Genomic DNA, 115,343 nt, shown 5'->3' on the forward strand with positions numbered 1-115,343 from the left:
ACATCAGGCTCAAATAGCCTGAAATATCACTCGTCGATATGAAAAATTACTTAATTTGGAAATGACATAAATCTGTCGCCAGGCAGTGACCTGCAAAACTCAATTCGTCGGACAGACTCCTAGCGCCCGGTGGCGGCGGATCTGACGACCTTGCGCACAATTTTTGTGCGCTAGCGTCCGGTGGCGACCGATCTGACGACCTTGCGCACAATTTTTGTGCGCTAGCGTCCGGTCGCGACGAATCTGACGACCTTGCGCACAATTTTTGGGCGCTAGCGTCCGGTGGCGGCAGGGAGTATCCTCATGCTCTACCTCGAAACTTATACTTTCTATTATGTTGAAAAAGGGTAGTACCGAGAGTCATGATAATCATGTCTCTAGGTACTACCCCTTTTTCATTTACTCTATAAGCAGGCGGAAATTGTTATCACCGATCATGATAGATTCCATATTTTCTTCTTTCGCAAATCGTACACTGGAAAGAAGTACGTTCTCTTGGAGAACATAATCAAAACGCTCCAGCGCTTCCCTCAGCGTTGAATTAACATCGAGAACAAGGTCGACTCGTTTATCAATAGGCAGCTCCAACTTTTTACGGTAATCTTGAATTGCACGTATGATTTCCCGCACGAGACCCTCCTGTTCCAATTCCGCAGTAATCGATGTATTTAAAGCCACCGTTATCTGGTTACTGGAAGCCGAAGCAAACCCTTCTTTGGCTTGTTTTTCCACAAGCAACTCATCAAGAGTAATATGGAATTCCTCTCCGTCGATCGTAACTTCAAGATAACCATTATCGACCGCTTGTTTGGTCTCCGAAGTAGACAATTGCTTCAAGTGGTTTTGCAGGGGCCCAACGAATTTGCCATACTTTTTCCCGGCCACCTTAAGATTCAGTTTCATGTTGAAATCAACAAAACCGCTGTCGCTTTGTTCTACGCGGATTTCTTTGATGTTTATTTCGTCTTTAATGATTTCTTCAAAACGACTTAGGTCGAAATCACTATCGAGCGAAACGATCAATTCCGAGAGAGGCTGGCGTGTCTTAATTCCTGTATCATTCCGAATATTTCGAGCCAACTCAACGATCTGCCGAGCGGTTTCCATATCACCTTCGAGCTTCGTGTCGATCGCTGAATCGATAGCTCTCGGGTAGTCCGCCAGATGGACGCTGCCTTCGCCGCCGAGGTTACCGTATATATCCTCAGCAATGAGCGGCGCATATGGCGCTATCATCCGCGAGAGCGTGAGCAGCACTTCACGCAGTGTTTGATACGCTGACACTTTATCAGTGGTCATTTCGCTGCCCCAGAAACGGTCGCGAGATCGACGGATGTACCAGTTGCTCAGCTCGTCGACAAACCTTTCGATTTGCTTCGCCGGGTTTAAGAAGTCGTTAATCTCCAAGCCCTTACTTACATTTTGCAGAGTGCTGTTCAGTCTTGATAAGATCCAGCGATCCAATTCGTTCGTGTGATCTTGAAGCGGATGATCTTCGTGCTTATAGTGGTCAATCGTTGCATATAACGCATAAAAAGCATGTGTGTTATTGATCGTATCGACCACTTTGGATTTCGCTTCGGCAACGATTTGCTTAGAGAAACGTTTGCTGTTCCAAGGTGCACTGTCTGCTAGCAGGGCCCATCGAAACGCATCCGTACCAAATTCATCAATGATTTCCCATGGATCGATGCCGTTACCTTTGCTTTTAGACATTTTTTGTCCGTTCTCATCCAATACATGTCCAGTAGAAAGAACGGCTTTGTAAGGCGATTTGCCGTTATACAACGTTGAAACCGCAAGCAGACTGAAGAACCAGCCCCTTGTTTGGTCAATCCCTTCGCAGATCATGTCTGCTGGGTACTGCTCACCAAACAACGATGTCTCGTCCTCGAATGGATGATGATACTGCGCAAAAGGCATAGAACCGCTATCGAACCAGACGTCGATCACCTCAGGAGTTCTTTCCATGATGCCGCCACATGAGCAGCGCAGTTTCACTTCATCGATGTAGGGCTTATGCAGCTCTAAGTTTTCGTCAATTGGCGTTACTGATTTTTCCCGCAAATCTCGGTGGCTTCCCGGTGCATATTCCACTCCGCAATCTCCACATAACCAAACGTTAAGCGGGGTACCCCAATAACGATTCCGGCTGATGTTCCAATCAACAAGCTCCTCAAGGAACTTGCCGAAGCGCCCTTCGCGGATGTGGGAAGGATACCAGTCGATTTTACTATTGTTTTCGATCAATTGCTCTTTAATTGCGGTCGTTTTGATAAACCAGCTATCCATCGCATAATAGAGCAGCGGGGATTTACAGCGCCAGCAGAAAGGGTAACTATGCTCATAGCGCTCTTTGGAAAATAGCAGGCTGCGTTCAGACAAGTTTTTCACGATATCAACGTCACAATCTTTGACGAAGCGTCCAGCAAAGTCCGTGATCTGATCCGTGTAACGCCCTGCCAAGTTCACTACATTCACAAAATCAAGTTCGTGTACGCGAGCTGTTCGATAATCATCTTCACCATGCGCCGGAGCAATATGGACGATACCCGTACCACTCGTATCCATGACATAGTCAGCATCTACGACGATATGTCCTTTAGTTGGGCTAATATAGCCGAAAGGAGGCTCATAGGCTGTGCCGACGAATTCCAATCCTTTATGCTCAGATAAGATTTCGTAGTCTTGTTTAAATACCTTTTCCACGAGATTTTTCGCGACGATGTAAACCTCGCCATTTTGCTTCACTTTGACATAATCCAAGTCTTTATTTACCGCCAATGCTATGTTCGCAGGTAGAGTCCATGGGGTCGTCGTCCAAGCCAGAAAGATTTCACTCGCGTTCTTACTCCTGAATTTCACAGTCGCACTTAAATCCTTCACGTCTTCATAGCCTTGCGCTACTTCGTGAGAACTGAGCGTTGTTTGGCAGTCCGGACAATAAGGGCTTACACGGTGCCCCTTGTATAATAGTCCTTTATTATGGATATTGGATAAAATATGCCAAACGCTCTCGATATAATCGTTATTGAGCGTAACATAGGGGTTATCCATATCCGTCCAGTAGGCAATGGCTTCCGTTAGTTCACGCCACTGCTTTTCATATTCAAATACGCTGCTCTTGCATTTCTCAACAAATTCGGCTATTCCGTAGTTTTCAATCTCTTGTTTCCCCGAGATACCAAGCTGCTTCTGCACCCCAAGCTCGACGGGCAAGCCATGCGTGTCCCAACCAGCTTTGCGGATGACCTGGTACCCAGACATTGTTTTATAACGGCAAATAAAATCTTTCACAACACGACCAAGCACGTGTCCGATATGGGGTGATCCGTTTGCTGTCGGCGGTCCTTCATAAAAGACGAAGTTCGCTTTGCCGTTACGGTTTTCGATCGACTTACGGAATGTACCATTCGATTTCCATTGCTCAAGAACGCGCAGTTCGCGGGTTCTCGCTTTTTCTTTCACATCAATTTTTCTCATGTGTGCTACACACTCCTTTAATAAAATGATAGAGCTAGTCGGGAAACGTCGTTATTGAAAAACAAAAAAATCCCGCCCCGTAAGGGACGAGATTACATCTCGCGATACCACCCTAGTTCCGTAACGATCATAAGAATATGATCATTATAGCTCTCGTTCTACGTACTATCATACGCGGCCCTTGTAACGGCGGGATCCCGGGTCAGCTTACTAAACTTCCTTCAGCTTTCCTTCTCGGAGGGGATTTTCAGCTAAGTCTTGAATGTTGGCTTTCAGCTCTAGGCCAACTCTCTGGAATTCAAGGAGAATAGCGTACTCGTTCTCGTCAGTGAATTTAAAGTTAATTAAAATACTCAGTTAATTTATTTTCACATCAACTTCATGGAAAGTCAAGTTTACTTTTGTTTTGTAACGAAACCATTGCCCCGCCTTCATAGTACTGATCCCTTTCTCTTCTTCATAGACAAGATTCCCCCTGCTCCAGGTAGCCCGCACTTTGCACCCCACTTCCCTCCCTACATAAGGACTATGCTTATGGCGATACAACAAGTGCTCGGTTTGCAGCACATAGGGGGTATTCAGCGAAATCACAACAAGATCTGCATCTGCGCCTAGACGAATCTCTCCTTTGTTAGGAAGAAGACCGAATCGCTCTGCTGGCGCATAAGACAGCATATGACTTAACTGGCTAAGCCCGATCCCCCGCTTCAAGTGTCCTTCATCAATCATAAGTTCTAGTGAGCTTTGCGCTCCCGATATGCCGCCCCAGGCTTCAAAGTAATTGCGGGATTCCTTCATTGAGCTTGGACATGGAGAATGATCCGATGAAATCATATCAATATAACCCAGGCGCAATGCTTCCCACAAACGCTCCTTCTCCTCTTCACTACGTAGTGGAGGCGCACACTTGGCCGTAGGCCCTATCCGTTCTAAGTCATCTTCCGTTAGGATTAAATAGTGCGGACAAGTCTCCAGCGTCACATCAATGCCGCGCCGTTTCGCTTCCATAATTCTCATTACAGCAGATTCGCTGCTGATATGAACAAAATGCAGCGGACACCCTGTCTGCTCTGCATAGAATAGCGCTCGATTCACCGCTTCGAGCTCAGCAAGAATCGGGCGTGCGGACGTATAGTCTCTCGCCGCGACCTTGCCTCCTGCTTGCTTCGCCTGCCCTAAGCGTGAAACAAGCGACTCGCTTTCTGCATGAAGCGCCAGCACTCGGTTCATTCGCGCAATGCGCTTCATTCCTTCCCACAACGTGAGGTCATCTACCTCACGAAATGCTTCCTCGCCCGGGTCACCAGGTGAAGACATGAAGGCTTTGAAGCCAATGACACCAGCTTCACTCATGGGCTCCAAATCATCCAGATGCCCCGGCACCAGTCCCCCCCATATGGCGTAATCGACCGATGATTGCTCGCGGGCCGCTTCGAGCTTCATCTCCATCGCGGAGACGGTAACGGTTGGTGGAATGCCGTTAAGCGGCATGTCGATGTACGTGGTACATCCTCCTGCGGCTAATGCGGCAGAACCCGTGGCAAATCCTTCCCAGTCGCCTAGTCCTGGTTCATTCAAGTGGACATGAACATCAATCATGCCAGCCATGATGACCATGCCAGAAGCATCAACAACTTGTTCTGCATCCAGCATTATCCGCTCATCCAATTGCGAAATCCTGCCATTCTTTATACCTATATCCAATAAACGGACTTCATCTCGCAAAACAACGGAGCCGTTTCGAATGATCACATCTAATCGTTCGCTCACCCTGTTCACCTCGGCTATACGCACATTCATAATCTTCAGGACCGAAACAAACAAGCTGTCTCGGCCCTGAACATGAACTTACTTATTTAAATTCTACTTTAACAAGTGTAGGATCTACGGCTTTCAATAAGCTCAAATCATGGTAAGTGTCTGGTTTCGGAACGGTTTTAATATTTCCTACAGCTTTTAGATATTCCCCTACTGCCGTACCGTTGCTGCCATTCACGTAAGTATCATCTACTTCCATCGAGTATACATTTCGGCTCATGATTTGCGTCAGCTCCTCAACGCTTAAGTGAAGCTCAGGAGCAAGAATCTTGATCGCTTCATCGCGGTTTTGGTTAATATAATCTGTCGCCTTTTTGAGACCAGCAAGCACGGCTTTAATCGTATTCGGATTTTTCTTAATAAAATCATCAGAAACCTGCATCGTTGTATGAACACTCATCCATTTTACATCGCCTTTTTTGTCAGGCAGCTCACTCTTCGTTCCACTGAACAAGAATTTGCCTCCACCTTGGATCGCTTTGGTAATGAACGGTTCCCAGCAAGCCAGAGCATCAATATCACCTTTTTGCAAAGCAACTACCGCATCACTCGGCGCAATATTGACGTATTTTATTTTACTTACATCTACACCAAGCTCTTTGCCCATATTATCAATTGCGATTTTTACATCTGCTCCGTTAGGGATCCCAATTGTCTTGCCTTCTAGGTCTTTGGATGTCTTCAGTTCTAATTTCTTGGAACCGACGACAGCTTGCGTACCTGCAATTTGCGCCAGGGGTGTAACAATTTTCACAGGAACATTCGATGATTTTAAAATAATATCCATAAAATTCGTTTGAATCGAGAGTGGCGCACTGCCTCCGGCAACCATCGGTCCGATATCCGGTCCGCTTTCGATCAGTTGACTGGTGACATTCAATCCTGTTTCTTTGAAATAGCCAAGCTTATCTGCAATAATTTGTTGAGAGGAAATCTGTGCATCGCGTACGCCGACTAACGTAATATCTTTCACTTCCGGAACTGCCACAGTCGTTGCCGCAGTAGCAGCTGCAGGTGTTGTTGTTGCCGCTGCTACAGCTGGTGTTGCTGCAGGAGCCGTTGTACTTGTCGCCGCTGGTTTGGAACTGCATGCTGTCACTACCATAGCTGCCATTACGAATACCAAGAAGGATTGAGCCCATATTCTTTTGTTTTTCATGTGTTTCCCTCCACTTTTCTTCTCTTTTTTTGGGTCTTCATTTGCTTCTATTTCTCAACAGCATCTCTCATGCCTCCCTTACGCCACGCCAAGACCCTCCTTTCCGCAATTTTCATTAATCCTGAAAACAAACTGTATGACAAGCCAATTAAAATAATGGCGACAAACATGTTGGAAATTTTGAAATAATTTCTGGCATCCACGATGATATAACCAAGCCCTGATTTCGCGCCCATCATTTCCGAGACAATTAAAGCCGAGAAAGACAGACCCAGACTGACCCGCGCACCTACAATAAAATTCGGAATCGCCGATGGAATCATGACCCGGGTAAAGATTTGCCGATCTGAAGCACCTAAACTAAGGGCAGATCGAATGAGCGTAGATGGTACAGACTTAAAACCGTCAACCGTATAAACAAGCACAGGAACGAATGTTGTCCAAGCGATGAGCAGTACTTTGGGGAACTCTCCGATACCGAACCAGATGATGAATAGCGGCAGCAAAGCCAAAGCTGGGATCGGGCTTACGAGATTGAGGATCGGTGACATCCATCGTTCAAACGTTCGGAATTTACTCATCAACACCCCGAACAATACTGCGAATAGGCAGCCAATGACGAATCCCAAAGCTATACGAATTGAACTGGAAACTAAACTTTCTAACACGATCCCCGTCTTCGCCAGTACTACGGCATCTGACACGATCAGGGATGGTGGAGGCAGGAATATCGGATTAAACCAAGCAAATCTCGCATTTAGTTGAGAAAATACTTCCCAGAGGACGAAGAAGGTAACGAACGGCATGATGTTCCATCTCTGCATGAAACTTTCTTTGAACTTTTTGCGCTTCTTCGGCTGCTCGACATACTTAGTCCCTGTTGGAAGCAAATCACTGTCAGCAACGACCGTTACCGATGTTTTACTCATCAGATTGCCTCCTCTGTTTCATCTTCCATCAGAATTCGCTCGATGCTGCTCATCGCTTCACTAAATCCAGGAGATTCAAACGTGCGGGGATGCTCAATTTGGATGGAAAACGTTTCTGCAATTTCGCCGTCCTTCATCACAACGACCCGATCAGCTAGATAGACCGCTTCGCTAATACTGTGCGTTACAAATAGGATCGTCGGCCTTAGCTTTGCGCATATACGCCTAAGTTCTCTACGCATCATATCTCTGGTCAAAATATCAAGAGCACCGAACGGTTCATCCATCAACAATATGTCCGGTGAGCTGGCAAGTGCTCTAGCAATTCCTACTCGCTGTTTCATACCGCCAGACAATTCGGCTGGATAATGATTCGCATAGGCCTCAAGACCAACCAGACTCAGGAATTCCTTGCCGATTTCTTTGGCTTTTGCCTTAGATGCGCCTTGTACTTCAGGTCCAAATGAAATATTTTCGAGAACATTGTACCAAGGGAACAATGCATGATCCTGAAAGACCATTCCCCTTGATTTGGATGGGCCTTTAATCATCTCACCATCGACCTTTATTTCACCTTCATCAGGGAGCAAATATCCGGCCACCATATTCAAAAGTGTTGATTTCCCGCAGCCGCTATGCCCTAATATGCAAATAAATTCATGAGAATACACCGTCAAGTCTACTTGTTTAAGCACGACGCGATCTCCAAAGCTCTTCCCCACTTGCTTCGCCGTTAATTTCATCCCCTCACCCTTCCATAGCTCTCAACTTTGTTCGAAGCTTTCACATGTTGTATGCAATTAACGGTCAACATCAGACACAAGATTGTATACAATCTACAGTAAAAAAATGGGCACAACGCATTTATCTTTTGACAGCTGCATAACTTCTGGACTTGAATATATCAGTAAGTGAATGCGGCTTCGCACCATGCTCTTCGAAATCCAAAGATGCTTCAATCTCACTCAAATGTTCAACCATCAATTGTTCAGCTATATCCGCATCTCCTTGCTTAATGGCCGCTAAAATTTGCTCATGATCAAGGCAATACCTATTTTTCTTCATCCCATAGAAGGCGATAATCACATAAGTGAGAGCAATCAACTCTTCCAAATAGTGATAGTAGTAATAATTGCTCGCTAATTCAGCAATGCGGAGATGGAAATCACCCGTAATTCGTAGAGCTCCCAGCAAATCACCCTGCTTATGCGCTTCATGCTCATCATCCAGCATGATTTGCAATTGCCCAAACTGATCATCTGTCAATGTGCCGCACACTTTGCGGATCGCCGCCGCTTCAATCACTCTGCGCATTTCGAACACTTCTTTAGCTTCATGTGTGGATGGGCAAGCGACAAAAGTTCCTTTGTAAGGAATGACGGTCACCAACTTCTCACTTGCGAGTCGGCGGAGTACATTGCGTACAGGTGTGCGGCTTACTCCAAAAGACTCTGCCAGCACTTCTTCGACTAACTGCATATTGGGACGAAGCTTTTGTTCGATAATGGCATCCTTAATCGCGGTGTACATGTCTAATTCATTGGCTTGTAGCATAAGGACCTGTTCTCCAATCCCCCTGATGAATTGTTTAATTCACCCTGATCGTAATGAAAACAAGGTTTCATGTCAATATACTTAACACCAAAAACCTTATATTTTAGAATCACAAACAATATATCCCGTAAACTTTGTTTTCAACGATAAATAATGACGGTTTCCACTCGCTTTTTTCATTCTTTTTTCATATTATGTTATGTTTATTTACATCATTTTGATTTTAATGCTAAATGAGTTAAGCTGTTGATTACGGGAGCAATTGCCACAGGAACTAAATGAAAAATCTCCAATAATGAGCTAGGTTATGATAATCTAATTACAAGCGAAGCTTTATCTGAAGCCCGAACAAGAGGAGCTGATCGAATGAGAACCAAACCGACAGTTGCAGCGATTACTGTGCCATTTGATCTTGGAGCAGGTCGACGCGGAACGAGCAAAGGACCAAAAGCCATTTTACAAGCAGGATTAATTCGAGGTCTGCAGCAAATGGATATCACCATCGATCATATTGCTGATATCCGTTTGCCGGACGATAAAGCGACTCCTTTGGCAGCTGAAGTTGATCAAACCAACCTCAAGTATTTGGCGGAGGTAGTCGAGGTAAATACACGTCTTGCTGAGCAAGTCTCTCAGGTTGTGGAGCAAGGACGCTTTCCACTCGTCATTGGCGGCGATCATAGCATAGCTATCGGGACATTAGCTGGGTTATCCAGCCATTATCAGAACTTAGGCGTCATCTGGATCGATGCTCATTCCGACTTAAATTCAGCCGATACGAGTCCGTCCGGTAATATTCATGGGATGTCGTTGGCCGTCAGTCTAGGGATGGGGCACCCCTTATTAACCAGCATTATGGGCAGTCATGACAAAGTGAAAGCAGAGAATATCGTCCTTATTGCAGCACGTTCTCTCGATGAGGGTGAGAAGAAGCTCATTCGCTCTTTGGGGATCAAATGCTATACCATGTATGATATTGATCGCAAAGGGATGGCTTCCATTATGCAAGATGCTATTGACTATATAAGCAGTAAAACTGACGGTGTACATGTTAGTTTTGACGTCGATTCTCTGGATCCGATTGAAGCACCTGGAACAGGCACGATTGTAAAAGGCGGACTTCATTACCGCGAAGCTCATCTGGCCGTAGAAATGCTGCATGAAGCAGGCATTGTAACCTCAGCCGAATTCGTTGAGGTGAATCCTCTTCTCGACGACAATAACAAAACATCCCAATTAGCCGTCGGCTTAATTAGCTCCTTGTTTGGCAAGCAGATTCTATAGGCGGATACGACGAATCAAGGATAAACGACTCCGTCGTCCTTCTGGGACGAGCGCGTTTGTCAAGGTAAATGCGAAGAAAAGTATAAAACTTATACTTTCTGCCCTGAAAATTAAAAATTTTCATTCATCAGTGGTGCCTCAACGCGGTATGGAAGTCTTATCTACAAACAAAGCCTGTTACTCTCCGCTTAGCTGCGAGGATAACGGGTTATTTGCTTGTTACAGATAGGAAATAAATGTAAGATATAGACATAATCTTGGGTGGGGCGGCATCATTCACTGCCAATTCCTCGCTTGGATTCCGTACATCCTTGCTGCAGCAGCCCAATTTATACACACTCGTAAATCTTTGTTCTTGAAAAAATCAATATTAATCGTAGTAGGATTAACTTGGTTATTATTCCTGCCTAACTCTCCGTATGTCATTACGGATCTCATTCACTTAACGATTTTGAAGGACTCCTATGTACAAAAGGGAACGCTTGCCTTTGCCTATTGGTATGATTTTTTCGTCATCTTCTTATTTGCATGGAACGGTCTATTGCTAGGATGCAGCTCCATGTATATCATTCAAAAGATATGGAAAGAGCGATTCAATCCCTTTGTTTCATGGCTGATCATCGCATTGACCGCGATACTATGCGGGTACGGCCTACTTTTGGGAAGAGAATACCGCTTAAACAGCTGGACGCTTTACTGAATAGCGGAATACTGGAAATCCTGCGAGAAACCATGCATCAAGAGGCCGTCGTTTTCTGCTTATTAGTCGGATTTGTTATCATGACGGTTTATTTAACCTTTTATGTACTCGTAAATGGCCTAAGCGGCTCAAGAAACTCCAACCTTTACACGAACGAAAAAATAAGGAGATGATTGCTATAACAACCATTAAAGGTGTCACGCCCATTTTTAGAATGTTCGACGAGAAGAAGGCAAAGGAATTCTACATCGATTACTTAGGTTTTTCGTTAGAGTGGGAGCATCGTTTTGAGAGTGATATGCCGCTTTACATGGAGGTCCGTTTAGACGATTGTAAATTGCACCTTTCTGAGCATTATGGAGATTGCAGCCCGGGTGCAGCTGTTCGAATAGAAATCGTGGACATCGTAGCATTCCATACTAATTTGAAAAATAAAAAATATACCTATTCTCGCCCCGGCATAGAAACGAGTCCATGGCATACTAGAGAAGTCTGCATCACGGATCCGTTCGGGAATAAGATAACCTTTTATGAATCTTTGAACGATAATACGGATTAAGACGTCACAGGGAGTTGCACTGGAAGATATTGTAAAAAAAGAGGATATCAATAGCAAGATTGAAATTAACCTCAGCCCAATCATGACGCCTACGACGCCCCCCGAGAATGAAAATAATGTGGAGCTAATTCAGCGCAATGGTCAACTCGGGTCATTTCCTTGCGAAAGGGAACGACGATGCCTTATTCGCTTGAAAATCGTTATAAAGTTATCGCCGCGGAACGTCAATGCCTTATTTCCACTTTGAGAGTCCAAATTTCGTCCAAAATGGCAAAATAACGAATCCATATTCCCCTTGATGCTCAAAAAGGTACATATTTTAATAAATAAGGCATCGTCGTTCCTCTTTATTCATCTTGTCCTGAAGAATTACCACGAAAAACGCCCCTAACTCATCTACCGATGGGTCGGGGGCGTTCGTTTTATGTGCAGGCTTTAGTCAACTGTCGTAGACTACAAGGCTTTCTTCACCTAGCCCTAGTCGGCAGGCTGCAGCAATCTCTCGCCAGCGATGCCCGGCGTGGTCATCTGAATGGGATTGAGGATTTCTTCAATCTCCTCAGGTGTAAGCAGCCCCCGCTCTAGGATGAGCTCTTTGAGCGTCATGCCAGTACGCACAGCTTCTTTCACTAATTGCGCGGCGACTTCGTAGCCGAGATGCGGGTTCAAGGCTGTGACGATACCGAAGCTTTGCTCGACATAAGCCGCGCAGCGCTCGCGGTCGGCTTCCAAGCCCTCAATCGCAAAGCGCTCGAATACGTCAGCCGCGTTCCGCAGTATTTTCAACGATTGAAGAAGGTTGAACGCAAGTACGGGTCCCATTACGTTAAGCTCGAATTGTCCTGCTTCGCAGGCCAGGCAGATGGTATGATCGTTGCCAATGACTTGGAACGCCACTTGATTCACAACCTCTGGCATAACAGGGTTTACTTTGCCTGGCATAATGGAAGATCCCGGTTGTCTCGGCGGTAGCTTCAGCTCCCCTAAGCCTACGCGAGGGCCTGAAGCCATTAATCGAATATCATTGCATATTTTCGAAAGGTTAACGGCGCATACTTTCAAGGAAGCAGAGAGCTCCGTGTAGGCGTCCATGTTTTGGGTGCCGTCGACCAAATGCTCGGCTAGTTCAATGGGAATTCCCACCTGCCCTTTTAGATGAAACATAACGCGTTCCACATACTCAGGTTTCGCATTAAGCCCTGTTCCTACAGCGGTAGCCCCCATATTAACGGTCAAAAGTCCCTGCGAAGCATGACGGATACGATTGATATCACGCTGGATGACACGCGCATAAGCGCCAAATTCTTGGCCCATACGAATAGGAACAGCGTCTTGGAGATGTGTACGCCCCATTTTAATAACATCATCAAATTCCGTTTCCTTACGGGCAAAAGCACTTTGGAGTGAAGTCATAGTCTCTATCAATTGCTCAGATAAACGGTACGCGGCAATTTTGATGGCGGTAGGGATAACATCGTTAGTGGATTGCGACATGTTGACATGATTGTTCGGATTACAATGGAAATAATTGCCTTTTTCCTCACCCAGCAGCTCCAACGTCCGATTAGCAAGCACTTCATTCATGTTCATATTGATGGAGGTTCCCGCTCCGCCTTGAATAGAATCAACAATAAATTCCTCAAGTAACTGACCTTGTCTCACTTCTTCGGCTGCTTTAACTAATTGTTCGCCGATTTTTTTGGGCAGCATATGTGTTTCCATATTCGCTATTGCAGCTGCTCTCTTTACTTCGGCCAAAGCTGTAATGAGCTCTGCGTGAATTTTAACTCCCGTAATTGGGAAATTCTCTAGTGCACGCATCGTTTGAATGCCGTAATAAGCTTGGGCTGGAACTTGTTTTTCACCAATAAAGTCTTTTTCAATGCGATGAGTCATCGTAGACACCATTCCTTTTTTCTACAAAGTATATTGCTCGACGTCGCGAAGTAGGTGTTCCGAAAATCCTTCTAACTCTCAGCCGTTAGACCAATTGAAGCATGCATGGCATTCATAAGCGCTCATCTGAAGAATTCGCGACCGCTTTCAAGAATCCTGCAATATCTGACACGTTCTGTAATATTTTTTTGACCATTGATCAAATTTGACCGCTTCTTATAATATTTCCTATTTTGACAATTCAAGTCTTCTTATCCTTGCAACAATTCACAAGGAATTGCACATAATGATTGAACTGGCTAACTTCGTTAAGACTTGTATCACTGTCTGAAGCTATGTATTTATATATGCTAGAAGCAGCACAAACGCAAAGGGGATTTACCCTGAGTTGACGAATACAATGGATTAAACAAGCTCGCTATGTACAGACAATTAGAAAGATACAGTGAATACCGGCGAGTTGGGCTTACATGCTGCACGTCAGGGAGGAATACTTATGGATACGACGAGTTCAATGATTATTGAAAAAACGGAAAAATACGGGGCACGCAATTATCATCCGCTGCCTATCGTAATATCGAGAGCAGAAGGCGTATGGGTCGAGGATCCGGAAGGCAACCGCTACATGGATATGCTTAGCGCTTACTCCGCCTTAAATCAAGGTCATCGTCATCCTCACATTCTGAGAGCGCTTCATGAGCAAGCCGAGAAGGTTACACTAACATCTAGAGCCTTCCATAGCGAGACATTAGGTTCGTTTTATGAAAAGCTAGCAAATTATACAGGTAAGCCGATGATTTTACCGATGAATACAGGGGCCGAAGCAGTCGAGACCGCTGTAAAGGCTGTTCGTCGTTGGGGCTACGAAGTGAAAGGAATCCCCGCCGATCAAGCGGAAATTATCGTCTGCGAAGGAAATTTCCACGGTCGGACAGTGACAATCACTTCCTTCTCATCGTCGCCGGAATATAAGCGCGGCTTCGGGCCTTTTACGCCGGGGTTTCGCATTATACCCTATGGAGATGCGGCGGCGCTGCGTGAGGCCATCGGGCCAAACACGGCGGGCTTTCTGTTCGAGCCTATTCAAGGCGAGGCTGGTATTGTGATTCCGCAGGCCGGTTACCTGCGGGAGTGTTATGAGCTATGTCAGGCGAATCATGTGTTGTTCGTCGCGGACGAAATCCAGACGGGATTCGGCCGTACGGGTCGCCGCTTTGCCTGCGACTGGGAAGGCGTAACGCCGAACCTGTACATCATGGGCAAAGCCCTAGGCGGCGGCGTATTCCCGATCTCGGCGGTCGCCGGTGATCGAGAGGCTCTTGATGTTTTCGAGCCGGGCTCCCATGGCTCAACGTTCGGGGGTAATCCGCTCGGCTGCGCCGTCGCAATCGCGGCGCTGGAGGTCATCCTGAACGAGCGGCTCGCAGAGCGCTCGGATGAGCTTGGCGCTTATTTCCTGAAGCGGCTTCAGGAAATTGAATCTCCGCAGATTACGGAGATTCGCGGCCGCGGGCTATTTATCGGCATTGACCTTAAGGTTTCAGCGCGTCCATTCTGTGAAGAGCTGAAAGCGAAGGGTCTACTATGCAAGGAGACACACGAGCATATTATTCGCTTGGCTCCGCCACTTACGATTACCAAGGAAGAGCTTGATTGGGCTTGGCAGCAAGTAAATGATGTGCTGAGTGAAGCTTAGCACTTAAGTATAATAAGAATAAGCCCTCTAGCTTTCTTTGAAGCTGGAGGGCTTTCCTTTAATTTGTTTTAGATTGTTTTTCATCGTTACGGAGCAACTTTTGCACAACGCTGCCACTTTAGCGATGAAAAACATCGTTAAAGCACCTGCTCTATCTATTCTTTCACAAAAACAAGTGTCCCAAATCGATGCGGAATATGGAAATCGACTTTGCCTGTGGGTGACCAAGCCCAATAGTGTCGATTCCCTTCTACATCATCATCAATTCGATATAAATTCCAACGCCACTCAGCGCCATGGTGGGGTGTCCAGTTTTCCCCACATTCCCGCAGCTCATGCTCATGTCCTTGCTCATGCCCTTGCTTCTCTTGCTCATACTCCTGGTCCTGCTCTCGCCCCTGCTCCTGTTCCTGCTCCTGCTTTTGTTCCTGGTCCTGGTCCTGCTCCTGCTCCCAATCCAAATCTGCAAAAGGAATCCGCAGATCATAAGTCTTCCACCCATCGGCCCCATCCGAAACTTGGGTATGAAATCCCTTCGCATCCCATGAAACATCTACCTCTTTATCCCCACCATTATAATGGATCAAAGCATCGAAAAGGACATTGCGCGGACTCACTTCGAACTCGTAATAAACCTCTCCGGTACATGTTTTATCGAGAAATACCTCAACCACATCTTCCAAATAAATAGGATCATCCCGTCGCTCCATCGTTGCTACAACGTGATCATCCTCACATTCGAATCGTATATGCAGGGCTTCCGCTGTCCAACACGCGCGAAAGCGAGTTTGGAGCCTCGGCTCCTCCCCCGTGACAACTTCCCTTAAATCATCGCCTATAATCTCTTCCCATTTCACAATTCCGTTCTCTGCATCTACATAGCGACACTCATATCTCATCCGTTCCGTCATCCCCGCTCCCTATTAACTTTTATACACAATATTAATATCATACTCATTATGTAAAAAGCTAGAAATTTGATCCCGAGATTCCGACTTTACGTCCTTTAACCAGGAGGCGTCCAACTTCTCAATGACTTCTATTCTTAAATTCTCGTATTTCGACTTCGCTTTTTCTATCCTAGTCACACGATTTCTTGTAAATAGAAACAACGAGATACATGCCAGAAGCGAACCCGATAAAAGCTTGTTAGAAATAAACAAATCGAGGATAGCTAATGCATTGCCGCCTGAAACTAATATTACCTTTCGATAGAAAGAGATTATGAAATAGAGAATCAGGCCACCTGATAGTATGGCGAATAAAGGTTGTGTATCTTTAAGCTTGTCCCATTCCTGCTTCCTATCCCGAAGTTTGTATAGTATCTTGATCGCATCGTCGCTTAGATTAAGTTCAGGCCATTGCATTAAGCACTCCCCCTCTCTACTATCGTATGCTTGGACACTACTATTCTTTCCAAAAAAAAAAGACCAAGAGCATCTCTCTTCACACTAAGCCGAAGATGCTATTAGTCTTTTGAATTTTACTAGAATCGTTTTTTCCCAACTAAAAACTTTTTGTTTCCTTTTTTAGCTGTCACAGGCACATGCTTATAGCTGCGCACCATCGGATTTTTACATAATGGACAAGTTGGTAAAGCTTCCGTAACGAATTCTTTGCGAACCCATGCTTTACAATCTGTCTCTTTACATTTCCAAATTTCAATCTGTTCGACTTCTGGCTTTTGATCCTCGGTCACGGTACTCGTTGGTGTAGACATTTCAATATGTGCTCCCTGCTTCGTAGATTAGACTACTTATTATTATACAGATCAGATCGAATATCAAGTCTTTCCCGTGTTCAAAATTATTTACCAGTGGTAGAATGGATAAGGCGGTTACAATTTAGACACAGAATACAAAGGCAGGAATCATAAATGGCAAACTTATTACGTGAATGGAAATCACAGTTTCATGGCTACAGCCGAAATATTATGCTCTTCTTTTGGTTTAATTTTGTATGGAACTTAGGTTTAGGTATGTTTGGGCTCGTTTATAACCTTTATGTCCGAAGTCTTGGCTATGACCAAACGACGGTTGGCAGCATGGTTGGCATGGCGGCACTGGCAGCGGCCATTATTCTTATCCCCGCAGGTCTAATGAATGATCGTTTGGGACCTAAGCGCGTCATTACATTTGGTCTCATTTTTACCATCGCAGCATTGACGGCTCGCTCTCTTATTGAAGTCAAAGAGGGTATGCTCATCTCATCCTTCTTGGGAGGTATGGCTCTCGCTGTTGTTTCTGCAACCATTCTACCGTTTATGGCCAACAACTCTACCCCACAGCAGCGCGTTCACCTGTTCAGCTTTAACATGGCACTTGTTATGTTAGCGAATGTAGTTGGTATTGCACTGGGTGGCTTTCTTAGTGACCTATTTCAATTCATTATCGGTTTAAACGAAATTCGCAGCTTGAGATTTACCTTATTGATTGGAGTCGGTATCGCAGCGCTTGGTTTTATACCTATCGCTTTTTTTGAGAAAAGTGAGCAAGAAATACATCCCCGTAGCGAATCACTAAAGTGGAAGCAAGTGTGGAGCGTACATAAACCATCCTTACAGGTTATTATTATTTTTTGTTTATTAGGCTTGTTGTCATCCATGGGAGGGGGCATGATTGTCCCCTATTTGAATGTGTATTTTGAAGATCGTTTTGATGCTTCGAAATCCGCAATTGGTATCGTTGTAGCTTTAGGTCAAGCCGCAACGGCGATTGCTTTTCTCATTGGACCCATGATTGTAAAGAGATTCGGAGAAGTTAAATCTGTCGTATACCTGCAGCTATGTTCAATTCCATTCCTCCTCCTAACCGCGTTTTCTGCTAACTTTTACCTATCATCGGGTGGATACTTGTTCCGGCAAGCCTTAATGAACGCCGCTAATCCTTTTTATAATTCGATCAAAATGAGTTACGTCAACCGATCGCTCCGGGGCTTAGCCTCCAGTTCAGGTGAAGCCGTTTTTCATCTCGGTTGGTTCCTTGCTTCACCAATAAGTACGGGCCTTGTTTTCCGTTATGGCTCTTACTACGGGTACGCGTATGCTTTTTGCATCACAGCTGTAGTCTACACAGTAATCTCCTATTTATTCTTCTTCTTTTTCGGCAAAAATCGGTTTAAACCCGTTGAAGAATCTGTGTAAAAAATGGTTCTTTTCTATCGTTGACTTAAACGACGGAAAGGAAATACAATAAATGAGAGCGCATTCAATACTATTTCTCAGAACCGATTATCGATTAACGATTGTGAGGGGACTGCTTCTTATGCGGAATAAAATCATCTTTAATGGACAAAGTATTGTCTTAACGTGGATGATCTCCTATATCGTCATTCTCCTTTTACCCATAGCGATTGGCCTATTATTATATGTGGAATCGAGTAGAACATTGAAGGAAGAGATTCAGCAAGCGAATGATTCCTTATTGAAGCAAGTACGCGAAGTGATGGACAACCAGTTTAAAGCTATGGAACAATTGAACTTCGAGATTACATGGAATGTGAATATGCAGGAGCTGCTTTATTCTAATAAGTATGAAGCTTTTCCCAAAGAATATCGGTACGATGTCTATCAAATCTCCCGCAGCTTAGGCCTTTATAAAACCTCTTTTCCGCTTATTGATTCATTCTATATCTATTTGAATAAAGACGAATCCGTTATTCTTCCCAATACGGTTAGACCTAGCGCTTTTGCCTACCAAACCTTGCATATGAGCGATGATTTCTCCTTCTCCACGTGGCATGCTATTGTGAGCCGAAGTAATTTCAGAGGCTTCATTCCCATGGATCGGATTGGCGATGACAACCAACTGCGGAAAACGGTAGCATATGTTAGCACATACGCCATGGAGCACAATAAACCACTCGCTACCAATGTAATTATGGTCGATCAATCGCGTATTCTCGGCGCGATTCAAAATATGGAGATTTTCAATAAAGGTCACGTACTTATCCTTAATGAAGAAAATCAAATTCTTGCTTCCAACTCGACAAATACGCTGCCTGCCGATTTTCCCTATTCTCAATTAGAAAGCTCATCTAACTTCTACTATGCCGGTTCGGACGGTGAGAAATATGAAGTCTTTAATATTCAGTCACCCCGCTCCAAATTAAAATACATTTCTATCATGCCCAGCACCATTTATTGGCAAAAAGCTGCGCACGTCCGTAATCTGACTTACATAAGCATGGGAATCAGTTTACTAGGCGGAGGTATCCTGACTTATGTGTTTTTACGCAGGAACTATAATCCCGTTCGTCGGCTAGTTCATGCATTTTCCAAAAAACAGACCTTTCATTCTCCTAAACGATATAATGAATTTCATTTCATACAAGAAGCCGTGGATAGTACATTAATCGAAATTGCCGACTTCAAAAGTAAAATGGAGCAGCAACGACACATTGTCCGCTCTCACTTTATTGAAAAACTTCTGAAAGGAAAGCTGGACAGCCAAATTCCCATCGCAGAAGCCTTAACTACTTTTGAGATGAAGCTGGATCGTCATGATTTCGCCGTCATGCTGTTCGTTGTCGATAAGAATGAAAACTTCACCGAACGTATTGCCCATATGTCCGAAGGAGACAAATGGAAGCTGCTTCAATTTATTATTATGAATGTCGTGGAGGAGCTTTTATCGAAGCGGCACCGCGGCTATGTCGCAGAAATCGATGATACTCTCGCTTGCTTAGTTAATATTACGATGGAAGATGGACATAGCTCCAAAGAAGAGTTGCTGCTCATAGCCGAGGAAGCTCAAAATTTTCTCTCGTCCACGTACGATATTCACCTTACTATTTCTATCAGTTCTATCCATGATCACATTTCAAATGTACCAAAAGCTTTCTTGGAAGCACTTGATTCTATGGCCTACAAGCTCGTTATGGGCGGAAGAGAGATTCTGGCTTATGACGATTTGCAAACAAATGTCGCTTCCGAATCGAATACTGGTTATTATTATCCCATGCAGCTCGAACAGCAGTTCATGTATGCCGTGAAGCTGGGTGAGATCGAAGAAGCGCAAAATATGCTAAACGAAATCATGAATAAAAATTTTGAATGTCGAGGTATATCTGTCTCTTTGACCAAGTGTCTCATGCTTAATCTGGTCACTACCATGATGAAAAGCGTCAGTGAAACCGGTGATATTCAGGAAAGCTTCTTCATACGCAACCCTAAACTAATCGACCGCCTGCTAGACAGTAAAACCGTTCCAGACATGCATCAACAACTGAATGATATGCTGGTTCAAGTATGTGCTTACACATCCGCCAAACGGCAGCATACGATTTCTCAAACTCGGCAAAAGGCGCTGCAGCAGTTGGTGGATGAAGTATCTGCCTACATTGAGCATAATTATACAGATGCAAATTTGAATGTTACAATGATTGGCAGTCATTTTGACCGTAAAGCTACTTATCTGTCAAAGCTATTCAAAGATTATGTGGGAGAAGGATTACTTGATCGAATTAACAAGGTCAGAATCGATAAGTCGAAGCAGCTTCTGAGGCGGCAGGAACAATCGGTCGGGGATGCCGCTTACGGAGTAGGCTTCAATGATATCAATGCTTTCATCCGGGTATTCAAAAAAGTGGAGGGTATCACACCGGGGAAATACAAAGAGCTGATAAATGATGTGATGCGATAACACACATTGGATTGGGGTAGCCGTTGGCTGCCCCAATTTTTAACATAAGGAAAGTTGTATAGCGTATTATAGCGTTTGTTCTTACTAAGCTGCATGCCTCCCGCCTCCTCACAATTGGTAAACATACGAAGCTCAAGTTGATCATTCTGCCGTGCACCAAGCGAATATTGGTTAATTTGATGAAGCAATTGGACATTTTGTAGAGTCTACGCACAGAATTCGAGAAGCAATTGGATATTTTACAGATAGTTAAATTGGAAGCGCTATCATATAGTTAGGTCAGACATACCTCTCCTCAGCTCACACAAATCCTAACAGTTTTCAAGGGAAGCGCATTAACACTTCGATTTTTTAAACTCAGTAATGCTTCCACTACCAGTTTTTTCTGGTGAAAAACTTAGCAACTCTCACACTGCCAGTTTTTCTGGCGAAAAACTCTCAGGAGGTCAACCTATGAAGAAGAACAGAAATAAAATGTTCACTGTGCTCGTCGCAACAACACTAATGGGCAGCTTAACTGTTGCATGTACGTCGAATACCCCAACTGCGGAGAATAACGCTAGTCCTAAAACAACTACTGGAGGAACGACCGCTCCAAGTACAGCAGCTGTCACGTATCCCCTCAAAACGGACAAAACGTTGTCCTACTGGGGAGAGCTCCCCGGCAACTTAACGGGCGTGAAAGCGGCCCATGCGGATGTGCCGTTCTTCCAAGATTGGCAAAAGAAAACCGGCGTTCCATTGAAATTCCAGGCTCCTCCGACGAACCAAGCTGCACAAGCCTTGAACGTTTTGCTGGCATCGGGAGATCTGCCAGATATGATTGAGTTTGATTGGCAGGGTGCATTCCCAGGCGGACCTGAAAAAGCGATCAAAGACGGATACATTCTAAAATTGAATGATACGATTGATAAATTCGCTCCGAATTTGAAGAAATATCTCAAAGAGCACCCTGATGTTGATAAACAAGTAAAAACGGATAATGGCAGCTATTATTCCTTCCCATTCATCCGCGGCGATGATTACCTGCGTGTGTTCCAGGGTCCTATCGTAAGAAAGGATTGGTTGGATGATCTAGGACTGCCAGTCCCTCAGACCATCGATGAGTGGTATGCAACGCTCAAAGCCTTCAAAGAGAAAAAAGGCGCAACAGCAGCTTTCTCTGTTGTAAGTGTTCCCAGACCTTTCCAAGAGCTTGCCAACGGGGCTTTCGCTGGAGCATTCGGCGTGACACGTGATTTCTACATCGACAATGGAACCATTAAGTTTGGTCCTGCTGAAAAGGGCTACAAAGACTTCTTGGCTACCTTCCACAAATGGTATGAAGAAGGGCTGATCGATAAAAACTTTGCAACGGCAGATGGTAAAGCCTTAGATGCCAACATAGCATCCGGCGCGACAGGTGTGACTGTAGGAAATGCTGGCGGAGGCATCGGGAAGTGGCAACCCCTAGTGACAGCCAAAGATCCGAAAGGTGTCCTCATGGGAGCTCCATATCCCGTAATCAATAAAGGCGATATCGCCATGTACGGCCAAAAAGATCCGGCGAATGCACCTGGGGGTATGGTTGCCCTCACAGCTTCTTCCAAAAATATTGAGACCGCAGCGAAGCTTCTTGACTATGGTTACTCCGAAGATGGCCATAATTTCTTCAACTTTGGAACCGAAGGCATTTCGTATAAAATGGAAAACGGATATCCGAAATATACGGACCTAGTCATGAAAAATCCGGAGAAATTGGCACCTGCACAAGCGTTGTCTCTTTATATCCGAGGTAACTACAATGGTCCTTTCGTACAGGATAAACGGTATGTTGAGCAATATCTGGCCTTGCAGTCACAACGTGATGCTGTTTCCACTTGGCAAAAAACGGATGTTGATAAACACAAATTGCCGCCAATTACGGCTACACCGGAAGAAAGCACAGAGCTTGCCAAAATTATGACGGACCTCAATACCCTAGTTGATGAAATGACGCTAAAAATCATTTTAGGAACTGAGCCAGTCGATAGCTTTGATAAATACCTAGAGAAATTCAAGTCCGTTAAGCTAAGTCGTGCTCTCGAAATTAAGAAGGCATCCTTAGATCGCTATAACAAAAGATAGATAACATGCCAGGGGGAGGGCAGCAGCTCTTCCCCCTTATTAGAATCTCACGGCGAAAGGAGAAATATCATGCGTAAAGGATCGGCAGATACCTTCCAAATACGTTTTAAGCGCGATTTTCTGCTGAATAAATATTTATACCTGATGATGGTTCCTGTTCTGGCCTACTACGCGACCTTCCATTATGCGCCAATGTATGGGGCCTTGATTGCCTTCAAAGAGTATACCCCAAATAAAGGCATTCTGGGCAGCGCGTGGGTTGGCTTCCAACACTTCAATGATTTCTTCAGCAGCTATTATTTCTGGCGAATTCTCAAGAATACCGTCATTATCTCCCTTTACTCCCTAATCTTTGAGTTTCCTGCTCCTATTATTTTGGCGATTCTAATTAATGAACTTACGAATAAAAGGTTTCAACGCTTCGTACAAACAGTCACGTACATGCCCTATTTTATTTCACTGATCGTTATTGCCGGAATGATTAAGGATTTTACGAATAATGGCGGTTTAATCAATAACTTTCTGACATACTTTGGCGCCAATGATACCGCTATGCTGCAGAAACCGGAAATGTTCCGAACGATCTACATTTTATCTGAGATTTGGCAAAAAATCGGATGGGAATCCATTATTTATCTAGCCGCACTCATGGGTATTGATCAGGAGCAGTATGAAGCGGCGAAAATAGACGGGGCCAACCGAATCAGGCAAATTTGGCATATTACGCTGCCGGGGATTCTGCCAACCATCGCGATTATGTTCATCCTGCGTATGGGGAATTTATTGAACGTTGGCTTTGAGAAAATTATTTTGCTATATAATCCCAGTACGTACGATACGGCAGATGTTATTTCCTCCTTCGTCTATCGTAAAGGACTCATTGAATTCGGTTGGAGCTACAGCTCTGCTGTTGGTTTGTTCAATTCAGTTATCAATCTAGCCTTACTCATTACAGCGAATAAAATAAGTAAAAAGATAAGTGAGAACAGCCTATGGTAAGGAAGGAGGTGCTGAAGTGAAAACTACCTATTCGGACAAAGTCTTAGTCACGGTAATCCACGTCTTATTGCTAATGCTTGTTGTCGTTACCTTGTATCCACTTCTCTATGTCGCCTTCGCTTCCATCAGCGACGCTGGCCAGTTAATCACACACAAAGGGTTTCTGTTCAAACCACTAGGCTTCAGCATTGAAGCCTACAAAAGCGTGTTTCACAATCCTGCCATTCTAAAAGGTTACCAAAATACGCTGTTCATCCTCTTTTTCGGTGTCATTACAAACCTAATCGTTACTGCTTTAGGCGCGTATGTTCTATCTCGCAAAAATGTCATGTGGAACCGTGTATTCATTTTCGTTGTCGTATTAACCATGTTTTTCCACGGTGGACTTATTCCGCTCTATCTCGTTGTAAAAGGCGTTGGTTTAATCGACTCGCTTTGGGCGACCATTTTACCTTTTACCATTAACACATTTAATCTGATTATTATGCGCACAGCCTTCATGGCGGTTCCTGAAAGCTTGGAGGAATCAGCTAAAATGGACGGGGCTAATCATTTTGTCATTCTTTTTCGTATCATTATTCCGCTCTCTATGCCCGTCATTGCCGTCATGATTTTGTACTATGCCGTCGAGAAATGGAATGGGTGGTTTTATGCGTCCATCTTCCTGAAGGATCGCGATCTCTACCCGCTGCAGCTCACCTTAAGGGAAATCTTAATTGCGAATAACACGGACTCCATGTCATCAGGCGCTAATGCGGCAGATCAATTTCAGATTGGGGAAACGATCAAATATGCAACGATCATGGTAGCTTCAGTGCCCATTCTCATTTTATATCCATTCGTGCAAAAATACTTCGTCAAAGGCGTCATGATTGGAGCGGTCAAAGGTTAAAAGAAAGCGCCGTTAGCCTCTTAAACGAGGTGACGGCGATTTGTCTTATTGCTTAGCAGTCGTTTTCGGCTCGCTCAGCTCACTTTTTCTTCCGCTTCAACTCTGAGCGGTCGATTTACGACCTCTCAGTCTTGCCGCCGACCATTCTGGGCGGCCTTCACCCGCTGAGCGGTCGTTTTCAGCTCGCTCAGCTCACTTTTTCTTCCGCTTCAACACTGAGCGGTCGATTTACGACCTCTCAGTCTTGCCGCCGACCATTCTGCGCGGCCTTCACCCGCTGAGCGGTCGTTTTCGGCTCGCTCAGCTCACTTTTTCTTCCGCTTCAACTATAAGCGGTCGATTTACGACCTCTCAGTCTAGCTGCCGACCATTCTGGGCGGCCTTCACCCGCTGAGCGGTCGTTTTCAGCTCGCTCGGCTCACTTTTTCTTCCGCTTCAACTATAAGCGGTCGATTTACGACCTCTCAGTCTAGCCGCTGGCCATTCTGGGCGGCCTCTACCCGCTGAGCAGTCGTTTTCAGCTGGCTCAGCGTGATGGAGGCCCGTCGTATCTGAGAATCCTACAACGCGCTTTAGCTTCTAGCCCTTTATTGGGAAGCCAGGAGGTCCTTGCCGATGCTTTGTTCTTTTTCTTCTTTTATACATCCATAAACCGGCAAGTGCCGTTAAGATAATGGAGATGATTCCTTCCGGACTAGGCATAGCCAAATAACTAAATTCCGCTTGAACAAGAACGAACTTTTTCAGGATCAAAGTATCAATGAAGGCATTTCCTGTAGCGTGCATGAAAACGGCTGGCCAAACGCTTCGAGTCATCAGCAGAATCTCACCATACAGAACCGCCATAACGATCACACCAAGCATCATGCGAGGGATGTAGGTGATCATGCTTTCCGTGGTATCCACGAACAGAAATAAATAAGGAAAATGCCACATACCCCAAATGAACCCCACGGCAATATGAACGATAAAACGATTATAACCAAGCGTATAAAGCTTTGGAGCCAAATAGCCTCGCCATGCAAATTCCTCAAAAATGTTTTTGATGAGGCTGGGTACAAGAGCTATGCCGACTGCCGTTAAATATTGAAAAGACAGTGGGGAAACATCCATCCACCCTAAGCTTGAACTGATTCCGACAATCACCATTGTCATGAAGGGAAACAATAACAGGCTGATTATATAGAGAAATGCATTTCCCTTAACTCGGGGTTTGATGCCGAAATCTTCCCATCCATCTCCCATCCAACTGCGCATAATGACCATCGTCAGGAGGGGAGATACAATCCAAATCAACTGTCCCAGACTGCCATTCTCATCCGTTCCGGCCTGCAAATCAACCAACCGTCCGATCCAGCCACAGCTTAACGCAACCAGCGAGAAAATAATTACATTCCTCAGCACCTTGTTATCCTTCATTTTCAAGGTCCCAACTCCTCTTTTATTTTCTATACATACTTCTCGTACTACGACTTTATTCGCTTCTGTCAACATGAATAAAACCAGCCACCATACACCATCTCGCAAGCAAACAAGGGAACCCCGAAGGATTCCCTTGTTTCTTAATCTATATAAGTCATTTATTTACGATCATTAATCGCTTTAATCACTTCAACAGGGATTTTCGGCTTTCGATCATACGTGAGTAAGCCGTTGATTTCCTGTTCAACGTCCGTTAATTGCGTGTAGCAGTAACCTTGAACTACGCCTGAGTTCAGAAGTGGACACATGACGGCCCGCAGCTTTTGCTCATAATCTTCGTCACTATTCGCCCCGGAATATCCCCATCCTTCCCACTCGCTTTTCTTGTACGCAATACCGCCAAATTCGGTAACCAGAATCGGTTGACCTTCATAAGGGAAGCCTTCTACAAATAATCGGCGATTCGCCGGCATCGCATGAACGGCTTTATCGCTAGAACTGTAGCGCTCGCTCAGCACACCTTCACGCCACTCATAGTCATGAATAGTGAACAGATCCGTTTTCACTAGCTCCCACCCATCGTTAGACACAACCGGACGCATCGGATCAAGCGATTTGGTCAAATGATACATGGTAAGCGCATGCTGCTGCTGTGATTTATCGATTTGAATATTAGGCACTCCCCAGCTCTCATTCAGGGGAACCCAAGCAATAACGGAAGGATGATTATAATCACGCTCGATAGAAGCAATCCATTCATTCGTGAATCGACTAACATACTTCTCTGTATATTCATACGCATTAGCCGCCTCACTCCAGACGACCAATCCGAGCTTATCGCACCAGTACAGAAATCTTGGATCCTCCAGCTTTTGATGTTTCCGCGCGCCATTAAAGCCCATAGCCTTCGTTAGCTCAACATCTTGCTTGATCGCTTCATCACTTGGCGGCGTCAAGTTCCCATCGGGGAAATAACCTTGATCCAGCACCATTTTCAAGAAATAAGGCCGATTATTCAAGCATAGTTTGCCATCCTCGATGGATACTTTACGCATCCCAAAATAACTCGTAACCTCATCAACAACTTGATTATCAATAAGCAGTGTGAACGTGACATCGTATAAGTTCGGATGTTCCGGCGTCCACCAGGAGCCTAGGCCATGATCGTTGAAATCCTTCAGACCGATCTTTCTCGTCCCGGAGCCACTCCGAATCCAATAGGTATCTTCCGAAACGAGTTTACCCTTAAACGAAATCTCAACCTTTAGCTGCTGCTTGCCCTGTATATCGGTACCTTGAATAAAAAATTGGAATTCTACTTGTTTGGCATCAATATCCGGTGTAATTTTCACTTTATCCAAATAAACCTCGGCAGATACCGCTTCTAGCCATACCGTTTGCCAGATCCCAGTCGTTCTTGTATAGAAAATACTGGCTGATTCCGCAAGCCAATATTGCTTACCTCTCGGAAGTGTAACATCTCTGCTATAATCAACCGCTTTAACAACCAGCTTGTTTATCCCCTCTTGAAGAGCATCCGTGATGTCTGCATGGAAAGGGGTATGCCCGCCTTCGTGCTTAGCAATCAGCACCCCATTTACCCAAACCGAGGCTTCGTAATCTACCGCTCCAAAGTGAAGCAGAATCCGCTTATTCTGGAAAGCTTCGGGTAAAGCTAGATCTCGGCGGTACCATACAACATCGTGAAACTCATTGCTCCCAATGCCGCTCAATTTACTTTGAAACGCGAATGGCACTTGAATTGTCTTAGATAGAGCCCTATTCCCCAGATGCCATTTCTCTTTACTACCTACTTGCTCATCATCATATTCAAATTCCCATTCGCCATTCAGGTTCATCCAGCTATTTCGTACAAATTGTGGCCTTGGGTACTCTGCTCGGGGTTGGTTGGTCATAGGTAATAGATGCCTCCATAATGTTAATTTAAAAGTTAACTAAATAACATGAATAACTCTTAGATTATTATCATATCAAGCTCCCATTATGTCAATATGCGTTATTTAATTAACTTTTAAGTAACACAAAAAGAACACCTCATCTCAGAGGTGTCCATTTCCTTTTTACTACATCGTTAATCGATGTATCCGGCAAATCCCTTTTTCATTAAATAGTCCATCTCAGCTTCCAAAATGGTATCTACCGCGAGTTCTGTCAATTTCACATCGGGTCTGCCCAAAATATGATCGATCAGTTCATCGCTGTCAATATCAACTTCCCCTTTGGCATTTTCTTCTGCTTTGACAATAAAATCCTTCTCATACTTCAATACCAACTGAATTTGCTTAGGATCAGCCTTCGTTTTCTCTACGATGAATTGTAAAAGCTCTTGTTCATTTAATTGTTCAGTCAAGTGATGTCATCTCCTATTGGTTGTTTATGACTATTGTAGCATAGTTGTCCATGTTTAAATTATACTCTCTTTCGAAAGACAGCTATTGTAAAAGCCCGAGTATGAATTTACTTAATGGTTGAAATACAAATGTGATGAAATCTAATGGGTTTGGTATATTCATGCGTTGACTTTGGGCAATGCTCAATATTGTACCAAGGAGTAATAAGAAACAAAAAACAACAAAATCTTTATATTTCTTTTTCTTCACAAGCGATGGAATTTCTATCGCCCCGATAGCAGCAGATGCTAAAAGTAACCCAGCAATACTCCACATTTCGTTCATTCCTTTATTTTTTGTTTGAGGGAATCATTTACTGTGCCCAAACGGCGAATCTTCACGTCTGTATTCACATGTACAGGTAAATCAAGGAATTGTTCCTTCCAGTTGTCTTTATTTTCATTCCAATATTTAGGATCAGCACGGTAAATCGCTTCACCAAAGCCGAAAATATCCGCATCAAATTTTTTTGCCTTTTGAATAGCAGATTCGATAATGCTTTTCACTTCTATTTTCGTTGCTTTCTCAAGCTCCTCTATGCTTTGAGGATCAAGAAGATCGATCTTGCATTGGACTTCACTCACATTCTGCTCAAGAAAGACATCAATATCGATTTGCGGTTTACCGCTCTCCACTCTTCCTTTTATTCTTGTTTTAGTTCGCACCACTTCTACGGCTAAAATGCCGCCTGCTGGGCAATTCATATGCCCGATCGTGCTTTTAACGTTATCAATAATATAATTGTATCCTTTACTTTCTTTTTCATTAAACCAACCAATAAGTTTATCTTTTTTAAAAATGGCTAAACCCGAATATTGCAAGAATGCATGAGGGGCTGTTCGATTCAAATTACTCTTTTTAGAACCTTTACTCGGATCCCCCTTGATTTGCATGCCTGTTAATACAGGATCTTTTCCCTCTGTTTGCAGATCGGAAATTAACTTATCTAATTTCACTTTTACCGTAGGCGCCCAAACCTTTTCGGACATCTCTAACGTACTAAACAATTTATTTGAGGGGATTTTCTCGATAGGCGTAAGCATATTTAATACATTCTCAGCCGTTGTTCCTTTGGCTACGATGATGTAGAAATCAGATCGCATTTCATGATTTCTTGAAATACCATCTAGAATCGGTGTAATCCCTTCTCTAGCCAATACTTCGCTGATCACAAGAATCCGAAGATGGGAAGAATACACCTTTCTTGGACTTTGTGTAGTAATTTTTCTTATAGCTTCAAAAATGGTTTGGGATGAAGCTTTAAAGGTACTTACCGGTGTAGTCAGTCCAGTCCCGCCCCTTTTTGAAGCTACTTCACTAGGATTAACAATTTGAATCGTCACCTGCACTTGATCATCTTTTTTATCGAAACCCATACCAACCGATATGGCCAGATCATTAAGCTCGCGCCGACTCCAACATCCCGTAAGTAGCCCAATCATGATGAGCAAGGCAACGAACACCCTTACATATTTTCGCATAACCGATAACTCCTTTATCTAGGACCCTGTTTCAGGCTTATTCGAAGGAGCATTGTTCTCTCGAATGTTATTTTTTTGACTGATTAATCGAGGCCTTGCAAATAATGCCCATTGCGGTAAACGAAAAATGGTATCTTTCTGATCCTCTAAGATAAAAGGCGCCATTGGAGACATATATGGGACGCCGAAGGATCTTAAACTACACAAATGAAGCACGATAGCGATAAGCCCCACAGTAACACCATACAAACCAAAAGAAGCCGCGATAAGCATTAATAGAAATCTCAGAATTCGAATTGTAATCCCCATATTGAATGATGGAATGACAAAATTGGCAATGGCCGTGATAGCCACTATAATAACCATCGCAGGAGATACCAAACCTGCTTCTACTGCGGCTTGACCGATGACTAGTGCCCCTACAATTGAAACAGCTTGTCCAACCGTCTTCGGCAACCTCACACCGGCTTCTCGAAGGATTTCGAAAGTGACTTCCATGACGACCGCTTCGATAAAAGCGGGGAAAGGGATCCCTTCTCTTTGAGCCGCTAAACTGATCAATAGAGAGGAGGGCAGCAGTTCTTGGTGAAAGGTGGTTACGGCTATGTATAAAGAGGGTGCCAACAAAGATATAAAAAAACATATGTAACGAAGAAAACGAAGAAGTGTTGCAAAATCTGCTCTTTGGTAATAATCCTCAGCAGATTGATAAAATTGAGTGAATAACGCAGGTGCCATAAGCACAAAGGGAGTGCCATCGACAAGAATAGCAATACGACCTTCCATTATGCCTGCGGCTATAACATCGGGTCGTTCCGTATTGTACAGAGTAGGGAATGGGGTGTATGTTTCGTCTTGGATCAACTCTTCAATATTGGCACTTTCAAAAATCGCATCAATATCGATGCGTCCAAGCCTAATTCTTGCTTCCGCCACCAACTTGTCATTCACAATGCCATTCATATACATGATGGCGACGTCCGTTTTCGTCACACGCCCGACTGTCATGGATTCCATCCATAAGTTGGGGTCTTTTATTTTACGTCTGATCAGCGCGGCGTTAGTGCTTATCAGCTCAGTAAACCCTTCCCGAGGTCCCCTTACGACCGATTGAGTTGTTGGTTCTTCAACGGAACGATGCTCACCGCCCTGTGTATTCGCCGCCAATCCCTGTACACAGCCATCCAGTAAAATAACCGTTAACCCCGATAAAATAGATTGATATAAGGTTTCAAAATCAGGAATTTCGCGAACTTGACCGAGTGTGCTCACTGAACTTCTTAAAGCATCTAGCGGGAACTCACATGAATCAACTTTTAGATTTTCGGTGAGCAGGCTTTGAATAGCGATTGGACTAATCAGTCCATTCATGTAAATGACTCCAATTTGTATCGAATCTGTATCATTAAGTTGGATTGTCTGCGTAATGAGATCACTGCTATTTCCAAAGGCTTTCTTGACTTTATCGAAGTTAAGATCCAGGGACTCCTCGAGTGATTCCTTTGAAATTGAGAAATCACTCTGATTGATCCTAGCATCAGTTGAGTTGTTATAATTATTCTTAAGAATTTTTTTGATGAACTCCATGATATCGCCACCTATTCAAGTGTTCTTAGTTCTTTGTTATGGATTTTCTAATCGCGGAACCCCCTAGTAGGAGAACTGGGTACAGGAGCCCCATGGTTAAAGCGTAGGGTACCCAAGTTTTGGTATCAAATTCTGTCATATATGCAACATTGGGATATACCACAAGTGAATAAACAACCAGAATCATTCCTAAAGGTAAAACGAGCGGGCGATAATCTACAACATTCAAAAATTGCGCTAGCCCTATAACGAAACTATAAAAATAAATGGTTGTCTTATAGTAAACAGTTAGAAACCAAATGCCCGCTATAAGGATTTCAACACGTTCCAAAAAGTTACCAATGCTGATCTGTTTGGCCAAAGCATAGCTTGGATACATATGTCTTTCTGTCACTTGAACTCCCAATACCGATATGCATAAAAAGGTGATAATGACGAAAAACAATCCACCTATTAAGGTAGCAATCAGAAAAGCTTTTTTTGCTTTACGAAATTGATTGACATGAACAGGAAACACCATGAATAGGACAATAAAAGGAAATGCAGCAGTACCCGCCACCGATAAGGCTCCTTTTATCAGGGGTTTTACTCCAGTTGCGAACATTGGCTGCAGCTTTTCAATTCGAACCTCCGGTAAAAGACAAAGGACCAAAATAATAAATAGCATAATGATCCACGGAAAAAAAATCTCTGCAGCACGAATTAAGGTTTCAAGTCCAAGTCGCACCCCCATCACAACAACGAGGGCGAATATAATATTGATAGCTTGAATAGGTGTCTCAGGCATCACTTGCGTATTAATAAAATTTCCTAGATCGAACAAAACTGTAGTTGCTCCGACAAAAGAAAATAAAATAAAAAATAAAGAGAGTAGTTTTCCCAGCCATTTACCAAACACTTTTTCATTATATTGAACTAACGTCATGTTGGGAAAACAATTACTAACCTTGTTGTATAAGCATACGACTAACAAATTTAGGATAACTCCAATTATAGCTGCGAGCCAGGCATCTTGTTTAGCATCAGCAGCAAGCCCCGACGGAATAACCAAGATTGTAGTCCCAATCGTATATATAATCACAAGTACAACAAATTGGCGCACGGATATTTTAACGTCTTTCAACATAATTCCCTCACCTAGTGATTCCATTTTAATGATACTATTCCCATTTTCCTATAAAACATTAGCAAGATATGGATTTTCTAATTGTTTCACATGAAAGAGAAACCAAATCACAAGCTCAGAAAGTACATACGACGCGACCGGCATTTGATCAAAAGTCGCAATCCACGCAGCAGGACTGGACAGAGAGAAGCATAAAAGCACGATGGATCAGGATATCTTATCCTGGTGCATTGTGCTTTTTTGTAACTGTGCGTCCCACCGAATGCAGCGGCTGAGACGATGAAATTCATCGCTAAAGTGTCGTCCCGAGCCAATACTCGAGGCGGCTTTCCATATAACTATGAAAGATCAAATGCCATCAAATCTCTAGCCATCGTGATTCTACCCGAGTAGATATCTCGCATGCCTTCCGTATAATCGGCCTCAGCCTCCTCATTAGCTGCTGGCGCAGGGATATGGTGGGTGAGCACCAGATGGACAACCCCAGCTGCTCGGGCGATTTCGGCAACTTCCAGCGTAGTTGAATGATATTTCGCAGGATTGGATAAGCCAATCTTCTGCTCGGGGAATTTGGCAATAAGCGCGTCAAGCCACGTTTTATTGTAAGATTCATGCACAAGTAAATCGACACCTTGACTATGTTTGACCATATTTTCAACAGGGATCGTATCCCCCGAAATGACAACCGATTTACCGTTGTAATCGATTTTATATGCAATAGCTGGATAAACAGGTTTATGATCCACTTCGAAAGCGGTGATTTTAACACCACCCTGGTCGTAAACAACACCTTCGTTGCTTTCAAAATAGTGAATGTCCGCCCCTGCCCCGGCTGAGAAATTAACATTCACCCGAAGATTCACGTCGAAATCGAAAGACTCTCTCATTTTACTAATAATCGCTTTCGTCGTCGTTGGCCCGTATACGTTCATGGGACCTTTTCGCCCCTCAAATACCCGATCCGCGATCACATGTGTACGCCAGCTCGTAATGAAAACATCGAAAAATCCGGAATTATGATCACTATGATGATGAGTGAAAAAGACATTCGAAATCCGCTGCGGCATGATCCCCGCCTTAATCAGCTGATCAACGGTCGCGCCACCGCAATCGAACAGAAAGGTTTTATCCCCTGCGAGAATGGCGACGCCTGCTTTGGCTCTTCCATAAAAGGCCCTCGGTGTACCTGTGCCTAGTATCACTACTTTGATATGCTCATGGAAATCCGGCAATAGGTTTTCCTGCGGTTGTATGTGCAAATGAATAACCTCCTAAGTAAACTACTATTTTTCTTTTTTCACTTCATTCAAAAGCGTTAAATCGAGAAATTTGCTGAAGTCCAGCTCTTCCGCTTTCACTTTTAAATATCCAGCATCAAAAGAGGCTTTTACCTGCTCGTTAATATCCTCTAAGGAGATATCTTCCGTTAGTTTCAAATGATCGATGGCCGCTTTAATGAGCGCAGGATCCATCCCTTTGCCAGTTAACTGCTTCAATTCATCGCTAATCAGGCCATAGGCTTTGCTCGGGTTTTGCTGAATGAATTCGATACCTTGTTTGTTGGCTTTCACGGCTTTTTTGGCCAAATCACGGTGTTCTTTGAGAAATTTATCACTCGCTACGAGAATCGTTAACGGATAATCCCCGTCTTTTGGAGGAATTTTATTCCAATCGACTAGAATTGTTCCTGAACCTTCTTGAATGATTTGTGTCCCCCAAGGTTCTGCTATTAAGGTGGCATCCACTTCTTTCTGCCTTATCGCAACCAAGGTATCTGCTGGAGCACGCGTAACAATTTGTACACCGGAAGTATCTGTGGATACTTTCAGTCCTTCCTGTTTCAGCAGCAAGCGAAGAGACAGATCCGGCGTGCCTCCTTTGGCAGCAACGGCTACAGTTTTACCTGCCAGGTCCTTAACCGATTGGATGCCAGCATCTTTGCGAGCCACCAATACCGCTCCACCGTTATTCGCGCCAGCGATCACCTTGATATTTTTACTTTTCAAATATTGATTGATGACCGGTCCCGGGCCTACATAACCGAGATCAATCTGATCGGTCGCAATCGCCGTTGCGAAGTCCGCTCCGTTGTCAAAAGCCGTGACTTCAATCTTGGCATTTTCGCCAAAGCCTTGCTGGAAGTAATTATTTTGCAGTGCTACAAATCCCGGAGCGTGTGTCACATTTTTCAAAATACCAATTTTCACCGTTGTGCTGGCAGCACTTGAAGCTGTTTCTTTACTCTGTCCGCAAGCTGATAATAGCAGTGACCCTGTTACTACCAAACTGATGACCCAACCAAATTTTTTCAAAATAATTCCCCCTTATTTGTTCTATGAAACGCCGATTATTTCTTAAGTTGAAAGCGAAGTACGATTTTATCCTCCAGCTGTTTGAAACAAAAATGATCCGAAATCGTACCAATAACGGCGATAATGATGACCACGCACAGAATGGATGCCGTATCCCCAAGACCGCGTCCATCCTGCAGCATTTGCCCGAGACCGACTCCCTTGGCAATAAGCTCCCCTGCTACAAGTGCCCGCCAAGCAAAGGCCCAGGCCACTCGGATCCCTGTGATCCAATGGGGAAATGCCGCCGGCAGCTGTACTTGAAAGAACAATCGGTAACCGCTGCCTGTTCCAAGCATTTGCGCAGCTCTCAGATGAATCGGTGAAATATTCAAAATTCCCGTCCTGCTCGCCATCGACATCGTCCAAGTCGCACCTATCGTTGTAATGAAGATGACGGAAGTGTCATTAAGTCCAAACCAAATAATCGCGAATGGAAGCCACGCTATACTCGGAACGGTCTGAAGGGCAACAACTACAAATCCAAAGGTTTCATCCAAATACTGATAACGGGCAAATAAATAGCCCAAAATCGTCCCAAGCCCTATTGAAATAGCGAATGAAATGAGTAAGCGACGTAGACTAGCTGCAATCGCGTTAAGGAGATGCCCCTGCGTAAAGCCATCATAGAAGGCTTGAAAGGTTTGGAGAGGTGAAGGAAACTTCCACCCCCACTGAAAAACCCTAAATCCCAACTCCCATATGATCAGCAGAAGAATTAGAAATAAGGTTCTTCTTAAGGCTGTATTCATGGCCGAGCTCCTCTCTGACTACCTTCTCAAGCTCATCCGTTAGAGCTTCCATAATTTTATTCTCCAAGGAGTGGATGAGCGGATCACTACTTTGATGAGGTCTCGCTGCTTGCACAGCAAATTCCTTCTTGACCCTGCCTGGCTGCGTCGCCATGACGATAACCCGATCTGACAAAATAACGGCTTCGCGAATGTTATGTGTAATAAACAAAATTGTTTTACCTGTTTGAAGCCAAATCTCTTCCAAATCCTTCAGTAAAATAAACCGCGTTTGTTCATCCAAGGCTGCAAAAGGTTCATCCATCAATAGGATGTCGGGAGCCATAACGAGCGCCCTGGCAATGGCTACTCTTTGTTTCATTCCCCCGGATAGCTCGTGCGGATAACGATCGACAAACTTGCTCAAATGAACGGCTTTAATCTGCTCAAAAGCGAGAGCATAGCGTTCCTTCTTCGACAACCCCTTTTGCTTCAGACCAAAGGCGACATTATCGAGAACCGTAAGCCATGGAAACAAGCCGTGCTCTTGGAAAACAACAATCCGACCAGCCCCCGGAGCCGTAACCTTTTGCCCACCAACGGTAATGGTTCCGCTGCTCGCTTTTTCAAACCCTGCTATCAGATTCAAAAGCGTTGACTTCCCACAGCCTGAAGGTCCTACAATGGAGACGAATTCCCCTTTCTTAATCGTGAGCGAAACTTGCTCCAACGCTGTGTAGGTAGTGCCTTTCCGCTGCGAAAAGGATTTATTCACATTGTTTATTGCAATCATTGAATCACCCCTCCAGGCCTTTCCCCGTCATATGTCTGTGAAAAATTGGTTCGGATGAAAAATAACGATCTTCTTTTTGGCATAGTCGATTAGCCCCTTATCGCGCCATTTATTGAGTATTTCTGTGACAGTTTGTCTGCTGCAGCCAATGACATAAGAGATTTCTTCATGACTGAGCGGCACCTGAACCTCAAGTTTTACATCCGTCGGTTTGCCCAGCTGCATGAGGAACCAGGCTAGCCTCCAAGCAACGGGACGGGAAATGAGCGTTTCAACCATCTTCTGTGTTTGCAGCAGTCTTCGAGCTCCGAGGACGGCAACAGAATAAGAAAACTCGGCATTTTCCTTGGCCAATTCGAGAAATTTCCGCCCGTCTAGCGTAATGATCTGGCTGTCTACCAAACACTTGGCATAACGTTTCCGAGGAATGTTCGTCAAAATTTCCGCATTTCCGAATATTTCCCCTTCATAGCGTAGAAATAAGGTAATCCCTTGCCCCTCTTCAGAGGATTGGGAAATCTTAATTAATCCCGAGTCGACATAATAAGCTCCGCTTGGTTGATCATTCTCCTGAAAAACAAACTCATTTTTCCTGTAGGTTTGGATAGTCCCATGTTTACGAAATGCCTCAATCATGATTTCCTTGGTAGGGTCCTGCTCCTGAAGATCGCCAAGTTCATTGAATTCATCCATATGTGAAAACCCCTTTGCCAAGTTCCTATGATACTATATTTTAATGTTGAGTATTCCGATGTGTTATTGTCATATTACCACAAGATACCGAGTTAGAATGTCGGATTCCCGACAAATACATAAATTTCTTAGGCTATGCACGTCTAAACACAAAAAGAGACCCACAGCAACGGGCCGTGGGTCTTAAGGTATATATATTTTAAAGGGGGTCGAATTTTATTATAAGCCTGTTTCATTAAGCCCAGATGAATAACACATTTCTTTTTGATTACAAATTATACTTTTATGATAAAAGGGGCTATGAACACTTCATTATGATGCTGAAATTGGCCCCAGATTTTGTAGATGCCGCTTTTGGGAAAGTGAATGGTGAAAGCTGCATCAGGTCCGGAAGTATTCGAATCATTCGGATGCACATGGACGAACTCCTTGGCATCTGAACTTATAGCCACTACATGACCTAGACTGCCTAGATATGGCTGCAAATCAGTTATAGGCTTCTTCGTTTCAGCATTTCTAATGGTAAAGTTCATTTTTAAATCCATACCCGCCATCAAATGGTCAAAGGAAAGCGTTACTTCTTTGTCGCCGACTCTTTTCGTAAGATTCGTATCAGGAAGAAGTTTTTCTTCTTTCTTTTGCTGGCCGTTAATCGTTACCCAGTGGGTTTGTATCGTCTCACCCATGCCTTGCGGCGTGAAGTCGGCGATCAGCTGGTAGTGGCCACCTGCCGGGAACTTTGTCTTGATGTCAAATCGACCTCCACCGACATATTCGGGATGAAGATGGTCAAAATAGGTAAGATCCTTACTGACAACGATCAAGTGCAGCAGCTTTTCATGCATGATATCGAATTTATCAATCGGTTTATTCCATTTATTTTGGATGAGAATCGTCACAGATGCATCCTCATTAGGCATATATTGCTTTGACGCCACTGAAAAATGAGCAATCGCGTCATTTTGGTGGACATGTGTTGAAGGAGATGTAGTGGTCATCGGCATCCCCATCATGTCATGTTTTGTGAGCTGCGTATCGCAAGCGGTTAAAAGGAATGTTATAGCTATAAGGACAATTACCGTTGTTTTCATCAGCTTTTTCTATGTACAATTGGAGCGGCGAGAATGCTTAACCCCAGTGAACAGAGCCCACAGATGAACATCGTTCCTCCCCAAAGCTCAGGCGCCCAATCCAATGTATGATAAATACTCAAATCTGCAAAATATAAGCCCCAGATTAAAACAGGAATAACAAAGAAAACAACCTTATAACGCCAATCGCTCGCTTCCCTCTGTTTAATGGACCTAAACATCAAATCAGCAGCAATCCCGCTAATTAATAGAATTACAATAGATCCGTAATGAGAAAAGCCATCAAGTATCGCCATAAGCACCGCTTCGAAAACAAAGAAATAAGTGACGGTACCGAATGGGAGCATCCATCTCCTTATCACCAGCATGACAGGTAAAATTAATAATAGGGTTGTAACCAGGAAATCCACGACAGCTCTTGCGACCGCATCTTCTTCCCTTGCCATCCATAGACTTTGACGGAATGACCAAGCATACATGAGAAAGAAGGCCATGACAGCAAAGGTTAATGCAATCGAGGTCAAAGCAGGTAGCAATTGGCGAAAGGTAGGTGAGACCTCATCTTTAGCGTGACTAATCGCACGGTACGGACTGGTTAGGATCATAAGTGCACCTGTCAATAAGATCAAATGTGTTGGGCTCAGCAATGCTTCGATATTCTTCTCAATTCCAAACACCGTATGCCAATACATATCACCAAGGCCGCCTAAGAAAAAGATGATTACTCCTGCTACGCCAAGCTCGTAACCAGTCGGGATCGCCTGCACCCAAGTTGCATGATTAGCCTTAGATTTGTTCTGATAAGTCAGATAGAAAATCCAAACTGCGCAAGCCAGATACCCCGAATACAAAATGGCATGCCAAGGCGTAAAAAAGGTTTCAACGGCACCGTGGTTATGAGCAAAGCCGTCAATAAACAAACCAAAAATAAGCCAAATCCCCATCAACATCGTGATCGTATGCTTGAAATTACCGATGTTCGTTTTTGATTGCGGCACTGGTACCAGGACTGACAAACCCATCATCTCCTCAAATTTGTATTTATACCGATATTATATGTCATAGGCAATGACATAGACAGAATAATGGGAAATGACTTCATGCAAGGCAGGATCTACGGCATCATTTGAACGCGATTCACACAATTTCGCTGAATTTCAGCGTCTCAGCCGCTTCACTCGGTGGGACGAGCTGATCATGCAGGCTGTTGAACCATTAATTTACTAACAAGTTTGCCCACGAAATTTGGTAAAAAGAAGTTTAATATGAAAACAATGATGAACGCTATGCGCCATGAGCCCGTCCAATGACTCACGAAATATGGAACGATACCATTCATTGCAAAAGCCGTTAAAGCAAAGGAGAGGATAAATGTCATAATGAGCGATATTACAAAAATATAGACAATTCGAGCTTTTTTAAATCGATTCGCAAATTTATGGATCTGGGCAGGTAAGAAAAGGTTTAATCCGATTGCGATCACAAAAGCGACTCCCCAATCTCTCATCCAGTCATTAACAAAATGCGGAATAAAGCCACCTTCAAGTACATAAGTCATAATTCCAGACATAATAAACGTCATAATCATTGACATCAAGGATACAAAAGTAAGTTGACGATATTTAGGATTGATTCTCATAGTATAAAACTCCTTTGATAATTAGATTTATTTTTTCTTGATTATAAACTTAGTATAACTTCCGAATAAACGAAAATCAAGTGACAGTTTTCATTATCTGTCATTCATCTTTATAAATTCCCCACGACGAAGAAAATAAAGGCAGCAGCCGGAAGAAACAACACTTAATCAAAAAAAGAACCCGGCAAACTGCCAGATTCTTATCAACATATATTTATTGAGCTGCGATCCAGGTCACATCCTTTTTGACTAAATAATCTTCCCATTCTTTAGGCGCAGCGGCGTCACTCACTATAATGTCAATCTCTTTTAAGTCAGCAATTTTATAAAATTGCACGAGACCAATCTTCGATTTATCGGATAGAACAATGCTTTGCTTGGCATTTTTAATGAATTGCCTAGTCAATTGACCTTTCTCCTCATCGAAGCCCGTTATGCCTTTCTCTACCATCATGCCGTCAACAGAAAGGAAAGCTTTATCCGCATAAAAGTTTTCCACCATCTTCTCAGCCAGTGAACCGGTAACACGAGAATGCATGGAATTCACCTTGCCTCCGAGCAAATAGATGTCACCCGAGTACAGCTCTTTGTTTTTATAGTCGATCAATAGGTACAAAGCAGGAATCGAAATGGTTAGAACGGTAAGATTCTTTTTATTCAGTAAATAATCAATCATATGCAGCGTCGTTGTTCCGTCATCAATGAAGATGACATCGTTATCCTCAACAAGAGTGGCAGCAGCTCTACCAATCTTACGCTTCTCATCTGCGTGCAGAACTTCCCTTTTGAGATGAGACGGCTCATCACGGGATAAATGAATCTTGACCGCGCCGCCATATACCCGCTTAAGTTTATTTTCCTCTTCCAGCTCCTCCAGATAACGACGTATCGTCTCCGAAGAAACATTCAGATTATCGACCAAATCATTCGTTTTTACTTTGCCTTCCAGGTTCAACTGGTTAAGAATATAATCCTTCCGTTCTTCACCAATTAACGACATGTCGTGTAAGCCCCCAGTATTTGTGCAGCATTTAATGTAATTATATGTTCTTACTTAGGCATTTGCCAAGCAGCTGTTCTCTTTTTCACTTTATTCAAAATGAGCTCGTATACGATACGAACGATAATATTCGTTGACATCCTCATCCTCTTGCAGATACGCTCGTGCAGAATCATCAACATGCTCTGTCCACCATACTGACTGTGCTTCGGTCAAATTAATATCGCCTTCCGTCTTCATGTAGGTCTTAGGTTCATGGTTGGTTGGCATCTGGTATCACCTCATGTGGATTTGCTTGCGTCTTATTTATATCTTACACAGTTTTTGTAATTCCAAGGTTAAATCCATGTAAATTTGTGTTTTTTATTTGTTTTATTTTGTTTTAGTTGTGTGTTTACGTTTTTTTGGTTGACTTCCTTTTATTTATGGAGCAAATTATGTATAGGACATTGGGGAGGATTGTGGACAAATGAAACCTATCAAAGCGATTATTTTTGATTTAGACAATACGTTACTGTGGGATGAACAAAGTATTAATGAAGCATTTCAAGCAACATGCCGTGTGGCTTTCGAGTCCGTCAACGTGAATCCTACAGCACTTGAGGTTGCAGTACGCGAGGCATCTGAGCACCTATTTCGTACAATGGCTTGTTATGAATTTGCCAAAATGATTGAAGTTACCCACTTGGAAGCACTCTGGGGACGATTTGATTCGAAAGAGCATCCAACCTTTCTGGAGCTGGAACAGTTCGCCCCCATCTATCAGAAGGAATCTTGGACACAAGGCTTACATACTTTAGGAATCGATGATCCCCAATTAGGCAAAGTGCTTGCCGAGCGATTTGCTCGCGAGCGAAGAGAGCGTCCCTTGGTTTATGTGACAACTTTCGAGGTTTTGAATGCTTTGCATCACAATTATCAACTACTGCTAATGACGAACGGCGCTCCTGACTTGCAGCAGGAAAAAGTAGACAGCATTCCTGGTTTAGCGGCTTACTTTGATCATATTCTTATATCCGGCTCGTTCGGCAAAGGGAAACCTGATCCGACTATTTTTGAGCATGCTCTGAATCTGCTTGGTACCACTGTGGAAGAAACCATCATGGTTGGCGATAACTTAGATACAGATATTAAAGGGGCGTTAGCGGTTGGCATGCGGAACGTTTGGATCAATCATCATAACCGAACAGCGCCGACTCACAATCGCCCAAATTATGAGATCGCAACATTACCTGAATTGCTGGGTATTTTGAAAGTTGAGTAGTGTTAACAAAGGAATTTAAACAAGTTAACGTACGTTCCGATAACTGATTGGTTTAAGGTCGTGAGGCGGCTGACTCAGGAATTCCGTCTGCTGCAGGCGAAGTTTGTTTTTGGGGTTGTTTAGGTTAGTGAGTTTGGTTTGAGTTTGAGTTTGAGTTTGAGTTTGGTTTGGGGTTGGTTTGGGGTTGGTTTGAGTTTGAGTTTGGTTTGAGTTTGGTTTGAGTTTGGTTTGAGTTTGGTTTGGGGTTGGTTTGAGTTTGAGTTTGGTTTGAGTTTGGTTTGAGTTTGGTTTGAGTTTGGTTTGAGTTTGTTTTGGGGTTGGTTTGAGTTTGAGTTTGGTTTGAGTTTGGTTTGAGTTTGTTTTGGGGTTGGTTTGAGTTTGAGTTTGGTTTGAGTTTGGTTTGAGTTTGGTTTGAGTTTGTTTTGGGGTTGGTTTGAGTTTGAGTTTGAGTTTGGTTTGAGCTTGGTTTGAGCTTGTGAGTTTGTTAAGTATTAGAAGATAGTTATCCGAATAGTTTCTATTGCACAATATCCAATGGAATCTCATAAAGGAAGTGCTCATAGGCAATTCCATTGGATCAAATGCAATGATTATTCCGAAAATAGCTCATGAGTAGGGATTAGAAGAGAATTCCATTGCATAATATCCAATGGAATGATGCATTCACGAGTAACATGTTGAATTTCATTGGATTTACTCCAATGGATGTAATGCTATTAACCGCTCAAGCTCTGGCGCTGCTCTTTGGAACAACACTTTTTTCTATAGCAGGAATGTACTTTTGAGGCTCGCGCCACTTTCGCTCCATTCGGCCCCCCCGAGACGCCCTTTTCTTCCTTCTCAGGACGCAAAACGCTARCCCCCCTTCTCTCAGCAGCTGAGAGGTCCTTTTCAGACGTCTCGCGCCACTTTCGCTCCATTCGAGCCTCCGAGACGCCCTTTTCTTCCTTCTCAGGACGCAATACCCGCTAACCCCCCTTTCTCAGCAGCTGAGAGGTCCTTTTCAGAYGTCTCGCGCCACTTTCGCTCCATTCGAGCCTCCGTGACGCCCTTTTCTTCCTTCTCAGGACGCAAAACCCGCTAACCCCCCTTTCTCAGCAGCTGAGAGGTCCTTTTCAGATGTCTCGCGCCACTTTCGCTCCATTCGAGCCTCCGAGACGCCTTTTTTCTCTCCTCAGGATTCAACATGCTACTTTACTTCGCATATCTGAAAGTGCATTTTTGACCTCTCACTTCTCTTCAGCACCATTCCCATACTTTAGTGATGAATTTCATCGCCTCAGCAGACATTACGGAGGTTCCGGACGTATCCTCCGATTTTAAGTGTGTTTTCTCTCTATCAAGTTACTTCCACGCGTTCCCCCACTTTAGCGATGAATACATCCGTCTCCGAGGCAGCCAAAAGAAAAGAGCCTATCGATTTCATCGATAGGCTCCTCTTGCTATCCCTTCACTAGCATCCATTATTTAACATAAGGCAAATTCAACTCCGCGCTGCTGCTTACCCCGTCATGTAACGCCTGCCTACGAAGGACCAAGTAAAGCTCCACTTTGGTTGAGTAATAGTAAGGCAGTACGAATAAAACGCCAATTCCTATTGCTATCGTTCCAAGAATAAACCAACCAATAAAGGAAAGATCCAACACGAACATTTTCCACTTCTGCCCGCGTGTCATTTGATTGCTTAGATCAACAGCTCTCTTCATCCCAATCCCAGGATTATCCGCCAAAATATAAGGCGTCATGCTGTACGCGTACGACTTCACGATACCTGGAATAATGAGCAGCAAAAACCATAAAAAATTAAGCAGGCCGCTCCAAAACATACCTTTAACAATTGCCAGGTAATTCCCTTTCGTAAACGCATATACGAGATAGTTCATGTTTACATCATCTTGTGCAGCCTGTTTAAAATATTGTTGTACGCTCACTGTTAGCGGAGCCACAACGAAGATATTAAAAGCTAACGCCACTAGTCCAATCACGGCTGCCAAGAAAGCAAAGATAAGGATAAAAGCAAGACCCGCCCCGTCGGAGACATCGCCCATTCCGCCGCTAAACCCAGGAAGACTCATCGAAGTACTTCCACCCGAATTAAATGAGCAGCTTGATACCCCGCCACTAACCACGGCTAATACCAAACTAACTAGAAATGCTTTCCAGTACGATGTTCGCAGAACGTTTTTTGCTTTGTTTTTTAACTCCCTACGCGTCCAATACACGTTATTTCCCCCTATACTTCGCCATTAATCTTTATTTCAGCAGCTTTTGGGCGACTATATAACCCGAGCCTCCATTGATCCCGTGTCCTGGCCAAGTTGCCGCACCCAACATATATACGTTTGGAATTTCTGTTTGATGACTCGGCTGCCCCGGCAGGGGACGAAACAGGTAGCTTTGCGCCAAATCATGGGCCCCGCCATACGGATCACCTGGACCAGAATTAGGATTGAATCTGGCAATCGTGTCTGGCGTAACAACGGCATGGCCAATAATGGCACTCGGGATATTAGGGATATGTTTGCCTACAATCGAAAGTACTCGCTCCGTGAAACGCTCTGTTAGTTGCGGTGTCCAGCTGCCATCACCTACATCGATAAGACCAGCGGCATCACCGCGAGGATGGCAAGGTACCTCGAGCACCTGAATACGCATGATAGCCTTTCCTTCCGGCGCGCGAGACGGATCCAGATTCGTAGAACAATCGACAGTGAAAGTTGGCTTGGCTGGAAGCAAATCCGCCATTCCCTGTGCAATGGCCTGTGTGAATCCATCAAGCCCATCCGTTAAATGCGGCTGACCGACCTTGGCAAAGCGAGCATCTGGCCATTGCGGCGGTTCATTCAGAGCGAGATGGATCTGTACACAGCCCCTGCCATAGCGGAACCGCTTTGCTTGTTCGCGCAGCGGAGAACTAATCTCAGCATCAGCCAAAAGTGAGAGATATAGTCGATCTGGACTTGTTGATGCAACGACTGCTTGCTTCGCCCGAAACTCCTCCCCCTTCGAGGTCCGCACTCCAACTGCACGTCCATTTTTCACTACAATTCGCTCCGCTTCCTGTTCCGTGAGGATGATACCACCTTGGTCCTGAATGAGCTTGGCAAGCGCTTGAGCAAGCTTTTCGCTTCCACCTTCGGGAATCGGCATTCCTCCTCCCATTAACGCCATGGCTGTGAGAGGCACCCAAATCCCGCTGCCAACTTCATCAGGCGTACGCCCAAGATGAGAAACCCACGGCGCCAACATAGCTCGAAGTACAGGTGATTGAAAGGAACTTACGGTATTACGTGCAGTCGAAAAGATAGATGCCGCAAATTCAGAGTATCCTCTACTTCCCTTATTACGTAAAAGTTTCTCGATGATCGTTGAGGCTTTGGAGCGCGATAGATCCAAATTAAATAAAGCAAAAACATCTGCTGCATAAGGATTAAATGCCTCGAACATGGCCGATAACGCAGCTCCATCTCCTGGGGCAAGACGTTCAGCTTCTGCAATTAACGCCTCGAACGATCGTGAGAATACAGCCGTTTGCCCGTCCTCCATGGAGACCCCAGTTGGCAGGTCCGTGTTTAAGTAGCGTAATCCGCGAGCCTCAAGAGCTGCGCCAAGATCGGCATAGGCAGGGCCTGTCAATAGAAGAGGGTGTGCCGCAGCATAGACATCATGCTTGAATCCCGGTAAAGTAAGCTCCTCCGTACGCAGGAAGCCGCCTGGACGATCATTTTTCTCCAGAACGAGTACGCTCTTCCCAGCGCGTGTTAAATAGGCAGCCGTGATTAATGCATTGTGGCCGCTCCCAATTAAGATGACATCAAACGTTTTCAACTCCCATTCCCTCCTCACAATGACTTCCATCATGGTTAATACTATCCTAATGGCTGTGAGAGGTTTGCCTCTTCTTGTCGACAGATCCAATCCTATTTAAATTCGTCATTTTAATAGGTTATAATAGATTTACCTTAAAATAAGAGGGACAGATATGGCCCTGTATGAATTTTGAATGAGAAAAAAAGAGACAACCCTAAGGCGCCTCCTACTTCCAACTATTAAATGATTTTATAATCAGGTTTCACCTTCGTGAAATTCGGATTCTTCCCGCTAACCATCAGACCCATTCCCCAGTCAAAATGCGTATTTTTAGTCGGAAAATCACTGGCATCGCGGTATTGGAACAGTACATTCCTTCTTGTTCTAGAGCTCTTATTCGACTCTGATCCGTGAATGGTCAAGTAATTGAAGAACAGAACATCACCCGCTTCAGCCACGCAAGGCGTCCCCTCTATAATCGGATATTCCTTATGATTCAAATAATAAGAGCCCACATGTGGCAAGGAGCCTGTGCGATGCGAACCAGGAATGACACGCAGGCAGCCGTTCTCCTCATCGGCATGATCCAGATGCACACTTGCAGCTAGCATGGTGTGTTTTTCGTGCGGAAAATAAGGGTAATCTTGGTGCATCGGGAAAGCAGCGCCATTCTCCGGCGGTTTAACGAGCATTTTGGAATGGTGCAGCTGCACGTTAGGACCAATAATCTGCGTCAGCACAGCAGCCATATTCGGATGAATCACGGCTCGCATAAATGCTGCATCGTGATAATGTACATCATGAAAGCCTTTTAAAACAAGCTTTCTCAGCTCTTCTGCCGGAAGAAAGTCACCTTGCCATTGTGAATTATAATCATTCTTTGATTGTGCAGCGCGGCTAATGATCCCCTCTACGCCTTGTCTCATTTCTTCAACTTCCTGTTGATTGAAAACTCCCTTAACGAGTAAATACCCATTTTCTTTATAAAAATCTACATCTTTTTGTTCGATCACAGGCCATTCCTCCATTTTCCGGTTGATATTTAATTGCTTTCTTATCTATAATTATAAGGAAATGATTGGCATTCTGTCTTTTTCTCCATCGGACATCTTTTTGCAGAATAAGGACAATTTATATATAAGGGATGAAGCCAATGTATCTATGTAAAGACACCGATTCCATGCTTAATGAAGTCCTGAACGTCGTTCATGGACCCGCCGCTTGCTTCAAAATTCAATATTGGGGAGTTAACCCATGCCTGTTTGACAATCAGCCCCATAAGCATTCTTTCTTTGAGATTTGTTATATCTTGGATGGCGAGGGTGAATATACGGAAAAAGGTGTTGTTTATCCACTCAGAAAAGGTACACACTTTTGTTCGAGACCGGGGATTAATCATCAAATTCGTACGAAAGAGGGCTTATTTATTGTTTATGTCGCATTCGAATTAGATGAAGCACAAAGCGATGATACGATGCGTGAAGCCTTCAGCGATCTAGCTGAGCATGCCGAGGTTTGCATTCATGAAGCCGATCATCACCCAACTGCCCACTTGTGGAAATCACTCTTGATTCAAGAAGGAAAGGGGAGCTTGCCGCCTGCTGCGATTCCCTCGCTTGCCTACGCACTTCTAGTATCCTTTCTTTCCTTATTCGGAAAAGACATGACTAAACCTTATTTTCACCGTAAAAATACACATATTCTACTGCAGCGCGCCAAGCTTTATATCCGCGATAACTTATCCCAGCCTCTTCATCTTGGACATGTCGCTAGCTATCTCAACGTCTCCGAACGTCATCTATCACGCTTATTTTCTGAGGGCATACATGAGACTTTTACCGACTTCATCCGAAGTGAACGCATACGCCAAGCGGCCCACCTGCTTCTGACAAGTGAGCTTTCCATTAAAGAAATCGCCGAAGTCACCGGCTTTTCTTCTGTTCATTATTTTTCTCGTACCTTTATGGAAGAGAAGAAGCTGCCGCCAGGCAAATTCCGACAGCAGGAGAAGAATCGTTTGTAAGCATTTAATCTTCACGAAGGGGCTCTTTTCGGGTCGTCAGCCTTGAAGTCTTCAACATCAAGGAAGCAGGCCGGACAGAAAAAGAGGCCATCCTATGCTAGCTGAATAGCTACATACGGGACAGCCTCTACGATATAATTTTCTTCTTATTGGTTATCTATTGAGCAAGGGTTGCAATCTCGCTGGACGTAAGAGCTCTGGCATAAATACGGAAGTCATCCACTCGTCCATTGAGATAGGGATCAGTCGAGAATTGGGAGTGTCCGATCCAGTTTTGCGTGGTGGCACCCATATCAGATGGTTTCAGGGTCATCGTGGTATTGCTCCCTACTTGAGCACCGTCAACGTAGAGGGTACCTGTTGCGCCATTTAATGTGACGGCTACGTGATGCCAACCTCCTGTTGGCAGCGCCGACTGCCCGTCAATGATTTGTTCACTCGAGTTATTGACCTTTATCGCAAAGCGGATTTTACCGTTTGCTCCGTTTTTCGGTGAGAGGAACATATAGGTAGAAGTTCCGGAACCGAAATCAAAAATACGCATCCAGTTACTCACTGCACTCAGGTTAACCCAAGCTGCAAACGTGGCCGTGTTAGCACTGGAAACGACACTACTAGGAAGAGATACATAGTCGTTTGTTCCGTCAAAACTCACTGCGTTGCCGCTTTTGCCGGCAGCCCATAATGGGCCGCCCACAAGAGTACCGTTCCAACCGCTGCCTGTGGCATCGGTTGCCGTTGTTCCGCTTGTCTCGTCAAATTTAAGCTGCGCTATTGGCAATGTTGCACTGGCTTCCGTAGAATTAGCACTTTCATGACCAGGATTAACAGCGCTCACGACGTAATAATACGCTGCACCGGCAGTCAGGCCTGTATCCGTATAGCCTGTTCCAATTACACCAGTGGCAATGGATGTATAGGGACCACCGCTAGCAGCAGCGCGCTTGACGTTATAGCTGGTGGCATCAGAAGAAGCCGTCCAGTTCAAATTGATTGTCAAACCACTTACCGACTTAGCTGATAAACCTGTTGGTACTGTCGGTACTGCTAATGTTTGCCCATTCATCACACTAGTCACTTCTGATGAACTTATAGCACGGTTATATATTCTGAAATCATCAACCTTCCCTTTTAAATATTTATCTCCTGTCCATTCAGACCTTCCTATAAAGTTTCCACTAGTAGTTGGCGCCAAATCAGAAGGTTTTGTCGTCATACCTGTATTTGTTGCTACCTGCACTCCGTCTATATATAGAATACCGGTGTTGCCGGATAAGGTAACTGCAATGTGCTTCCATGTGTTGGCCGTTAAATTGCTACCCTGTGAAATATTCTGTTCTGCCGTATATCCATTTGCGGTAATCGTAAATCTGCTTCCCTTAGGAATCATCATCATATATTTCGTTGGAGTCGAAGCGGCTGCCGGCCCGGCTGTGAATAAGCTAATAGCATCAGCAGTATTACTGCAATTCACCCAGGCGGAAACTGTCATATTGGTTAAATTATCTACAATATTACCAGGAAGCGCTACATAAGCCGCATCTGTATTAACTCCTCCAAAGTTAACGGCATTCCCATATTTGCCTAATGTCCAGGTTATATTGCTGCCGCCATTGATCGTACCGCTATTCCCATATCCGGATGAGTCTGCGGCTGTAGTCCCGCTTGTTTCGTCAAATTTATACCAAGCGATTAAACTGGCATCCGGCATACCATTTGAGGTTGTTGCTGAAGTAACAACGGCTATACCTGATTCTCCTACTGCATTGACTGCTGTTACCTTATAATAGTAGGTTGTATTCGCCTTTAATCCTGTGCTGTTAAACGTTGTTCCTGTAATCACATCACTGTTTACCTTTGTATAAATGGCATTAACTGCTGAAGAAGTGGACATGTATACATTATAGCCCGTTGCTCCTGTTACGGCTGACCAGCTTAGGTTTATAGAACTATAGTCTGTTGTTGTTGCCGTTACTCCTGTTGGCGCTGTCGGCACTGTTGCTAATGTTTGCCCATTCATCACACTGGTAACTTCAGACGCACCTATAGCGCGGTTATAGATTCTGAAATCATCAATCTTCCCTTTTAAATATTTATCTCCTGCCCATTCAGATTTCCCTATAAAGTTTCCGCTGGTGGTTGGCGCCAAATCGGAAGGCTTAAACGTCATACCCGTATTTTGTGCTACTTGTGCTCCGTCTATATATAGAGTGCCGGTACTGCCGGATAACGTTACGGCAATGTGCTTCCAGGTATTAGCCGTTAAATTGCCGCCTGGCGAGATATTCTGCTCTGCCGAAGATCCATTTGCGGTAATCGTAAATCGGCTTCCATTCAACAGCAGCATCATGTATTTCGTTGGAGTTGCGGCAGCTGCCGGCCCTGCAGTAAATAAGCTAATCGCATCAGCAGTATTACTGCTGTTTACCCAGGCAGAAATGGTCATACCGGTAAAATTATCTGCAATATTGCCTGGCAGCGCTACATAAGCGGCAGTGGTATTCGTTCCTCCAAAGGTAATGGCATTGCCATATTTACCTGTTGTCCACGTTGCATTAGTACCGCCATTAATCGTACCGCTATTCCCATATCCGGATGAGTCCGCAGCTGTAGTCCCGCTTGTTTCGTCAAATTTATACCAGGTATTTAAGCTAGTATCAGCAACTACTCTTACTGTGGCATTGTAAGTTTGTCCGTTATATGTGGCAGTAATCGTAGTTGTACCTACACTTATCCCAGTAACTACACCTGCTGCATTCACTGTTGCCACGGCTGTATTTGAGGAAGAATAACTGGCTTGACTGGTAAGATCCTGGCTGGTCCTGTCTGGATACATGATCGTTAATATCATATTATGCGCATCATTTACCATAAGGGTATAACTGCTTGCATCCAAAGCCGGCGTGCCCGTTCCTCCTGTTGTTGCCGATACGGCACCTGACGTCGATCCTCCGGCTGCACCTACCTGATAATAATAAATCGTATTCGGATTTAACCCTGTATCGCTATAAGATGCTGCTGTAATGGGCGCACTGTTAATCTTTGTAAAAGTGCCATTTGCGTCTGTGGATCTGTATATGTTATAGCCCAGCGCTCCCGTTACCGCCGTCCAGCTTAAGTTGATTGTACCCGCGCCTGCCGCCGTTGCTGTGAGCCCCGTGATTCCACCTAAATTATTCTGGTTGCTCAAGCCAACCGTCTTTGCTGCATCAGGTGTGTACAACAACATAGCCAGCGGATAATCTTTTCCTGCAACTTCCGGCATTCTCGTTTCATAGGCATAGGCCAAGTATTTATATTTTTCCTGGGTCATATCCCTTTGTTCGATATATTTATAATAGTTATATAAAACACTGTAGAAAGCATCGATCCTGCCCCTGCCGTCTGCGTTGATCTGGTCATAATGCGCAGCTCCGGTTGTGTATCCGTCTGAGTATGCAGGTGTCCATAAAACATCATAACCCAGATGATACTTTAGAATATATGTGGTGCCTGCCAACAATCGGTCATCTAGGAAGTTAAATACATTCACCGCATTTGCAGCCGTAGACATCGTTCCATTTACCGGGTCAACTTTAGTGCCTTGGGCATAGATCATTTGGGCCAATGTAGATAGTCCGGCGACATCGTCGTAAGAATGCCCCACATCGCGCCCCATTTCCATTTCCTGCACATGATAATCCGACGGAGCCAATGCTGCTCCTGTTATTTCATTTGTCGTCATCATACGCATCTCATATTGAATAGAACCATTTCTTCCTCCTGGCTGACCTGCGGAATTTACGGTCGTTGCTTCTACTGCTTCTGCATAAAGCTGCAAGTCATTGGTAAAGATGGCTCTTGCCATCGTTCCCCCAACCGTAAACTGATGCTGATTCATAAAAAAGGAATGAGCATTATAAGTAACGGTGCAAAGGTTCATCGCATTTGTAAGATTCTGCGTATCTGCAGCCGTCCATTTCAGACTCTGCGTTGGCGTATCGGAATAGCGTAAAATTTCTGCCGCTGCCGCCAACAAATAAGTCATAGTGGCAAAACGGAAACTCGTATGTGTAACAACAGACTGTATAGCAGAATAATCTCTTATGATCGTCATGGCATTGGAACGATACGTTTCATCGCCGGTAATATACCACATAACGGCCTGTTTGAAAGCGGTTTCGGAATCCGTGTTCGCCCGCGTCCCTACATAATCGCTGGGATCAGACCAATATACACCATTGGGGTCGGTAAACCCCCAAGGACCTTGAATGTGTATGAATATGTAACTTCCTTCATAATAGATTCTTGGAGCTTTACTGGATTGGGCGTCACTAGCATAAGCATTAAATGCAGTATTCCAAGGCTCGTCGCCTGCTCTTACATGATCACGCATATTGTCTAAAGCCGCCATTGACATTGCAATGCCCGGATGGTGGATGGTACCTGATATCGTGTTCCCATTAGAATCCGTATAGGACACATTGGCATCCGCATTTACTACCTGTGGTTTGTAAGTAGTAATCAGCGGTGAAATAGCCGCATTCGCTGTATCGCTGCCTACAAAACCGATAAAGCCTGTCATTGCCAACATAAGACAAAGAATACTGGTAATAATCCTTGGACAGCGATTGCTCTTCTTAAAGTGATTCATTTCATTTTCCTCCTTTTTTTCTTGAACATTCATAGATGCTGAAAGCTGCTTTCACCATGTTACGGGACCGATCGACGTTTCAAACCCGATGTCCCGATGATCACCTCCCTTATGCAGTCAACGATATTTAAAAAATCCCCCCTCATGCATTAGGTACGTTTATTTCCGCACTGTCTGCACAAGAGGGGACCAAACAACAAAAGGCTCTTAAACTAAGCAGCTTGAAACGTCAGTTCACGGAGGCGGGCAAATCCTCTCCTACTGTTTGGACAACAAATACTGGGCGTCCCGAAGCAAGTAGCCTGCGGCTTGCGCAGAGATATGCTTGTCGCTTTGCGCTTGCACTGCGCCTATGAAATCGGCCAAAGCATTCGCATTCAATTTGCTTTGCAAGCTATTGGCGATACCTGCGTTGTCGATCCATCCTGCATTCGTAAAGCGTGTGACCAAAGCCTGTATAGATTGGATGCTTGTCGTTGTCTGGAACAAAACGGTTTGATTGCTCATATTCCCTGCCAAGTCACTTATCGTTACGGTAAATGTATGCGAACCAAGCGGCAGCGTATAAAGCGGAATGGTTGCTCCTTGCTTCACGGTTTGCTGTTCGCCATACGTACTTAGCGTGACTGTCGTCTTATTGCTGTCTACTCCGGACAAGTTATCGCTAAGTGTAAGGATCGGCGTAATATCTATGGAATCGCTGTACGTGCCGTACACTAGACCTGATACCGTAATCGTAGGTAGAGTCGTATCCAGATTGAAACCGATCGTTTTCGCCGATTCTGCATTGCCGGCGTTATCCGTCGAGCGGTAGCTCACCGTATACTTGCTGTCCTGACTGGGTGTTACCGGTGCCGTGTAGCTTTGCCATGTGCTGCCGCCGTCCAGGCTGTATTCCGTCATGGCTGCACCCGAGAGATTATCGGCAGCTGAAAGGCTTACCGTCACAGCGTGTACATACCAGCCGTTGCTGCCGTTAGGCACTGCAGGAATTACAGATGCGACTGTAACAGGCGCCGTCTTGTCAATCTTCACTGTAACCGTATGCGGCAGTTCTACGTTACCTGCCAAGTCCGCGCTCCAATACACTAGTGTATGATTTCCCTCGGTGGTCAACGTAATCGAGTTCCCGGTTTGTTGCGCGCCGCCGTCTACATTGAAATACGTTGCCGCGACGCCGGAGCCGCTATCGGTCGCCTCCAGATGTACCGCAATGTCATGATTGACTGCCTTCTGCGGGGCATCGTCGGTCGTAGCAGGGGGTATCGTATCAACCGCATTGATGCCGACTGCCATGGACGCCGAAGCACCTCTGGCATCGGTCACGTTGAATGTCGCATTGTAGTCGCCAATCGCTTTCGGCTTCCAAACAAACTGGCCGGATTGCGAATCGAATGCGGCCCCGTCCGGCAATGAATCGGCCCTGTAGGCCAGCGTATCTCCGTCTGCATCCTCCGCGTATACGGAGAACGAAACCGTAGTGCCCAATTCCACTGTCTTTGCCTGAATAGGCGCGAAAACCGGGATCGCATTGAGCCCCTTCAGCGCGTTTAGAAGCTGCGCCGCCGCAGAATCGATAGAATCTTGGGTTGCATCGACGGCCAAAGCTTTGGCGTTCGCGACCGCTTCCGCAAGAGCCTGCCAGCTCGCTTCGGTGTAATGCGTTGCGTCAAGCGCTTCGGCCTTGCCCATTAATAGCGTGACCAAGCTATTATCCGTCCACTTCGCTGTGTTATTGTATACGGCTTTAATCTCATCACCGGTTAAGATGTGATTGTAGACTTGGAATTCGTCAATCATTCCGTTAAACAGCGGATCAGAAAATTGGCTTTTGCCGATGTAATTTTTGCTTGGTTTAAAATCGCTCGGCTTGATCGTGATGCCGCTTTTGGTCGCCTTCAGTTCACCGTTCACGTACAGCTTCGCCGTACCGCCGCCCAGCGTCACCGCCACATGCACCCATTGATTGGCCGCAAGCTGCGACGTTTCCACGAATTGTTCGCCGCCGCCGTTCTTGATCGCGAAACGCAGCGTATTGCCGCCCGATCTCGGCGTAAGGAACATGTACTGATTGGTGTTGTTTCCGAAATCGAAAATTCGCTGCCATTGGCTGCTTCCATTCCAATACACCGAGGTTGTCAACGTGATCTCGTCGTAGGTGGATAGTGGATGCGCAGCGGGCAGTGCAACATAGCTGTCCGTACCGTTCAAGCTGATCGCCTGCCCGACGCTTCCTGCCGCGTAAGCTGCGTTTCCGGCAAGAGTAGCGGTTGTCGACCCGAACGAATTTTGTGCATTGCCTTCAAACGAATAAAGCGACAGAGGGACGCGAACAAGCAAGCCTTCGGCCTGGATCAGTTCAGCGACAAGATCATCCTTATCGGCACCAGGCAAAGCGATCGCCGCTAGGATTCGCTCCGCTTCCTTATGGTACAGATAATAACTGCCCTTGGTATAATCATCCGGCAGCAGGCTACCGAAATTGACCTTTAAATCAACCGTTTGGCTGATCTTATACAAGCCGTTGCTCACTATAAAGGTGACAATGTTGTCGCCGTAATTCGCATGAGCCGGAGTCCATGTGAACACGCCCGTGACCGGATCGAGCGCCGCGCCCGAAGGCAGCTTATCAGCGCTGTAAGTCAACGCCATCCCCGTCGGATCCGCCCCTTTCACCTGATACGTAAACGGTTGTCTAGAAGTAAGCTCCACAGTTCCACCCGGGGCGATGACCGGTTGACCTTTGACGGTAAGCTTAACGGTGCGGGAAGTTGCCCCTCCGTTTGCTTCAGCGGTTAAGATTACGTTGTAGAATCCCCCCTGCGTTTTGTTCGGCGTCCAGACGACGGTACGCTTATCCGAATCGAAGCTAGCCCCTTGCGGCAAGCCGCTGACACTGTAAACGGCGCCGGTAACGGAATTCAACTGATGAAGCTTTAAGGCAAGCTGATTGCCCGCTATAACCGTTTTGTCCATGACAGGAGCGATAGCCGGAACGCCCGGTTGGTAAACCAGACCATCGTAAGCAGTCCGCAAGCTGTCAGCTGCGGCGTCAACCTGAGCCTGGCTTGCATCGGAGCTAGCGGCGACAGCTTGAGCCGCAGGGATAGCCTGCCGCAAAGCTTGCACGCTGTCAGCCGTATAGATGCCGGCATTGCCTGCTGCAGCAGCTTGATCCAGCAAGAACGTGAGCAAGCTGTTATCAGCCCCATATCCTGTCTGGTTATATACGGCCCCAATCTCGGCATCGCTCAAGACGCGATTGTATACGCGGAATTCGTCGATCATGCCGTTAAACAGCGGATCGGTGGCAAACTGGCTCTTTCCTATGTAGTTCGAGCCAGGCTGGAAATCGCTAGGCTTGATCGTGACACCGCTCGACGTTGCCTTCAGCGTGCCGTTCACATACAGCTTCGCTGTGCCGTTACCCAGCGTTATCGCCACATGTGCCCATTGATTGGCCGGCAATTGCGCCGTTTCCACACCTTGCGCGCTGCCGCCGTTCTTAATCTCGAAACGCAGCTTATTACTGCCCGTTCTCGGCGAAAGGAACATGTATTGATTGCTATTGTTGCCAAAGTCGAAGATCCGCTGCCACTGGCTGCTTCCATTCCAATTCACCCAGGTTGCGAGGGTGATTTCGTTGTAAGCGGACAAAGGCTGCGTCGCCGGCAGCATCATGTAGCTATCCGTACCGTTCAAGCTGATCGCTTGCCCGACCTTTCCTGCTGTGTAAGCTGCGGTTCCAAACACGGCTCCATCGGTGGACGAAGAAGAACCAAACGTATTCTTTGCGTTTCCTTCGAACGAATACAGCGACGTCGTATACGGCACCAACAAATTACGGGCACCATAAATTTCGTTAATCAGCTCTTGCTCGGTATAATCGGAGTTGCCGACGGCGCTCTTCACATATTCCAATTCTTTCTGGAACAGGTAATAGCTTTGTTTCGTATAATCTTCGGCAGGCAGCTTCGCCGCTTCCGCCAGCGCCTCGGCAATCGTTCCCGGAATTTGGGTGACCATTGCGTGGCGCTCTCCATGGATTCTGAATTCGGCCACTTCGAGCATTGGTATGCCTGAAATCGGGGTGGGCCCCGGCTTAATGATTTGCATTTTCAGGAAGCGGAATTGCTGATTTTTGAGATCGTCCTGCACCTCAAGTCTTTGCATATCTTCCGTATACGTTGTCAGGTCGGGAGTTAATCGGGTCCAATTCAATTTATCGTTGGATCCGAACATGGCCGCACCGCCTATACGATCAGGAAAACTGACTCTTACCTGCAGCTCGAAGGCATTTGCCGAAATTCTATAATTCGGCCCGAAATCCATGTAATGAGTCAAATTCTGAGCTACACAAAAACATACAAAACTATCACTATTGTTATCCGATAGGGTGGCGACTGCTGTTCCAAAGGTGGAACTTACAAACATATCCTGGTAATTCATGCTTCCATCTTGTAATAATGGATTCAGTTCTTTCAGACTCTGAACCGCACTATTCAAGTCAATCAATAGCTGATAGAAAGCATCATCGGATGCGCTTGAGATTTGATTCATTACATCTGCATACACGATTTTATAATAATCAAGAGTTGACAAAATATAACTTGTATTTGGATTATATGGACTAACTACTGCGGCTACTGCGGATTTCCGGTCATTCGTTACGACAACCTTAACGTCCTTCATTGAAACCGTGGTTCCGTCCGACGCACTCACAACAAACGAATAGGTTCCAGCTTGCGTCGGCTTCCAGGTAAATGCGCCGGTGCTCTCATTCAAGACAGCGCCCTCAGGTTTATTATCGATCTGATAGGAGACGACATCCGCTGCATTCGCGTCTACTGCCGAAAAATCGAATTTGACCGCTGCCTCAGAACCGACATAGACAAATAAATGTAATGCCGCAATTCCTGCATGGAACACCGGCGGCGTCAGCTGTGTTCCTGCGCTTACATTGATGTGGTCAATGTCGACCGTAGTGCCGGCTCCTTTTACTTTGAAATAAACTAGATCTCCCAAAAACTGTAAATCATTCATCTTATAGGTCACATATCGCCACTGCCCCTTCGTATCCGGCAGCGTCAACGTATCGTTAATTCCTCCAATCATTTCCAGCTTGGCTGTCCCAATGGTCCGAATCTTGAACCCAATGGTTTTCTCACTGGTGCTCGAAGCCACAAGCGCAATTTTGCTTCCCTCTTCCGTTGCCGTCATCCTGACGAAAGAAGTAGCTCCCTCTTGCATTGTCGTGGAATTACTGTCAAATTTGGTGTATCGATCTTCAATTTCTCGCAAATTCGAATTGGTTACAGGTTTCGGGAGAGTTTGCGTACCCTCGGCTTCAGCCTCTTTAGGGATATAAAGCCAATAATCCGCTCCTCCGTCCGGAGACTCCCAATAAAATGTATTTCTTTTGGCGAACATTTCGGTAAAATATGGAGCCTTTTCCTGCATATTTACGCCTGCCGTATATTTATAGTAATAATAAAGGTCATAAACGTTACCGCCAATTCTTCCCCGATATCCTTCTTTCAGTTGTTTGTAAATAACGGTCGGATTTCCATTGGCATCCGTATGCGCAGCGACAGGTATCCATGGCGTATCATAACCCAACATGAAACGGCCAAAAAAGTCGGCAGCCTTCAAGATGCGGTTATCCAGAAATTCGTAAGGTCCTACAGCATTCGGTGCTGTCGAAGCAGTCCCATCTACAGGATCTACTTTCGTTCCTTGGGCCAGCAATAAACGCGCTAAAATTTCCATATTGGTTATATCGCCGGCGCCATGCGCCTGATCCCGTCCCATTTCAACATGCTGAACGACCGGAGGATCCACTTTCTCTCCTGTCAACGCATTTGTATCCACCAATCTGAACAAGGGTTTAATGGCGCCGTTTTGACCCTGGTCTACAGCGGTCTTGTTGACGGTAAACCACTCGACTCCCTCATTATACCGGTCTCTGTTGCCGGTAAAGATATAACCCGACATGGCCCCCAGCAGCGGATAGAGATGCTGGTTCATGAATTTGTCATTGAAATGCATAAACGTTTCAATCATCGGAGTAATCAGGTTATTCGTAAAATCAGCAGTATCCTTATCCGCCCATTGCAGAGCATCGTTTTGTGTGCTGGAATACCGCAATATTTCTGCCGCAGTCACCATCCGGTTAAGAGGGATACCCATATGAATGTGAGAATCTGTGAAATATGTATATTGCTTGGGGTCCATCTGCTCCCAAAGTCGGATAATTCTCATGGCATTGGCCCGATAGGTTTCGTCTCCGGTAATAACATATATAAGTGCCTGCGTATACGCCAACAACCCATCCGTCACAAAAGCGCCTTTACTATTCACCGCAACACTTTTCGGCTTGGTTGGATCCGCACCCTGAATGCTTGATCCGACGTTCTTCGCAGCGGTCGAAGATAACAGCATTTGATTAAAATAGGTATTCCAAGGTTCTTTTTGTGCCCGTACCTGTGTCCTCACATTTTCAAGAAAATCCTTGGTAAGTCCGACGCCGGGATGCTTGAAACCGCTTGCATCGATGACCTCATTAATTGTTGGTTGATAATCCGTGATAATCGATGGTGCTGTTGTTTCCGCTGCAGCTACTCCCGCCGCAAAAGGCAGGATCGTTGCCATTAAACAAATGGAAACAAATATAGACAACATACGCTTAAGACTATTTCCAAATCTAAGCCCTTTCTGAACCATTAGGCATTCCTCCATTTCATTATAATATCAACGGGAAACTGAAATTCTTAAACTCCTTTCTTAAGGGTAAAAAAATCCCCCCTTCATGCAATAGGAAAGTTTATTCCGTACTGTCTGCACAAGAGGGGGGCTGAACAATAAAAGGCATTAAACTAAACAGCTAGATACGTCATCTGGGAGGCGGACACGTGCCCTCTCTTACTGTTTGGACAACATATACTGGGCATCCCGGAGCAAGAAGCCTGCGGCTTGTGCAGAGATATGCTTACCGCTTTGCGCCTGCACTTCGCCTATGAAATCGGCCAGATCATTGGCGGCCAATATGTTTTGCAAGCTATTGGCGATACCTGATCTGTCGATCCACCCCATATTCGTAAAGCGTGTAATCAAGGCCTGCAAGGATTGGATGCTGGTAGAAGTCTGGAATATTACTGTTTGACTGCTCGTATTCCCTGCCAGATCGCTTGCCGTTACGATAAATGCGTGCGAACCAAGCGGCAGCGTATACAGCGGAATGGTTGCTCCTTGCTGCACGGTTTGCTGTTCGCCATACGTACTTACCGTGACCGTTGTCTTGCTGCTGTCAACTCCCGACATCTTATCGCTGAGCGTAAGGATCGGCGTTATATCCATGGAATCGCTGTACGTGCCGTACACCAGACCTGATACCGTAATCGTAGGTGCAGTTGCATCCAGATTGAAGCCGATCGTTTTCACCGCTTCCACATTGCCAGCGTTATCCGTCGAGCGGTAGCTCACCGTATACTTGCTGTCCTGATTGAACGTGACCGGCGCCGTGTAGGCCAGCCATGTGCTGCCGCCATCCAGGCTGATCTCCGTTTTGCCCACGTCCGAAAGATTATCATACGTGCTTAAGGTGACTGTCACCGGATGTACATACCAGCCGTGCTGTCCGTCCGGTTGAGCCGGCGTTACAACAGCCGTCGTGACAGGAGCGGTCGAATCCAGATTGATATCGACACTCTTCGCCATTTCCAAATTGCCCGCGTTATCCGTCGAGCGATAGCTGACGGTATATTTGCCTTCTTTGTCGAACGTGATCGCCGACGTATAAGGCTGCCAAGTCGTTCCGCCATCCAGACTGTATTCCGCTTTTCCGTAGGTCGACAATGTCACCGTAACCGGTACCGTATACCATCCTTTCAGGCCATTCGGTGCGGCAGGATTCAATGTTACCGTGACAGGATACTGCAATCCATCTAACGCCGCCTGCAGGCTGGCAGACACCGTATCAATTTGTGCCTGGGTTGCATTAGCATTAGCCAATACCGATTGTGCTGTCGGTACGATTGCCTGAAGCGTTGCAACAGTTTCCGCCGTGTAAAGAGTTGCATCAATTGCAGCGGCTTTGACCAACAAGAGCGTGAGCAAGGATTTGTCAATCCATTTCGACGTATTGTTATATACGGCTTTGATGTCATCCGCGCTTAAGACAGAATTATCGACACGGAATTCGTCAATCATGCCGTTAAACAACGGATCGGAAAACTGGCTCTTGCCGATGTAGTTCAAGTTCGGCTTGATATCGCTTGGCTTGATCGTGAAGCCGCTTTTGGTCGCCTTCAGTTCGCCGTTCACGTACAGCTTCGCTGTACCGCCGCCCAGCGTTACCGCCACATGCGCCCATTGACCCGCTGCAAGCTGCGACGTTTCCACGATTTGTTCGCTGCCGCCGTTTTTGATCGCGAAGCGCAGCGTATTGCTGCCTGATTTTGGCGAAAGGAACATGTATTGATTGGTGTTGTTGCCAAAGTCGAAGATCCGCTGCCACTGGCTGCTTCCGTTCCAATACACCCAGGCTGACACGGTGATCGCATCGTAAGTGGATAGAGGATGCGCCTGCGGCAACTGGACATAGCTATTCGTGCCGTTCAGCGAGATGGCTTGGCCAACCTTCCCTGCCGAATAAACAGGGGTCCCGTTAACGGTTCCGGGAGATGACCCGAACGAATTGTTCGCATTTCCTTCAAACGAATAGAGCGAGAGAGGGATGCGGACAAGAGATCCTTCAGCCGTTTTAAGCTGAGCGGCAAGCAGCACCCTGTCAGCCCCAGGCAAGTTAAACGCCGCTTTAATCCGTGAGAATTCCTGCTGGTACAGGTAGTAGCTTCCCTTCGTGTAGTCGGAGGGCGGCAGCGGAGTAAGAGTGACTATAACGTTGCCATGGAATCTGACTTCGGCCATATTGCCGACCCAGTTGCCTCCATTGAAAATCCGGATATAGCGGTACGCTGTCGTGTCGCTAACCACAAAGGTTTGCCAAGCCGTTGTAGATGCCGCCGGCTTTGTGAGCGTCGTCCATGTCGCATTATCGTTGGAGCCTTGAACAACCGCGCCACCAATCCGGGTGTAATAATTATCTTGTCTTGCAAGCAGTTCTACGCTCGAAAGCGTGGCTTTATTGCCTTCCTTAAAGTCAAACGTAATGTAGCTTCCCCATCCCGACCCCGAGCCGCCATTACGGAAATCGGAACTCGTGCTTGCATTGTTGTCGAATAAAGAATTCACAATCTGCAAGGTTGTTGCTGCCGATCTTCCCGAAGTAGAATCGATTAAATTGGTGATGCCAGTCACATTATTAATCAAATCTGAATCATCGACAACGTTAAGCTTGGAGTTGTCGGTTGTCCCATACAGGGTGTCTCCATTCGTACCGTCCTGCCTTTGATAATCCACACGTACTTTAACATCGCCTGTTTGATCTTTGCCGGTCAAGATTGCCACAGCCGTCCAGTTCATATTGTCTTGAGTACTAACTGTAGCATCCTGGCCTTGAATTTTGACCTTTACGTTCTGGATCGCTTCTGTTGCTGTGATGGATGCTTTTACTGTGCTGCCAAGCGCAATCCTGTTCAACATGCTCTGATCCGAGCTCAAGGAAACAGATTGAAGCTTGTTGCCAACATCATAACGGGTTCCATAAATGGTGAATCCCCTTGGTTCAAATAAATTTCTAACAATTCCAAAAAGAACATCAGGAAGCGGCTGAACCATTTCCAACTTGATATAGCGGTATTTCTCATTTTGGAACTCAGGAGCCACATCAATTGTATTGTAAGCCTGAGTATACGCTGAAACTCCCGGTGTGATCCGTGTCCAGTTTATTTTATCGTTGGATGCATATACCGTTGAGTTTGCGATACGATCTGCAAAGATACTGGCTTTAAACCCGAATCTATACGCTGAAATCTTATAATCAGGGCCGAAATCGATCAGATGGTATAAATGAGGCGGTGTCCCCAGTGCCAGTCCATACCAACCGCCACCCCAGCTGGCATCGTCCAAACCGGTGGCATCTTTCCCCCATGAGCTCCAAGATGCAACTTGGGACCAATACATACTGCCCAGGGGAGTCAAAGGCGTCAATAATCGAAGACCTTCGGTTGCAGTCCCTAGGGCTTGCAACTGCTTATCAAAATCAACATCGGACGCAGTGCTAATCATATTCATCGTGTTGTTATACTCGGTTTGATAATTAGCAAGCGATGCTTTCTCATAAATTGCGTCTGCATTATATGCCGCAGTTACTGCTTGCACGGCAGCTGCACGGTCACTGCCAACAATAATATTTACATTTTTAGTTGTAATTGTCGTGCCGTCAGTCGCTGTAACAACAAGAGAAATGTTTCCACCCGCTGTAGGCTGCCAAGAAAATGCACCGGTACCGGAATCAATTGCGGATCCTGCAGGATTATTCTGAAGCCCATAAGTGATAACATCCGCGCTGCTTGAATCCGTAGCAGAAAAATCTAGATTCACGGACGCTCCTACATAGGTATATACCTTCATATCCGCGTTCCCTGTTTTAAATGTCGAAGGTGTAAGGTTTGCTGTATTGATATGGTCAATATCCACAATAATACCGGATGCTCCGCTCACAGTAATAACATCGAAATCAAATGGAGCTCCAGAAACAGGAAAATACTTCCATTCGCCTTTCGTATCCGGCAGTGACACGGATTTCCCCATGGTATTTAATGTAGCTACCCCATTGGTTCGAATCCTTAATTCATAGGTTGCAGTACTAATCCCTGAACTAAGATAAGCAATTCTTGTTCCTTCCTCCTTTGCAAAAAAACGAATAAATGAATTATCTCCTTCAGTCATGGTAGTCACGGCAGAGGTATCAATATTATTCGTATCCTTAATGGCATTTTTGTTATCGTTATCCTTAACAGCAGGCTTGCTATTATCCAATTTGGTCAAGTTTGTATATCGATCTGCCAATTCATAAATCGTGCCGGCTGATTTATTCTGAGGAATAAACTTTGCCGCATCAGCCTCCGCCTCCGGCGACAAATAGAGCCAGAAGTCATTGCCTGCATCCACATTTCCCCATCCGCCGGAAGTAGCCGGAAGTTTCTTGGTAAAGGCTTCATAATAGTAGGGTGCGATCTTGGATACGTCCTCATGTTTGACATAAGTATAGTAGGAATAGAAATCCCAGAAGTTAGCGGTCAAGAACCTTCCTTTGTACCCGTCCGATAAACTATTATAAGTGTCTCTTATATACCCCCCCATCCCGACATTATCGGGATCACCACCGGTAATGGCGTATGCCTGCGGTGTCCATACGGTGTCATAACCGAGCATGAAATGCCAAAAATAGTCGGCTGCCCCTAAAATTCGGTTATCCAAAAATTCCATGACATCGACAGCATTATCCGCAGTAGATGGGGTTCCGGCTACCGGGTCTACTTTTGTTCCCTGGGCATGGATCAAACGGGTGATCATGGCCGAGTTGGTTAAGTCACCGCCGCCATGGGCTTGGTCTCTGCCCATCTCCATTTGTTGAACGTGAGGTTCATCTATAGGTGTTCCTTCGCCCACATGGATTCCCGGTTTTTCTTCTTCCGTAACCAATCGGAATAGTGCCTTAACCGATCCATTTAAACCTTGGTCTTGAGCTGTACGATTAACGGTAAACCATTCCACAGACTCGTTGTATCTGTCTCTATTGCCGGTAAAAATATAACCCGCCATGGCTCCCAGCAGCGGATAATTATGCTGGTTCATAAAATGGTTTTGATCGTGAAGCAAGGTTTCGGTAACCGGAACGATAAGATTATTGGTAAAATTCGTTGTATCTTGATCGGTCCAAGCCAGTGACGCGGTTTGATAGCTTGTATACCTTAAAATTTCCGCCGCCATGACCATCCGGTTAAGAGGTACTCCCGCATGAATATGCGCATCTGTATAATATGCGTATTTTGTGGGATCCATTTTTCCCCATATTCGGATAATCATCATCGCATTGGCACGGTATACCTCATCACCAGTCATATAATACATAAACGCCTGTGTATATGCTTTTATTCCATCTGCAATGAACCTTCCTTCAATGCCTTGGCTGTTAAAATAATCAGCAGACGGTGTGATGCCATCACTGCTGTTTTTGGACGTAATCGTTTTTGAAGCGTCAGGAGAATCGAGCAGCATGGAATTAAAATAGTAAGTCCAAGGTTGTGCACCCGCCCTTACCTTCGTCCTGACGTTCTCGAGGAGATCCTTGGTGAGTCCTACACCAGGATGTGTAAACCCGGCTTCATCGGTTACCTGTGTAATGGTTGGCAGATAATCTGTAAAAATCGAAGTTGTTTCTGCCTTAACGGTACTCGGCAAAGTGATTAAACATAGCTGTGCCATCATTACAATTGATGTAAGCAATGATAACCATTTTTTTCCTTTATTTTTCATAGGTGATCTCCCTTTCATTAAAGTATTGCTTCCTGTTTAGTTATGCAAATCAGAAAACCGAAAGCGTTTTCACATGCTTTCACATCCCCCCTCCAAATAATGTAACAGCCAAAAGAATCGATGCGCGCCCAGGTCGCCATGCGATCCGAAGCCGGCGATCTCCTTCTGCAGCCGCCATACGAACGGAAAATCGGGATCGACGATCCCATCCTGCAGGACCAGCCGCGGAAATGCTAAATCTTCTCGAGCCTGCCTTCCTGAATCAGCTTCTTGGCAAGCTGTACGGCGGGAGTGAAGCGGTGATTGAAGCCGACCATGTGCTTCACGCCTGCCTCCTCTGCCGCTTGCAGCATTTCTCTCGCATCGGCCAGCGTCACCGCCAACGGCTGACCCGGAATGGCAGTAACGCTACTCCCTTACTGCTCCCATGCCCACCCGGCGCAACACTTCAAGCCGGAAGGCTGTCGGCCACGCCACCAGCCATTCCGAAACGTCGAACGGCTCCGCCCAGCGGGTGTGAAAGAAGCCTTCGCTCTGGYTGCCCTCCGGACGCAGCTTGCACTTGACCGTCAGGCTGCCGTCCGAGATGCCGATCGACGCATTCGCCCATACGGCCAGGGCTCTTTCTCGCCATGCCGAGTTGCCGGTGAGCGAAGCCAGCTCAATCCAGTCCTCGATAAAAGACAACGCAAACGGATCAAGATGATGGTGTTGCGTAGATACCGCCGTGCCGCCGAACGTATTGAAAATCAAGCATTTGTCGCCCTCTTGTCGCAGCTCCTGCNACCCACCCGGCGCAACACTTCAAGCCGGAAGGCTGTCGGCCACGCCACCAGCCATTCCGAAACGTCGAACGGCTCCGCCCAGCGGGTGTGAAAGAAGCCTTCGCTCTGGCTGCCCTCCGGACGCAGCTTGCCCTTGACCGTCAAGCTGCCGTCCGAAATGCCGATCGTCGCATTCGCCCATGCGGCAATGGCTCTTTCGCGCCACATCCTGTTACCGGTGAGCGCAGCCAGCTCAAGCCATTCCTCGACAAAAGAGAGCGCGAATGGATCGATATGATGGTGCTGAGTGGATACCGCCGTCCCGCCGAACGTATCGTACCCGATGTCTCCCAGTCCGGTCCCTGCGTCATACCCGACAGTATGATGCCACTGCCATGTTGCCAGATACCAGGCGGCATGCTCCGCCCATTCGAGATACGTCTTCTTGCCGGTGACTCGGAACAGTGCAAGACCCGCCTTGAGCAAAGGAATTGCAGACTCCTTGTCTACGCAATACGTATCTAGCGCCCCCGCTGTCGTGAAGCCGTTGCCCTGCAGCTCCCTCATATAATAGCGGTAGCCTAGCTCTGCCCCATGAAGATAGGCTTCATTACCTGTAAGCTCGTATGCCTTGACCAGAGGCGGGACGAGGAAGCAGCCGACTGTGCCCTCCTGATCGTGCGGAGATCCGTCGTTCTTCCATGATTTTCCGATCCGTCCTTCCGGCGACTGCACAGATAAAGTAAAATCACAAATGCCGAGCGCGGTTTCGCGGTAGATCGGCCGCTCCACTCCGCATCCCCGGGCCAATTCTTCCGCCTCGAACAGGTTTAACGCAGCCGTGCCAAGGTTGCAGGCGTCCTGCACTTCCTGTTCTGCCGGCTTGAATTGCAAGACGTAGTCGTACTCACAATGAATCATCCCGTTCGGCAGCCTTCCGCCGGCTGTCCAGCCGTCATGCACGGCGAGGCCTCTACGAAGCGAATCCTCATTGCCGGAATTCAAATAATCTGCAAGCATCGAATTGGCCAGCGAGGCGTTCTGCCCGCACCAGCCGATTGCGTAATTACGAGCTTGTCGCCACTTCTCTCCGTCCCATTTTCTGCCGAGCGAGAACCCTCGAAAATCCCCGTCTTCGGCCCATAGGCCATTCTTGGCATACGCCATGCCCAGTTCCCAGATGCGCTCTGGTTCATACCACGCCCGAACCGGGCGTTCTTGCAGCCGCCAGGCCGCATCGAGCATCATTCTCCATGACGTGCGCGGCTCTGTGTAAGCATCAAGCGCCAGAAACGCACGGGCCGTAAACGTCTCACCCGACACAAAGGTCCTTTCCGCTTCGTATGCCTCACCGTAACGGTCGCGGCCATCGTAGGTCGCGGGCGTCTCTGCCTCTGGCCAGATCAGCCGATGGATGACTCGTCCTGCAGCCGGCACGAGTGAGCAGGAAAAGCCTTGCATATCCCGGGGAGGCTCCCCGAACAAAGCCACGGCGACCCCGCCTCCCTCGGAGTAGGTTGCGCCGGCCACTGCCGTCCGATGCCACGCAAATACCCAAGGCTGCCCATCGCGCTCAAGTCCTTTCGGCTCCAGGCCGCTGCCCCAACTGTTCCCGTTGTAGGTGACGGAAGGAATCATATAATACTCAGGCTCGTAGTCGGCAGCGAAATCCATCNTTCGGCTCCAGGCCGCTGCCCCAACTGTTCCCGTTGTAGGTGACGGAAGGAATCATATAATACTCAGGCTCGTAGTCGGCAGCGAAATCCATCGAAAGCTTGCACGCCGCGGGCGATTCGCCTCGATAGGTGAACTTCCTCGTCCACTGCACCAGTCCTTCCCTTAACTGTTCGAACGTATCGGTTACTGCGAAGCGTTCGTCCTCGAACGCCAAGACGTCGCCAATGGTCCTTCCGCCCAAGAGGAACCTATAGCCGTTATCATTTTCACGTTGTTTCCAGTTGATCTGCACGCTCATCACCATTTTCTTCCAATATTTGACATATAAAGCGTGCAAGAAAGCATTTCAATACGCCACCGTCATCATACTTAAAATCCCTCTGCAAGCCCGGCGAAAAATACAATACTTTCGGCGTCTCGCCTCCAACGGGTTAGCAAACAGATGCAGGCCGAAAAATCTCCTGAAATCCTGTTGTTGCTACGCTTAATACTAATATGTCTGTCCATGCGAAATCTGAAAAGCTTAAATAACGGAACATTGTTTAATAACGAGAAAACGGCGTATTTAAAAACGACGGCGTATTTAAAAACGACAAAATTGAATAAATTTAGTGAAAAACCTTCAAAACAAGCATAAACGGTTATCGCCATCTTCTGGTGCTAAAAGCTCGTTTCGTGGTGAAATATAAGTCTTTATCCATCATCATGTTTTCCAATGCACTGGTCCAATTGGCTGCCAATTATACAGATCTTTGCTGTCTGCAGCGTAGGTATGATTCCACTGTTTAAACCACATTCGAAACGTGCCGTTCGGCAGACGGTACACACACGCATCGATAACGTTCTCCTCACTTATTCCAAGCGTGGACTGGAATTTCCAACGAATAAGGTCGGGGCTTGTATAATGCCTCACACGAGCCTTACCCGTCCAATCTTCCGGTACGCCGTGGACATAAGTGACATACATATGGTAAAGCCCATCATGCCAAATGGTTTCGGTGCCCGTTCGTTAAATCCCTCTACTATTCTTTTACGGAACCAAGCAAAACGCCTTTAATAAAAAACTTTTGCGCAAACGGATATATAATAATCATCGGAATCGACGCAATGACCATCGACGCGAGCTGAAGCGTTTTAGCTGTCACTATCCCCTGTCCTTGGGCTCTGGAGTAGAGCGCTGCGACAGCGGGATTGGTGCCATTTACCATGTTCGCCATCTGTTCCGCCGCAGCACTCGACTGAATCAGCTTTAATATCAAATACTGCAGTGTCTGCAAATTAGCGGATTGGGTGAAATACAGCGTCGCTCCGTAATCGTTCCAAACACTGACAGCTACGAAAACCGAAAGGGCAGCCAAAACCGGCTTTGATAACGGGATTACAAGACGGAAGAATATGGTGTACTCATTCGCTCCATCCATTTTGGCCGATTCAAACAAAGAATCGGGAATCGCCTTGAAATTCGCATTGAAAATAATGACGTTCCAAAATCCGGCGAAAAGGCCGGGGATAATGTAAACCAAGTAGTTATCATACAATCCGAGCCAATTCATTAACATAAATACAGGAATTAGTCCGCCGCCAAAATACATGCTCGTAAATCCAACTGCGGTATAAAACCATTTGCCCTTCAAATAAGGACGGGAAAACGCGTAAGAAAACATTGCTGTATACAGAATTGAGACTACCGTTACAATCACAGTCCGCGATCCACTAACCCATGCAGCCTTAAGCATACCCGGGTCCGACAAAACCGTCTCCCAGCTCGCAAATGTGAATTCCCTTGGCCATAAAAATATGGGTCCTCGCACAAGATCGTCGCCTGTATTCAATGAGTTGACGACAGAAAACCAAAACGGATACACCGTCAAGAGCATCACAAATAGCATGATGATGACATTCGATACAGTAAAAATGCGATCTCCTAAGCTCCTGCCTCCGACCATACCGGACGCCTCCTAAAAGTTATTCGCGCTGCTTCCCTTCCTATTTTCTATACAAGCGAAAAACTCGCTATGGAAGCATACGCTTAAAACAAACCTGATTTTGTCAGCTTCTTGGACAATATGTTGGCCCCAAGCAGCAGCGCAAGCGCAAACACCGATTTCATCAAACCGATCGCCGTAGCCGCAGCAAACTGGAACTCTTTCAGCCCCGTTTGATACACGTAAGTATCAATAACCTGGCTGGCCGGCAAGTTCAATGTATTTTGCAGAACGTAAATCTGCGTAAAGTTATTGTTCAGCATGCCGCTCACAGCGAATATGACCAAAATCATCACGGTAGGCAAAATACTTGGCAACGTGATGTGCAGCATCCGTTTGAATCGGCCCGCGCCGTCAATCGCCGCAGCCTCATACAAAGACTGGTCAATGCCCGCAATGGCAGCCAAATACAAGATGGCGCCCCAGCCTATTTCCTTCAACAAATTGGTCGCGATAGCAACGCCCCAGAAATATTTGGGATCACCCAGAAATTGAATCGGCTTATCGACCAGGCCCAGCTTCAGGAGCAAATAATTCACGATACCGCCATCCGAATTGAGCAGCGTAATAAACAATCCGCCAAAAATAACCCAAGATAGGAAATGCGGTAGGTACGTAACGGTCTGAATCCATGCTTTGAACTTGGGATGCCGAATCTCATTCATCAACAGAGCGAACATCAGGGTTACCGGGATCCCTATCAGTGACCCAAAGAGATTGATTCCGAGCGTATTTTTCACCATGGGCCAAAACTCGAAATTCCGGAAAATAGACATAAAATTCTCAAAATGGTTCCATTGACTCGTAAAAATGCCTTTGGCTCCAGTAAGGGGATCGTAGGCTTTAAAAGCCATCAACAGCCCATACATCGGGACAAAGTCGAATACGGCAATAAGAATGATTGCAGGCCACAGCATGGTCTTGAGCTCCAACTGGGTGCGTAGATCATATCCGAGTCTGAATGATTTCTTGCTTTTGGCTCTTGTTAACGGGATGTGTCCCTCATAGGCGCTTTTCGCCATCATAATCCCCCCAGGCAAACATTGACAGTGCCAAAGTGCGGCATGCATAGCACACGCACTTTGGCACTCATCATCGTTCAAATCATCATATTATGAATTAGTGCCTTTCACAGTAACGCCCATTTCTTTCGACTTCTTCTGAAGCTCTACGTCTTTGCCCGCATCAAGCTCAGGAACTTTCAATTCCTTCAGCTTGGCGATAAACTCGTCATAGAACTGGTTGAACGATGCCTGATCCTTCGCCAATATAATCTTGGAAATCTGGGACAGCATGTATTGCTCTTCTTGCGTTTTAATCGTTACATTCTTGCCTCCGGGGGTCAGGAATTCGCCCGGCAATGTCAGTACGGAGCCCTCGTATGTGACCACTTCCTTCGCTCTCCCGTAAGCGGTAGTCGCCTCCATTTGAGCCAATCCGTCGGGACCTTCCCTTTTGGTAGGAGCCGGATCCATATGATCAAAATAACTCATATTGGCGAATTGCCAAAATATGTCTACTCCTGTTTTGGTGCTGTCCTTGACGTCTTGAATGCCTTTATCCGTTTTCACAATAAGACCTTTGTCATTTTTCGTGTAATGAACGCCTTCAATGCCATAGTGCGCGAGCGTCATCCCTTCAGGACTGGTCATAAAGTCGAGCCATTTCGCCAAGTGTTCCGGCTCCTTGGCCGTTTTGGAAATAAAGGTTTGCATCCAGCCTGCGCCCGGTTCGGAATAGTGAGCGAACACCGGCTTTGTGCCTTGGTTCGACAGGATCACGCCGGGAGAAACCCAGAAATCCAGCTTTTCAAAATGGCCGTTGCCCGCATTCCCGATGAAGCAGAACACACGTCCGGCCAGGAGGTTGGCCTCAAAAGCCGCATCATCCATGGTCATCTGGCCCGGATCGAAATAGCCGCCTTGAGCTGTCTTAAACAAAAACTCAAACGCATGCTTGGTTTCCGGAGCAAACAGAATATCTCTGTATTTCCCGTCTTTGTCAATCGGCATGGCGCCAAAAGTTCTCTCAAGGAATTGGAGCGTCTGGCCCTGATAGCCTTTGCCGCTCAGCTGCAGCGGAATGACAGACTGGCCGTTAACAGCCAGGTTCATGTCCTTAACCTTTTTGAGCGCCGTGAGCAAGCCATCCTCGGTTTTCAGATCGTCAAGCGAAAGGCCTGCCTGCTTCAGAATATTCGTGTTGATATAAATACCTTTGTTATCCCCATATTTCGCCTTATCTGCAAAGTAAGAGCTTGATGCAGGGAATTGCTTCTTGAGATCGTCACTGGCCATATGGCTCGGAATGGCATACCAGTCGCCATCTCGTTTGACCAGCTGCTTCTTGATATCGGCAGGAAAATCCTTGAGCAAATGCGACTGCGGATCGTATTTCTGAAGGAATTCATCCAATTTCCAAACCTTGCCCGACTTAGTAAGCTTTTGGGACATATCCGGACCTACAGTTGTAATGACGTCCGGGAATTCCGACGATGAAACCATCAGCAGACTCAATTTCGTGTCGCCGTCCTGCGCCGGAATGTTATAGCTGAAGGTGAGCCCGGTCTTTTTCGTAATTTGGCCATTAACCGTTCCAGAATCCGTACTCCATTGAGGCGGGTTCCAGCCTCCTGCTGTGACAAACCAGTTAACATTAACCGGTGCCGCTCCCGTCTCGGTTTTGGCCGCTTTCGTCGGTTCGGCGCTGCTTCCGCTTCCCGATTTGTTGGCGCTGCAGCCCGTTAGCGCAACGGTCCCGGCCAACGTCAGTATTGTAAACACTTTCAAATTCAATTTCATAATAGTCGATCACCCCTATTTCATATATGTTGGTTGATACATCTTCATCATAGCCTGCTATCACGCTCTATCATATGTTTGTAGTTTTTTATTTTGGTGTTGATTTCAGATAGCGTTTACATTTTGCGATATTTGCTTGGCGTGATACCGTAATGCTTTTTGAACAATTTGTTGAAATGAAAATAATCCTTATACCCCACACGCTCTACGATCTCATGTACGGATAGCGAAGAGCCGTTCAATAGTTCTTTTGCCAGGCCCAACCTCTTGTTAGTTACATAATCCGTATATGTTATTCCCGTTTCCTTCTTAATAAGGGTGCTTAAATAACCGAGACTGATATTAAATTGCTTGGACAAATCGCCGAGTAAAATATCCTCCGTAAAGCTGGCATCGATATGATCGATAATCTTCTTCGCCGTCTCGTTGGAAATCAGCAACTCTTCGCCGGCTTGTTGCTCGAAGATGGCCTTGATCCTTTCGAATAGTTGCTCGATCGAGCTATAATAGCGGACGATTTGGTAGTAGTTCAAATATTCGATTTCGTTAATTGCATCGCTGCTGCTGTAATATTTATAAACGAGCGAGACGATTTGATTGTAGATCGTGGATATTTGGTCGATCAGCATGTGCCGAGACTTGCATTCCTCGCAAAGCTCGTCCAGTCCTTTATTAATTTGCTCCTGCTTTTGTTCTTTAATGGCTACTTCGATATGAAGTATCGTTTTCGTCTGCGCTGCGGCAAGGTCAGCCGCTTTATATTCGATCATCTGTTGACCTTGTTGGGTGAAAGAACTGAACAGAGCAATATCTGATTCCTGATAGAGCTTGGCAACGGGAGTAGAGAAAACTCCTATACTGCTTATCCCAATACACTGGGTATCGGAAAGGTTTACCGAGATGAAGTCCAATAAACAGATCGGGTTTTTGAATTCATCATAATTTAATAGAAAGGAGATTTTATTTTGACCTGTACGAAAGCGGATATACTTTATCCCGTCATTAGCAATAATCCCATCTTCGGCATCGGATAACGTAGAGTGCGGATATAAATAACTAATGAAACGGTAATGGGGATATTCGAAATCTATTCCTTTATTCGCCAAAAAATTGCTGATTTTTATTGTGTTATCGGATTCAAATAATTCGAATAAATCATCCAAGAACAAATCCAGTCCTTTGTACGCTTTTTGTTTCTCCGCCAACACGCTTTTTAACCGCAATAGAGTATCGATGAGTTTGTCCTTGTCGACCTGCTTCAACAAATAATCAAAGGCGCCGAACCGTACCGCTTTTTGCGCATACTCAAACTCCGCATAGCCGCTAGCCAGAATGACATTAGTACCCAACTGCTTCTGGTTGATTTGCTCTAACAGCTCAATCCCGTTTAATCCCGGCATTCGAATATCGGATATCACGACATCAGGTTTTTTTTCTAAAATCGTCTCCAGCGCTGTTAACCCGTTATACGCCTCCCCGATCACGGTATAGCCCAAGCTCTCCCAATCAATTAACGCTTTTATCCCGTATGCGACCCACGGCTCATCGTCAACAATCAATACACTATACATGATTACTATCCTCCAGTTGTTCTGAATGGTTCTGTACAGGGAAGGTGATACAAATCGTTGTACCCACTTGTAATTTACTCTGGATGGTCATCTCAGCCTCATCACCGTAAAATAGCTTGATTCTCCTATAAATATTGGATAACCCAATTCCTAGTTTAGCACCTTTCTCCGAATGGCTAGGCGATGTATCCAATTGCCGCAGGCTTTTTAAAAGTTCCTCAAGCTGCTGATCTTCCATCCCGTATCCGTTATCTCGGATTTCGTATTTAATCTGGTTCTGCGCAGTCTTTTGCACCGTAATTAGAACGATGCCGTTGTCGATTTTTTTCTCCAATCCATGAAAAACAGCATTTTCCACAATCGGTTGAAGCAGCATTTTAAGCGTTTTCACTTCTAATAATTCCTCATCCGCCTCAATTGCCACTTGCATTCTTCCCATAAATCGAAACTCGATGATTTTCGCATATTCTTTCACATGCGAGATTTCATCCCGGATGGTTACGAAATCGTTCCCTTTGACTGAGTATCTGAACATGTTAGACAAGGATGTCGATATATCGGCAATTTCCTGGACTTTGTAATAAAAGGCTATGGCGCGTATACATTCCAGTGTGTTGTATAAAAAATGGGGGTTAATCTGATTGCGAAATGCGGATATTTCCATCTGCTTTTTGGCGATTTCGATTTCGTACTTTTGTTTTTGCGTAAGCTGGATTTCTTTACTGAGGGTATCGATTTCGTCCAGCATTTTATTCAAATTAACGGCGAGCACGCCAATTTCATTATGGTATATCACGTTGAAACGGCTTTCCCGTCCTGTTTTCGGATAAGTCTTCATAAAGTCCATGATAGCCTTTATCGGTTTTAAAATGCGGTTGGAAAAGATAACTAAGAATAAAAAGAGCATGCAGAACACGATCACATACGTCGCTATATTCAATCTTTTGACGATATCCAATTCCTGCAGGAGCTCATTTTTCGGTATGACGCTGATCAGCCTCCATCCGGTCTGAGGCATCGTGATCGTCTGAACGATATACCGTTTATCATTCTTCCAATCCTCTAAACGGAATGCGTCGAAATTGGGGGAATTTCCTTCGTTCGCCATGATTTTGTTGTTCTGATCGAGCAGCAAAAGGCGGGAATGTTTTGTTATTTTCCCTCCTTCCAATATTTTGTTGAAATTTTTAACATCCATAACAAAAACACTGGTCCCCCTGTATTCTCTGACAAGAGTACTTTTAAGATTATAAATGGGCACGGTTAAGGAGTAGTAGGTGCTTGTATCGTTTGTATCCGGATTTGTCAATAACCCGGAATATTTAGTCGTTTCGACCGGAATCTGAACGGATTCGCCGGTTCCCGCTCCGATACTAGCGATCATCGTCCCCTCCCTGTCGAAAAGCTGGATGCCTCTAATATTTTCTTTTAGAGTCATGGTGTTGCTGAACACCGAAATGATTTCATTGTTCATCAGGATCATCGATAAGGGATCATTCGAACTCATGAAAGTTTGAACCGTCGGACTGTAAAGAAGAGATGTCGAAATGCCCTCCATGTCCGAATAAAAGCTCATCGTTTTTTCTTCAACTTGAAGTAAAATTTTGCTGACGGAATCCGTGACCTTCTTCTCAATAATACGCTCTGCGATTGTGTTCGAAATGACGAAGGAAATCAGCAGAATGATCAGCATCATCAAAATCAAAAAAAGGATTTGCCTGGTAAGACTAAGCTTGCGAAAACGGTCCATGATTTTCATTTCCTCTCGTATTCTTTTACCACTCGGCAACCACTTTTCTTCTCTCTATTCCCCAAATGCAAGTCCTCTTCCTGCTTCAGTAATTTCAATTATACCAAATGCTTACCACGGCATTATCGTTTAAAAAAAATTAAACCAGCGCAAACGACAAAAAAATCCCCGATTTACGGGGATTCTATATGCAACCGGCAGGCCTCTCTTTCCAGTTGTACCAAGTTTAGTTACGCCAAAGGCCCACGCACTTCGCATGGGCCTTCTCCGAAAATTAACAATGGTCACTAATTTACACAGCATCCCCTCTACAGTTTCACCTGCTGCATCAACCCGTCTTCTCCGAAGGTAAGGGGATCTATGCAGACTTCTCGGTGATAGCCTTTCCCTTGTGTAAACCGGGTCAGTGGCGTGACGAACCGGTGATAAGCAATCCAATACTTATCAGTGCCGGGCTCCTGCAGAATCGAATGATGAGCGGTGCCGAGCATGTCCTTGTCCTTGTTTTTGAGAAGTACTGGGTAGCGGTAAGTTACTGGACCGTAAAGATGCTCCGCCGTGCCATAGTTCACGTGATAATCCTCGCTGCCGGTGTCGTCACAGGACCACGTGAAGTGATACTGCCCACCGCGCCTCAGAACAGTGACCGCCTCCCGGAAGTCGCGCAGTCCGGCAAGATTCTTCATCGTATCCTCAATGATGCTTACCATATCATCGCCGAGCTGGACAATTGCAGGGTGTGCATTTCCAAACAGCAGGTAAGCCGTACCGTCATCCTGGGTAAAGACGGATGGGTCAATGGTCTGCCCCATGGCGATATCAAGACGCTTCGTCTGTTCCATGGTAATAAGCGGCTGCGGCTGCGCGCGAAACGGTCCTGCCGGCGTCTCGGCAACCGCAACACCTATGGCGCTCTCTCCGCTTTCCATTTTGCCGCAGAAATAATAGTAATATTTACCGTTTTTGCTGGCAATGGCCGGGGCCCATGCGCTGCCGACAGCCCAGGGTACATCTTCCGTCGCAAGATCCAAAATCACGCCTTCGTCTTTCCAAATCCGCATGTCAGCCGAAGAAAACGCATGAAATTGCGTGCCCGACCAGCCCGTGAAGCCATCGGTTGTGGGATAAAGGTAATAACGGTCACCGAACTTCACAAGATCCGGGTCAGCGAATTGCCCAGGCAGCACCTGATGGCCGTCGCCAAACGCCGCCAGAAGGCGGCTGCATTCATCAGCGGTAATAGGGAGGACTCCGCCATGGCGTTTCTTAGTTTTCCCCAAATCGAACGACCCTTCCGGCAGAATCCGGAATTCTCCGCTTTCAAGGTCGGAGGTCAGCAAGGGGAGGTAACCCTTTCCTTCCGCAAAGCGATCCACAATAAGGCACCACTCCTCGCGGTCGTTCAGCTTGTAAATTTGCGGGCCTTCCACACCTAACAATTCCTCCAAAGCCGGAGCGGACAGATTGGTAAAGGAGTCTTTTTCCAGTGATGTGCCTTTTTCGACCCGGATATTCTTAGTCGTTTCATCCTTGGAATAACGGTAGTAGGTACCATTATGGGCAATGATCGTGGTGTCTATGATGTGGTTATCCCGTTCAATATACTTTTCAGTCGCTGTAAAGCTGCGGAAATCCCTTGTACGGGCACTATAGATTTTTTGTTTCCGCTCTATTTCCTGCGGCTCCTGCGTCGCGGATGCCCAGAACACCAGGAATTCGTCTGCGGCTTCGTCATAAATGGCCTCTGGCGCCCAGACGCAGCCGGCGCCCGGTACGCCAAGCGTGACTGCCCATGGTGAAGACCAGTGCACCAGATCGGCGGATTCCCATACGATAATGTCGCGGCTTCCGGCATTCGCCGCAGTATCCCAGCCCTTTCCGTTTGCAATGCGGAGATCCGTGGCAATTAGATAAAACTTGTCCTCCTTGGGCGAGCGAACGATAAACGGATCCCTCACGCCCTTTTCCCCCAATTCTGAATGCAGGACCGGTAAGCCCCTGTTCAGGTCTTTCCAATGCAGGCCGTCCTCACTGTAGGAGAAATAGACCTGCTCGCCATCAGGCTGTTCCCCGATAAAATGCACCAAAAGATAACCTGAATATTTGAAATTATGTACTGTCAAAATAAAGTCCTCCCCTTATGGATTTTTCGATTCCGAATGCTAAATTATAGGTGCCCGCCCATGGCGGAATAATAGATTATTATAGTGAAAAACTAAAAACTAATCTATCGTTTTTTTTGCACTTACCTGCGGTCAAAGGCAAAGTAATGAAATGACCATCTTTATCTTCAATGGAACCAATCCAAACAGAATAACGCAGCTTCCTACGCCGAGGCTTGTAGGACAAGGGATTCCTTGACTCAGCCAAAAAATTTGTCCTTCTAAATAACCATTACCTGCATCCATTTTGTGCCATTGTTGATTCATGCTCCACACGCCATATGTCCATTGATCAACTGCAGCACCACCAACAGCAGCGGATCAATCACTTACTTCCAATGGCTTACCGCAAACCTCCTAGTATTATCGAATTTTTTGACATTGTGAACACAAAGAAACGAAGATTTTATTAATAAAATGTCATTCATTATTTATAATAAAGTAATCGGTTTACGAAAGCATTCCGGTAATCCGTTGGAGTCAAGCTTGTTATTTTCTTGAAGGATTTGGTAAATGAATGACTGTCTGGAAAACCTAGCTGCATAGAAATCTCATTAATCTTTTGATTGGTATCCGTCAGCAGAAATTTAGCCGCCTCCATTTTTTCTTGCATGATGAATTGCTTTAATGAAACACCCGCCATAGAGGAAAATAAGCTGGAGAGATGTTTGGCGTTATAACCAAAATGTTTAGCAAGGTGTGTAACTCTTATATTCTCTTGCCGGTTCCATTTGATGTAGTCCACAATATCATTATAAAGCTGCTGTTTTAGCAGTTTCTTAGATTGGTTTGGGACCACAAACATCTGGTTGTAAATCTCGCACAAAATACTGGTGGTCAAGTAATTGTTTAAGGTCTGTTCCCTGTAGCTGCGAATGGAATCCTGCAATTGCTTCAGCATCACAATGAGCTTTTCGGGACTGCGCAGCGTACCCGTTTGGGGAAGGACGATAACTCCCGGTTCGTAGACATGCTCGTGAACGGCATCATGAAACGTTTCATGCCCGTATGTTGAGAAATGTAACCAGTAAAAGCTGCAATCGGACTCTTGGTAGCCATATTGCCACGTACGGGGAGGCATGATCAAGAACTCCCCTTCCCTAAGGGCGAAGCGCTCTGTGCCGCATGAGATGTACATCGTTCCGCGGGTTTGAATGAATAACTCGTAATTCATCAATACTCGGTTCATGTGCTTCCACTCGGGAGTCGGCGATACAAATTTTCCTGTCATATCCATGACCACCGGTACATCCACACGGAATTGATACAATACCATATTACTGACCCCTGCCCTTTCAGACTTTTTCCCACTTGGCTTAAGAACAGAATAGCAGAAATATAGAGTTATTTCCATGTCCTATGAGGCTGTTGAAATTGATCATAGTAAAGCCGGCGCGATGAAACCCTTCCTTTTTGACACATAATCCAACCTTATGTTATTTACCCTATCGGCAGAAGACGCTAAGCTTGATATAGTCTCCATCGGAGAACGTTACTATTTAACGGAGGGATTTGGTATGAAGGAAGCTGCGCCGAGTATGTGGGCTTTGAAGGATATTGGCATGAACCGGGTAGAGTTGACCGGAGCCTATCATGTGAATGCATTCGAGAAGGAAATGGCTTATTTGGCGAGCTATGATGCGGATCGTCTGCTGGTTGGTTTCCGTGAAGTGGCAGGTCTGCCGGCCAAGGCCCGAATCTATCCCGGATGGGAAAATACGGAGATCAGAGGCCACACTTTAGGCCACTATCTTACCGCCTGTGCACAGGCTTATTCGCAGAATCAAAGCGTAGAGCTGCTTGCAAAGCTGGAGTATATCGTGACTGAATTGGCCGTCTGTCAGCTGGAAAGCGGATACTTGTCGGCGTTTCCGGAGACGCTATTCGAGAATGTGGAGAATAGGAAGCCAGCCTGGGTTCCATGGTATACGATGCACAAGATCATCGCCGGTCTAATCGATGTCTACGAATGGACACGAAACCAAACGGCCTATGACGTTGTCAATAAACTGGGGGATTGGGTAGCGCACCGCACCTCCAAATGGTCCAAGGAATTGCAGGCTACCGTACTGGCTGTGGAATATGGCGGCATGAACGATTGCCTCTACGACCTGTTCAAATTGACGGGGAATAAACGCCACTTGGAATCGGCCCATCAGTTTGATGAGCTTAGCTTGTTTGAGGCAATCTGGGAAGGCAAAGACATATTAAAAGGCAAACATGCCAACACAATGATTCCCAAGTTCATAGGAGCCTTGAATCGCTATCTGACATTAGGAGAAAGCGAAGTGTTTTACCGGGAGGCTGCCGCAAGATTCTGGGATATGGTGGTATATCACCACAGCTATATCACAGGCGGAAACAGCGAATCCGAGCATTTTGGCGAGCCTGATCTTATGGATGCCAAACGCAACGATGTCACTTGCGAAACCTGCAACAGCTACAATATGTTGAAGCTGACGAGAGAACTTTTCAAGCTAACGCAGGATGTCAAATACGCCGATTTCTATGAAACTACCTATGTGAACGCCATTCTGTCTTCCCAGAATCCGGATACCGGGATGACGATGTATTTCCAGCCGATGGCAACAGGTTATTTTAAGATTTACAGCTCGCCGTTCGAGCATTTTTGGTGCTGTACCGGCACGGGCATGGAAAGCTTCACGAAATTGAACGACAGCATCTATTTCCAACTGGATCAGCGGTTGTACGTGAATCAATATGTCAGCAGCCAGCTGGATTGGTCGGAACAGAAGGTGAAGATTATACAAACCACCGACCTTCCGTTCACCGATACGGTTCATCTGTCCGTTGAAACGACCGATCAGCAGGAGCAGCGTTTGTCCATTTATCTGCGTGTGCCTTATTGGGCTGCAGGTGAAATGGCGGTTGCTGTGAATGGCAAAGCCGTTCAACCGCAGGTAAGTAATGGTTATGCTTTAATCGAACGGGTCTGGAAGAACGGCGACACCGTTCATGTCCAAATCCCGATGAAAGCCGCTTACTCCTCCTTACCGGATGCGCCGCATGTGGTCGGGTTTAAGTACGGTCCAGTTGTACTAAGCGCCGCATTGGGCAAAGACGATATGGTCGAATCCAGGACAGGCATTATCGTAAGTATTCCGACCAAGCGAATGCTTGTGAAAGATTTTATCACCCCTCAAGGTATGAGTGTCCATGAGTGGTTAGGCGGATTCGATCAGCATTTCGTTCGCAAGAACGGCGAATTAGCCTTTGTGCTCCGAAATACGGATGAGGACGATCATCTGGTCTTTACGCCTCACTATAAGCAGCATAATGAAAGATACGGGATCTATTGGAAATTGGTTGAGGCCGGTTCGGATGATTTACGGGAGCATCTGGAGAAGAGCCATAAGGAGCAGCTCCTCAGAGAGACTACTATCGACAGTGTACAGGTAGGCAATGACCAATATGAGCTGGAGCATCAGGTCAAGGGCGGGCTTACCCATGCAGGTACTTGGGAGGGCTTGAACGGCAGAAGAGCGGAACCTGACGGATGGTTCAGTTATGAATTGAAAGTATCGGCCGGACAAAAGAACGGTCTGTCGGTCACCTTCTTATATGGGTACAAAGACATCAGTTTGGAGATCTGGATTGATGGGAAACTGTTGATAACCGAAACCTCACCGAATGAGAGAATTCGGGGATTTTATGAGAAAATAATTGAAATCCCCGCGGATTTGATTGCATCAGATCAAGAATCGGTTGTGGTCAAGTTTGTACCCATTGGAGGTTTGAACGGTATTTATGGCATTCTTAGATCCATAAAGCTTAGTTCATAAACCCTCTGCGTTTATTCAGTCGTCAACGCTTACCATCGTGATTAAAGAAATGGATGGAGCGGTTTAACCTCGTCGGAACCCACTGCATCCGACATTGAGGTACCCCTCCATCAATTTTCTGACAATCTTGTTCTTCCTTACAATTAGGGATTAACAAACTGCCATTGCAGGTTGGTACTGGTGTCACTGCTCCACTGCTTCAAGTCGGAACCGTTTGCCGTACTGCCGCCGCCATCCAAATACAGACCGGTAGAAGCATTCTTTATCCTGTAATTGCTTCCGTAGGGTTCCAATACCCACTGCTGGTTCCAACTGGTGCTGTTTCTCCACTGTCCGCAAATGGAGCCTATTGCGGTACGGCCCATACCGTCAAGATACAAACCTGTCGTAACATTTTTGATTTTGTAATAGCTTCCATAGAATTCCATTATCCATCGTTGGTTATTGCTGGTGCCGGCGCTCCATTGGCCTGCATTCGAGCCGTCTGCGGTGCGGCCCATGCCGTCAATATATAAGCCTGTGGCAACGTTCTTCATTTTATGAGTGTTCATAACGCTCATGATCGCATCAATAATTCCCTGCTGAGTTATCGCATAGGTAGACCTGTTAAACAATCCAAAACCATAAGATCCATTCCATCCATTATCCCAAATAATCGGTACCGAACCGTATTTCCTGGCTGTTGTGCTTACTGCTTTGGCAAATGCCGCACGATACGTATTATTCGTTGAATCAAAGGCTGTTTTATCTATGGAACCGAATTCACCGATGACTACAGGATATCCTTGTGTTGCGAATTTATCATACGTGGACTTCAGTTGCGAATCCAAATAATCTTCCTGCCCCCAGGTTGATTTTTTAGAAGGGTTGGTCGCCGTCGCTCCATATTGGGTGATGGTGCCGGATTCCTCCCCACAGAAGTCCCAGGGCGAGTAATAATGAACGGAAATCATGATTCTCTTTTCGGAACTCGGAATGGCAGAAGATCGATAATTGTCCGTAGGAAGCGCAAAGCCGTAATTACCTACAGTATAATCAATGCTCGTGTTCCAGCCGGGAATCAGAAGCCATCTTGCGCTATTGTTTCCTCCGGTTTGTCTTACGGTATCGACGAAGATCTGATTATAAGCGTTAAGATTTGAATAGTATGTGGGGTTTGGTGTGCCATAAGTGCCATCAAATTCTTCGTTCATGGATTCAAAGATCAAATGCTCATCATAATTGACAAACGTATTAGCAATCTGCTGCCAGACTTTTTGATATTTGGCCCTAATCGTTGTTTGATCGTTTGAATTGACTAGCAGCCAAGAACCGGTGACTGAATTGTAACCGTCTCCATGAATGTTGGTGATGACATACAAACCCTCGTTGTAGGCATAGTCCACGACTGCTTTCACTCTGTTCAGCCATGCAGAATCAATCGTATAATTCGGTGCACTCCCTATCTTATTCAAATACGAAACAGGGATACGGATTGTTTTAAATCCTGCTGCTTTTACCCTTTGAATGAACGCCTGCGTGACATTAGGAATGCTTTCGCTGGGTGTACCGTTGGAACTGAGTTCAAGCTGGTTTCCCAAATTCCAGCCCGCACCCATTTCAAAAACAATTTGTGACGCATTCAATTGCGTGAAATCGGCTGTTTCTGCAGATGCTGACGGAATCCAACTGGGTATAACAGTTGCAAATACCAATACCATGGCTAACAAAAAGACCCTGAATCTCTTAACTATTGACAACATGCACAATCCCTCCGTCTCACATTTCTCTTCAATTTTAAATGAGTTCAACTGAAGAACTTCGATCCGATAATGACTTTATGAATTCCCCCCTTCCATTAATATAGTCTCATGGAATTTCTTCCTGAAGACTGGAGTAAGAATAGCTACGATGCAATTTAATTATATGATAATAAATGAATAAGAAATCACCCCATAAATTGTTACAAAAATCATATAAAAATCTCGAAAGGGCTTTCAAAAAGAACCCCGAGCCCACATAGAGATCAACCATCCGAAGGCCAGGGAATATTCTCCGGTCTTTAGACCTCTTCGGAAATTGTTGTGCTTCTTCAAATACAAATAGGGGCTTCCCAAGAGAGAGCCCCGTTAAAGAACTTGTTTTTACACCTTTTAGAAATGCCGCGGGTTTGCATTGCCTACGCTGGCCGCCTTCTGCTCCGATGGCATGGACAGGGTCGGCTTGCAAACCCGGGTCCAAACGTTACATATATGAAGGCTTAACCGTATAAATAAATCCGGGCTCCGTATCGAAAGCGATCGTCCCGTATGCGTTGCTTTCGAATTGGGCGGTTCTGCCGTCCGCTTCCACCTTCAGCGGAACCGATGCCGCAACACGGCAAGGACCGCCGAGAGTCGAACGAATCTCTGCTTTTACGAGCGCATTGTTCTCCCAGGCAAGATCAATCTCAAAGCCCCCTCTTGCTCGAAGTCCTTTGACTGAGCCGGTTTCCCATGCATGGGGAAGAGCAGGCAGCAGACGGATGGCGCCGGTATGAGACTGCATCAGCATTTCGGCTACGCCGGCTGTAAAGCCGAAATTTCCGTCGATCTGAAACGGCGGATGCGCGCCAAACAAGTTCGGATAGACGCCGCCGCCTGTGACGCTGCCCCTATCTGTGTGAACGAGATTCAGCACGTTCCCGATCAGCTGCAAGGTGCGGTTTCCGTCGCCGAATCGTGCCCACAGGCTGATTTTCCATGCGAGGCTCCAGCCGGTGCCGATATCGCTGCGCCGTTCGAGCGAGCGCTGCGCCGCTTCGAACAGCTCCGGCGTTGCCTCCGCGGTCAACTGACAGCCGGGGTAAACGCCGAACAGATGCGACACATGGCGATGCTGCACATCCTGATCCTCGAAATCAAGAAACCATTCCTGAAGCTGACCGTATTTGCCGATCTGATACGGAAGCAGCCTGGACCTAGCCTCCGCCAGCTCCTCCCGGAAGCTATCGTCCATTCCAAGTATCTCCGTCGCCTGGATGCAGTTCGTGAACAAGTCCCAGATCAGCGCATGATCCATCGTCGCCCCTTTGCTGACGGCAGCCATTTGGCCGTTCGGCAATACAAAGTTATGTTCGGGGGAGGTGGATGGCGATGTGGCCAACCGACCGTCCGGTTCCTCCTGCAGCCAATCCAGGCAGAAGAGAGCCGCTTCCTTCATGATCGGATAGGCGTTGTCACGAAGGAACGACGTATCTCCACCGAATGCATAATGCTCCCACAGATGCTGGCTTAGCCAAGGACCGGCCATGAACCAGCTCGCCCAAACGGGGTCCCCGTTACCGAAGTCTCCTACCGGCGCGGAATGGCACCAGATATCGCTGTTGTGATGCGCGACCCAGCCGCGGGCGCCATAATTGATGCGCGCGGTTTCCGCCCCCGATTTGGCCAAATTGCCGATGAAATCAAGCAGCGGCCCATGGCATTCGGCCAAGTTGCACGTCTCCGCGAGCCAATAATTCATTTCCGCGTTTATATTTAACGTATAATTGCTGCTCCAGGGCGGCCGTGTTTCCTTATTCCAAATTCCCTGTAAATTCGCCGCCTGCGTACCAGGCCGGGAACTCGCGATCAGCAGGTACCTGCCGAATTGAAACAGGAGTTCCACCAGTTTCTTGTCCTTCACTCCGTATTCGGCAACGCGTATGTCTGTCGGGACGTCGCCCGGAATGTAGGATGGCCCCAAATCAAGGGTAACGCGATCGTATAAAACGCGATAATCGGCAATGTGAGAGGCATAAAGCTTTGAATAAGTCTTATTAAGAGCCGCGTTCAAGTGTCTCTCTGCGATTTGGGAAGGGTCGACACCCTCCGCTGCCGGATTACGGTCAAAACCATGAAAGCTCGTTGCTGCGCTAAAAATAATGGTCGCGGTTGTAGCTGATTCGACATGCAGTCCGTCATGATCGGCATAAGCGCGGCCATCTTCGGTCTGAATAGCAAGCCTTCCATCGAAGCGTGTGCCGGATTCGCCGTAGCGAATCGGATTGTTGGTCTGATAGTAATTCGGGTCGACATGGACCGGAGCCCTGCCTCTCATCACGATGTGTTCGCCCTCGGTACCGGTTTGATGCCGGAGCGGACTCCATAGCTTGGCCGTAAAGTTCAACATGCCGGGACGGTCCGCCTCGATCCGCATAACAAGAGTTTGATCCGGGAAGGAAATGAAACAGGTTCGGGTGTATGTGACTTCGCCGATCCTATACCGAACCGATGCTGCCGCCGTCTCCAGATCCAGCAAACGTTCGTACTGTGTGGCATTATCGCCATGATAAAAGTGTAAGGTCAAATCCCCAAAAGGCATATATGATTGCGCATAAGGACCCATCGCTTTTTTGCAAAGAGCGTCCGCTTCCTCATAATTCCCTTCGTTAATTAGACGGCGAATTTCAGGAAGCACCTTCCGGGCGTTCGGGTTCGTCCCGTCCTTCGGTTCCCCCGACCATAACGTATCCTCATTCAGCTGCAACCGTTCGGTCTCGATCCCCCCGAATACCATCGCTCCGATACGGCCGTTTCCTAACGGAAGCGCCTCTGTCCAACAGGATGCAGGTTTCGTGTAATTCAGTTTCAAATGATTCGCTCCTCTTCACAAAAAAGTTGCCGCTAACTCCTTCCATACAGAGCCTGAAGCGGTACATACTTCAATTTATTCTCCACCGTACTTCCTCATAGAGTTCTAGCAAGATATCGCGGGGCTCCTCCATCAATGTGTTAAGGAAAAAAGCCTCAAAGAGCCTTTATCTTCTGACTCCGCCATGCAATCTTCATTTTAACATTATATTTTAGTCATCCTATATCGTAATCTAGCATTGATATACTGTTTTTTGATATTTACATCCTATAATCAACCCTCTAAACGCCTAATTACCGTCGGATACCATATCTTCGTATTCGCAGGTCGGAGGCATAAGCTTCAGTTCAAACGGCCGGTCTCGATCGCATACTAGCTTACCATCAACAACTTCCAATTGGGCTACTTGTATGGAGGAACGCCGTGTACCGTAGGTGTAGGAAGGAGGCTCTTGGCCGGTTACTCTCTCCGGATGGGTGAAATAAAAGATATAGGCTTCGTCCCCTGAGCAGACTACATCCGCATGCAAGCCAATTGTGCCGTCATCTTCCCTCGAGCCTGGCTGATCGAGAATGAGGCCGTTCCGTTCCCATTTGATCAAATCATCCGATCGGTATACACCTTGCCCTCTCCACTCATCTACGATTAACCAATAATATTCTTTGAACCGAAAGACATTAGGCCCTTCATGTCCCCGTCCCTCGATGATCAGCCCTACACGTTCCCAATGGTATAGATCCTTGCTGTCGGCGGCGTAGGTGTTGTTATCTTCTTTGAACCACATTCTGAACAGGCCGTTAGGGAGATGGTAAATACAAGCATCTATAATATTTGTCTCGCTGATAACCAGCCTGGACTGAAACGTCCAATTGAGGAGATCCGGACTTGTATAATGGAGCATGTCCGCCCGACCTACCCAATCCTCAGGTACCCCTTGAATATAAGTGACATACATATGGTAAATGCCTTCATGCCAGTAAATCTCAGGCGCCCAGAACGTATTTCTTCCCCATTCGATGTCCAGCCCCGGGAGCGTTCCCCGGTAAACCCAATCGTTCCCGTCTTTGGATGAAGCAACGCCTAGATCAGTGCCGTGCACCCAGGCAAATTGGCGATCTTCCACCGTTGCCCTGCGGTTTGTGTAAATCATCCACCATTCCTTGGCTTCTCTATTCCAAATAACGACCGGATCCGCTGCTCCGTCATAAATAGGGTCTCGATACAATGGCGTTTTCATCATAGCCTCCCGTGTGTGTTCGTCATGTTTACATTGCTCCTGCGACCTCATAACAAAATTGGTCTATATCCATATAACCCTGTTCACTCTCGTAGTTATAGCTGTATAACCCGATCCGATCTCCCCTATAATTCCCCCACCCCAGTTGATAGGTGTCTCCAAAGCCCGTGAAATGGTCCCCATCGACGCTATATTCGAACCGGTTGATTCCGTCTATGTTCCACACGGACCTTAACCAAAGGGTGCCAACTGTTAGTTGCGGCCCCCACGCAATCGTACCCGAATTGTTAAACTTCAGAACCCTTGTCCCATTCTTTTGTTGAACGCCAATCTTGCAATAGGTTTGTGCAAAATGGCAAAGTCCCGCTTCTTGCCCGTCTGCCATGCCGCTGATATCTATTTTAACAGTTGCCGTATTGTGAACGGTTCTAAACGCTCTTTGTGAAATGACGTTGCAAACGGTAAAAAAATTGTCCTTTTCGACGGGTTTGCATGCGTGTAGGCGCAAATAGCCGGGCCGTTCCGCTAACGACCATTTGTCGGCTCTCGGCTGATGGTTCCATTCCCAATACGGCTCAAGCACCGGTCGGTCAAAATCATCATTTGTGGTAAGAACCGTCGTGGGATATCCGTTAATTGGCTTCCTGCCTCCCCATACCATCTCCCCGATTCCGTCGCCGTCCGTATCGTTTCCGATGATCGGCCATCCGTCAACCCACGTTACGGGCAGTAAGTGAAGCGTTCTCCCTTCGTAATATCCGCCCGTTCCTTGATGCGAAATGAAATACCACTCCCCGGAAACCGTCTGGACAAGTCCGCCTTGATTCGGCTCCCGGTCTACATCCGTACCGTGCGTGTGGATAAGCTCCTTTTCCTCATAGGGCCCATAAATATGTTCGGCCCTTAACATCATAACGACTCTGACTTCCATGCCTTCCTCACGGCGAACAACCTCGCTGTGGAAAAAATAGTAGGTTCCGTTTATTTTGTAGAGCTTATTGGCTTCGCTCCCTTTGTGCTGATGAATAATCGTATCGCTGTCATGCAACAGTTCTTTGCCGTCTTCACTTAATTTAAATAAATGGATATTATAGTTATCGGCAAAATGGGTGGCAACAAAGTAGCCTTGTCCGTCATCGTCCCAAAACGGACAGCAGTCGTCCCAGCCGTTAACCTCCCAAACTTGATGAAGCGGTTCCCAAGGTCCCGCCGGATCGGCAGCCGTGCTCATAAACAATCCTTCATCGGGCGTGAAAAAATACACCCAATATTTATCCTTGTGGAATCGTATGGCGCCAGCCCAGACTCCTCTGCCATAACGGTTCATTCGATCGTAATTGTATTCCGGGCCGATCCTTGTCAAATCATCCACAACATGCCCGATCATTCTCCAATTCACAAGATCTTTGGAATGCAGTACCGCCATCCCCGGTGAGCAATGCAATGTAGAGGAGATGCAGTAATAATCTTCTCCGACTTGAATCACATCCGGATCGCTGTAATCTCCCGGCAAGACAGGATTGACATAGGTGCCGTCCCCCTGATCTCCCCAAGCTCCCTTCTTCGATAACAGATTGTAGTTATCTTCCATAACAGAGTCATCCTTTCCATTCTAAAAGAATATTATATTTTTCCGATCAGATACTTTTGTTTTCCGTCCCGTAAAAATACCGGAATCGTGCTTAGTTGAGCTTCAACATGGATAGTTTGTCCGCCTTCGAAGATCCTTCCTGTACGTGCATCCGTCCAGCTTGCACCTTCAGGCAGATATACCTCTCTGGCTACGGCTCCTTCATAAAGGATGGGGGCGATCAACAGATCCGGACCATACAGGTATTCGTCTTTCATCTCCCAAACCTTATCGTCATTCTGGAATTCGTAGAAGAGCGGTCTCATAACCGGCGCACCTTGTTCATGAGCTTCTTTCATCAACTCACGGGTATAATCCCTTAAGGTCTCCCGCAATTCAAGATATTTTACCAATATAGCGTAAGCCTCATCCCCAAAACTCCATACTTCGTTGTTTCCGCCGGTATTTAATGCTTTGCTGCCGTCTTTTCTGAATACTTCCTTGCCACCCCTGCGATCGCCATGCAGTCTCATAACTGGGCAGAAAGCCCCCCATTGGAACCATCGGATCAGCAATTCACGGAATTTGGGATCGTCCGGGTTACCCCCTGCAAAGCCTCCGATATCCGTCGTCCACCAAGGGATCCCCGCCATGCCCATATGAAGGCCTGCAACGATTTGTCTTCTGAAATCTTCGAATGAAGAATGAATATCTCCCGACCACACTAACGCGCCATATCGTTGGCTGCCTGCCCAAGCGCAGCGAACCGTGTTTACGATTTTGTCCTGTCCTTCCGCCTGCATGCCGTCGAAAAAGGTTTTCGAGTAACGCTGCGGGTATATATTTCCGATTTGAACATTAGGTCCCATAGCGTAGCGATAATTATCAAAGTCATATACATCGTATTCCGGTTCTGCTTCATCCAGCCAGAAGATCTTGATGCCATAATCATAATAATTCTTCTTGCATTTTGACCATACATATTCCCTGGCCTTCGGATTTGTCGCATCAAAATAAATACTGGAAGGGAACCAATCCATCATGGCAACTTGGACTCCCCTTTCAGCTTTAATTAAATACCCCTTTTGGCGCATTTCATCAAAATTTTCGCTATAACGGTCAACCTGCGGCCAAACCGAAACCATCAATTCGATTCCCATGGATTTCAGCTCATCTACCATTGCTTTTGGATCAGGGAAAAATTCTTCCTCAAATCTAAAGTCTCCCTGTTTGGGCCAGTGGAAGAAGTCCACTACGATGACATCAATAGGCAGCTTTCTTTTCTTATATTCTCTTGCAACCTTGAGCAGCTGCTCCTGGTTATAATATCTTAATTTGCACTGCCAGAAGCCAAGCCCATATTCAGGCATCATGGGAACGGTACCAACCGCTCTTCCGTACGCGGCTTCTATTTCTGCCGGTGAATCGCCTGCCGTTATCCAATAATCCAGCTGTTTTGTACTTTCTGCAACCCATTCAGTTCGATTATTAGCGAAGTTCACTTTTCCAATCGCCGGATTATGCCATAAGAAGCCATACCCTTTGCTGGAATATAAAAATGGAACACTGGCTTGGGAATTACGGTGGGCCAATTCAAGCGTGGAGCCTTTCAAATCAAAAGTTTCTTGTTGGTATTGACCCATACCGTAGATTCTCTCACCATCATTCCCGGCGAAGGAAACCGTTAATTGATGATCCCCGCCGATAATCGGCTTGAATGCTCTTGACCGAAGCTTTAGAGCTCCGCCGCCGCCTATTTCCTGAAGCAATAATTCTCCTTTATCATTGTAAAATGAAATTCGTCCCGGGGTATCCCACCATGAGTGTCTGACAACTGCTGTTATCTTCCCGTTTTGAATGGAAGCCGTTTCAGCTTCATGATCGATCTCAATTGCAGCTTCCGCATCGCCATTAACAGGCAGTAAGGCATAGTCCGTATCCAGTATTTCACCCATCATCCGGGTGCGGATACGTAAACTGTTTTCACCCCAAGCTTCAATTTGTAAGGTTTCTCCGTTATACTCAAAAATCAGCTTCCCATTCCCAGCAGTAAAAAAATTCATGTTGATCCCTTTCCGTAAAAGCGTAATTTTTTAGATTTCAATATGACACTCCTCAGGCGATTCAGTCAATAATTACCTGATCGTACGTGCTCTCCATGTCTTCGTTTAGAGAGTACAGCAGATAATAACGTCCGTTCACAACCCCGCGATATGACTGTGGGTAAGCTTCATACTCTTCACGAGTAAGTAGAGGGTAAATTCTCACGCTCGTTTTCGCGCGTTCTTGTACCATTTTATTCTTGATTGCATCCCCAAGTTTGTCCATGATGGAAAGAACAGATGCCTTTTGTTCATCGTACAAACAGAATCTCACATCTTAGCCCCCTCACTCTTGATGTGCTGGAACTTCTCACGTAACCCTAATCACTCTCGGTTCCCAGTAGGTATAGTTGAACAATATATATCGAAAAATAATGGTAACCGAATACAGCGTCCTGACGTATAGGTATTAGCGTAATTTCCTTTTTCGTACATACGCACAATTTCCGACACATTAGTCATAAGTATCATTGATCGGATCAGAATAAAGCTCCACCGCCAAAACAATGACGGAAAGTCCGGAACATGGCGTTCATGTTCCGGACTTCCGCTGGTTCATTCACTGCAACTGCATTCTACTCGTTCATTACAGCCGTTACTTCCTGAGCGGTCAAAGCACTATTGTAGATGCGGAAATCGTCTACCCGACCGTCGAGATAGGGATCGGAGAATTGTGAGCGGCCGATATAATTCTTAGTGGTAATGCCGAGATCGGACGGTCTGATGTTAATGTTGCCGCTGCCGACCTGCTGGCCATAGACGTAAAGCGTTTCCCGTTGCGCGGCCGGCAACACGGTTTGCCCAGGAACAAGAGAAGCTTCACGAACATGATGCATATGGTTCGGAAGCTTCTCTCGTGTCACTGAACGTTCATGAAAAAGGAATCGTTACTTAATGCCTTGCTTGGCTACCTCATCGTTGACTTCTTTGATCGCTTCAGGAACACCCTTGGAGTCGTATCCCTTGACAATTTCTTTCCACTGGGCAATCGGGTCCCCTTTACCCAAAATCACTTTAATGATGTCATTCTGGATATCGGGGTCTAGAGCCCCAAACTTGTTTTTAGCTGGAGTCGATATCGCATTGAAATCAAAGTTGACAGGCATCAGCTTATTTTCTTGTTTATAGCGATTCCACGTTTCAATTTGCAGCTTCAGCAGTGCGGCTCCTTCAGGATCGGAGCTTACCACTTTTTTGCCCTTATACAGGAGGGGGTCCCATGCGGCAAGCCAAACCAGTTTTGACGTGATCGGGTATTTGTCGGCGAGCGTTTCACCGGCTTTCAACAGGGAAACGTATTGTCCATTTTCCACTTTATAATCGATATTCTCGATTCCATTAATCCCCAGGATCCTATACTCATCAGACAGCATGTAATCCAACACTTGGAGAGAACGTTTGAATTTATCATCGCTAATGGTACTTGCGAAAAACGTATTGGACCAGAAAGGCGCTCCCGCAGTCGAATAGCGCTTTCCGTCGGCCGCAGGCCAGATGTTCAAATAACCCATTGCTTTCGAAGGGCTGACGCCAGGATTCGCTTTTTTGAATGCGGATACTTGTTCATCACTCACGCCTTCCATGCCATAAAGCGCAAAGCTTTGGCCGGACAAAAACTTGTTGGTGCCGTCGGCGTCTTTCTGGATGGCAAAGTCCTTGTCAAGAATACCTTCCGAATAGAGCGTACGAAGCTGCTTGATACCCGGATAGGCTTTCTCGGATGTGAAAGCGGGAATCCACTTGCCGTTTTCCTGGGTCCAGTTATTGCTAAACACCATTTCGGGGAAGCTTCCCAAGAATTGCGTTAACAGATAGCCTTTCGAATTAATCGCCAAACCGGTGACACCGGGGTGTTTCTGTACGACTGCTTTGGTCATGGCCAAGAATTCGTCAAAGCTTGCCGGGTCCTTGGTAAATCCGGCTTCCTCCGCCCAATCCTTCCGATAACGGATGGGCCTGCCCAGCCTGCCATCGCCGATATCCTCACCGCCAAAACGCGGAACCGCATAATATTTCCCATCCACTTTTAACGGCCGCAAGGCCGGTTCCACAGCCGGACTGGAAAAGAGTTTTTTCAAATTCGGATACGGGCTCAGATCGTCGGGGAGCGGCTTGATGACGCCTTGCTTGGCCCAAGTTTGGTACAACCCCAAATCAACCTCGTTGGCGAACATGTCGGGAAGCTGCTTGGACGCGGCCCATACCTTTGCCTTCTCCTGCCAATCGTTCCAGGTAATCTGAACGGGTTTGATCGTGATGTTGAATTTCTTGGTCAAATCGTTGTAAAGTGTGTCATCCTTTGCTTTCGGAGCATCAAAGCCCGTCTGGATGTCCCATACTGCAACACTAAGCTCCAATGGCTTGCTCAATGCTGATTCATCTGACTTCTGTGACGCTCCCGCCGTTGCGCTCGGGGATGTGTTTGGCTTGTTCTCCTCTTTACCGCAGGCGGACAGCGCCGTCCCTGCGAGCATAAGCAAAGCCGAGCATACCAGTGCTTTTTGTTTGACCTTCATTTCGTAAACCCTCCTTGTATATTTGAAGCTAGGATATATATAATAACGGCCGAAGCCACTATTATCATTCTTTTACGGAACCGAGCGTGATTCCCGCATTGAAGTGTTTCTGCACGAATGGATACATCATCAAGATCGGTATGGCGGATATGATGATCAACGCGGACTTTACCGAATCCACATAAACGGTTTGAGCTGCTGAGGCATACTGTCTGCCCAACCCATTGAGCGACTGACTCAGATCTGTGATCGTGTCTCTTAACACAAGCTGTAGCGGGTGTAATTTGATATCGTTGATAAACAAATAGGGAAGCCACCATTCATTCCAACGATCAACCGCATAAAACAATGACATGGTCGCCATGATCGGCAATGAAACAGGTATGACTATGCGAATGAGGATACTCAGATCATTAGCCCCGTCGATTTTTGCCGACTCCTCAAGCGCAGGATTGACTTTTCCGAAGAAATTAATCATCAGGATTAAGTTGAATGCGTTTACAGCCGCCGGCAATATCATAACAAGAATATTATTCTGCAAGTGAAGATTCTGAATCGTCAAATAAAAAGGAATGAGACCGCCTGAAAAAAATAATGTAAAGATGATGCAAGTCATGATCAAGTTTCGCCCCGGCATCGACTTCTTGGATAACGCGTAAGCGCCTGTTGACGTCATCACCAGATTTACCAAGGTGCCAAACACAGTCACGAAGACCGATACAAGCAAGCCATCGACTACTTTCCCTTGCGAAAAAATGTATTGATATGAAGAGAAATCAATGGAACTCGGAAATAACATGACGCGTCCCGCATTCCTGTCTGCTATGGAAGACAAGGACTGAACGAGCGTTTGATAAAATGGGAATACAGCCGCAATCGCGCACAGCCCCAGGAAGAGCGTGATCAGCGCATTGGAAACCGATAAACGCTTCATTAGAGACCCTCCTCCTTCAGAACATGCTTCACAAAATAGTTGGCTCCAAACAGTAGCAAGCAATTGATGACGGATTTCAGCAAACCGACCGTTGTGGAGTAGCCGAACCCCGTTGAGTCTACAAAAGCGCTGCGATACACGTAGGTATCGAGAATATCTGAGCGTTCATAAACGGCCGGGTTATACAAATTGAAGATCTGGTCGAACCCGCCATTCATAATACCGCCGACTGCCAAAATAAGCAGAATAGCTGCCGTGGTACGAATCACCGGCCATGTAATGGCCTTCATTTGCTGATAACGGGTTGCGCCGTCTATGGCCGCCGCCTCATAAAGCTCGGGATTGATACCCGCGATAGCTGCCAGATAAATAATGGAGGACCAGCCTGCTTCTTTCCATATGTTCGACGTGAACAGCAGCGCCAGAAAACTTCCGTCGTGGATCAGGATCGTGTTTTTTTCCCATCCGAATAGCTGCAGGATCTGATTGAGCACGCCCTGATCGTTCAGGATACTCGTTATGATTCCGCTTAACACGACCCAGCTGATGAAATGCGGAAATGTAAATACGGTTTGATAGATCCGCTTTAATTTTCTGTGTCGCATTTCATTCAGCAAGATCGCCAGCAGGATCGGGATCGGAAATTCGATAAGCAAACGCCCGAAGCTAATCAACAAGGTGTTGTTGAACGCATGCAGGAATTTCTGATCGCCCAGCACATCCCGAAAGTTTTGAAAGTTATTCCAGGGACTGTTCATGATGCCCAGAGAATAATTGAAGTCCTTAAAAGCCAAGATCACGCCGTACATAGGCACATACGCGAAGATTAGAAAGAACAGCACGGTTGGAAATACCATCAAGTAGAAATACTTATGACGGACGATTTCCTGCCATTTGCGGTTGGTTTTTCCCTTTATACGCCCCTTGTATTGCGCGTGAATTACTGTATTTTGCATACCCCTCTCGCCTCCTATCTCGTCTATAAATCTATTGTAAAGGAAACGCTTCCATAGGGGTATGTCGTTAAATTAGTGTTATTCTTGTATTTTTCGTGTAATTTTATGTCGAATTCGAGGAGAAATTGTCTTGCATCTAATTCAAGTACAAGTTATCGATAAGGAATACAAAAAAAAAAACGGCCTCCATTAATTAGGAGCCGGAAATATAGCCGTTCTGACTTTGGTCGTAACGATAGGCTCTTGGCGGACTGCCCATCATTTTTTTGAACATTTTACTGAAATAAAAATAATCTTGGTATCCTACCTGGTCCGCTATATCGTTGATTGGAATGGAGGTAGTTCTGAGCAACTCCGAAGCGCGGTTCATTCTAAGACCGGTTAAGTGCTCGGTAAAGGTTTTATCCAGTTCTTTTCTGAATAATTGCGAGATGTAATTCGAGTTTAAGTTGAATTGTTTACTTAAGCCCTGAATTGTAATGTCCTCGCCGAAGTGCTCGTTGATGTATTCCAGTATGGCAGAGAATGTATGAATGCGTCCAGACTGCATGGAAACATGCTGTTGATCGGTCTGCTCCCCCCGGAACAATTCCTTTAAATAATCGATCATAGCCCGGACATCTTCAAACTGATCTGCCAATTGTTCAAAAGAATAGAGGTATAAATCGTCCGATTCCATACCTTTTCGACTTAACTGCGTAATGCAATCGTTATACAACAACAGGGCATGCCGGATATTCAGAAGGCCGCTCTGAAACATGGATAACAAGGAATCCATATGAGCAAAGAACGTCTGGTTATTTCCGTCGGTCGGCACTGCAAATGCCGACTTCATGTCATTGGTTTTCCATGACTCTTCCCATGTGAAGATTTCGGCTAAAGTGAAATATTGATAGGCCTGAAGCTCTGCATCTTGGATAGCCTGTGTAAATCCTGCTGAATCGATATCCCGTTTGCTGAATCCAATTCCTTTCAAGAAATGACGACTTTCAGAAGCAAAAAGGGTCATTAATTGGGCCGCATCTTTGTCAGCCATCACATATATAAACTTGCGATAACCGATACGCAAGGTAAAGCAAGGTGTTTTTCCATTGATCTGAAATCTGTCTCTTCTTACTGTAAGCATGATACGCAAATCTTCTTTTCCGGAACTTGTAATGTCGGCCAAAGCTAACTCACGCCGCAATCTGCTGTTTGCTTCCGGCGTACCACTCTCGATCAAATCAAGAATTTCCCCTTCAGGCAACAGACGACGGGAGTCTAATTCTCGCTTGATCTTGATAAGATACCCCATGATTTCCATCTCGTCGAAAGGTTTCAGGCAATAACCGGATATGTTATTCTGGATCGCTTTCTGCACGAGAGCAAACTCTGCCAGACCGCTCACTATGATAAATTTGGAGGATATACCGGCGTCGTCCAATCGTTTTTTCAGTTCTAGCCCGTTCATTCCGGGCATCCGGATATCAGAAAAAATCACATCCGGTTGAATTTGTTTGGCAGCTTCCACTGCCTCCTCCCCGCTTTGCGCATACCCAACAACTTCATAGCCGCAGCCCTTCCAATCCACCGTCGCTATCAAGCTTTCTATAACCAGTTCCTCGTCATCCACAATAAAGACTTTATACATGACCTTCACCTCTGACCGGTATTGTAAGCGAGACCGTTGTTCCGCCTTCAAGCTCGCTAGTCATCCTGATGCCGTATGGTTCTCCGAAGATCATGCGGATTCTGTTATGCACATTTGCCAGTCCGATGCCGGATACGGAATCGCCATCAAGGCCATCCGTTGCCGATCGGCATTCAATTGTATGATTAATATCCTCTAACTTTTCCAAACTTATTCCTGTACCGTTATCATGAACGGAGAGATACAGGTTCTCCCCGTCCCTATAGCCTTTTATCACCAACACACCAGTTTGCCTGAGCGGCTCAATGCCATGTTTGATGGCGTTTTCCACAATGGGCTGCAAGATCATTCTAGGGACAAGACATGCGAGGCATTCCGTATGAATGTCGTATTCCACTTGCAACCGTTCGCCAAATCGGATTTGATGAATGAAGATATAGTTCTTAATGATGGTCAATTCTCCTTCCAAGGAAATCATATCAGGTCCCTTGATACTGTAACGGAAAAACATAGCCAACGCTTTGGTCAGCTCGAATATTTGCGAAGAACCCTCTCTCGCGGCAAGCCCTTTGATCGATTCCAGCGTATTGTATAAAAAATGCGGATTGATTTGGCTTTGCAAAAAGCTGAGTTCCGCTCTCCGTTTAATCAACTCCGACTCGTAGAGGACGTGCTTGCTTTCCAGCAAATGATCCGTCAATTTCTCAATTTCCGCCAACATTTCATTGAAACGTGAAGCCATAATAATCATTTCCGCATAACCGTCTACTGCGATTCGTTTGCTGAGATGGTTTTTTTCCCCCAGACTCACTTCTCCCATCAGCCTCATAAACTTTTTCAAAGGCTGCAGAATGTTGTTGCTAACAAACAGAAGAGGTATGATCATCAAAACGAGTGCAATTGCGACCATGATAAGCTGCTGTTGACGGATCACATTAAGACCTTGCAGGAGCACACGATTCGGCATGGCAATAACAATTTCACCGTTCATATCCGGAATAGCTTCCCTCTGAATCATATATTGACTGTTAGGATTCAACAATCTATCTTGTGAAATCGGCTCCCCAAGGTTACTTGATTCATCATTCGTATAGAAGAGCCTTCCGTTACGATCAGCCATGTAGATTAAGGCACCCTCTGGTAAATTGACAGGGTTGCCGTCGCCAAAGAGCAGTCGATTATCGATTATCAAAAGCAGAGTTCCAAGTTCACTATTGGCGGCCTCAAAATTAGTTGTTGAATAGATAGGTAATCCCGCCACCAAAACCGGCGTTGTCGTATAAGGTAAATCGATCATTTTAAGCCCCAAAAAATAGGACAAGTTATTTCTCGGAATTTCCCTGGAAATGGCTTCGATTTGAACCGAATTGGCCAGGAAGTTGAATACGGAGCCGTTATTTTCGACTAGTGCAATATCCAAAATGGCCTTTTTCATTTTCCTCATATCTGACAAATAAGCTTTTAACGGGTTAAACATTTCAACCTTTTGGGCTGGATTTGTTTCAGACAAAAAATTTTGTACGGTTTGTCCGTTGTAGGCAATCGTTTCCATAATTCTTTTAACATCATTACTATTCGAGGAAATGGACTGGTTTAATTGTGAAATAACACCTTTGATGTAATCGCTGTTATTCTTCGTTACGACATTGACGGCACGGTAATAATTCACAGCCATGATCGAAATCATAACCATAACAATTAATAAACCCAGGAAAGATAACTGCATCGTGATGGGAAGTTTCTTAAAATAGGGCAGTTTCATATGACTTTTCCTTCTTTGATAGTTAATTTGATGCGACTTGAATCAGAAACGCTCTAAGGTGAAGTCTACCAGAGCAATATCAAAAATCAAGCGGGAATTTTCGCCTCTGTCAGATTTCCTACCACATAAATAAACCTCCATCACCATTTTCACGTGGTTCAGGAGGTTTGATTTAAATAGTAGATCTACAAATTTTAAGGGATATGAACAGTTTCAGTTTTTTTAATATTTTCTTCAACTTTGCGCCGATGAATGAAGTCGAACCCAAACGGTCATTTCGCCAGGCGTTCGGTTTCCCCACATACTATAAGGGATCGCTTTGAAGCTTATCGTCTCCGTTGCGTTTGCCAGCGGTTGATACAATACATCTTCCCATAAAGCTTTATTGGATCGCTGTGCCTGTCCCTTAATAACGATGATGCCGCCAAACAAATCATCTTCCAATTCAGCAGTCAGTTGAGCTTCTCTAGCGATGGAGATATCTGCGAGATTGCTGCCATTATCCATTTCTTCCAGACAATAAATGATAGGTCCGCGTTGAATCGCCGCTTTACCCGAATTTTCGCGAACATCGGGGTGAGACTGAATAAGCTCGGCAATCATTGGAAGCTCCAGTTCGATGCGATCCCCTTTGCTCCAAGCACGTTTAAGAACGGCATAACCATTCACCTTCACGGATTGCACATCTAAGAATTGACCATTTATGGCTATCTTCGGATTTCTGCACCAAGCGGGAATTCTTAAAGATATGGCAAACTCTGCAGTGTGCTCAGATGCTATATTCATAGTAATATGACCATCCAGCGGATATTGCGTAATTGTTTCCAGCTTAATCACATTTCCGGCGATCGTAAACTCCGTTTCATTCGCCATATATAAATGAACACAAATCCCCTGCTCATGCTGTGTATAGAGGTAGCTTCCAATAGAGGTTATGAGTCTTGCAATATTAGGAGGGCAGCAAGCGCAGCCAAACCAGCTGACTCTTTCCGGCTTAACATGCTGCAGATCATAACGATGTTCGACGGCTTCGGGATAAACCTCAAGCGGATTAACGTAAAAATATTTGGTGCCGTCTAATGAAATCCCACTCAAGGCTCCATTGTATATGGCTCGCTCCATAACATCCGCATAGCTGCTGTTTGTTTCAATTTGCAGCATCCTCTGCGCCCACATGATAAGTCCAATAGCTGCGCATGTTTCAGTATAAGCCGTATCGTTCGGTAAATCATAATCGATCGTAAACCGTTCCGCATGTCCTTGTGAGCCTAATCCGCCTGTGATATACATTCTGCGGGTGGTCACGTTCTTCCATAAAACCCGCAATGCATCCGCTAAGGATGTATCCTTTGCTGCCAGCGCCAAATCTGCCATTGCAGAATATTGATACATTGCACGAACGGAGTGGCCTACCGCTTTCTCCTGCTCCCTTATAGGGGTATGCGCTTGATGATACTCAAGATCAAACCATTTTGTTTTTTCAGGTCCGCCAAATGTTTCTTCCTCCTGCAAAAAGCTTGGCTGCTTGCCGCGTTCATCCACAAAATATTGACTGAGCCGGAGATAGCGGTTTTCTCCTGTCGCATGATAAAGCTTGACGAGTGCAAGCTCAATTTCTTGATGTCCGCAATACTTATGCGGCAAGTCATTGGACTCAGGTCCCATAACATGATCAATATAATCCACATAACGAGACATAATTTCGAGCAGTCTGCGCTTGCCTGTAGCCTGATAGTAGGCTACTGCCGCCTCAATTAAATGACCAGCACAATAAAGCTCATGCCCGAAGGCGAAATCCTTCCAGCGCTCAGACGGTTTGGCAACCGTAAAGTAAGTATTTAAATAGCCGTCCGCTTGCTGCGCTCTGCCAATCAGATCAATGACCGAATCCAGAAGCTTTTCCAAATCCGCATTCGGATAAGTAACTAAACTAAAGCTTGCTGCCTCGATCCACTTCGCAACATCACTATCCTGAAACACCATGCCGTGAAACATACCGTTGGATTCCCCAGCGGCAATCCGAAAATTTTCGATGGCGTGGCTCGGCTCTGCGCCTGGTATTTGATCATTCAAAGCATCCCATTGGTAAGGAATGACCTTTTCCGAAATTAACTTGATACGATCCGCCCAAACTTTGTCGTGTATAGTTACTTTCCCCAATTTTATCAACGTATTGCTTTCCAAATCACTCACTTGTGTCATCCCCTCCAGATTATATTAAATCGTGAAATTAGATACGGTTTACCACTCGAAGAAGGTTTATGCCCATATTGAACCTCCGCATCATCCTTTAACGCCCGTCATTGCAATACCTTCAATAAAGTATCTTTGCGCAAAGAGATAGATAACTAACGACGGAATCACAACAATCGTCACAGCAGCCATAAGTAAGTTCCATTGCGCTGAGTAAGATCCCTGAAACAGCTGCAAGCCTAACATCAACGTATAATTCTTCTCGGACGAAAGATAAATAGTCGGCGCCAAATAATCATTCCAGTTTGCTAAGAACGTAAATAATCCTACGACAATCATCGATTGGCTGCTTAGGGGAACTATAATGCTTGAATATACTTTCAGATGACCCGCGCCATCCATAAATGCTGCTTCATCCAGCTCCTTCGGAATCGTCATAAAAAATTGCCGCAACAGAAAAATATTGAAAAGTCCACCGCCGAAAAAAGCGGGAATAATCAAAGGAGCAAAAGTGTCTGTAAGTCCAAGGTAGCTCCAACCGATAAACTGAGGAATCATAACAACTGCGAAAGGCAGCATCAAGGCTGTCATCAAAAAACCAAATATCTTGTCTCTTCCAGGCCAGCTAATCCTTGTGAAACCGTAAGCGCATAAAGAACTCGTTAAAAGCACGCCAATGATGTTGCCGATAGTAATGATCGTACTATTGAAAAAAAATCTGCCAAACGGCTGTGAGGATAGCGCATCCGTAAAGTTTGCGAACGCAAACGCTTTAGGTATAAAAGTCGGGACGACTTCAAACACTTCTCCATTGCCAACTAAAGCTGTTCTCAGCATCCAGTAAAAAGGGAACAGACAAATGATAGAACCAACAATTAACAGAAAATAGATCATTATTTTGCCGATTACAGGTTCTCGCTTCATTTGTTATTCCCCCCTCCTTCTTGATGTACGAACGATCCGGAAAGCTTGAAAAAAACAGCTGTAAAAAATAAGGTAACCGCTAATAATACAAGTACAGAGGCACTTGCCGCACCCATTTTTTGAAATTTAAAAGCGTTCTGAAACATATATAAAACATAGAATAAACTTGAACTGCCTGGACCTCCATATGAAGAACCTGCAGAGCCGGCGCCTCCGGATGTCATAATTGCCGGTTGGACAAAGGTTTGAATCGCATTAATAAAACCAATCACGGTATTAAAAAAGATGATCGGAGAACTCATGGGAATCGTAATATAAACTAATCGGTGCCAGTTATTTCCACCATCTACTTCCAGCGCTTCATACAAATGCGAAGGAATACTTTGAAGTCCTGCGAGAAATATGACAATCGAACTGCCGCAAAGCCAAAGGCTAAAGAGAATCAAAGTTGGCACTACAGTAGTCGGAGATGCCAGCCAGCTTGATGGCGATATGCCAATCAAACCAAGCAAGTAATTGACAACGCCAAAATCGGGTTGAAGCATCCACAGCCAAATCATCGAACTCGATGCTAGCGGAATAACGACAGGCAAGTAGAAAATGGCTCTAAAAAACCCGCGAAATTTTATTTTTTGATTCAATAAGACAGCAATTAAAAAAGAAACGATGATACTTAGCGGAACACTAAAAGACACATAGTAAGCGGTCGCTTTGATCGCTGGATAAAAGAAATTATCTCTTCCATTGAACATATCTATAAAATTATGCAGCCCAACAAACTTGGTATGCACAGCACCGATAGAAAAATCGGTAAAGCTTAAGATAATCGTTATAAGCAGCGGCACTAGAACAAAAATGGAATAGCCCAGAAGCACGGGTGAAGTAAAAAGCAAGCCAAGATATAAATTTTTTAAATTCTTATTCTTGCGTTTTTTTATGATAGTGGATTGTGTATGTGAGACAGCAAGATGTTCCATATCTTAACTCCTTTCGCTGATTATTTTAATGAAAGCCAGGAAATAATCCCTGGCTTTCGTTAAATGTTTTTTTATGAAGAATGTTTGTTATGGCGTTGCGTCGTATCTTCCTTGGAAATCAGGTTGTACTTTAGCCGCAATATCATTTAGAGCGTCTTTAGCCGTTTTACTGCCTAACCAAACCGCATCCAGACCTGAAATTACGGTTGAAGTTACTTTCGCTTGGTTTTTCAGATAGTAGGTTGAACCCGGAACACCATTTTTCAACAATTGATTCATCATCGCATCTTTGAATCCAGGCGGATGAGCAGCAGGGTTCGCATCAACCCACTTAACAATCAATGCTGGGTCTGTATACCATGCTTTCATGGTAGGCATCCATAAGCCGCCGGAATACAAATCAATTGCGCCTGCTGGATCTGACATCCATTTAAACAACATCCAAGCTTCTTCAGGATGCTTCGAATTTTTAAACAATACGGTTGCACCACTTAAAGCAACCGTCACACTTTTTTTCAATTTCGGCAGTACGCCAATATCGTATTTTACTTTGGCATTGCCCAGATCAAGATTCATCCATTGACCACCGATGGCCATAGCGGCAATTCCTGATTGCAAAGCTACGTTCATAGCCGGCAATGATTTAGCAGCTAATGGTGATGGAGCAACATGATAAACATTAATCAGATCAGCCAATTTTTGAATAGCTTCCGTGCTTTCCGGAGAATTCAAAGTAAAGTTTTTGCCATCCTTAGATGCCCAATCTCCACCATTGCTGTAAATGAAATTGTTTAACGGTTCGTTCCAAGTTTCGAAAGTGACGCCATATTGCTTAATGCTTTTCGGATCAAATCCAGCCTCAGATGCATTCTTGCCATTTTTATCAATGGTTAATTTTTTGGCTGTTTCGACAAATTGATCCCAATTCAATGCTGTATCTGCTGTTGTTGGCAGCGCCGCAACGCCAGCCTTTTCCAACAAATCCTTTCGATAGAATAATCCGAAGGTTTCTCCTGCTGTACTAATCCCCCAAGCATTATCAGGGCTTTGCTTGTACCATACATAATCCAAATAGTTCTCTTTCTTTACTTCCGGATCTTTAGCTAACATATCGAAGAGGTTGACAAACTTGCCTTCCTTCGCCCAAGTATCGCCGAGATCGCCAGTCATGTATCCTGTATCGGGAATATCATTCCCTGCTGCCATAGCAGTTAACTTCGTATTATAGTCGGCATTCGGTATTTGAACATCCTCTACCGTAATCCATGGATACTTTTCAGTAAATTTCTTAGTAGCTCCTTCAATGGCTTTCTTCTCATCAGGACTGCCCCAATAAGTAAACTTCAGCTTTATGGGATCATGTTTGGCATCCGCTTTAGCTGGCGCTTGCGTAGTCCCGGCAGGAGTTGTTGTCGTCGCATCCGTTTTCTTTTCCTCTGTTTTGGCGCTGCTGCATGCTGACAGTACCAAGCTAAATACGAGTAAAGAGCTTAATGCCGTTGAAAATGTCTTTGCAGTCTTTTTCATATTGAACCTCCCTATTCTAACTTGAAAGCGTTATCTCGCTCTCTACAATTTAAAGTATAGAACAAACATTGCTGCGAAAAATGTTAATAATTTTGTTTTATTGGACTATTTTTGGACAAAAAAAAATCAACAATTTAATCCTTCGGCAGTTCGATCGTCACTTTAGTTCCGAAATCAGGTACAGATTCGATCTGAATGCCATAATTGTCGCCATAAATGATTTTAATGCGTTTATGAACATTATAGATGCCTATCGAATTTTGATCAGGATGCAGCAATTTTGCCAGTTGTTCCTGTTGAATGCCTTTCCCGTTATCCTCTATACAAAAAAAACGGATATCTCCCTCAATCCAGCAAGAAATTTTCAAGAGTCCTCTTTGTTTAAATGAATCAAAGGCATGTACGAAAACATTTTCAACAAAGGGCTGCATAAAAAATTTAGGCACGCCAAACGCGAATAAATCAGGTGCTATATTGTATTCGATCTGATACCGACCCTCAAATCTTTTCGTCATAATAAAAATATAGCTTTGTAAATATTCAAAATCCTGTTTAAACGTAACAAGCTCTTTGCTTGATTTCACGGTGTATTTCAGCATCGTCGATAAACTAACGATCATTTCGCTAATTTCATCCTGATTGTTTTCAATTGAAATTAAATTAATCAAATTTAAAGTATTGTACATAAAATGCGGATCCAACTGAAGGTTAAGCGCCGTAATTTCCGCTTCTTTTTCTTTAATCGCGATCTCATAGTTTTCATCAATTAAAATTTGGATTTTTTCATTCATTTCATTGAATCTTTGGATTAATACCCTCATTTCGTTGCTGCCTTCTTCTTGAATATAGAGGTTGAAATTCCCTTCTCCCGTCTTTTTAAAAGCTTTCATCACCTTTTGCAGCGGATTTGTTATTCTTCGCGTGATAAAAAGAGAAATAAAAATTGAAATAAGGATAAGAATGAACGCCAAAACAATAATGTATGTTTTCGTAGTCGTCAGAATTTCACCTATCAGGCTTTCTGGCGGTATGACCACAACGGACAGCCAACCGGTCACCATGGAGGTATCAAAGCAAACAATCCTATTTTGCCCATTTATTTTGATTAATTCCGTCCCGCTGCCCTTTGTTATTAAATCATTGACCCAAGGCAAAGGGGATTGGTTCGCAAGCTCATCTTCATCCTGATGCGCAATTAATTTACCCTCTTTGCTTACGACCAAAAAATAGCTTCCTTTGATCGGAATACTATTTCGAAACGCTTTTTGAAAAAAATCCTCTTTAAAATTGACAATCAACACCGGTTTTTCAATATCATCCGCAAATGTATTATAGTCAACCCCGTCAAAGTAGGAGCCATTGATTAATTGCACAGCAGAGAACAGATAACGGTAATCGATATTTACATTCTTCATATAATTTACTTTGAACATATCAGAAAAATCATAGGTCGGCACCCATTGCAGCTTCCCGTCTTTTTCATTGGCGATTTGATATAATTTAGTGCCTGTAAAGCCTCCTGCGGGAATAAAGTTTTTACCCGATCCCGTGTTTAGCGATGTCGTTGAGCCAAAGGTATAATAGCTGGTAGCAAGCTGTGCGGAATATATATCCAGCGAATGAGCAAAGTATTTGTTCATGACCTTAGAAACTTGATCGCCCAAAAGCTTAATATTATAATCGTTATTCGGTTTAATCGTAGCAAAAGCACTATATAAATCCTTATCAATCGTAAAGGACAATATATTTTCGGTTACTTGGTATAGCTTGGTATCGATGATCTCATTGTTCTTCTTCACTAATTCATAGACATTTCTTTGTACAATATCTGATATTACGTTTTTGCTGATCGTATAATATCTCACGCCAAAAATAACTAAGGGAATCGTAATTAACACAATGAACGTAACAATCAACCTTGTTCTAAGACTCAAATTCCTTAGCAAAAACAATATTTTCATCACCATGCGGTTCACCTCAATTCTATCCATTTACCTGTCTAAATTTATTAGGCGAAAGACCCATTTCCCTTTTGAACATACGGATGAAGTAAGCTGCGTCTTTATAGCCTACTTTGAGCGCGATCTCGGATATTTTGTAATCCGTGGCAACGAGCAGCTCATGCGCTTTTTCCATTCTTACTTTTACCAGGTACTCCGACAAGCTAATCCCTGCGTGGCTTTTAAATAGATTACTAAAATAAGAGGCATTAAAATGGAATCTTTGTGCTAAAAAATCCAGTGAAATATCCTCATGGTAATGCGTTTCGATATACTTTTGGCATTGTTGAATAATGAGGCTGTTATTGTCTTCCCGTGTATGAAGCAGATCAACGATTTCAAAAAGTATATTTTTCGCATCATGCCGCAATTCTCTATAATCCTTACAGCGCATCAGCTTCAAACGCAGCGTTGAAATAAATTGATCGTAATAGGGTTTCGCGACAAGGTGCTTTATGACTTTAGATTGATTCCGTGTAACACGTACCAGCTCTTCCTTGATTTGTTCAGGCTCAATATGAATCAAGGTATCAATATCCTGGAACAAACCATTGATTATGAGGGATATAGTCTCAATGTCCGATTTTCGTATGGCCGCCGAAAGCTCCTCTTCTTTATCCTGCAGATTGAACGAATTATGCCTGTCATTTGCTTCGGAGTAAACGATTACCTTGCCCAAGCCATAGAAAAATTTCCTTTCAAGCGATGTAAGCGCTTCTTCATAAGCTTGTTTGGCATCCGTAAATATGTTCAATGTTATCCTGCTGGTCCCTATGGTCAGTTCAACATTATTTTCCGAATTGATATCTATAATGAGTTTATTTAAGCATGCGATCAGGCCTTTTAAACCTTGCTTAGAAAGCTGGCTTAAAGTCACAATCGTAATCCATCGCTCACGATGACCTTCCTTTACAAAAGATACAGACTGGCCTATTGGATTTGAGTGCGCTTTCAAAACTCCCTCGAAAGATGGCTTAGCTCCCCATTGGTCCGGATCACTAAACTCAGCTATAAAGGCGATCCCTGGTCCTGTAATATTTAAAGATTGCTCTAATTCAAGCCTTTCCTTTTCAAGTAATGATCCACCCACCCATTTATTTAACAAATACGTCATGAAAATAGGAAAAGAGTCATCCAGTTTTTTTTCCAAATGTTCTGTTTCTTTAAGTTTGATTTGCTCTTCTTCAAGCTTTTTCTCAACTTTTACGAGTAAACTTTCAATGTCTGACTTTCCCGTTGGTTTAACGAAATAATCAAAAATCTCCATTTTTATTGCCTTTTGGGCATATTCAAATTCGCCGTAACCGGTACAAAGTATGATTTTTGCAGCGTGTTTTTTATCATAAAGCGCTTCAATCAGCTGCATGCCATCCATTTCAGGCATGCGAATGTCTGTTATGACAACATCAACCGCATGATGATTTATAAATTCCAACGCCTGCAAACCATCTACTGCTTGGTTTACCACATAACTCGGCCGCAATTGCCGAATAATATTAGTCAGTGCTCTCAGCTGTCTTGGTTCATCTTCGACGATCAAGAAGTTATACACGGATAGTCACGCCCTTCTGAACATTCATAAATCTTATTATGAAAATAGCCCTTCATAAAAACAATAGCAACATATTTATTTTTTGTCATCTTGTTATTTTTCCCGTTACTAGTGAGAAACTAGTTCAATAATCGCCATTCTAAACAAATCCCCTCCGCAATCAACGCAGTTATCTGCATGATCAAGGAGGGGATTATGTGTGAATGGCTTCCGCTCTTCTGTTTGGCGAAATACGGAGCCGAGAGAGGACGCATCGAAGCTAAGCGTTGGAAACTTCCAGTCCTGTATTCCCTAATGGACGATACTTCATAAAATCACTCCGTCCTTGAAAATAGCAATTTCCTTAAACCCGTTTTTCTCGTTATGCGTATGCATCTCGCCAGAGGCGATAGCGATCATCGATTCCCACAATTCATCTATGAGTTCTTCCATGCTTTGGCCTTCCAGGAGTCGGCCGGCATTAAAGTCGATCCAGTTTCTTTTGCGCCCAGCGAGCTCCGAATTTGTCGAGATTTTAACGGTGGGTACAGGGCCTCCGAACGGTGTTCCTCTCCCCGTCGTGAAAAGTACGATGTGCGCACCTGCAGCTGTAAGAGCAGTGACAGAAACTAAATCGTTCCCCGGTGCTTCGAGCAAATTCAACCCTGGCTTGACGACTCTTTCACCATAAGGAACCACATCCGTGACAAGAGAATGGCCTCCTTTTTGAGTGCAGCCCAGCGACTTTTCCTCCAGCGTGCTAATGCCGCCGGATTTATTACCGGGCGATGGATTGTCATAGATGACTTGGTTGTGACGTATATAATATTCCTTAAAATCGTTGATCAGAGCGACGATCCTGCCGAATACACCTTCATCCGACGCCCGCTTCATCAATATCGTCTCCGCTCCAAACATTTCGGGCACTTCCGTTAGAATGGCAGTTCCTCCTGCCGCGATGAGCCGGTCAGAAACCCCTCCGACAAGCGGATTCGCTGTGATCCCGGAAAAACCATCAGACCCCCCGCATTTCAGGCCAATTTTGATTTTCGCTACCGGGAGCGGCTTCTTGGTGAAAGTTCGGGCAAAATCGACCAGTTCTCCGATTAACGTTATGCCTTCCTCTATTTCATCCTCCGAATCCTGCGACTTCAGAAATTTAACCCGATTCGGATCATAGTCTCCGATTGCAGCCTTGAACAAATCGATCTGGTTGTTCTCGCACCCCAGCCCAACGATCAGCACGCCAGCGGCATTCGGGTGGTGAACAAGAGAGGCTAGCAGCTTTTGCGTGAATTTGAGGTCGTCACCTAGCTGCGAGCATCCGAACGGATGGGCGAAGTGATGAATGCCGTCTACCTGATCCCCGAACCGTACGTTACCCTTCTGGGCCAGAAGCTCGCATGTCTTATTAATACAGCCAACCGTATTAATAATCCAAATTTCATTGCGGATGCCGACTTCTCCATTTGGCCGCTCATACCCCATAAACGTACGATGCGAATCCTCCGGATTTACAGATGAATTTAATTCGTCTGTCGGCTCGTAGCTATAGTTCACGATACCTTCCAAACCGGTTCTCAAATTATGTGTGTGTACCCAAGTACCTGGCTCAATATCAACAGAAGCTTTGCCGATAGAATAGCCAAATTTGTGTACGTCATGTCCGGCAGGAACAAAGTCTGTTGCGATTTTGTGACCTCGCGAGACGTCCTCCGTCAATATCAACGGGGCGCCGTCCTCCAACGTCAGTTGCTGTCCCTCCGAAAATGAAGCAAGCGCTATAATGACTTGATCGTTTGGTGATAATCGTACCCAAGGTTTCATCCTCTATCCCCTCCTTCCGCCTTTGCCCACCAATGACATATCGAATCTGCCAAACCGCTCCAATCCGAAAGATCCTTGCCCCAAACCGATGTTAGAGCCAATAGTTCTTTTATGGTACTTTGCAAATCTTCACGATTTTTTTCCGCTTTCGCCCAAATTTCCGCAATCCGCGTCAACGACTCTGCGTCGTCTCGAACGACATACGTTCCTCCCTGATAGTCTCGGCCCTCAAACTGACCGTCTACCTGAGCTATACAATAATATCGCAGCAAGCCTGCCATCCCGGCAACGAGTCCTTCCGGAATCTGATGTCCAATATCTGCATAGTGGCTGAGTGACGGAAGCAACCTGACTTTAAACTTCGATAAACTATTCATGCTTATATCCGAAAGCCTGTGACGGATGAACGGATTATTAAATCTTTCGAACACGGTATCCGCGTATGCATTCATTTCATCTGCAGAATAGGGAAGGGTAGGTATGATTTCAAAGCGAACCATCGACTTGACTGACTGCCCTAAAACTTGATGCTCCATAATTTCCCGAACATGCTCGACACCATGTAGAATGCCGAGTGGCGCCATCCACGTATGAGCGGCATTGAGGATACGCACTTTACGCTGCTGATACGGGCGCAAATCGTTTGTCCAGTGAACGTTTAATCCGGCTTTTTGCAGCGGCAGCTGCTCATCTAACGTTTCTTCCCCCTGGATGGCCCACAGATGATACGGTTCCGCCGTCGTCAGCAGCCGATCTGTATACGACCATTCTGAAAACCATGCTTGCGCCACTTCTTCCCCCGGGTAGCCGGTGACAATTCGATCGACCAGCGTATTCAAGAACCGGTTGCTCGACGACAGCCATGCCCGAAAATCGTCCGGGAACCCCCAATCCAGACTGTATCGAAAGACAATGTCGCGAAGCGTATCTCCATTACTTTCTAACAGCTCGCAAGGGAGGAAGATTAAGCCTTTATCTGCTGCACCGCCAAACGCAAGATACCGGCGATAAAGCAAATAAGCCATTTTTCCCGGGAACGATACAATGGGGCTCTCTGTCAGCTGTTCCTGCTTGTATGCAATTCCTGCTTCCGTCGTATTGGAGATGACAAATCTTAAATCATCGCTTTCCGCCAAGTCGATAAACCGATTCCATTCCTCATAAGGATCAATAACCTTGGAGAATATAGATACTACACTTTGGCGTTCTACTGGCAAACCATCCTCCAGTCCCCGGATGACAAGCGTATAGATCCCGTCTTGCGCAGCCAACTCTTCTAATTTAGCTTTGCCGGAAGGTCTGGGCTGGGTAACAGCGACGCTTCCATGAAACAACCCTTGCTCTCTGCTTACATGAAGCATCCAGTCTACGAAACCTCTCAAGAAATTTCCTTCTCCAATTTGCAGAACAGTGACCGGACTAGCCAAGACGGCTTCAAACCGGCGTTTCTGTTCCCCCGATAATAAGTTCGAGTTTAATCGCTCCTTCGTCATTGCTTGTACAACTCCTTTGCATTTTCTCCAAATAATCTTCTCTTTCTTGTTTTCCCCACGTCTTCGGTATGGCGCTTTGAAGAATTTCCAGAACTTCGTCATAAACATGTTCGATATATCGTTTAAAATGCTGCAGTTTCCATGCTTGATGATCGGCTTCCGTCACCAAGCCGGAAATTTTGCAATATATATTAATGATGTCTAGAGCAATTCATTAAGCTCGTTTAACTGATTCGATGTCACGAGCGGATCCACGGGAAAGCCCATTTTCGCATAAACTTGAAGCGCTTCCACGAACATGGGCTCGAGAAGCTTGCTTGCATCGGACAAATGAATTTCGAAGACATCGAACAATTATGTTGGTGAGCATCAATACACATGGGGAATTCCTCTCCTCTCCTCATAACTTTATTTTACGATAATAATAAGAAATTAAAATGTCAGTTAATTGCATATTTATATCCGATTTTGATATAGTTTAAACAAACACATCCTACAGGAGGTCATCTGCGTGCAACCGATTCGCAAGCCTTTTTTTCTGGATCCGATCTTTCCGTTCGAAATGGTTTACAAAGGTCTTCGATATTCGGAAAGTGAGCTGCCAGACCATTTGCACGACTTGTACGAAGTGGTGTACGTTCACAAAGGGAAAGGTATGTTTTTTATCGATGACGCCCTCTACGAAAAAGAACAGGGTGATTTATTCCTTATCCCCGGCAACACTGTTCACCGCGCATTTCCGTCCGCCAACGATCCTATTGTTTCTACGGCCGTATTTTTCGCACCAACGTTATTGCAAACAGACTCGCTTGGTGATGGATACGAATCACTTAGGTGCTTTGAGATTGCCCGAAAAAAGAAACAATATAAAATCAATCTTTCCAAGCCGGTCCGCCTGGCGATTGAAACTGCCATTAATGCGATGAAACGTGAAATGATTGGAAAAGATTTCGGCTACCGTCATGCACTGCGTCTTCACTTGCATCAATTGTTGCTTGTTTTAAGCCGGCAACCATTTACTAAAGAAACGTCATCTCCGCTGAATGGGATCGGCCCTCAGTGGCTCCGAAATGCTTTACGGGACATTGACTTTGACCCTGTCCGATGCGGAGGGCTCTCGGAATTGTCCGAAAAGGCGTGTGTCAGCGCCGGCCACTTCGCACGCGTCTTTAAACAACTGACAGGAATGAATGTGACCGACTATGTGAATGCTAAACGACTTGTTCGAGCCAAAGAGTTGCTTCTATCGACGGATGACAACGTCGAAACTGTAGCGCTAGCCTGTGGATTCCAAGGAATGCGCCATTTTTATCAAACATTTAAGAAGCTGACGGGATTAACACCAAGAGCTTACCGTCTTCAAATGAAATAGAAAATGTTCACTTACTTTAAATCCTTGCTCTGAAAGTGACCATATAAAAAAAGGAGCCGTTTACACTTACACAGCTCCTTTCAAAACGAATACGTTATGGGTTTATAATTCATAGTAATTACAACAAGCGGCTTATCCCCAGTTCCTTCGCAATCTCCTTTTGCGTTCTCTCTTCACCGCCAAGTTCCAACCCAAAGCGCCTGGAGATGGATCAGGACGCTTCGGGTGTGACCATGCTACAGTAAAACCAAGGTTCTCGAGCGTTCGAACGGTTTGTCTAATGAACTACGTGATGAATTCAAAGGATTCTGACTATATTTTTCGAAATTACTGAGTTTTGATCAAATATTTTCAAATCATGGAATGGGAGTGGGATCAATCCATTTTGATGAGCTTCATTAATAAACCTCTCGTTATTTTCTGTACTCGAATAAATTCCAATTGGTCGATTACTTATCATATTATCGCACCAATAACATTCATCTCCAGTTATCACATAGTCGTTATTATCCAATTTAAAATATACAACAGATGAACCATTGCTATGACCGCCTATAACTTTGAATCTGAATAAGTTATCGTAAATATATTCATTTTCTACGGTCACAACATTGCACTGAAGCAGTTTTTCTTTAATGGATTGCGAGCATTTTTCTAGTGCGATGTCATAGTCGAGTTTAGAGATAATGATTTCAGGTGTATCAAACAAGTCAAGATTATCAATGTGATCAAAATGACTGTGAGTAATAATTACCGTATCAACGAAGTATAAGTTGTCAATTATGTTCCTTAACTCGGTTTCAACGCCTGTAAAAGTAATACCCCATTGATTTGCAACAGTCTCATCGCGAAAACCTGTATCAATGAAAATCGTTTTATCATTATGCTTTGCAATATAATAAGACCAAGATATCTTGACTATTTCTTCTGAATTATTCATGTCACGGTATATATTTCTTGAGCGGAACAAAGATTCGCCTACTTTAACAGCATACAGTTCCATTCGATTGGCTCAGTCCTTTCTTCTAGGTTATTATTACTATTCTCCAGACCATAGTCATCTCTCTTCAGGTCCAATAATGTTGATGCGCGTCAACCCTATGCATCTAAATCCTCCTTGTCTGAATCCAAGCGAAATTTTGAATTCGACGCGGACAATTGAACAGACGATTCGTTTATGATTTCAATCGCTTTCAACGTCTCATCCTTCGAAAGATTCATGTCCTCCGATGACCCCACGAACGCTTTCGATGTCATCCATCACTTGTTCGATTTCCTTCTTCACTTCAGCGAACTCCCGCTCGGTATTAGCCACAGCTTTACTTTGCTCTAGCAAAATCGCTGCCGCTTTATATGCATCCTGATCTGCAACCTTACGCACAATTTTTGTGCGCTAATGTCTGGTGGCGACCGATCTGACGTCCTTGAGCACAATTTTTGTGCTCTAGCGCCCGGTGGCGACCGATCTGACGTCCTTGAGCACAATTTTTGTGCTCTGCCCGGTGGCGACCGATCTGACGTCCTTGAGCACAATTTTTGTGCTCTAGTGTCCGGTGGCGACGGATCTGCCGTCCTTGCGCACAATTTTTGTGCGCAAGCGCCCGGTGGCGGCGGATCTGCCGTCCTTGAGCACAATTTTTGTGCGCTAGCGTCCGGTCGCGACGAATCTGACGACCTTGCGCACAATTTTTGTGCGCTAGCGTCCGGTCGCAACGAATCTGCGCACATTTTTTGTGCGCTAGTGTCCGGTGGCGACGGATCTGCCGTCCTTGCGCACAATTTTTGTGCGCTCGCGCCATGTGGCGACGGATCTGTCGACCTTGCCCAAGGAAATTTATACTTATTTTAGAAACACATCCTGAAGTCCTTCGTCGATCGTTAAGATGACATGCGATGATTGACCTGAAACACATCCGCTGCTAATACACGACTTCATTCAGGGGGTACCCTCAAGCTCTACCTCGAAACTTATACTTATTATTTTGTAAAAAGAAACCGTTCCTTCCGCAAATGGTAGATCGTACTAGATCGTACTCCCATTTTAGTTAAGAACGGTCTCTTACAATTATTTCACTACTCAACCTTTATAATTTGCCATTGCTGATTATATCCGGGGCCTGCTGTTCAATCCATGATCTCTAAAGTGATCTTGTAAACATAGATGCCCTTTTCGATTTTATATTCATCGTGAATATTTTTGGTCCAACCGTTGTCCCCTCCAAGACCTGCATGTTTGTAATCGATATGAAGGAAAACGGAATCGGATGTGCCAAGCTCATCTTCATAGGCGGCATTGTCGTATTGTCCGATGCTGTAGGGATGAATATCAAAATGGAAGTGACCCGCCGAGGTAACTTTTAGCTTGCGATCATCCGTGGATATATAGAGATAACGGACATCTTCCTTGCCCCCGCATTCAACCGGCACGATGTAGGGAACATGTTGTTCTTGGGCAGTGCTTTCATATATACCA

General features: G+C 45.4%; 78 protein-coding genes, 2 pseudogenes and 1 other annotated feature (1 of these 81 running past the window's edge). Of the genes and pseudogenes, 13 read left to right on the top strand and 67 right to left on the bottom strand.

Translation table 11 applies throughout. From position 1 onward, the window contains the following. Nucleotides 1-399: 399 nt before the first annotated feature. The 6 genes from ileS to ASG93_RS07310 form a co-directional block, all read right to left on the bottom strand. Nucleotides 400-3,483, bottom strand: a complete 3,084-nt coding sequence (ileS, locus tag ASG93_RS07285) for an isoleucine--tRNA ligase (RefSeq protein ID WP_056830372.1) — start codon at nucleotides 3,481-3,483, stop codon at nucleotides 400-402. Nucleotides 3,484-3,562: 79 nt separating this feature from the next. After that, nucleotides 3,563-3,821, bottom strand: a binding site (T-box leader). Nucleotides 3,822-3,840: 19 nt separating this feature from the next. Next, entirely contained in the window at nucleotides 3,841-5,253 is a 1,413-nt protein-coding gene (locus tag ASG93_RS07290; RefSeq protein WP_056830374.1) for an allantoinase, read from the bottom strand. 82 nt (nucleotides 5,254-5,335) lie between these two features. Then, complete coding sequence (locus ASG93_RS07295; RefSeq protein WP_235550774.1) at nucleotides 5,336-6,460, bottom strand: ABC transporter substrate-binding protein; 1,125 nt, start codon at nucleotides 6,458-6,460, stop codon at nucleotides 5,336-5,338. A 47-nt stretch (nucleotides 6,461-6,507) separates the two neighbouring features. Then, nucleotides 6,508-7,389: an ABC transporter permease gene (locus ASG93_RS07300; RefSeq protein ID WP_056830375.1), complete on the bottom strand. Its 882-nt coding sequence runs from the start codon at nucleotides 7,387-7,389 to the stop codon at nucleotides 6,508-6,510. Continuing rightward, nucleotides 7,389-8,132 carry an ABC transporter ATP-binding protein gene (locus ASG93_RS07305; RefSeq protein ID WP_056830377.1) on the bottom strand — a complete coding sequence of 248 codons (744 nt, stop codon included), beginning with the start codon at nucleotides 8,130-8,132 and terminating at the stop codon, nucleotides 7,389-7,391. The genes ASG93_RS07300 and ASG93_RS07305 overlap by 1 nt, the downstream gene beginning before the upstream one ends. Nucleotides 8,133-8,253: 121 nt before the next feature. Continuing rightward, nucleotides 8,254-8,943, bottom strand: coding sequence for a GntR family transcriptional regulator (locus ASG93_RS07310; protein WP_056830379.1), 690 nt, complete (start codon nucleotides 8,941-8,943; stop codon nucleotides 8,254-8,256). Between the two features lie 366 nt (nucleotides 8,944-9,309). Between ASG93_RS07310 and rocF the strand changes: the two genes are divergently transcribed. The 3 genes from rocF (at nucleotide 9,310) to ASG93_RS07325 (ending at nucleotide 11,486) form a co-directional block, all read left to right on the top strand. After that, the gene (gene rocF, locus ASG93_RS07315) at nucleotides 9,310-10,227 is read left to right on the top strand and encodes an arginase (protein ID WP_056830381.1); all 918 of its coding nucleotides are present in this window, start codon (nucleotides 9,310-9,312) and stop codon (nucleotides 10,225-10,227) included. A gap of 298 nt (nucleotides 10,228-10,525) precedes the next feature. Continuing rightward, on the top strand, nucleotides 10,526-10,927 hold the full coding sequence (locus ASG93_RS33945; protein WP_268795993.1) for a DUF1361 domain-containing protein: 402 nt from the start codon (nucleotides 10,526-10,528) through the stop codon (nucleotides 10,925-10,927). 169 nt (nucleotides 10,928-11,096) lie between these two features. Further along, nucleotides 11,097-11,486: a glyoxalase superfamily protein gene (locus ASG93_RS07325; protein ID WP_056830386.1), complete on the top strand. Its 390-nt coding sequence runs from the start codon at nucleotides 11,097-11,099 to the stop codon at nucleotides 11,484-11,486. Between the two features lie 477 nt (nucleotides 11,487-11,963). On the opposite strand, the gene ASG93_RS07330 is transcribed toward ASG93_RS07325, so the two are convergent. Continuing rightward, nucleotides 11,964-13,394 (bottom strand): aspartate ammonia-lyase, encoded by a 1,431-nt coding sequence (locus ASG93_RS07330; RefSeq protein WP_056830388.1) that lies wholly within the window; start codon nucleotides 13,392-13,394, stop codon nucleotides 11,964-11,966. 484 nt (nucleotides 13,395-13,878) lie between these two features. On the opposite strand from ASG93_RS07330, the gene ASG93_RS07335 reads away from it, so the two are divergent. Then, nucleotides 13,879-15,078 carry an ornithine--oxo-acid transaminase gene (locus tag ASG93_RS07335; protein ID WP_056830391.1) on the top strand — a complete coding sequence of 400 codons (1,200 nt, stop codon included), beginning with the start codon at nucleotides 13,879-13,881 and terminating at the stop codon, nucleotides 15,076-15,078. A 155-nt stretch (nucleotides 15,079-15,233) separates the two neighbouring features. Here ASG93_RS07335 and ASG93_RS07340 read toward each other — a convergent pair whose 3' ends face one another. From ASG93_RS07340 to ASG93_RS07350, 3 genes are all read right to left on the bottom strand, one after another. Beyond that, nucleotides 15,234-15,977: a carbohydrate-binding family 9-like protein gene (locus ASG93_RS07340; RefSeq protein ID WP_162262835.1), complete on the bottom strand. Its 744-nt coding sequence runs from the start codon at nucleotides 15,975-15,977 to the stop codon at nucleotides 15,234-15,236. 24 nt (nucleotides 15,978-16,001) lie between these two features. After that, the gene (locus ASG93_RS07345) at nucleotides 16,002-16,445 is read right to left on the bottom strand and encodes a DUF2663 family protein (protein ID WP_056830395.1); all 444 of its coding nucleotides are present in this window, start codon (nucleotides 16,443-16,445) and stop codon (nucleotides 16,002-16,004) included. Between the two features lie 119 nt (nucleotides 16,446-16,564). Further along, nucleotides 16,565-16,798, bottom strand: a complete 234-nt coding sequence (locus ASG93_RS07350) for a cold-inducible protein YdjO-related protein (RefSeq protein WP_052229221.1) — start codon at nucleotides 16,796-16,798, stop codon at nucleotides 16,565-16,567. 156 nt (nucleotides 16,799-16,954) lie between these two features. On the opposite strand from ASG93_RS07350, the gene ASG93_RS07355 reads away from it, so the two are divergent. The 5 genes from ASG93_RS07355 to ASG93_RS07375 all read left to right on the top strand — a co-directional run bounded on the left by ASG93_RS07355 (nucleotide 16,955) and on the right by ASG93_RS07375 (nucleotide 24,717). Continuing rightward, nucleotides 16,955-18,220 carry an MFS transporter gene (locus tag ASG93_RS07355; protein ID WP_056830396.1) on the top strand — a complete coding sequence of 422 codons (1,266 nt, stop codon included), beginning with the start codon at nucleotides 16,955-16,957 and terminating at the stop codon, nucleotides 18,218-18,220. 121 nt (nucleotides 18,221-18,341) lie between these two features. Then, on the top strand, nucleotides 18,342-20,720 hold the full coding sequence (locus tag ASG93_RS07360) for a helix-turn-helix domain-containing protein (protein ID WP_056830398.1): 2,379 nt from the start codon (nucleotides 18,342-18,344) through the stop codon (nucleotides 20,718-20,720). A gap of 453 nt (nucleotides 20,721-21,173) precedes the next feature. Then, nucleotides 21,174-22,826 (top strand): extracellular solute-binding protein, encoded by a 1,653-nt coding sequence (locus tag ASG93_RS07365; protein ID WP_056830400.1) that lies wholly within the window; start codon nucleotides 21,174-21,176, stop codon nucleotides 22,824-22,826. A 69-nt stretch (nucleotides 22,827-22,895) separates the two neighbouring features. Then, nucleotides 22,896-23,825, top strand: coding sequence for an ABC transporter permease (locus tag ASG93_RS07370; protein WP_056830402.1), 930 nt, complete (start codon nucleotides 22,896-22,898; stop codon nucleotides 23,823-23,825). Between the two features lie 73 nt (nucleotides 23,826-23,898). Further along, on the top strand, nucleotides 23,899-24,717 hold the full coding sequence (locus ASG93_RS07375) for a carbohydrate ABC transporter permease (protein WP_082614779.1): 819 nt from the start codon (nucleotides 23,899-23,901) through the stop codon (nucleotides 24,715-24,717). A gap of 579 nt (nucleotides 24,718-25,296) precedes the next feature. Here the strand turns inward: ASG93_RS07375 and ASG93_RS07380 are convergent. From ASG93_RS07380 to ASG93_RS07460, 17 genes are all read right to left on the bottom strand, one after another. After that, complete coding sequence (locus ASG93_RS07380) at nucleotides 25,297-26,136, bottom strand: type II CAAX endopeptidase family protein (RefSeq protein ID WP_235550780.1); 840 nt, start codon at nucleotides 26,134-26,136, stop codon at nucleotides 25,297-25,299. A 161-nt stretch (nucleotides 26,137-26,297) separates the two neighbouring features. Then, on the bottom strand, nucleotides 26,298-28,055 hold the full coding sequence (locus tag ASG93_RS07385; RefSeq protein WP_056830407.1) for a glycoside hydrolase family 2 protein: 1,758 nt from the start codon (nucleotides 28,053-28,055) through the stop codon (nucleotides 26,298-26,300). Nucleotides 28,056-28,231: 176 nt separating this feature from the next. Then, complete coding sequence (locus ASG93_RS07390; protein WP_056830409.1) at nucleotides 28,232-28,510, bottom strand: hypothetical protein; 279 nt, start codon at nucleotides 28,508-28,510, stop codon at nucleotides 28,232-28,234. An 82-nt stretch (nucleotides 28,511-28,592) separates the two neighbouring features. Next, the gene (locus ASG93_RS07395) at nucleotides 28,593-28,826 is read right to left on the bottom strand and encodes a hypothetical protein (RefSeq protein ID WP_056830411.1); all 234 of its coding nucleotides are present in this window, start codon (nucleotides 28,824-28,826) and stop codon (nucleotides 28,593-28,595) included. Between the two features lie 5 nt (nucleotides 28,827-28,831). Further along, on the bottom strand, nucleotides 28,832-30,031 hold the full coding sequence (locus ASG93_RS07400; protein ID WP_056830414.1) for a Ger(x)C family spore germination protein: 1,200 nt from the start codon (nucleotides 30,029-30,031) through the stop codon (nucleotides 28,832-28,834). Between the two features lie 18 nt (nucleotides 30,032-30,049). Continuing rightward, nucleotides 30,050-31,618, bottom strand: coding sequence for a spore germination protein (locus ASG93_RS07405; RefSeq protein ID WP_056830416.1), 1,569 nt, complete (start codon nucleotides 31,616-31,618; stop codon nucleotides 30,050-30,052). A 25-nt stretch (nucleotides 31,619-31,643) separates the two neighbouring features. Further along, the gene (locus ASG93_RS07410) at nucleotides 31,644-32,744 is read right to left on the bottom strand and encodes a GerAB/ArcD/ProY family transporter (RefSeq protein ID WP_056830418.1); all 1,101 of its coding nucleotides are present in this window, start codon (nucleotides 32,742-32,744) and stop codon (nucleotides 31,644-31,646) included. 338 nt (nucleotides 32,745-33,082) lie between these two features. Further along, complete coding sequence (locus tag ASG93_RS07415) at nucleotides 33,083-34,003, bottom strand: MBL fold metallo-hydrolase (RefSeq protein ID WP_235550775.1); 921 nt, start codon at nucleotides 34,001-34,003, stop codon at nucleotides 33,083-33,085. 24 nt (nucleotides 34,004-34,027) lie between these two features. Next, the gene (locus tag ASG93_RS07420) at nucleotides 34,028-35,056 is read right to left on the bottom strand and encodes an ABC transporter substrate-binding protein (protein ID WP_056830422.1); all 1,029 of its coding nucleotides are present in this window, start codon (nucleotides 35,054-35,056) and stop codon (nucleotides 34,028-34,030) included. Nucleotides 35,057-35,091: 35 nt separating this feature from the next. Next, entirely contained in the window at nucleotides 35,092-35,847 is a 756-nt protein-coding gene (locus tag ASG93_RS07425) for an ABC transporter permease (RefSeq protein ID WP_063891801.1), read from the bottom strand. Then, the gene (locus ASG93_RS07430) at nucleotides 35,780-36,619 is read right to left on the bottom strand and encodes an ABC transporter ATP-binding protein (RefSeq protein WP_056830423.1); all 840 of its coding nucleotides are present in this window, start codon (nucleotides 36,617-36,619) and stop codon (nucleotides 35,780-35,782) included. The genes ASG93_RS07425 and ASG93_RS07430 overlap by 68 nt, the downstream gene beginning before the upstream one ends. A 27-nt stretch (nucleotides 36,620-36,646) precedes the next feature. Further along, nucleotides 36,647-37,312: a Crp/Fnr family transcriptional regulator gene (locus tag ASG93_RS07435; protein WP_056830426.1), complete on the bottom strand. Its 666-nt coding sequence runs from the start codon at nucleotides 37,310-37,312 to the stop codon at nucleotides 36,647-36,649. 275 nt (nucleotides 37,313-37,587) lie between these two features. After that, on the bottom strand, nucleotides 37,588-38,310 hold the full coding sequence (locus ASG93_RS07440) for a hypothetical protein (RefSeq protein ID WP_156410835.1): 723 nt from the start codon (nucleotides 38,308-38,310) through the stop codon (nucleotides 37,588-37,590). Between the two features lie 92 nt (nucleotides 38,311-38,402). Continuing rightward, nucleotides 38,403-39,419 (bottom strand): hypothetical protein, encoded by a 1,017-nt coding sequence (locus ASG93_RS07445; RefSeq protein WP_056830430.1) that lies wholly within the window; start codon nucleotides 39,417-39,419, stop codon nucleotides 38,403-38,405. A gap of 179 nt (nucleotides 39,420-39,598) precedes the next feature. Next, nucleotides 39,599-40,042 carry a DUF2798 domain-containing protein gene (locus ASG93_RS07450; protein ID WP_056830432.1) on the bottom strand — a complete coding sequence of 148 codons (444 nt, stop codon included), beginning with the start codon at nucleotides 40,040-40,042 and terminating at the stop codon, nucleotides 39,599-39,601. A gap of 214 nt (nucleotides 40,043-40,256) precedes the next feature. Next, nucleotides 40,257-41,042, bottom strand: a complete 786-nt coding sequence (locus tag ASG93_RS07455) for a DeoR/GlpR family DNA-binding transcription regulator (protein WP_056830434.1) — start codon at nucleotides 41,040-41,042, stop codon at nucleotides 40,257-40,259. Between the two features lie 90 nt (nucleotides 41,043-41,132). After that, nucleotides 41,133-41,312: a hypothetical protein gene (locus ASG93_RS07460; RefSeq protein ID WP_056830436.1), complete on the bottom strand. Its 180-nt coding sequence runs from the start codon at nucleotides 41,310-41,312 to the stop codon at nucleotides 41,133-41,135. Between the two features lie 199 nt (nucleotides 41,313-41,511). Here ASG93_RS07460 and ASG93_RS07465 point away from each other — a divergent pair, with 199 nt between their 5' ends. After that, entirely contained in the window at nucleotides 41,512-42,306 is a 795-nt protein-coding gene (locus ASG93_RS07465; RefSeq protein WP_056830438.1) for an HAD family hydrolase, read from the top strand. Between the two features lie 24 nt (nucleotides 42,307-42,330). Here ASG93_RS07465 and ASG93_RS07470 read toward each other — a convergent pair whose 3' ends face one another. From ASG93_RS07470 to ASG93_RS07490, 4 genes are all read right to left on the bottom strand, one after another. Then, nucleotides 42,331-42,852 carry a hypothetical protein gene (locus tag ASG93_RS07470; RefSeq protein WP_056830440.1) on the bottom strand — a complete coding sequence of 174 codons (522 nt, stop codon included), beginning with the start codon at nucleotides 42,850-42,852 and terminating at the stop codon, nucleotides 42,331-42,333. Nucleotides 42,853-43,769: 917 nt separating this feature from the next. Continuing rightward, a complete protein-coding gene (locus tag ASG93_RS07480; RefSeq protein ID WP_056830443.1) occupies nucleotides 43,770-44,528 on the bottom strand; it encodes a DUF975 family protein in 759 nt (252 codons plus the stop codon). 31 nt (nucleotides 44,529-44,559) lie between these two features. After that, the gene (locus tag ASG93_RS07485) at nucleotides 44,560-46,134 is read right to left on the bottom strand and encodes a phytoene desaturase family protein (RefSeq protein ID WP_056830445.1); all 1,575 of its coding nucleotides are present in this window, start codon (nucleotides 46,132-46,134) and stop codon (nucleotides 44,560-44,562) included. Between the two features lie 221 nt (nucleotides 46,135-46,355). Further along, entirely contained in the window at nucleotides 46,356-47,129 is a 774-nt protein-coding gene (locus ASG93_RS07490; protein WP_056830447.1) for a phytanoyl-CoA dioxygenase family protein, read from the bottom strand. Nucleotides 47,130-47,269: 140 nt separating this feature from the next. Between ASG93_RS07490 and ASG93_RS07495 the strand changes: the two genes are divergently transcribed. Further along, nucleotides 47,270-48,139 carry an AraC family transcriptional regulator gene (locus tag ASG93_RS07495; RefSeq protein WP_056830449.1) on the top strand — a complete coding sequence of 290 codons (870 nt, stop codon included), beginning with the start codon at nucleotides 47,270-47,272 and terminating at the stop codon, nucleotides 48,137-48,139. Between the two features lie 157 nt (nucleotides 48,140-48,296). Here ASG93_RS07495 and ASG93_RS07500 read toward each other — a convergent pair whose 3' ends face one another. The 12 genes and pseudogenes from ASG93_RS07500 to ASG93_RS07560 form a co-directional block, all read right to left on the bottom strand. Next, nucleotides 48,297-52,772 (bottom strand): LamG-like jellyroll fold domain-containing protein, encoded by a 4,476-nt coding sequence (locus tag ASG93_RS07500; protein ID WP_056830451.1) that lies wholly within the window; start codon nucleotides 52,770-52,772, stop codon nucleotides 48,297-48,299. 258 nt (nucleotides 52,773-53,030) lie between these two features. Further along, on the bottom strand, nucleotides 53,031-59,495 hold the full coding sequence (locus ASG93_RS33590; RefSeq protein WP_063891802.1) for a LamG-like jellyroll fold domain-containing protein: 6,465 nt from the start codon (nucleotides 59,493-59,495) through the stop codon (nucleotides 53,031-53,033). A gap of 198 nt (nucleotides 59,496-59,693) precedes the next feature. Next, a complete protein-coding gene (locus tag ASG93_RS07510; RefSeq protein WP_082614769.1) occupies nucleotides 59,694-65,213 on the bottom strand; it encodes an OmpL47-type beta-barrel domain-containing protein in 5,520 nt (1,839 codons plus the stop codon). A 72-nt stretch (nucleotides 65,214-65,285) separates the two neighbouring features. Beyond that, nucleotides 65,286-65,602 (bottom strand): annotated as a pseudogene (locus ASG93_RS33950) (Gfo/Idh/MocA family protein); the annotation flags it as partial. Between the two features lie 2,755 nt (nucleotides 65,603-68,357). Next, on the bottom strand, nucleotides 68,358-68,621 hold the full coding sequence (locus ASG93_RS07525; RefSeq protein ID WP_056830458.1) for a hypothetical protein: 264 nt from the start codon (nucleotides 68,619-68,621) through the stop codon (nucleotides 68,358-68,360). A 55-nt stretch (nucleotides 68,622-68,676) separates the two neighbouring features. Further along, nucleotides 68,677-69,600 (bottom strand): carbohydrate ABC transporter permease, encoded by a 924-nt coding sequence (locus tag ASG93_RS07530; RefSeq protein WP_056830460.1) that lies wholly within the window; start codon nucleotides 69,598-69,600, stop codon nucleotides 68,677-68,679. 83 nt (nucleotides 69,601-69,683) lie between these two features. Beyond that, on the bottom strand, nucleotides 69,684-70,664 hold the full coding sequence (locus ASG93_RS07535; protein WP_063891803.1) for an ABC transporter permease: 981 nt from the start codon (nucleotides 70,662-70,664) through the stop codon (nucleotides 69,684-69,686). 87 nt (nucleotides 70,665-70,751) lie between these two features. Continuing rightward, nucleotides 70,752-72,440, bottom strand: coding sequence for an extracellular solute-binding protein (locus tag ASG93_RS07540; protein WP_056830463.1), 1,689 nt, complete (start codon nucleotides 72,438-72,440; stop codon nucleotides 70,752-70,754). Nucleotides 72,441-72,556: 116 nt separating this feature from the next. After that, nucleotides 72,557-74,011, bottom strand: coding sequence for a response regulator (locus ASG93_RS07545; RefSeq protein ID WP_056830465.1), 1,455 nt, complete (start codon nucleotides 74,009-74,011; stop codon nucleotides 72,557-72,559). Beyond that, the gene (locus tag ASG93_RS07550; RefSeq protein WP_056830468.1) at nucleotides 74,004-75,761 is read right to left on the bottom strand and encodes a sensor histidine kinase; all 1,758 of its coding nucleotides are present in this window, start codon (nucleotides 75,759-75,761) and stop codon (nucleotides 74,004-74,006) included. Before ASG93_RS07550 ends, ASG93_RS07545 begins: the two co-directional genes overlap by 8 nt. Before the next feature lie 308 nt (nucleotides 75,762-76,069). Further along, on the bottom strand, nucleotides 76,070-77,884 hold the full coding sequence (locus ASG93_RS07555) for a family 43 glycosylhydrolase (protein ID WP_056830470.1): 1,815 nt from the start codon (nucleotides 77,882-77,884) through the stop codon (nucleotides 76,070-76,072). 466 nt (nucleotides 77,885-78,350) lie between these two features. After that, a complete protein-coding gene (locus ASG93_RS07560; protein ID WP_056830472.1) occupies nucleotides 78,351-79,199 on the bottom strand; it encodes a helix-turn-helix transcriptional regulator in 849 nt (282 codons plus the stop codon). Nucleotides 79,200-79,440: 241 nt separating this feature from the next. Here ASG93_RS07560 and ASG93_RS07565 point away from each other — a divergent pair, with 241 nt between their 5' ends. Then, a complete protein-coding gene (locus tag ASG93_RS07565) occupies nucleotides 79,441-81,726 on the top strand; it encodes a beta-L-arabinofuranosidase domain-containing protein (RefSeq protein ID WP_056830474.1) in 2,286 nt (761 codons plus the stop codon). A gap of 143 nt (nucleotides 81,727-81,869) precedes the next feature. Here ASG93_RS07565 and ASG93_RS07570 read toward each other — a convergent pair whose 3' ends face one another. The 20 genes from ASG93_RS07570 to ASG93_RS07665 all read right to left on the bottom strand — a co-directional run bounded on the left by ASG93_RS07570 (nucleotide 81,870) and on the right by ASG93_RS07665 (nucleotide 111,498). Then, nucleotides 81,870-83,468: a cellulase family glycosylhydrolase gene (locus ASG93_RS07570; protein WP_156410837.1), complete on the bottom strand. Its 1,599-nt coding sequence runs from the start codon at nucleotides 83,466-83,468 to the stop codon at nucleotides 81,870-81,872. A gap of 481 nt (nucleotides 83,469-83,949) precedes the next feature. Beyond that, nucleotides 83,950-86,319: a glycosyl hydrolase family 95 catalytic domain-containing protein gene (locus ASG93_RS07575; protein ID WP_056830476.1), complete on the bottom strand. Its 2,370-nt coding sequence runs from the start codon at nucleotides 86,317-86,319 to the stop codon at nucleotides 83,950-83,952. Between the two features lie 289 nt (nucleotides 86,320-86,608). Further along, nucleotides 86,609-87,559 (bottom strand): glycosyl hydrolase, encoded by a 951-nt coding sequence (locus ASG93_RS07580; RefSeq protein ID WP_235550776.1) that lies wholly within the window; start codon nucleotides 87,557-87,559, stop codon nucleotides 86,609-86,611. Between the two features lie 25 nt (nucleotides 87,560-87,584). After that, on the bottom strand, nucleotides 87,585-89,147 hold the full coding sequence (locus ASG93_RS07585) for a glycoside hydrolase 43 family protein (protein WP_082614771.1): 1,563 nt from the start codon (nucleotides 89,145-89,147) through the stop codon (nucleotides 87,585-87,587). A 32-nt stretch (nucleotides 89,148-89,179) separates the two neighbouring features. Beyond that, a complete protein-coding gene (locus ASG93_RS07590) occupies nucleotides 89,180-91,189 on the bottom strand; it encodes a TIM-barrel domain-containing protein (protein WP_056830480.1) in 2,010 nt (669 codons plus the stop codon). Between the two features lie 61 nt (nucleotides 91,190-91,250). Further along, the gene (locus ASG93_RS07595) at nucleotides 91,251-91,502 is read right to left on the bottom strand and encodes a hypothetical protein (RefSeq protein WP_056830482.1); all 252 of its coding nucleotides are present in this window, start codon (nucleotides 91,500-91,502) and stop codon (nucleotides 91,251-91,253) included. Nucleotides 91,503-91,803: 301 nt separating this feature from the next. Beyond that, on the bottom strand, nucleotides 91,804-92,064 hold the full coding sequence (locus ASG93_RS07600; RefSeq protein ID WP_056830484.1) for a LamG-like jellyroll fold domain-containing protein: 261 nt from the start codon (nucleotides 92,062-92,064) through the stop codon (nucleotides 91,804-91,806). Nucleotides 92,065-92,115: 51 nt separating this feature from the next. After that, nucleotides 92,116-93,744 carry an extracellular solute-binding protein gene (locus ASG93_RS07605; protein ID WP_056830486.1) on the bottom strand — a complete coding sequence of 543 codons (1,629 nt, stop codon included), beginning with the start codon at nucleotides 93,742-93,744 and terminating at the stop codon, nucleotides 92,116-92,118. A gap of 64 nt (nucleotides 93,745-93,808) precedes the next feature. Beyond that, nucleotides 93,809-94,678: a carbohydrate ABC transporter permease gene (locus ASG93_RS07610; protein ID WP_056830488.1), complete on the bottom strand. Its 870-nt coding sequence runs from the start codon at nucleotides 94,676-94,678 to the stop codon at nucleotides 93,809-93,811. Beyond that, on the bottom strand, nucleotides 94,678-95,634 hold the full coding sequence (locus ASG93_RS07615) for an ABC transporter permease (RefSeq protein WP_056830490.1): 957 nt from the start codon (nucleotides 95,632-95,634) through the stop codon (nucleotides 94,678-94,680). Before ASG93_RS07615 ends, ASG93_RS07610 begins: the two co-directional genes overlap by 1 nt. A 193-nt stretch (nucleotides 95,635-95,827) precedes the next feature. Beyond that, nucleotides 95,828-97,264 carry a response regulator gene (locus tag ASG93_RS07620; protein ID WP_056830491.1) on the bottom strand — a complete coding sequence of 479 codons (1,437 nt, stop codon included), beginning with the start codon at nucleotides 97,262-97,264 and terminating at the stop codon, nucleotides 95,828-95,830. Then, complete coding sequence (locus ASG93_RS07625; protein ID WP_056830493.1) at nucleotides 97,257-99,026, bottom strand: sensor histidine kinase; 1,770 nt, start codon at nucleotides 99,024-99,026, stop codon at nucleotides 97,257-97,259. The genes ASG93_RS07620 and ASG93_RS07625 overlap by 8 nt, the downstream gene beginning before the upstream one ends. A gap of 234 nt (nucleotides 99,027-99,260) precedes the next feature. Next, the gene (locus ASG93_RS07630; RefSeq protein WP_056830495.1) at nucleotides 99,261-101,228 is read right to left on the bottom strand and encodes a glycoside hydrolase family 127 protein; all 1,968 of its coding nucleotides are present in this window, start codon (nucleotides 101,226-101,228) and stop codon (nucleotides 99,261-99,263) included. An 81-nt stretch (nucleotides 101,229-101,309) separates the two neighbouring features. Beyond that, nucleotides 101,310-102,143, bottom strand: coding sequence for a carbohydrate ABC transporter permease (locus ASG93_RS07635; protein WP_056830498.1), 834 nt, complete (start codon nucleotides 102,141-102,143; stop codon nucleotides 101,310-101,312). Beyond that, the gene (locus tag ASG93_RS07640; protein ID WP_063891804.1) at nucleotides 102,140-103,120 is read right to left on the bottom strand and encodes a carbohydrate ABC transporter permease; all 981 of its coding nucleotides are present in this window, start codon (nucleotides 103,118-103,120) and stop codon (nucleotides 102,140-102,142) included. The genes ASG93_RS07635 and ASG93_RS07640 overlap by 4 nt, the downstream gene beginning before the upstream one ends. An 87-nt stretch (nucleotides 103,121-103,207) precedes the next feature. Beyond that, on the bottom strand, nucleotides 103,208-104,647 hold the full coding sequence (locus tag ASG93_RS07645; protein WP_056830500.1) for an ABC transporter substrate-binding protein: 1,440 nt from the start codon (nucleotides 104,645-104,647) through the stop codon (nucleotides 103,208-103,210). Between the two features lie 134 nt (nucleotides 104,648-104,781). Next, nucleotides 104,782-106,608, bottom strand: a complete 1,827-nt coding sequence (locus ASG93_RS07650) for a sensor histidine kinase (RefSeq protein WP_162262836.1) — start codon at nucleotides 106,606-106,608, stop codon at nucleotides 104,782-104,784. Nucleotides 106,609-106,630: 22 nt separating this feature from the next. Beyond that, nucleotides 106,631-108,199 carry a response regulator gene (locus ASG93_RS07655; RefSeq protein WP_056830505.1) on the bottom strand — a complete coding sequence of 523 codons (1,569 nt, stop codon included), beginning with the start codon at nucleotides 108,197-108,199 and terminating at the stop codon, nucleotides 106,631-106,633. Between the two features lie 306 nt (nucleotides 108,200-108,505). Beyond that, entirely contained in the window at nucleotides 108,506-110,005 is a 1,500-nt protein-coding gene (locus ASG93_RS07660; RefSeq protein ID WP_056830510.1) for a UxaA family hydrolase, read from the bottom strand. After that, entirely contained in the window at nucleotides 110,002-111,498 is a 1,497-nt protein-coding gene (locus tag ASG93_RS07665; protein WP_063891805.1) for a tagaturonate reductase, read from the bottom strand. Before ASG93_RS07665 ends, ASG93_RS07660 begins: the two co-directional genes overlap by 4 nt. Nucleotides 111,499-112,009: 511 nt before the next feature. Here ASG93_RS07665 and ASG93_RS07670 point away from each other — a divergent pair. Beyond that, nucleotides 112,010-112,870: an AraC family transcriptional regulator gene (locus tag ASG93_RS07670; protein ID WP_056830512.1), complete on the top strand. Its 861-nt coding sequence runs from the start codon at nucleotides 112,010-112,012 to the stop codon at nucleotides 112,868-112,870. A 127-nt stretch (nucleotides 112,871-112,997) separates the two neighbouring features. Here the strand turns inward: ASG93_RS07670 and ASG93_RS34915 are convergent. The 4 genes and pseudogenes from ASG93_RS34915 to ASG93_RS07690 form a co-directional block, all read right to left on the bottom strand. Beyond that, nucleotides 112,998-113,078, bottom strand: a pseudogene (locus ASG93_RS34915) (sigma factor-like helix-turn-helix DNA-binding protein); the annotation flags it as partial. A gap of 90 nt (nucleotides 113,079-113,168) precedes the next feature. After that, nucleotides 113,169-113,873, bottom strand: a complete 705-nt coding sequence (locus ASG93_RS07675; protein ID WP_056830514.1) for an MBL fold metallo-hydrolase — start codon at nucleotides 113,871-113,873, stop codon at nucleotides 113,169-113,171. A 198-nt stretch (nucleotides 113,874-114,071) separates the two neighbouring features. Beyond that, the gene (locus ASG93_RS07680; RefSeq protein WP_056830517.1) at nucleotides 114,072-114,251 is read right to left on the bottom strand and encodes a hypothetical protein; all 180 of its coding nucleotides are present in this window, start codon (nucleotides 114,249-114,251) and stop codon (nucleotides 114,072-114,074) included. Between the two features lie 743 nt (nucleotides 114,252-114,994). Beyond that, nucleotides 114,995-115,343: the end of a glycoside hydrolase family 2 TIM barrel-domain containing protein gene (locus tag ASG93_RS07690; RefSeq protein WP_056830520.1), read on the bottom strand. Its footprint extends 2,753 nt past the window's final position; 349 of the gene's 3,102 nt are visible here — the last part of the coding sequence; the start codon falls outside the window, past its right edge — the gene reads right to left on this strand; its stop codon occupies nucleotides 114,995-114,997.

Origin of the sequence: Paenibacillus sp. Soil787, assembly GCF_001429545.1 — a bacterium.
GTDB lineage: Bacteria > Bacillota > Bacilli > Paenibacillales > NBRC-103111 > Paenibacillus_E.

Bases quoted from the DNA above. Each gene is read 5' to 3' on its own strand.
- ileS (WP_056830372.1), bottom strand. From the start codon at position 3,483: ATGAGAAAAATTGATGTGAAAGAAAAAGCGAGAACCCGCGAACTGCGC.
- ASG93_RS07295 (WP_235550774.1), bottom strand. From the start codon at position 6,460: ATGAAAAACAAAAGAATATGGGCTCAATCCTTCTTGGTATTCGTAATG.
- ASG93_RS07300 (WP_056830375.1), bottom strand. From the start codon at position 7,389: ATGAGTAAAACATCGGTAACGGTCGTTGCTGACAGTGATTTGCTTCCA.
- ASG93_RS07305 (WP_056830377.1), bottom strand. From the start codon at position 8,132: ATGAAATTAACGGCGAAGCAAGTGGGGAAGAGCTTTGGAGATCGCGTC.
- ASG93_RS07310 (WP_056830379.1), bottom strand. From the start codon at position 8,943: ATGCTACAAGCCAATGAATTAGACATGTACACCGCGATTAAGGATGCC.
- rocF (WP_056830381.1), top strand. From the start codon at position 9,310: ATGAGAACCAAACCGACAGTTGCAGCGATTACTGTGCCATTTGATCTT.
- ASG93_RS07325 (WP_056830386.1), top strand. From the start codon at position 11,097: ATGATTGCTATAACAACCATTAAAGGTGTCACGCCCATTTTTAGAATG.
- ASG93_RS07330 (WP_056830388.1), bottom strand. From the start codon at position 13,394: ATGGTGTCTACGATGACTCATCGCATTGAAAAAGACTTTATTGGTGAA.
- ASG93_RS07335 (WP_056830391.1), top strand. From the start codon at position 13,879: ATGGATACGACGAGTTCAATGATTATTGAAAAAACGGAAAAATACGGG.
- ASG93_RS07340 (WP_162262835.1), bottom strand. From the start codon at position 15,977: ATGAGATATGAGTGTCGCTATGTAGATGCAGAGAACGGAATTGTGAAA.
- ASG93_RS07345 (WP_056830395.1), bottom strand. From the start codon at position 16,445: ATGCAATGGCCTGAACTTAATCTAAGCGACGATGCGATCAAGATACTA.
- ASG93_RS07350 (WP_052229221.1), bottom strand. From the start codon at position 16,798: ATGTCTACACCAACGAGTACCGTGACCGAGGATCAAAAGCCAGAAGTC.
- ASG93_RS07355 (WP_056830396.1), top strand. From the start codon at position 16,955: ATGGCAAACTTATTACGTGAATGGAAATCACAGTTTCATGGCTACAGC.
- ASG93_RS07360 (WP_056830398.1), top strand. From the start codon at position 18,342: ATGCGGAATAAAATCATCTTTAATGGACAAAGTATTGTCTTAACGTGG.
- ASG93_RS07365 (WP_056830400.1), top strand. From the start codon at position 21,174: ATGAAGAAGAACAGAAATAAAATGTTCACTGTGCTCGTCGCAACAACA.
- ASG93_RS07370 (WP_056830402.1), top strand. From the start codon at position 22,896: ATGCGTAAAGGATCGGCAGATACCTTCCAAATACGTTTTAAGCGCGAT.
- ASG93_RS07375 (WP_082614779.1), top strand. From the start codon at position 23,899: ATGCTTGTTGTCGTTACCTTGTATCCACTTCTCTATGTCGCCTTCGCT.
- ASG93_RS07380 (WP_235550780.1), bottom strand. From the start codon at position 26,136: ATGAAGGATAACAAGGTGCTGAGGAATGTAATTATTTTCTCGCTGGTT.
- ASG93_RS07385 (WP_056830407.1), bottom strand. From the start codon at position 28,055: ATGACCAACCAACCCCGAGCAGAGTACCCAAGGCCACAATTTGTACGA.
- ASG93_RS07395 (WP_056830411.1), bottom strand. From the start codon at position 28,826: ATGTGGAGTATTGCTGGGTTACTTTTAGCATCTGCTGCTATCGGGGCG.
- ASG93_RS07400 (WP_056830414.1), bottom strand. From the start codon at position 30,031: ATGCGAAAATATGTAAGGGTGTTCGTTGCCTTGCTCATCATGATTGGG.
- ASG93_RS07405 (WP_056830416.1), bottom strand. From the start codon at position 31,618: ATGGAGTTCATCAAAAAAATTCTTAAGAATAATTATAACAACTCAACT.
- ASG93_RS07410 (WP_056830418.1), bottom strand. From the start codon at position 32,744: ATGTTGAAAGACGTTAAAATATCCGTGCGCCAATTTGTTGTACTTGTG.
- ASG93_RS07425 (WP_063891801.1), bottom strand. From the start codon at position 35,847: ATGAATACAGCCTTAAGAAGAACCTTATTTCTAATTCTTCTGCTGATC.
- ASG93_RS07430 (WP_056830423.1), bottom strand. From the start codon at position 36,619: ATGATTGCAATAAACAATGTGAATAAATCCTTTTCGCAGCGGAAAGGC.
- ASG93_RS07435 (WP_056830426.1), bottom strand. From the start codon at position 37,312: ATGGATGAATTCAATGAACTTGGCGATCTTCAGGAGCAGGACCCTACC.
- ASG93_RS07440 (WP_156410835.1), bottom strand. From the start codon at position 38,310: ATGACCACTACATCTCCTTCAACACATGTCCACCAAAATGACGCGATT.
- ASG93_RS07450 (WP_056830432.1), bottom strand. From the start codon at position 40,042: ATGAGAATCAATCCTAAATATCGTCAACTTACTTTTGTATCCTTGATG.
- ASG93_RS07455 (WP_056830434.1), bottom strand. From the start codon at position 41,042: ATGTCGTTAATTGGTGAAGAACGGAAGGATTATATTCTTAACCAGTTG.
- ASG93_RS07460 (WP_056830436.1), bottom strand. From the start codon at position 41,312: ATGCCAACCAACCATGAACCTAAGACCTACATGAAGACGGAAGGCGAT.
- ASG93_RS07465 (WP_056830438.1), top strand. From the start codon at position 41,512: ATGAAACCTATCAAAGCGATTATTTTTGATTTAGACAATACGTTACTG.
- ASG93_RS07470 (WP_056830440.1), bottom strand. From the start codon at position 42,852: ATGAGATTCCATTGGATATTGTGCAATAGAAACTATTCGGATAACTAT.
- ASG93_RS07495 (WP_056830449.1), top strand. From the start codon at position 47,270: ATGTATCTATGTAAAGACACCGATTCCATGCTTAATGAAGTCCTGAAC.
- ASG93_RS07500 (WP_056830451.1), bottom strand. From the start codon at position 52,772: ATGAATCACTTTAAGAAGAGCAATCGCTGTCCAAGGATTATTACCAGT.
- ASG93_RS33590 (WP_063891802.1), bottom strand. From the start codon at position 59,495: ATGGTTCAGAAAGGGCTTAGATTTGGAAATAGTCTTAAGCGTATGTTG.
- ASG93_RS07510 (WP_082614769.1), bottom strand. From the start codon at position 65,213: ATGAAAAATAAAGGAAAAAAATGGTTATCATTGCTTACATCAATTGTA.
- ASG93_RS07525 (WP_056830458.1), bottom strand. From the start codon at position 68,621: ATGTATGTCACTTATGTCCACGGCGTACCGGAAGATTGGACGGGTAAG.
- ASG93_RS07530 (WP_056830460.1), bottom strand. From the start codon at position 69,600: ATGGTCGGAGGCAGGAGCTTAGGAGATCGCATTTTTACTGTATCGAAT.
- ASG93_RS07535 (WP_063891803.1), bottom strand. From the start codon at position 70,664: ATGATGGCGAAAAGCGCCTATGAGGGACACATCCCGTTAACAAGAGCC.
- ASG93_RS07540 (WP_056830463.1), bottom strand. From the start codon at position 72,440: ATGAAATTGAATTTGAAAGTGTTTACAATACTGACGTTGGCCGGGACC.
- ASG93_RS07545 (WP_056830465.1), bottom strand. From the start codon at position 74,011: ATGTATAGTGTATTGATTGTTGACGATGAGCCGTGGGTCGCATACGGG.
- ASG93_RS07550 (WP_056830468.1), bottom strand. From the start codon at position 75,761: ATGGACCGTTTTCGCAAGCTTAGTCTTACCAGGCAAATCCTTTTTTTG.
- ASG93_RS07560 (WP_056830472.1), bottom strand. From the start codon at position 79,199: ATGGTATTGTATCAATTCCGTGTGGATGTACCGGTGGTCATGGATATG.
- ASG93_RS07565 (WP_056830474.1), top strand. From the start codon at position 79,441: ATGAAGGAAGCTGCGCCGAGTATGTGGGCTTTGAAGGATATTGGCATG.
- ASG93_RS07570 (WP_156410837.1), bottom strand. From the start codon at position 83,468: ATGTTGTCAATAGTTAAGAGATTCAGGGTCTTTTTGTTAGCCATGGTA.
- ASG93_RS07580 (WP_235550776.1), bottom strand. From the start codon at position 87,559: ATGATGAAAACGCCATTGTATCGAGACCCTATTTATGACGGAGCAGCG.
- ASG93_RS07585 (WP_082614771.1), bottom strand. From the start codon at position 89,147: ATGGAAGATAACTACAATCTGTTATCGAAGAAGGGAGCTTGGGGAGAT.
- ASG93_RS07590 (WP_056830480.1), bottom strand. From the start codon at position 91,189: ATGAATTTTTTTACTGCTGGGAATGGGAAGCTGATTTTTGAGTATAAC.
- ASG93_RS07600 (WP_056830484.1), bottom strand. From the start codon at position 92,064: ATGCATCATGTTCGTGAAGCTTCTCTTGTTCCTGGGCAAACCGTGTTG.
- ASG93_RS07605 (WP_056830486.1), bottom strand. From the start codon at position 93,744: ATGAAGGTCAAACAAAAAGCACTGGTATGCTCGGCTTTGCTTATGCTC.
- ASG93_RS07610 (WP_056830488.1), bottom strand. From the start codon at position 94,678: ATGAAGCGTTTATCGGTTTCCAATGCGCTGATCACGCTCTTCCTGGGG.
- ASG93_RS07615 (WP_056830490.1), bottom strand. From the start codon at position 95,634: ATGCAAAATACAGTAATTCACGCGCAATACAAGGGGCGTATAAAGGGA.
- ASG93_RS07620 (WP_056830491.1), bottom strand. From the start codon at position 97,264: ATGTATAAAGTCTTTATTGTGGATGACGAGGAACTGGTTATAGAAAGC.
- ASG93_RS07625 (WP_056830493.1), bottom strand. From the start codon at position 99,026: ATGAAACTGCCCTATTTTAAGAAACTTCCCATCACGATGCAGTTATCT.
- ASG93_RS07630 (WP_056830495.1), bottom strand. From the start codon at position 101,228: ATGACACAAGTGAGTGATTTGGAAAGCAATACGTTGATAAAATTGGGG.
- ASG93_RS07635 (WP_056830498.1), bottom strand. From the start codon at position 102,143: ATGAAGCGAGAACCTGTAATCGGCAAAATAATGATCTATTTTCTGTTA.
- ASG93_RS07640 (WP_063891804.1), bottom strand. From the start codon at position 103,120: ATGGAACATCTTGCTGTCTCACATACACAATCCACTATCATAAAAAAA.
- ASG93_RS07645 (WP_056830500.1), bottom strand. From the start codon at position 104,647: ATGAAAAAGACTGCAAAGACATTTTCAACGGCATTAAGCTCTTTACTC.
- ASG93_RS07650 (WP_162262836.1), bottom strand. From the start codon at position 106,608: ATGAAAATATTGTTTTTGCTAAGGAATTTGAGTCTTAGAACAAGGTTG.
- ASG93_RS07660 (WP_056830510.1), bottom strand. From the start codon at position 110,005: ATGAAACCTTGGGTACGATTATCACCAAACGATCAAGTCATTATAGCG.
- ASG93_RS07665 (WP_063891805.1), bottom strand. From the start codon at position 111,498: ATGACGAAGGAGCGATTAAACTCGAACTTATTATCGGGGGAACAGAAA.
- ASG93_RS07675 (WP_056830514.1), bottom strand. From the start codon at position 113,873: ATGGAACTGTATGCTGTTAAAGTAGGCGAATCTTTGTTCCGCTCAAGA.